The sequence below is a fragment of the Proteiniphilum propionicum genome, from assembly GCF_022267555.1.
GTDB classification, from domain to species: domain Bacteria; phylum Bacteroidota; class Bacteroidia; order Bacteroidales; family Dysgonomonadaceae; genus Proteiniphilum; species Proteiniphilum propionicum.
The window spans coordinates 230,686-346,028 of the sequence record NZ_CP073586.1; the positions used below are offsets into that span (position 1 = coordinate 230,686).

Below are 115,343 nucleotides of genomic sequence, written 5' to 3' on the forward strand. Positions count from 1 at the left end.
GTCGAAAAATGTTAATAGGAGTGATACTGTTATCACTGTAGAAGAAAACCCGGACGGGACTACTTTGGAGGATGGAAGGCGTTATCTGAAGATTGGAAATGAATTGGTCAGTTATAAAGGCTACACGACTTCTCCACCCTATCAATTTACAGGATGTCAACGGGGTGCATTGCACACATCTCCCAACAATTTAGATGCCGGTTACATGCTTGGAATATTGGATGTAGACACATGGCCGGTTTTTGTACGGTTTAATCAGAGAACCGGCATTCAGGAAGAGGTAGCGGAAAGGCTTGCGAATATCTATGATCAGGCAGGATTTAAGTTCATATATTTCGATGGGGCAGAAGATGTTCCACCTCCCTATTGGTATAATGTCTCGAAAGCTCAACTGGACGTATATAAAGCGTTTAAAAATAAGCCCCTCTTTTCGGAAGGGGCATGTAAATCGCACTTCAGCTGGCATATTCTGACCCGTGGGAATGCTTTTGACATATTTCGTCCCGAAGTAATCAAAGAAGCCACACGGATTCATCCTGTAGCAGAAGCGAGACTGGTTTCAAATGATTTCACCGGTATTGATTTCGGTTGGGTCGGCTATGTGGCCCCGGATAAAAGTACGATAGGTATCCAACCTGACATGCTCGAGTATATCACCAGCCGTGCAGCCGGGTGGAACTCGATTATTTCACTTATTGGAAATCTTGATCAGTTGAAAGCTCACCCCAGAACGGGAGATAATCTGGAAGTGATCAGAAGGTGGGAGGAAGTACGAGAAAAAGATATCCTGACAGCCGAGCAAAAGAGAGAGCTCCGGGAGTCTGGGCAAGAACATATACTGCTGGTAAATGAAAATGGGGATTATGAACTTGTACCATACCAGCAAATAACTGATCTTGCTGATGGAAGTCAGGAAATTCGGGCATTTATATTTGAACGGAACAGTAAAATATGGGTCGTTTACTGGCATATCTCAGGAGAATCAAACATCCTGTTGCCGGTAAATTATGAGAACATAAAACTTTTTGAAGAATTAGGAAAAGAGATCCCGGTCGAAGAAAATGGCAACGGAATTAATTTACCCGTTGGAAACCGAAAATACGCGCAATTTGATCTGCCAAGGGAAAAAGTAATCGAGATATTCTCACAAGCAGTTTTACAATAAAAAATAATGAGAATTTATCAAACACTATTAAGAAGTTGAATTAATTAAAACAAAAAATTATGATTAAGGTAACATGTGGATTCACGATTCCGATAACCTTATATGGTTTGCCTCCAAGTGTAAATAATCTTTTAAAAGTGATGGGAGAGATAAGCGAAGCCGGGTTTGACACCATCGAAATGGAAATAGATGCCGGTGAGTGCCAAACTTATGCCGATAAATGGCAAACGATAATAGATCGTTCAAAGAGCCTGAAACTGGATGTTGTAAGTATCATGGCTGTTACCTACGAACTTTTTTCCTTTGATGAGGAAAAACGGCGAAATTCGTTGGAACGATTTTCCCAAATTTGTGAAATGACGGCTGCCATAGGAGCAAAAATGGTGACCAACTGCTTCTATCTCCCACCGGAAATGGTTCCCAAGGAAAGAACATCCCTCTATCACGGCGGGCCTGCCGATGCCGTTGCTATACCTGAAGGGTTTGTATGGGAAGAACTCAGGAATAATGTCATCGCCCAATTAAGAAAAGCATCAGGTATTGCCGAAAAGAATGGGCTGCAGTTTGCGATGGAGATGAGGGCGGGCGATTTTATTTCATCCGTCGATGGTGTTATCTCTATATTTAAAGATGTAGGCGTGGAGAATATCGGCATGGTATACGATGTTGCCCATGCAAACGCTATAGGAGAATATCTGGATTTAGGCATATATAAACTGAACAATTACCTCAAACTGGTTCATCTCTCCGATAACGATGGTACTAGACCGTACCACTACCAGCCTGGCAGGGGAAATATTAATTTCAGGAATATCATTCACACTTTAAAGAAGGTTAAATATGAAGGGTATGTAGTGGTTGATATCAGTGGAATTGATAACATCATGCAGGAGGCTGTAAAAATGAAAGAAATGTTGGAAAAACTGATAGCAGAGTGAGATCTTATGTTCAATAATGAAAAATCAATCGTATGAAGTTAAGTGTATCATCTAAACTATATCAGAATTACAGGTTGGAGGAAACTATTAAACGGATTGCCAAACTCGGCTACGACGGCATAGAGATTTGGGGTGGACGTCCGCATGCATATTACCGGGATATCAACCAGACGACTGTTTCATCTATGAGAGATATAATCGAAAAGGCCGGACTTGAAATATCCGGCTTTATCCCAGCGCAGTTTGGTTACCCGACAAGTTTATGCAGCCCAATCCCATCTATCCGGAAAGATAGCGTGGAATACATCAAAAATAGTATCGACACATCCCTTTTACTGGGATGCAGGAAAGTAAGTCTTTGTCCTGGCCGCACCCTGTACGGGCAGGGCTATAACAGTGGAATGGCCGAATTAACAAGTAGTCTCGATGAGCTGGTGGACTATGCAGTTGCGAAAGAGGTGCTTCTGTTATTGGAACCGGCCCATATGATGGAAAGTGATCTGGTTCTCACGGTGGAAGACGGGGTAAGGCTCATCGAAGATCAAAAATACCCAAATATGGGCATCGCTCTAGACACCGGTCATTGTCACGTGAACAAGGAATCATTGGTAGACTCTCTGTTACTTTTGAAGAGAAAAAACATTCCACTGCATGTTCACTTGGATGATAACAACGGGCTGGCCGATCAGCATAAGATTCCGGGGGAGGGAACAATCTGTTTTGCACCATTTTTTCAAACCTTGCTTGAAACCGGATATAAAGGATTTTTGACCGTGGAATTGGGTTTCGATTATACTTCCAGTCCGGATGAAGCTGCCCACCAAAGCAGAGAATTTGTCCTGTCAGTTCTGAAAGATACCCATATTCGTATCAAAAAAGGGCAATAATAATGAAAAAATAATCCAATGACTTTAAAGGAGAAGATTGCAGGCAGAAAAAGGAGAAATGCTAAAATCATCCTTCTTTTATTCATTTCTCTCTTTTTCAGCCATTATGAAGTAATGGCACAGATAAAAGCCGGAACAGGAAAAAGCAATATAACGACAGATTCGGGAAATATCAACGACTCCCTGTATGTGAAAACCCTGGTTCTGGAGAACGGAGAGTTAAAGATAGCTATCATTACCATGGATGTAGTTGCCATTGGAACCATAGGGAATATTCCGGATGATTTTTTACATGATGTTAGAAATGAAATTGAAGAGAAGTTCGGTATTGATAGAGATCATGTTTTGGTAAGTGCTTCACATAATCATCATGACGGATTTTTAACCGGTGAAAACAGCTTGCGCGACGATATCCGGGAGAGGACTGTCTCGGCTTTAGGGAGAGCAATTTTAAACCTTGAACCGGTAAAAATTGGAGTGGGAACAAGCTTTGAAGATCGTTTCGCGATGAATCGCCGTATCAATCTCAAAAACGGCAAGGTTTTTACGATTCGGCATGCGAATCCAAATATGCCGGATGAAGAAATTACCGGTTTGGGAGAGATTGACCCCGAAATAGGAATTCTGAAAATAGACCGGTTAGACGGTACTCCCAAAGCCGTACTTTATAATTATGGCTGTCATCCTTACACGGGAGTTCCGAATAAAGGAGTAACCGCCGAATACCCCGGATTTGCCTCCCGTTTAATTGAGGAACAACTCGGGCAGGGAGCTTTGGCTTTTTTTCTACAGGGTGCAGCAGGAGATATAACAGAAATAATGTATAAGGATGTAAACCATCCGAGAGATAGTGAACCTTTTGGTCAAATGCTCGGACTAAATGTACTAAACAGGACAAGAGAAATAGCCACCTGCGAAACTAAACGGTTATCTGTGGTTAACAAGGTCATCTATCTTCCACTTCGTTCGGATTTTGCTTCGAATCTGAATGCTTTGGAAATGGAAACTCAGATACTTTTGGACTCTCTCAGATCAACAAGTTTGAACTTAAAAACATTTCTTCCTTTATACTTGAAATACAAAATTTCCGAATCCTATCCTTCCTATTATAAATATCTATATCTGGATGAAGAGAAAAAAGGAACAGAAGATTTCAAGAAACTGGATGAATCAAATAGGAGAGATATCGATAAATATATCCGCAATATCCATATAATGGAGAGGCTATCTCATATTCGTGAAGATATCTATTGGTTAAAACTTAGAAAGGAGTTGGCCAACAAAACTGGAGGAACGAGTATTCCTGTAGAGATTTTGGGAATCCGCATCGGAGACTTTATACTTGTTTCTTTTCCGGGAGAAGCATTTGCAGCTGTAGGACTTAGCATCAAGAAAATGTCGCCATATCCTTTTACTTTTCTTTCAGCTTATTCCAACGGTTACATACATTATGCTCCCGACAAAGAGGCCTTTCAAAAAGGCGGATATGAAGTGACAAATTGCATTCTTGCACCCGAATGGCAGGAGACTTATGAAAAAGAGATACTGAGAGTGATAAAGCAATTATAATTAAATCTATAAAACGAATTAAATCATTAATTAATAGATATTCACACATCAAACGATTTGCATATGAAAAAGGAACATACAAAAGAGAAAACCGTAAAGGTTATTCCTGTTCATTTCGGAGAAAAACTCATCGAACTGCGAATTCCTGAAAAAAATCTTTGTTTCAGTCTACAAAGAAATGAGTTTAGTCCACCTGAAAATCCCGGTGATGAAATAAAAAGAGCCTTACAGAATCCAATAGGGACAAAAAGATTAAGAGAGATAGTTTCAAAGAATTCGTCCGTGGTTATCTTGGCAGATGACAGGACAAGAGTTACACCCCAGAAAGTAATTATTCCGTTAATTCTTGATGAATTGCATGAAGCGGGAATTGGCAACGAACAGATCAAGCTGGTTATAGCCTACGGCACTCACAGGCCTATGACAGATAAAGAGATACTGGAACGGTTCGGGCAGGACATTATTGATCAAATTGAAATAAAACATCACGATTGCCAGGGGAATCTGGTAAACAGAGGAATAACCAAGAGAGGAACAAGAATAGTTGTCAACAAAGATGTTCTCAATGCCGACATACGTATTGGAGTTGGTGGAGTGCTACCGCATCATCCTGTCGGCTGGAGCGGTGGTGCCAAAATCCTGCTCCCCGGAGTGGCAGGAACTGAAACAGTTCATGCCATGCACCTGCTGGGAGCAACTGAACAACAACTAGGCAAAGTGTTGACTCCCTGTCGGGAAGAAATGGAAGATTTTGCAAGAGACGTAGGGCTTCATTTTATCGTGAATGTTATACAGACTGATAAAGGAGAGCTGCTGAAAGCTGTGGCAGGTCACTTTATTGAAGCACATCGTGAAGCTGTAAGGTGGGGAATGAAAATTTTCGGTTCAAGATTCACTGAAGCAGCCGATATCACCATCAGTAGCGCTTATCCGTCCGATTTTGATTTCACACAAGCCGATAAAGGGTTGTTCTCGGCAGAGATTGCCACCAAACCCAAGGGTGAAATTATCCTTCTGTCACCTTGTTATGAAGGAATTGCACCTACTCATGGAGAAGAGATTGCCCGCCTTGCCAAATATGATGATACCACGCTTTTCAAAATGCTGGATGACAATGCAATAGAGGATCGGTTTGGAGCTTCGGAGTGTATGTACCTGAACCATATTAAGCGGAATTTCAAAGCAACTTTAACAATGGATCCTATACTGACCAATCTGCTTGGATTTCATTATTTGAGAATAGATGATCTACAAGAGTATTTGAGTGAACGCATCAATCTGGAAAAAGATATTCAAATTGGAATAGTACATAATAGCAGTGAGGTCTTACCGGTTCAGGAATAAACTGAAAGTATAACCATTCACATATAAAAATAAATCAACAATTGAAAAACAGAAAATTTCATGTCTGAAATAAAGTCAGTTTTGAAGCGATCCGGGAATTCTCTGAGATCCGTAGGACCCGGTCTATTCCTTGTAGGATATAGCATCGGCACAGGAAGTGTGGTTGCAATGGCCTCAGCAGGATCCCGTTATGGAATGTCTATGCTTTGGGCTTTAGCCCTTTCCTGCATATTCAGTTTTTTCTTATTGGAAGCTTATGGACGGTATACCATTGTAACGGGAGAAGGAGCACTGTATGGTTATAAGAAACATTTCAAATCTCTGGGTAAACTGGCAGCTTTGATAACTTTGGTTGGATTGGTTTTTGTCGAGATTCTGGCACTTATTGGTATAATGGGGATTGCTTCCGACCTTATGAGACAAATATCCATCCGTCTGTTTGGGGAGCCGGGATGGAATCCGGTTTATATTGCATTTGGAGTAATTATTTTTTTATATCTATTCCTGCTGACAGGAAAATATTCCTCTTTTGAGAAATTAATGATAGTTTTCGTCTCCATCATGGGTATCAGTTTTATTATCTCCATGTTTGTTGTTTTTCCTGATCCTAATACTGTAATAGAAGGACTTATCCCCAACATACCGGACGAAAAAAATGCTCCGATGATCATTGCGGCGTTAGTAGGGACTACGTTAACGGCACCGACCTTTGTAGTAAGGAGCATGTTGATGAAAGAGAAAAAATGGACAACGAAACACTCGAAACTTCAAACAAAAGATGCCTTTGTGGCAGCGTTGTTGATGTTTATCATAAGCGGTTCTATTATGGCATGTGCCGCAGGTACTTTATATATTGCCGACAAACCGGTTGAAGATATACTCACGATGGTAAGTATGCTGGAGCCGTTCCTGGGACATCTGGCTTTATCTGTTTTTATCATGGGAATATTTGGCGCAGCCCTCTCTTCTGTTTTTCCAATCGTGATGCTTGCACCTTTATTGATCAGTGACTACGAAAACAGACCTGTTATATATAAAGGATTCCGTTTTCGATTAATGACCGGCATTGCGCTTCTTTTTGGGTTAATTGTTCCCGCATTTGGATTTAAGTCGGTCTATGCCATGTTGATCAGCCAATTGTTTCAAATATTTGTATTGCCGATTGTAGTTATTGCCATTATATATCTGTTAAACAGAAAAAGTATAATGGGAAAATATAAGGCGGGATTCTGGTTTAATCTTGGACTTTTGCTAACACTCCTTTTTTCCTTATATATTTCTTATCAATCCATTGTAGGCTTTATAGAATCATCCCATACAATTTTCTAAAGAGACAAATTTTTTATTTACTCCTAATAATAAAACCGGTAAAACTCTATTTATACAATCAGAACCAACTTATCATCCTTGTCGATGAAATGACGATTATTCTTATGGCAGTTAAAACAAATCGTGGAAAATTTAAATGATTTATATTTATGTGAAACGAAAAAATGAAACAAAGGAGATGAATTTTATAAAATATGGCATAATATACACGGCTGTGTCTTTATTTATTATATTCGCCAACGTGAGATCGCAAGTAAATTTAAATGATATTCCAATGATTGGTGCAGAAATATTCATAGAACCCGGGCAGTCGGATGAAAATGTAGAGAACTGGTTTAAAATTCTCAGGAAAAACAATATGAAGGTTACACGTATCCGCATGTTCGAAAATTATATGAAGGATGTAAATGGCGACTGGGATTTCAGCTTATTTGACAAGGCATTCTCTTATGCGGAAAAATATCATATTAAAGTCTATGCCAATCTTTTCCCGGCTACAGATTTTACAGATGTAGGAGGATTTAAATTTCCGTATAACGAAGAACATCTTAACCGTATAGCCGATTATATAAAAAATGTAGTTCTTCATTTTAAACAACACTCATCTCTCTATGGTTGGATTCCCATTAACGAACTAGGGGGAGGGAACATAAATGACCCTTTGGCAAGGACAATCTACAAAAAATGGCGAGATAACTATGAAGACACCCAGCAGATCTATAAACTCACTGCTTACAACCAGCTGTCATTTGATAATGAGAAGTTCTTGTTGCATTATAACACATGGTATTTAAAATGGTTGTCGGATGAAATACGCAAATATGACAAAGAAAAGCCCATCCACGTAAATAACCATCAGATTTTTACACTGGCCGCACAGTATGATTTCCCAAGTTGGAGAACTTTTCTGTCCAGCTTAGGAGGTTCAGCCCATGCCAGTTGGCATTTTGGTTTTTTCCCCAGAAACAGGTATGCCATAGCCATGTCTGCAAATAGCGAGATTCTTCGTTCGGGCGCCGGTAACATTCCCTGGCTGATGACTGAATTACAGGGAGGAAATAATATTTACAGCGGTACCAACCCAATGTGTCCTACAAAGGAGGAAATAGGTCAGTGGTTTTGGATAACTATAGGTTCAGGGAGTAAAGGAGCAATCTACTGGTGTTTAAACCCAAGAGCATCCGGTGCTGAATTTTGAGAATCAACCTACAGGCTGATAAAACATGGGAGGAATTATTATCGCATATCAAGGTTACAGGAGGAACAACACGTGAAAAAGGAATTTTTTATTCTACCCTATACCGTTCATTCCTATGGCCTGCACTACGCAGTGATGTAAACGGCGACTTCACCGACGAACGGGGAAACGTGGTAAATGAAGGGTTCCGCTATTATACCAATCCCTCGTTTTGGGACGACTACCGGAACAAGCTTGTGCTGCTGGGAATGATCTCTCCGGATGTCACGACGGACATCATCAAATCAATCACCGATAAGGGTGAGAAAAGAGGAGGCTATATGCCCACCTTCTTCCATGGCGACCATGCTTCGGTGTTTGTAGCCGGAAGCTGGTTACGCGGTATTACAGGGTTTGATCTGGAGCGTGCTTATAAATTGCTGCTCAAAAATGCAACCGTTCCCGGTCAGGGTGGAAGGCCCTATCTCGATGAATATCTGAAGCGGGGATGGATTGCAGAAAAAGATACTACCCACGTCCCCACCTGGGACGAGTACAAGGCGGCCGTCACCAAAACAGTGGAATATGCCTACGACGACTATGCGACAGCATTGATTGCCAAGGAGCTTGGGGATCAGGAGAATCACGACCTGCTGATGCGTCACTCCGGAAATTACAAAAACCTGTTCGACCCTTCTACCGGCTTCTTTCGCGGAAAGATTGAAACAGGAAGCTGGATAGCCGATTTCGATCCCTACTACCCCTATTTCGCCTATATGTACCGGGAAGCCAACGCCTGGAACTCACTCTTCTTTGCTCCCCACGATCCGGAAGGAATGATTGCTCTCTATCCTGATCACAAGGCGGTGGAGCAGAAGCTCGACTCACTCTTCACCGAACCATGGCGGGGTTATGAGGCACACAACATGACCGGCTTTATCGGTAACTACTGCCATGGCAACCAGCCCTCCCACTCGATTCCATACACCTACTACTTCATCGGGAAACAGGAGAAGGCGCAATGCGTACTGGACAGCATCATGGGCCGATTCTATGATATGGGAGAGGAGAAGCTGGCTTACGCCGGCATGGACGATGCGGGAGAGATGTCAGCCTGGTATGTCCTCAATGCGATCGGATTATATACCTACTCACCTGCCGATCCGGAATACATCGTGTCGGTGCCGCTTTTCGACAAGGTGACATTCACCCTGGGTGACAATACCACTTTCACCATCCTGAAAGAAGTAAATGGAAAGAAGATCAGACAAATCAGATATGATGGTGATGTAATAAACGGGTGGTTTGTCACGCATGATCAACTCAAAAAAGGCCGGGAATTGGTGATCACAACCGCCGAATAGGATTTTCTCAGCTGATCCGGCTCCAGTCGTACCGGTTACCGCCAAGGCGGCTGAGCTGCTGCTTCAGCACCTGGTGCTCCGGCTGCTCCAGCGCCGGATCTTTTTCAATCACCCGCTCCGCAATCTCGCGGGCATTATAGAGGATGGCGTTGTCGCGTACCAGGTCCGCAATGCGCAGGTTAAAAGGGATGCCGCTCTGCTGCGTTCCCTCCAGGTCGCCCGGGCCGCGCAGCTTCAGGTCGGCTTCGGCGATCACGAAGCCGTCGTTACTTTCGGTCATGATCTCCATCCGACGGCGAGTATCAGCAGAGAGTTCGTAGGGCGTAATCAGTATGCAGTAAGACTGATCAGCGCCCCTTCCCACCCTGCCTCTCAGCTGATGTAGCTGCGAAAGGCCAAACCGCTGGGCACTTTCGATCACCATCACGCTGGCATTCGGCACATTCACTCCTACTTCGATCACGGTAGTGGATACCATGATCTGCACCTCACCCGAGACAAACCGCCGCATCACCTCCTCCTTTTCGGCAGGTTTCATCCGCCCGTGCATCTTGCAGACGGTGAATTCCGGAAAGGCCGCTTTGACATGCTCGTATCCCTCCTCCAGGTTCTTCAGATCGAGTGTCTCGCTCTCCTCGATCAGCGGGTAGACCATGTAGGCCTGTCGCCCGGCACCAATCTGATCGCGGATAAACTGATAGAGGGCACCCCTTTTCTTGTCGTAACGGTGCAGCGTCTGCACCGGCTTACGGCCTGGAGGAAGTTCGTCGATCACCGAGACATCGAGGTCGCCATAGACCGTCATGGCCAGTGTGCGGGGAATGGGTGTGGCGGTCATCACAAGCATGTGGGGCGGATGGCTGCTTTTCTCCCACAGCCTGGCGCGCTGCACCACGCCAAATCGGTGCTGCTCATCGATCACCACGAAGCCCAGGTTGCGAAACTGTACTATATCCTCAATCAAAGCGTGGGTGCCAATCAGGATATTTACTTTCCCGGAGAGCAGCCCTGCGTGGATCTCCTCCCGCTCTTTCTTTCTCGTGGAGCCAGTCAGCAATGCTACCCCCACATTCATGCCGGAGAGCATCTGCGTGAATGTATCATAATGCTGTGCCGCCAGGATCTCCGTGGGTGCCATCAGGCAGGACTGAAATCCATTGTCGAGGGCAATCAGCATGCACATAATCGCCACCATGGTCTTGCCGCTTCCCACGTCACCCTGCAACAGGCGGTTCATCTGCCTCCCGGAGGCGGTATCCTTCCGGATCTCCCGGATTACTCTCTTCTGGGCATTTGTCAACGGAAAGGGTAGTTTCTTTTTGTAAAATGAATTGAGATAATCTCCAACCTTGGGGAAAAGGATCCCTTTCAGCTTTGCTTTCCGGTCGGATGAGTAACGCACGATGCTTAGCTGGATATAGAACAGCTCTTCAAACTTCAGCCGGAACTCGGCATCGCGCAGCTGCGCCGGCGACTTGGGAAAGTGAATATTTTCCACCGCATCGTGAAAAGACATCAACCGGGCCTCCTTTACCACATCGGGTGAAAGTGATTCCGGCAGCGGCTCCTTAATCAGCCCGAATGCATTTTCCATGATCTTCTGCATCGCCCTGGAGTTGAGGTAATGGTTCTTCATCTTTTCCGTGGTATTGTACATCGCCATCAACCCTTCCGGCCGGTCCGATTCATCCATGAAAGGATCGATCTCGGGATGCGGAATATTCCACTTGCCGTTGAAGAGATTGGGTTTTCCGAAGATGATGTACTCCTGGTTGAGCTTGTACTTGCTTTCGATGAAACGGACACCCTGAAACCAGACCAGGTCGACGAAGCCGGTACCGTCGGTAAAATGCGCCACCAGCCTCCTTTTCCTTCCTTCTCCAAAGGCTTCAAAGGCGGTGATCTTCCCCTTCAACTGGATGTAGGCCTGCGACTGGTCAATCTCGTGCACGTAGTACATCCGCGTCCGGTCGATATATCGATAGGGGTACCACCGAAGCAGGTCTCCCAGCGTAAAGACATCGAGCTCCTTCTGCAGGATATCGGCTCTTTTGGGTCCCACGCCGGGAACATATTTTATTTCGGTCTGAAGAATATGCATTGCTTATCGCGAGTTTCATGCAAATGTAAATAAAAAATGGGGAATGGCTAAGCCACTCCCCATCTCTTTATCAGTTATCCGGGCATCCTACCAGGCGAAAAGCGGATATTGCTTCATGGTCACGTTCACTTTTTCGCGCACCGATGCGATGGTCTTCGGGTCGTCCACGCGAGAGAGCACGGTGTCGATCAATTCCACGATCTCTCCCATCAGTTCTTCTTTTGCTCCGCGGGTGGTGATGGCCGGCGTACCGAAACGGAGGCCCGATGTCTGGAATGGCGAGCGGCTGTCGAAAGGCACCATGTTCTTGTTGGTGGTGATATCGGCCTCCACAAGTACCTTCTCCGCTACCTTACCGGTCAGATCAGGGAACTTGGTGCGCAGGTCTACCAGCACGATGTGGTTATCGGTACCGCCCGAGACGACATTATATCCCTTGTCGGCGAAGGCCTGCGCCATTACGGCCGCATTCTTTTTCACCTGTGTCTGATAGGTCTTGTATTCCGGCTGGAGTGCCTCGTAAAAAGAAACCGCTTTCGAGGCAATCACATGTTCAAGGGGACCGCCTTGCATGCCAGGAAAAACAGCTGAATCCAGCAGTGCCGACATCATCTTAACCTCTCCCTTGGGTGTGGTGAGGCCCCAGGGGTTTTCAAAATCCTTACCCATCAGGATCACGCCTCCACGGGGACCACGCAGTGTCTTATGGGTGGTAGAGGTCACGATGTGTGCGTGTTTAAGCGGATTTTCGAGCAGTCCGGCCGCAATCAGGCCGGCGGGGTGCGCCATATCCACCATGAAGATGGCACCGATCTCGTCGGCTATTTTGCGGATACGAGCATAATCCCATTCACGTGAATAGGCCGAGGCACCGGCAATAATGAGTTTGGGTCTTTCAGAGCGTGCCAGTGATTCCAGCTGGTCGTAATCCACTCGCTGATCCTCTTCACGCACATTGTATGCTACAGGTTCAAACATCAGACCGGAGAAGTTGACGGGTGAACCGTGTGAAAGATGGCCACCGTGAGACAGGTTCAGTCCAAGGAATTTATCCCCTGCCTTCAGGCATGCCAGGAAAACAGCAGCGTTTGCCTGCGCTCCCGAGTGTGGTTGCACGTTGGCCCATTCGGCGCCAAAAATCTCTTTTAACCGGTCAATGGCAAGCTGTTCGCCCAGGTCAACCACCTCACAACCGCCATAATACCTTCTTCCGGGATATCCTTCGGCATACTTGTTTGTCAGCACAGAGCCCATGGCCTGCATCACCTGTTCACTAACAAAGTTCTCGGAAGCAATAAGCTCAATACCTTTAAGTTGCCGTTCCTGTTCTTTTCGAATTATCGCGAAGATTTCTCTATCTTGTGTCATAGCGTCATATGTTGCAAAAAAATATCTGCAAAGGTAAGGAACATTTTCGTAAGCAATGTAAGCAAAGGACAAATTTATTTGGGTTTGCTATTGCGAGAATTGAAAATCGAGGAGCGAAAGCGACTCAAAATGTCTAACTTTAGTGAACATTTTCGTATCATCCGACTTTTTGTTATTACCGGGAAGAGGGCGGGAACAGTTTATTTGTAAAACCTAGAAGAAGTATTCCTGAATATAAAAAATTCGTGTCAGCTAAGAATGCGAAGCTTCTATCTTATCAAGTGCTTCTTTAACGCTTCCGTACTTAAAAAGTAACTTTTTTGCTTCTTCGTAGTCAGTAATCATCGCTTTTTCCATTAAGATTTTTATCGCTCTGTCGGTAATTTTATTGTTGATTAACTGCACATTCCACATACTATTATCCAAAACTCTTCCCATCTGTATCATCACGGTAGTGCTTATCATATCGAAAATCATTTTTTGGGAAGTACCTGCTTTCATTCTTGTGCTGCCGGTTACAAATTCAGGGCCGGTGATGACTTCTACCGGATAGTCGGATTGTTCCGCGATGGGCGAGTCGGGATTATTCACAACGCAGCACGTGGCGATACCATTTTCTCTACATTTTTTCAAGCCTTGTAAAACAAACGGCGTGGTACCGCTTGCAGATATTCCCACGACGATGTCCTTTTCAGATATGTCTTTTTCTTGTAGCGATTTCCACGCTTCTTCCGTATCGTCCTCTTTTTCTTCCAACGCCAAAACCAACTTATCCACTCCTCCGGCCAAAACTACGTCAATCATCCCGTTTTCCATCCCATAGGTTGTGGGTAACTCAAGAACATCCAATACCGAAAGTCGCCCTCCCGTGCCTGCTCCTAAATAAATCATTCTACCACCGGTTTGTATTTTTTGAACCACGGCAGTGATAAGTTTATCCAATTGAGGTTTTGCTTTTTCCACTGCCAAAGCAATGGTTTTATACTCCGTGATTAACTCACCTGTTAACTCTTTAACTGTTTGAGTTTCTAAATGCCTGTAACGGGAAGGCTGTTCAGTTATTTTGTTCATATAAAAATTCTATGTTATTGATTGAAATAAATATTTAATTATTTTGCAAGTGTTCACATATTGTTATTGGCCGTTCTGTTCAACATACGAAACGATGATTCCGCCCACAGTATCGGGAAGTGTGCTTGGCATTCCGTACCAGTAGAATGAGTCGGGGCCTTCGTAATTTCCTTTGTGAATATTTTGACAACTCCTGGTCTGCGATATTCATGATTTACCGGATGGGCGTTCTCACGTCCAGTGCGAGAGAGCGCCATACATTCAAAATGTATCAGATCTTAGAGATTTCTCGCGACTGCCTGGCTATTTTCCGAATACCTTCCGCGATTTGTTCCATATCCGTTTTAGTACCTAAAAGCATGGTTTGAGCGAACCATACAGCTTCTTCATTGCACAATTTATCATTCTGAGGACATGAGAGGCTTTCCAGCCATTCTTTCATTCTTTTTTCACCATAAATGGAAAGATAATGTTTATTATGAGCTAAGTTTGTAACATACTTTTCCTTAGGCATGGAAGTGTATCCAACGGAACATGGGACTCCTTCTGCATTCAACGCATTAATAAATTGTGCTCTTGACATTCCTGAAAATCTTTTTTTATCATATCTGAACATATATAGATGATAAGCACTCTTAGTGGTACCAGCATAAAGTTTTGCCGGAGCTATTCCCGGTATTTCTTTTAGCATTTTAGTTAAATATTGAGCATTTTCCCATCTACGCTTCACTTGCTCCGAAAGTCTTGTCATTTGAGCAAGTAAAATGGCTGCCTGAAATTCAGTTAAACGGAAATTAGATCCTCTGCTCCCGGATCCAGGTACAAGACTTGCCGCATCCGCACCTTGACCCTGATGATGAAAACTATAGCAATCTTGGTAAAAAGCATCGTTATTTGTAATGATAGCACCGCCCTCTCCCGAACTGAGATTTTTTGATTCTTGGAAACTGAATGCGCCTCCCAGACCCCAGTTACCAACACATTTTCCTTTCCATTCTGCCAAATGAGCTTGACATGCATCTTCAATTAAGGGTATGTTGTAATTTTTTGAAACTTCGAGAACTTTATCCACATCGAAAGGTGAGCCTGCGATATGTACGGGCATTAAGACTTTTGTATTCTTAGTAATGGCTGATTCTATTTTTTTTGCATCAACCTGGAAACTCTCAATATCCACATCAGCAAAAACAGGTAAAGCATAATTCTGAACAATGACGTTGTAAGTGGCAATAAAAGTATAGGGTGGAATGATAACCTCATCGCCCGGGCCAACTTCCAAAGCTCCCAACATTGTTAGGAGGGCTGTCGTGCCGCTCGACACTCCTAAAGTTCTCTTGGCACCCACAAGATTTTGATATTCAGTCTCAAATCGAGGTGTAGTTTTATTCCCCAGCCGGCACCATCCTCCACTGTTCAATACCTGAATCAATTCATCCCGTTCTGTCTGTCCAATAATTGGCCATCGGGACCAGTTTCCTGTAAATGCTTTCGGCCCACCCAATATCGCTGCTTTTTTAGCTTGTATATTCCCGGCATAGGTGAGGTGCGGTAATCCCATCGCCAAACCCATTCCTGCAAAGGAGGTTTGACGAATAAAATCTCTACGTTTGATTTTTTTATTTTTCATACGATTAAAATATTTCTTACATTATGGCGTATGGAATTGAGCGAAGCGAAATCGCCGACTTCTATTGAAAATCATAGCGGGAGGCAACCTTTCGCTTTTAATCATCTACTTGGGCGTAATGATGTACATGCTCGTTTCATATGATTAAAACTTTTATTTTCATTCCATTAGACTTTTCCTATGTTCAACATAGTCAAAACAAGTTTTGTCTTTGTATTCACTTATCGAAAAACTTCAAAAGTCATTTTCCCCATTCTTTGATCACATTCCACCCATCCGCGGGTATCGTTTCGTATCTAAACACCACTACCCCATCGGCGCCACCGGAGATAGAGAACTGTATCTGTTCATTCAACTGATCGGCCGTAACGCCATCATATCCCTGGATACCCGTGAATATATCACACTGGTTTCCAACCAACGTTTTTGCCGTTTCCGTAATCGCTTTTAACCAACTGGTGGGTTTTCCGTACGCTTTAAAATAGGCCATCGGACTAATTACATCCAGGACGGATGCATTAAGCGCATAATTCTGGGCATAAAATACATCCGCGTATTTGGGATCGGTTATTCCGTCGGGCATAAAAGAAGCACTCAGGGTAAGTCCCGACTTCTCTTTATCCATTACTCCTTTGATGGCCACAATGTATTCATTGATTACTTTTTTTCGCATCTCCACCCATTTGACCACATCCTGGTCGTTATTTTTATAAAGATCCACAAAGCCGTTGTCTGTGGCGTACTTTTTGTAATCGGCTGCTGTTTGGAAAAAAGCCAATAGACGGGTCGTATTGCAACCCAGGGAGGAGGCTCTTTCAAGGGATTGCGGATCAAATGAATAAACAAAATGTCCATATCGTACATAGTCAAGATGCACCCCGTCACAATCAAAATCCTTCACAAAACTCCGGATGTTGTCCAAAACATACTCTTTGTAACCCGGGTAAAGAAGATTTACCCGCTGATCGTTCATGGGATATGGCTCCAGGTCAACACCGGGTTTCGGACAGTGATAAATGGAAGCATTCGGATTTGCAGCCATGTATACACCGTCTTCATTGACGATATACCAAAAGTGGACTTTTATTTTTTTCTCATGGGCTTTTGCAATGAAGTCGGTGAGCCTGTTCGCTGCCGTTTTGGTTCCGGCGGTTCCCTTTACCAGCAGGTAGACCTCGTCAACATGGTTGCTTGCCAGCTTGTCGACAATCTCCCGGTTGTCGTCAGACAGCGTGTTTCCCCATATCCAGACCCCCATAGGTGTACCGCTGCTTGCTTTCAGGTATGATGACGAGAGTTTGGCAGGAAGGCTGCCGTTAACCTTGTAGTATGCCAGCGCCCTGGTCAGGACAACCGCACTCCTGTTAAACGAGAACTGCCCATTGTATTTTTCACCTCCCGGCCCCACAAAGTTTTGCGGGTAAGAAACAAAGTTCGCGAACACGTTATTGTTCGCCGCATAATTCAATTGCCGCGTCGTCTGATTAAAGAGCAGCTCAATGGGTATTTCCTTCTCAATAAAACTATCGGCGTCGGGTGAAGCGGGCAGGGGATATCCCGTCAGAGTGATCGGGTCATCCACTCCTTTCTGAATTTGAAGCAACACCCTGCAGGCAGCTTCATAATAGGCAGATTTCTTGAGGGTTGCCCCGCTTACTTTGACTTCATCGGGTAGTTCGCCTGTAGCCTCAAACTGTGCGTACACGGTAGCCAATGCATTAATGATCGCGGACTGCGAGTAAGCAGACTGCTCAGCAATAAATGTGAAGATCTCATCTGAGTAGAGCCCATGGATGGTGATCGCGTGAAACTTGATCTGCATTTTTTGAACGGTAATGGGAACTGTAAACTCCTTTTCAAAAACATAGAGTGCAGGGTCAGAGAAAGAGGTGATCGTTTCAATCACTTCATCAGGTTCCTCTTTTCCGGGAAATATTTTTTCAATCTTCACCTCTTTCAGTGCTTGATCCGAGGTAATGGATGCCGACACTGTATAGGTGCTCTCCATCGTTTCCACTATGCCGTCTTTAAAGGTAATCAGTGGCCGGGTAAGGATTTCTTCTTCCGCCTCATCACTGCATCCCACGAACAGGAAGGATGCGGTCAGGCATACGAATAATAAAAAATTTATTGTTTTCATAGACTAAAATATTTTTTACACTATGGGTACATGAAACATTCGCGTAAAGCTAAAACAAATGATTATGCGAGTGTAATATCAAGATTGTCTGATCTTTGCAATAGCGAACAATGACTATTTATTTTTGGCTAACCCCACTTTATGCCCCGCTAACGCGTAATAAAGAATATAGAGATAACAAGGGATAAATATCCAGTAAGCCATTTGAAAATCATCGGGTAGAGGTGAAGCCTCGCCCCCTCTCACCGCATCCAGAATAAAACCGAAGAGCAACGGAAGAATAGCCCCACCCACGATAGCGGTAACCAATAGGGAGGCTCCTGATTTGGTCTTTTTCCCCAACTTGTCAATAGCGAGCGCCCAGATAGCCCCCCACATCAACGAGTGGGAAAAACCCAGCACGCCCAGACAATAGATGGCCTGTCGGGCAGGGAGCAGGATGAGACAGAAAGAAGCTGACAGGGCGATGAGTATGAAGAGGATCAGGGCGTTATTCTGGCGCATCACCTGCAACAGGAAGATGCTGAGGATATAGCCGATGACCAGCCCGATAGATACTATCCCCGAGTATTGGGCCGGATTATCCAACCCGATGGCATTGGCAAAGTCAATAGCCGATGCCATAGGCAGTGTCTCCACACCTACATAGATAAATAGGGCTATTGCGCCCAGAATCAGATGGGGATACTGCCACAAGCTTATTTTTTCACCGGATGCGGGAACCTCGGCGTTTCCGCTATCGGGATGCTGCGCTTCCTCTTCTTCCCCTGCTGCCTTCACTTCGGGCAGGGAGATGAAATAGATCAGTACTGCTAGCAATGTAATTACTCCTGCCGCAATACCAAAGGGGATATATGCCTGGTCTAATACCGGATTTGTGACATCAATAAAGAGACTGAGGAAGATGGGTCCAAGGTACCAGGCCGACTTGTTCATGATTCCCATGACACACATGCGTTGGGCCGCTTTTTCTATCGGGCCGCAGATGGTGACGTACGGATTGACGGCTGCTTGCAGCAGCGTGTTTCCCATCCCTCCTACGAATGAGGCCGCGAGGAACAGGTAAAAACCCTGCATCGATGTGCCCATCTTCGCGGAAGGAATAAACAAGAGCATTCCCAACGACATGATAATCAAGGCAATTACCATGGATCGTTTATATCCTATCCGCTGTATCACTATTCCGGAAGGTCTTCCAAAAATCAAGAAAGCCGAAAAAGTGGCCGTGAGAACCAAATACGACATGCTTTTACTCAGTGAAAAAGCTCTTTCCAGAATGGGTACCATGATGCCATTTATCCCCACACCAAAGCCGATAATAAAGAATGCAACTCCGATGATGAGGAGAGGAAAGAGATGATTGGATTGTTTCTTGTTCATTGCATTACTCTCTTGATGGATAAAACTTTTGTATAAATGAATGAAGGAGGCAGTGGGGGAAATCACCCTCTGTCATAGCTGATGATATGCAATAAGGCCTTCCATCGGTGCACGTATAATTTTTCCTTCCTCCATCCCAAATTCTTTTGCTACGGAAACCAGGGCCTCCTTAAACACCCATCCGATGCTTCCTACACAATTAAAGCGGTAAGTGGAATAGTCGGGGTAATGGACTACGATATTCTTGAAGAAATCACGAAAACAATCCTGCTTCACATGCTCCGCGTACTCGCTTCCGGCCTGTTCACCGCTCAAGAACCGGGCAAATGACGCGCAGTATCGGTTAGGCATTGGGTCGCTGTAAACGCGATCGACCAACTCGTCCGGCGATAACCGGTAGGAGTGATAAAAGCTTTCACGTATATCGACCGGCATATGTCCCCGGATAAAGTCTTTTAATAGCCGCTTGCCTATATAGGCACCGCTTCCCTCGTCACCCAACAAAAAACCCATTGAATCGATATTATGGGTGATCTTTTTCCCGTCATACAGGCAAGAGTTCGTCCCCGTGCCCAGGATAGCGGCAAACCCAGGTTCATGTCCCAGGAGTGCACGGGCCGAAGCCATCAAGTCCATGGCAATATCAAACCGGGCCTTCGGGAAGAGAGGGCGCAGTGCATACTCAATCACCCGATATTTATCCTCATAACACCCGGCCCCGTAGAAAGCGACCAATGAGATATCGTTCCAGTCATACCCTCCAGGCAGACTTTCACGAAGGGAGGAGGTAATCTCCTCCCGGCTGTTATAGCAGGGGTTGTATCCTTCACTTTCGAACTGAAAAGTCACCCGGCCATCTTTAACCAATGTCCAGCTTGTTTTACTCGACCCGCTGTCGGCTATTGCGATCATATCTGCTTATATTATCCGAATTCTCCTTTTTCTATTCCCTTATTGCCTCCCAGCCTTCCTCAGCGATGCCACCATACCGGAACAGGATAACCCCTTGTGCGCCACCTTCAAGGGAATATTTGATCTGCTCTTGCAGTTCTTCGTTCGTCACCTCGTTAAATGCCTGGATACCTGTGTATACTTCACACTGGGGAGCACATAATTTTTTCGCGCCTTCCGTGACTGTCTGTAGCCAGTTCGTGGGCTTTTTGTACGACTTGAAGTAGGCCATTGGGCTGATCCTGTCCAAGGCGGGAGAGTGGAGCATGTAATTCTGGGCATAGTAGACGTCTGAATAGATGGTATCTATCGTTCCCTCCGGCATGAAAGCAGCGCTGACCTCCAGGCCGGGCTTGGTTTTCCGGACAACCTCCCCGATGGATTCAATATAATCGCGGATGATATTTTTCCTCATCCCCACCCAGGTCACCACATCGTTGTCACCCTCCGCATAGAGCTCCACAAAACCGTTATTTGTGGCATGGGCCGTATAGCCCGGCTCCGTGGTGAAGAGGTTAAGCAGCCGTGTGGTATCGCATCCCAAAGAGGCTGCTTTTTGGAGGGAGTAGGGATCGAAGGAGTAAACGAAGTGGCTGAACCGGATATAGTCGAGATGCACCCCGTCGCAATCAAAATTGTTGAGAAAATCCCGGATGTTATCCAGCACGTAATCCTTGTATCCCGGGTATAGCAGATTCACTCGCTGATCGTTCATAGGGTACGGCCTGGTACTTACAGATGGATTGGGGCAGTGATATATGCTTGCCTGGGGATTTTCGGCTATATAGGTACTGTCTTCGCTGACAATGTACCAGAGGTGCACTTCCATCTCTTTTTCTCGTGCACAGCTGATAAACGTGCGCAGCTTGTGGGGCGATGTTTTTATTCCGGCCGTCCCCTTCACCAGAAAATAGACCTGCCGGATGTTGTTTTCCGCCAGTTGATCGACCACTCTTTTTGAGTTGCTGTCTGATATGGCACTGCTCCACATCCAGACTCCCCGCGGAGGATTCACGGGTTTCAATGCGTCCCGCTTACATCCCGTGAGGCATAGCAGAGAGACACAGATGCATTGGAGGATAATTATCAGCCAAATTGTTCTGGAAATTTTTGTTGTTTTCATTATATATCGGTTTGTCATTAAAACTTTTTTTCAATCATTTTGCCTACTTTGCGTCCGTCTTTCAGGAATCCCTGGGTACGTATCACGTTCCCCCTGTTCACCGTAAGCGAGTCGGAATAGAGAGGAGAACGACGGGTGGGCTCTTTTCCATCCAGCGTGTAATGGATCCGGGCTTCGGGGTAATCGATGCTGAGGCCTACTTTTTTAGGGAAGTCCGCCTTCCGGTCAAAATGGAAAAGGACATTATAAAATGCTTTGCTGTAGTTAATCTTTTTGCTGTCGAGCCGTTCGAACTCCTTGAGCATGCGTGCACGGAACCAGTTCCAATCCTTCTCTTCTTTCGCGCACCAGGCTACTTCAGACATGGCCACCGCTCTGGGGAAAGCCATGTATTCGGCTCTGCGCGGCGTTTGTATATATTCTGTCCAGAGTGAACCCTGTTGTCCCATGACATAGGGGTGTTTTTCTTTGGCCAGGGTATCGGGTATGGGATAGTAGTGGTATACTTTCTCCAGGGGCAAAAACAGGATCATCGACAGCTCTTCCGTATCGGGATCCTCCTGATAATAGTCAAGATAGCTCCATCGGTTGGGAGTCAGGATGGTACGCATGTTTTGATGAACGGCTCTCATGGCCGGCGCATGTCCCCTGTATGACATTACTACCGTTTCCGGAACTGCTCCGCCATCCAGGATTTCGTCCCACCCAATCACGGTTTTTCCTCCCTTTTCTTTCAGGAACTTTGCCATACGTTGAACAAAAAACGTTTGTAACTGATCTTCGCTCTCCAGTCCCAGCACCTTCATCAGATCCTGACAGCAAGTACTCTCCTCCCAGCGGTCACGCGGACACTCATCGCCCCCAATATGATAATAGGGCGAGGGGAAGAGGTCGAACAGTTCCGAGAAGACCTCTTCAAGGAAACGGAAGGTAGCAGCTGTAGGGCAAAAGATATCTTTTTTTACTCCCCAGGTTGTAGCCACTTCGTAAGTTCTTTCCGGGAAGCAGGACAGCTCCGGGTAGGCGGCGATGGCGGCCGTGGCGTGTCCCGGCAATTCAATTTCGGGTACCACGGTAACATATCTTTTGCGGGCATACTCCACCACCTCTTTCACCTCCTCCTGGGTGTAAAAACCACCGTGCGGCGTATTGTCCCCCTCCTTTGTATTGCCTATCGGGCTCTCTCTTCTTACCGATCCTATTTCGGTAAGCCGGGGGTACTTTTTGATCTCAATCCGCCAGCCCTGGTCTTCCGTGAGGTGCCAGTGAAAGAAATTTTGCTTGTGCATGGACATGACGTCAATCAATTTCATCACCAATTCCTTGGGCATGAAATAACGTCCTACGTCGAGCATCAGGCCCCGGTACGGGAACCGAGGCGCATCCTCTATCTCACAGCAGGGAACGGCCCACTTCAGGCCCTTCACCGCTGTTTCACCGTAGATCTGCGGCGGCAACAACTGGTAAACCGATTGCACCCCGTAGTAAATGCCGTGGGGAGTGGAAGCCGTGATGGTGATTTGCTCCCGGGTAACACTGAGGTGGTACGCTTCATCACCCATCCCTTCCCTTAGGGTAAGCACTATGTTATTGTGTACCGCTACCGGCGAGGTGGAAGGACTGACCCGAAGGTCCATGCCGGAACATCTCTTTACCCGATCGGCAAAGTCTGCCGCTATCTCCTCTATCAGCTTGTCCTCTTCGGGAATGAGGATTACCGTATGTCTGTTTATCCGAAATTCGCCGGCCATCGGTTTCAGAGACTTCGGTTTAGGAATGATCCCGTACCGGATGGGGTCGTTTGCCAGGGCAACAACAGACAAAATAAGGGCCAGTAGGCATGAGATTATCTTTTTTATCATTTTCATGTTGATTTAATCCACTATATCATTCACAGTTGCAACGATAGCTGCCTTATAGGCCGCCGGCATCTCATCGGAAAGCGGATAGAGGGCTCTGATGTATATATGCATCTGCTCTCTCTCATATTCGTATCCATCACGTTGATAAGCATGCTTGCTTGGAAAATAAGAGTTTTGTCCGTTCGTGTAACCGATAAAAAGCAGGGGAGTATCGGGATAGTTCGCACGAAGCATAGTCTGGTATTCATTGAATGGTTCTCCCTGTGAGAAAAAGAGTATCAGTCCCCCTATATTTACACCGGCTATTCCAACGGGCAGGTAATTCTTTGCTTCGCCGCTCCTGATTTTTTCAATCATGGCTGCCCGCCATCGTTCTACATCGTCTTTCCAGGTACCGAATGCATTCCACTCTTTTATTTCATCGGCATGCGCGTTAATGACCTCCGGAGTGATCTCGGATGAGCGGAAGGGGAGTTCCACAATCCGGTTGCTTACACGGAGCAAGTTACTTTTTTTTAATCTTTCGATCCGAATATCCCGTGCAGCATCTGCCAACTCTTTACCTCTTACCTGGGTGTAGGCGGTGTCTGCTCTCAGCTCTCCACAGGGATTCACATTGCCGGCAGCTCCCGAAAAGTAGAAAAGGGTGCTCCCCCACTCTTTGGAGAGTTTTTCCACGGCAATACCGGGGAAATCGGTAGAGACCACCAAACTACGGTGATTCAGACTTACCGGGTGGCAGGCAAAATTGAGGAACGAGGCGATACGTTTCCCTCTCTTGTCGACCAGGTGAATCAGATAGAGCGTGTGATCGCACGGCCCCTCCTTTTCCCGGCGGTTGCAATTGATAAAGCATTCCCCTTTGCCGGCTTCCAGGGCGAAAGGAACAAAAGCTTTTTTGTTGTTGGCCGTTTCAATGGCATTCCTAACTACAGTTTCACGAAACTTTGCCGCGAATGCATGATTCGTTCCCCCTTCTTCCACGCTACTCCCACTCACCCGCGGGGCAGAGTGGGTGTGTGTAGCGTGGATAAAGATATGTTCGCGCGGGATGTCGGTGTGCAAAGCAATCTCGTCGCGCAGTTCATCTGCCAGGCTGATCGGTAGCTCCATCATGTCGTTAGAGATAATACAGATCCTTGCCGAATCGTTTTCAATGACGATGCAACGCGTTTTCAGGGCGCGGTGAATGGAGGCCGACAACCCTTCGCGCGCGGCAAATCCGGCCAGCACCACCGACCCTTCCGGGGTGATATCGGCCACGCCGATATTGCACCGCAGCGGGTTGGGTGTCGAGCAACCTGTATATACCAACAGCGTCAGGAGGGGAAAAAGTAGGTAAGCACGTATCATAGGAATCACTTCATTATTCTGTTCAGTCGTAATGCGGATTTTGTACAATCACGCCCTCGCTTTTGGTGTACTCATCGCGTGGGATCGGCATCAGGTAGTGCTGAGGCAGAAAAACACGTGCTCCAAACTTAGGCAGGCAGTTGCTGAAATCGGGTTTTCCGCCGTTTCCTTTTTTGGCGATCTTCCAGTCGATCCGGTCGTCGCTCAGGTCGGCGGTTCCGTTGTCATGGCGAATGCCCCTTATTCCATAGATCATGACACTTTCATATATCTCTGCCAGCTTCCAGCGACGCAGGTCGAAATAGCGCTGGTTCTCAAAAGCAAATTCTATACGACGTTCCTGGATCAGTTTTTCTCGCATCGCGTCGACAGAGAGAGAGTTGGGAACATGGGGCATGCGTACATCGGCCCGATCGCGGATTTTGTTGATATATTCCGCACAAACTGTCACGTTCCCGTTGTACTCCAGATTTGCTTCTGCATATATCAGATATATTTCGGGCAAACGGAACCACGGATACATCAACGTGGCATTTTCCGATTCACTCACCGGGGCGTCATCAATCAGCCATTTACGCAGCCAATATCCGGTACATTGGTTTGCTTCGGCCTGAAAAGGGTCGTTGTTTTTAACCACGGTATTGGTTGGCGCCGGTTGACACATGTTCAGCGTATAATTCATGTAGGTAGTTCCCGGAGGCAGGATTGATTTATAAAATCTGGGGTCACGTCCGCCCCATGGATCTGCCGGGTCATATCCCGAACCTTCTTCAAACGGTTTTTTCCCGGTGGCCGCCATTTCGTAATCACTAACCATATTTTCAACGGGGGTACAGCTCACCCAGCCACCAATGCTCCTGGCAGGCGCGTAAAAAAGCTGCGCCAGCTTCCCTGAAGTAGGGAGAAAGTATCTTGCCCAAATAACCTCTTTGGAGTTGCTGTTGCTCCAATAATCGTTATATGTGGGTGCAATCTCATATGCTCCCGTATTGGCCCGGTCAATAAGCTCTTTTGCCGCGTCGCGCGCCAGTTTCCATTTCTCCTTGCTGTAAGTCCCTTTAAATATGCTCCCTGACGGGTCGGCAGGATCATTAAACAGGGGACTGGCAGCAAACAGGCAGGTGCGTGCTTTCAATGCCCTGCACACGTCGGCACCTATTCTACCCTTGACAGCAGGTTTGTCTGGAAGCAGTGCAATGGCTTTGTCCAGATCGGAAATCACAAAATTGACGCAATCATCATACTGATCCCTTTTCAGGTTATACTGCTCGCCCAGTTGAAATACTTTTTCTATAATCGGCACCCCGCCATATCTCGCCAAAAGGTTGGAATAGGTCCATGCCCGGAGAAAATAAACCTCTCCCTTGAGTTGTTTTTTCACCGCTTCATCGATGGGCGCATCATCTACCCGGGAAAGGAAAAGATTCATATCGCGGACATAAGAGAATACCCGTGGCCACAAATTAAGAAAGGTCATTCGCGTGTTATGGGCAGGGCCTCCGTCTGCCTGAAAAATCACATTATCGGGATTCAGTTCGCCACGTGAAATATAGTTTGTGGAAGTGCCCCCGTACCGAAAGAACGCCTCATCGGTAATGGCGGCCATGGTACCCTCGGTGAAGGGATGTGGCACCACATTATAGAGTGCATTCACATATTGCTCCATAAGAGCCGCGTTGGTGAAGACCGCCTCCTCCGACAGCTTATCCAACGGTTTCCGATTGAGGAAATCGTCATTGCAAGCGGTGAAGGTTATAATGAGAGCCAATACCAAATAGGGTATATTTTTTATCATGCGATTTACATGAGCGGGCTCCTGTTTCATCTTATGCCTGTATGAAAATGATGTAGATACTCGTTTCATATTCATTTGTTGTTTAGAAAGTTAATTTGACACCGGCGTTGAAAATCCTCAGTTGCGGATAATTTTGCGTTTCGCTGCTATTGCTCTCCGGGTCTACTATTTTAAGTGTGTCGAAAGTCAATAAGTTGTAACCGCCAATATAAACACGCAGGTTGTTCACGCCGGTTGTACCCCCTAACAATCTACCGGGAAGGTTTACGCCCAGTTCAATGTTTTTCAGCCGCAAAAATGAAGCATCCCGGTGCCAATAGGTAGAGGGATAGACACCGGCATTATTGATGGCGCCTCCCACACCGGGTTTATTGGCGGTTGGATTTTCTTTCGACCAGCGTCCCTCGGCAATGTCACGCATGATATTTCCCTCGGCAGGGTCAATGCGTGGCGTGACATAAAAATTGGCCCGTGCCTGTCCCTGGAAAAGGAGTGAGCAGTCGAACATTTTATAGCGCGCGTCAAACGACAAACCATACACAATTTCCGGTATGGTGGAAAGATCCGTTCGCTTCCTGTCTTTACTGGTAATTATATTGGGATCGGAAGGATTGGGGTCGTTCCGTTTGAAAATGAAATCTCCAAGCACTGCACCTGGTATTTGCGGATATTTTTTCAAATCCTCCTCCGTCTTATTGATTCCGATCACTTCATACAGGAGCCGTGCTCCCATGGGACGCCCTTCCTGTTTCAGATAATCATACCCCTCACCCCAAGGGACTTCGTCCATGTATACAACGCTGTTTTTGACATAGAGGAAGTTGCCGGACAGGTTATATGTAAAGTTGCCAGATTTTCCCATATGGGCAAGTTGAAGTTCAATTCCTTTGTTGTTCACGACACCTATATTTTCATCGGGAAGGGAAGTCAACCCCGTGTAGGAGGGTACCGATGCATTTCTCGTACATAAGATGTTGCTGCGCTCTGTTTTGAATACTTCTGCTTCAAATCCCAGTTTCCCCTTCCATAAGGTTCCATCCAATCCGATATTGTAGGTTTTGGCTACTTCCCAGGTTACATTCACATTGGGTAAAATGCCCGGATAGATACCGTTCACCTGTTTATCACCAAATACTTGCGAGCGACCATACTTATAAGTTGTCATAAATTGATACTGGTCAATTTTGTCATTTCCCTGTTCTCCATATGAGGCACGAATTTTCAGGTTGTCGATAAGCGGAAGGCTATGTTTTATAAAATCTTCTTCGGATATCCTCCATCCTACCGATACGCCGGGAAAAAGCCCCCATCGCTTATTTTTTGGAAAGTTTTCGGAGCCGTCGTAACGAAGAATAAACTGGGTCAGGTATTTCCCTTCGTAATCATAGGAGAGGCGTCCGAAGAATCCTCTTCGTGCTGTTTCCGATGCCGAGCCGGTATTATCATAATAAGTTTTGTCCAGGTCACCTGCGAAGAGTTCGTCAATTGCATCTTGTGAATATTGGTTCCGTTCGGCCTGAAGGATGTCATTCCGTGAACTGCTTTGTTCAAACCCTATCATAGCTCCCACGTTGTGTGCCATGTTAAAGGTCCGCTCGTAATTGATGGTACCATTGATTGTCAACGCCCAGGCGGGCACGTACCTCTCAAGCAGCTGAGGAGTGACTACGTCTTGCGACTTGTATTGATCGTATTCCTGGGTGGTTTCATTATACAGGTAGTAGGTATAGGGCGTTTGCCATCTTTTTCTAAAGGAACTGGTGTTATCGTAAGCCACGCGCCCCATGAGCGACAATCCCTCCACCCATTTGCCCAAATCCCAGTCTGCCGACAGAGTGGTGTTCAAGCGCTGCAGGCGGGTTTTATTGTATCCGGTGCGATTGCTGACCAGTGCGACCGGGTTGCCTCCCCCGGCAAGCAATCCATTGGGATAATAAGCAGCCTGGGTAGGAAATCTGTCCCTGGTCCGATAAAAAATACCGTATTCATCACTGGGGTATGCAGAATAGTGTTTGTTTTGTATCCGTGCCGACACGTCCACTCCCACTTTAAAGCCTGAGGTGACATTCACGTCGGTATTCGATCGTAAATTCAGCTGGTCATACCTGGTAGCGCTTTCGCGGTAGATACCATCCTGCGTAACAGCACCTAAAGAGACAAAATATGCCACCACATTGGTTCCCCCACCAAATGAGAGATTGTATTTATGCTGGAGGGAAGCCGGTTTGATGATCTCTTTGAACCAGTCGGTATTGGGATAGAGAATCGGATCCGATCCGTCGGAGAATTTCTGAATCTCCTCCGCCGTATACCGGGGACTTTGTCCTATCTTGTCGTTTCGTTCGTTGTACAATTGGGCAAAGGTGGGGGCATCTACCATATCCAACAGGCGGGTGGGCTGTTGGATTCCCATGTCATAGGAAAATGTGATTTCCGGTTTTCTTTCTTTTTGTCCCCGCTTCGTGGTTACCAAGATGACACCGTTTGCGGAGCGCGACCCGTAAATAGCGGCAGAGGCATCTTTCAAGATGGTGATGGATTCTATATCATTCGGATTCAAAAAGCTGAGCGATTCCCGCCCTGGAACGCCATCAATAATTATTAAAGGAGAGTTATCTCCTAATGTACTGCGACCACGAATAAAAATGGTGGTTGCTTCTGCACCCGGCTCGCCACTCCGGTTGTTGACAATCACCCCCGGTGTACGTCCTGCAAGCGAAGAGGAGATGTCTATCGAGGCACTTTTCTGGATCTCTTCTCCCGATGTGCTTGTGACGGATCCCGTTAGTGTGAGTTTCTTCTGGGTTCCATACCCAACAACCACCACTTCGTCCAGCGCCTTTGTATCCTCTTCAAGAATAATATTGAAAACCGTTTTGTTCGTGATGTTGATGTCCTGTTCCAAGTATCCGATATAAGAAATATGAATCACGACGTTCTCCGCTACATTCAGCCGAAAACGCCCGTTGATATCGGTTACAGTTCCGTTGCTCCTATCGTTTTTTTCTATCACATTGGCCCCGATGATGGGATGCCCGTCCGTGTCAGTGACCGTACCAGTAATCTCCCTTTTTTGTTGTTGAAGGAGAGAGATCGCTCCAGTGATCAATTCGTTGCGGTTTTCATACGCCATTGGATAGCTGCTAAAGCCCGTGTGGGCTTTCATGAAAAAAACAGGTAAAAAGAAGTAAGCAATAATCAGACTGATGAGTTGTCTTATGCATACCTTATAGGTTAATCTATTACCTGATGAGTTTACTTTGTTCATACAGTTACGTTTGTTTTAGTGAGTGACTTTAAAACTTACCGCCATTTATTTGCGTTTATATGCGTTTTTTATTTATAGAATATTGCAAATATACGCATATACTGATGCATAAATAAAGAAAAAGGGAAAATAATAAAAATATTAACATAATATAACTTTAACAAAAAAAGGAAAATGAAAGGGGAATTCTGTCTTATTTGTGTTATAAAGTGAAATAAGATTAAATTATATTTGTTATTACAACTGCAAATGGATAACAAATATTAACGATGTGTTATTTATTTTTAAGCTTATCAAGTGGTCTCTTTCTTTATCCTTCTTGACAGTTGTAGTCCTAAAATAGAAAGGTAAGAAATGGATAGGAAAACGATACAGATTGGAAAGTGTGTTGTATTACATGATTTTGATCTGTTTTTTATATTGGGAAAGTTCTTTATCTTTTGGATCCAGTTCGGTAATTAAATAGCTGATATTGCTCAAGTCGGCCACTTTGTATCGTTTCGAAATATTCAATTTTTCGGAAATTGACAGCAATGCCGTTTGTTTCGCCGCTTTTATCATTGCCTTATTCACTTGCACAGTCTCCCAATCGATATCAGTAAATCCATTATCAATTGAAATGGCATTTACACCCATAAAACAAATATCACATTGAATCTCTGAGATTTCATTGATAACGCTTGCTCCCGTATGTATATTGACATTTTTATTCAACTTACCTCCAATGGTATAAACGTCGATTTTTTCATAGTCAGATAAAGTAATGGCAACTTGAGGACTGACAGTAAAAATAGTAAGATTCATATTTTTAGGAAGTTGAGTGGCTAATTCTAAAATAGTGGTTCCTCCCTCAAAAAGCAAAATCATATTATTCTGTATCAGACCAAGAGCTTTCGAAGCAATTATTTTCTTTTCTTCATGTGCATAAATACTTTCATCAGCCATAAAAGGACGGACAAGCGATTTACTGATGGCCCCCCCATGTACCCGGATAATTCTATTTTCGTCCGAAAGCTCCTTTAAATCTCTTCTAACAGTATCCTCTGAAACATTTAATAATTCACTCAAGTCAACAGATAATACAGTGTTATGAAGATTTATCTCCTTCATAATAATTTTATGTCGTTCTTTTTTTAACATAAACATCAAATTACAAGAAACAAATAAAAAATATCAAGAGTAAAATTACATGAATCCTCACTCACCTCCAAACAGGTTAAATAAAAATCACGCTACTTAAGGGGATTCATCTTCTACTGAACAATCCTCTTTTCTTCTTCGGTTCCGGCATTCCCGATGAACCGGCCATGATCTGCAAAGCATTTCCCTTATTCACGGTGGCATTCACTGCGTTGTAAATTACCCCCCAATCAGGCAATCCGCCCAGGTTACGGTCGTCAATAAACAGGTCTGCCCCCAGTTTGCGGGAGGCTTTCTCTCTGTCTTCCCCCGGGTGATTGGCATTTTCTGCGTAAAAATAGAGCCCCCGTTCGGCGCAATAATCTATTGCCTCCTGCAACAACTGTCCCTCACGGACTGTCCAAAGTATCAGCTTGTGGTTGTCTTTTTGTAATTGGAGGAGCGTCTCAATGGCGAACGGGATTGGCCTGCCTATGGCGGGATATTCGTGTTCGACGATGGTGCCGTCGAAGTCTACTGCTATAACCATTTTTTCTAACTTTCGATAATGTTGCTGTAATGATTTGCAAAGATAGAAAAAAAATGGCGGAAAGGGGGAGTCTCTTTTTGATCCTCCCTTATTCCCCGTACATTTTGCGGTAGTAGTGCTGGTAATCGCCACTGGTCACACTGTCAAGCCAGTCCTGATGATCAAGATACCAACGCACGGTTTTTTCAATGCCTTCCTCAAACTGCAGGGAAGGTTCCCAAGCAAGTTCGTTCCGGAGTTTTGACGCGTCGATGGCATAGCGCAGATCGTGGCCGGCACGGTCGGTAACATAGGTGATGAGCTTTTCAGACGCTCCCTCTTCTCTTCCCAGTATCCGGTCAACGGCCTTGATAACCACTCGTATCAAATCAATGTTCTTCCACTCGTTACCTCCTCCAATGTTATACGTTTCTCCCACCCTGCCGCGGTGAAAGATCAGATCAATCGCCCGGGCGTGGTCTTCCACATAAAGCCAGTCTCTGACATTCTCTCCCTTCCCGTAAACCGGAAGCGGCTTGTTGTCACGAATATTATTGATGAAGAGCGGGATCAGCTTTTCCGGAAACTGATAGGGTCCGTAATTGTTGGAGCAGTTGGAAAGAACAACCGGCAGGCCGTAGGTGTCGTGATAAGCCCGAACAAAGTGGTCGGACGATGCCTTAGAGGCGGAATAAGGACTGTGTGGATCGTAGCGAGTCTCTTCCGTGAAGAGCGTATCATCAAAGCCCAGAGAACCGTACACCTCGTCGGTAGAGATATGATAAAACAGCTTCCCGTCGTAGTTTCCTTTCCAGGCTCCTTTGGCTGATTGTAATAAATTCAGCGTTCCAATCACGTTTGTCCTGGCAAAAGAGAAAGGATCTGTGATCGACCGGTCTACATGACTTTCGGCAGCCAAATGAATCACGCCGTCTATTTTAAGTGTCTCAAAGACCATCTGCATGGCATCGAAATCACAAATGTCCGCCTTTATAAAGCGGTAATTCTGCTTCTCCTCCAGATCCCTCAGATTGGAAAGGTTGCCGGCATAAGTGAGTTTATCAAGGTTTATAATCTCATCATCAGGGTATTTATTGACGAACAGCCGGACAACATGTGAGCCGATGAATCCTGCCCCTCCGGTAATTAATATGTGTCGCATAATAATGGGTTATTCATGTCTTTTTCCGATAAAATGATGTCATCTGCCGAGAGATGCCAGTCGATATCCAAACGGGGATCATTCCAACGTATGGCCCTCTCGTGCTTAGGAGAATAGTAATTGTCACATTTATACTGAAAAATTACTTCATCACTCAACACGGCAAATCCATGAGCAAATCCCCGGGGTATAAATAACTGTAGTTTATTGTCTTCCGATATCTCAAGCGAGAAATATTGGCCAAACGTGGGAGAGTCTTTCCTGATATCCACAGCTACATCGAGCACACGGCCTTTTACCACGCGCACAAGCTTGGCCTGTTCAAAGGGAGGTATCTGAAAATGTAACCCCCTCAACACTCCGTATTGCGATTTGCTCTCATTGTCCTGCACAAAATGGGTTTTGCATACCTTTTCCTCGAATTCTCTCCAGGAAAATGACTCAAAAAAGTAACCCCGTTCATCCTCAAAAACCTTGGGTCTTAGTATTGACAACCCCTCTATTTCCGTTCGATTCACTTCCATATGCCACCTTTCAATTCTCTTCAATAATTTGAATATAATTCAATTTCCTTGGCCTGACTCCACCAATTTCAACAGATACTCTCCATACTGGTTCTTTCTCATGGACTCTGCCATTCGCTTGAGATCATCATTTGAAATCCATCCGTTGTGCCAGGCAATCTCCTCGAGACATGATATTTTAAGTCCCTGTCTTTTTTCCAGGACCTCAATAAAGGTGGATGCTTCCGAAAGTGAATCGTGGGTACCTGTATCAAGCCAGGCAAAACCTCTTCCAAAACGTTGCATTCGCAACCTGCCTTCTTGCAGGAAGGACTGATTTACAGAAGTGATCTCCAGCTCGCCACGTGCAGAAGGTTTTATCTGTTTTGCAATCTCCACAACCTGGTTCGGGTAGAAATACAATCCCGTAACTGCCCAATTCGACTTCGGCGCGATTGGCTTTTCTTCAATAGTCAACACTTGACCTTTTTCATCGAACTCAGCAACGCCGTACCTTTCGGGGTTATTTACAAAATAACCAAAAACCGTGGCCAATGCATTATTTTCTGCTTCTTCGACTGCTTTTTTTAACAAATCGGGGAAGCCGTTACCGTAGAAAATGTTGTCACCCAATACCAGGCTGACAGCGTCGTTTCCAATAAATTCCTCCCCGATGATGAATGCCTGTGCCAGTCCGTCGGGACTGGGTTGCTCCGCATAGGTGAATTGTACGCCATAATCGGTACCATCACCCAACAACCTCCGGAAAGCAGGCAGGTCCTGAGGTGTGGAGATAATAAGAATGTCTCTTATGCCCGCAAGCATTAATGCTGAAATGGGATAATAAATCATGGGCTTGTCAAAGATGGGAAGCAGTTGTTTGGAAACCCCCTTTGTAATCGGATATAATCTTGTACCGGAGCCTCCGGCTAGTACGATACCTTTCATAATTATTTCGTTTCTTGTTACTCGCTTCGCATTATTTGTGCCATGCGCGTTGGTTACTGTGCCAGAGTTAATTATTTAGCGCATCAGATCGGGACGAAGGCGTCTAGTACGTTCTATCGACTGTTCATGGCGCCATTCCGCAATTTTTCGCTCATGACCCGAGAGAAGTACTGCCGGAACTTTCCAGCCCTTATACTCTGCCGGACGGGTGTAGACAGGTGGTGCGAGCAATCCGTCCTGAAACGAATCGGAAAGCGCCGACTGCTCATCTCCTATGGCACCGGGAATCACTCTTACAACGGCATCGGCAATCATGGCGGCAACCAGTTCTCCACCGGTGAGCACAAAATCACCGATCGAGATCTCCCGGGTGACCAGATGTTCCCTTACCCGGTAATCGATCCCCTTATAGTGTCCGCAGAGTATAATGATGTTCTGCATCATCGAAAGTTCATTGGCAACGGATTGAGTGAACTGTTCCCCGTCGGGCGTAGTGAAAATAACCTCATCATATTTACGCTGAGACTTCAGAAACGTGATGACCCGGTCGATCGGTTCAATCTGCATCACCATCCCCGCTTCCCCTCCAAAGGGATAATCATCTATCCGTTTGTGCTTATCGAGTGTATAATCACGAAGGTTATGAAGGCCAAAATCAACCAATCCCTTATCCTGGGCCCGCTTCAGAATGCTGTTGTGAAGGGCCCCTTCTATCATTTCCGGTAAAACCGTAATAATATCAATCCTCATCATTTACGATTTTCAATATTCGATTACATCAATAAAATTTTCAATATGAAAATCTCATAGCCAAATATCAATTAACACCAAAAATAACAGAAAAAAGTATCAATGCAAAATCAATTTCCCGTGGGGGCTGTACTTGTTCCTTGCTGCGTGTTACCCTCTCCCTGCATCACATCTTCGTTGCTGATGCTGCGCTGCACCTTTTTCATGGATGTTTTCAAGTCGCCAAACCGATATGTCACACTAATCCGGAAATTTCGCATTGGGTTCATGAACTCGCTCTTCTGGGTAAACCCCACACCAGTGGTGGTGGAGGTAAATGCCCTGTATTTTGAAAATAGATTTTGTATGTTAAGGGCCAGGTCAAGTTTTTTCTCCAAAATGCTTTTTTGAAGACTAAAAGAGTAAAAATAGAAAGCCGACTGTACCGTCTGCAACTGAATACGGTTCAAAAACAAACCACCATTGGCACCCACCCTGAAATCCCCGGGAAAGGTAAAGGTCAATCCGCCAAATGCACGTCCTGAGAAACCACTGTTCTTCAATTCACTGTTTTCTGTGCTTTGGATATCGGTATAATTCAGACCTCCATTCAGATAGGTGCGAATCATCTGGGTTGGCGTCCAGCTCACGTATACATTCGTTCCTACTGTATGGTTTCGCCCGATGTTGGCGTACGTATTGTGGGTTACCCCATTCTGCACAAAGCTGTAACCGGTAACGGCATTTTTTGCGAAAGCGTAACTGAGCGTGACATTGAAGTTCAACTTTTGTGAAAAGGAGCCATAGTTTATGTTGAAATTGTGCTGCTGCTCCGCATCGAGTCTGGGATTTCCATAACTGATATTGTTGGGGTCCACATCGTTGACATAGGGATTCAGGTACCATATTCCGGGACGGGAGATACGCATGTTATAGCCCCCGCGTAATGTGTTTGTCATTCCGAGCTGGTAGGAAAGTGTGGCGGAGGGGACCAGATCGAAAAAACCGGTTTGTATAATCGTATCCAGGTTGTTACTCATGAAGTGGATATTCTGTTCAGTATTTTCAGCGCGCAATCCAAGCTTCATTCCAATTTTACCCGTTTTATAACCATAGCCGGCATATCCGGAGGTGATATTCTGGGTATGCTCCAGATCGTTTTTTCGGTCCGGATCGGGCTTCCAGGTACCCTCATTCACATCAAAGAAGGTATGATCGGTCCAACTTGAGTTATCTCTGTAAATATACTTTAATCCCGCTTCCACACTATGTTTTCCGTTCAACGGATTCACATAGTCCATCTGGCCTGTGTGTTCGCTTCCACCGGCATCATTTGCACTTTTTATCCGATGTCCATCAAGGTAATAAAACGAACCCGTCACATCATCATATGTACTTTCATATTCACTGTCGTTGGGATTATTCTCGAACCGGTATGAGGCGGTGAGCATCTCACCCTTCTTTTTGAAACTACGCTGGTAGTCGGCCGACAGGTTCATCCCGCCAAACTGATTCATACTCTCATTGCGTGTTTTATAGCTATAGGACCGGGCACCTGCGGAAAGAGCTTCCTGCAGGTTTAGCGAATTGAATTTTCCTCCAAAGCGGGAGGCCGACAGGTTGAAGAGATTTAACGTATCCGGTTCAAAACTGATTGATCCGTTCAGGAAGAGCCCGCCTCCATCGCTTTTATTGGTACCGTTGAGGGTGAGGGTATTTTGTGGATTCGGAGTATATTCTTCCCGCATGAAACCCGACTCCGACTCGGGACGTTTATGATAATAATAGCCGGAATTGCCGGTGAAACCGAACTTACCATACCTGGTAGCAAGGTAAGCATTACCGCCATATCCACCAAAGGTGTCGCCGTTAGCTCCAACAGATCCGGAATAGCCGTCATCGACACGCTTATCGGTAACAATGTTGATAATGCCTCCAACCCCTTCTGCATCATACTTAACACCTGGATCCGTAATCACTTCTATATCCTTTACGCTGTTGGCAGGCATACTCTTCAGTACCTGCGATGGGTTACCTGAAATCATATTTGATGGTTTTCCGTTCAGATATATTTTAAAGTTGCTTGAACCTTTCAACTGAATTTCATCTTCACCGTCCACTGTAACAAGCGGTACTTTACGTAACAGGTCTAGTACGTTTGAGGTTGATGATTCAGGATCGTCCTTTGCACTGTAGGTCAGCTTATCTATCTCAACCTTCACCAAAGGCTTTTGAGCGGTCACGCTCACCTCTTCGAGTTCAATTGAGCTCTCGTCCATTGCAATCTCTCCCAGGTCTAGCGGATTCTGAGAAGTGGATACTTCAACAAGTTTCTTCAGGCCGTTCATCCCAACAAAATGGAAAATAAATATGTATTTTCCGGGGGTTAGCGCAGTGGAGAAGGTACCGTTCTCTTGTGTTGCCAGCCTTTTTACTGTATTGGCCGGATTAGACTCACGTGCAACCGAGATGGTAACATATGGCAGTCCGGCCTTGTCATCAGCCGAAACCAGTTTACCTTTTACGGTGACATTTTGAGCAGTCATACTCATTGATATGACACAGAATAGAACTAAAATCTGAAATAGTTTCATTGCGGGTTTTTATAGATTTTGGAATTTAAAGCATTAAAAGTACATATATATTCGCGAATTCCAGAGAAGACAGGTTACTGTTACATATATTTAACACAGTCCCAGACAAAGTACTTTGCCTGGGAATTGGCTGATGGAGGCATTGTTACATATATCTAACACAGCCTCCCCAAAAATAATCATTCCGATTTCAAGCGTCCGCTCTTTTTGAGTGCCTGATCAAGTATCCATTGAATCTGCCCATTCACACTGCGAAATTCGTCGGCAGCCCATTTCTCAATAGCCTCCATGGTTTCCGGATCTAATCGCAAGGCGAAATTTCTAGTCGTTTTTCCTTTTCCAGTCATTTTCCTTCTCTCTCCATCTTGCCGGGTTTTGCTGATATCTCTTTCAAATGATATGGATGCTGTTTAGCAATCAACAACTTCGAACAATTTTTCAGTTTAAACTGCAAATCCATACATCCATATATGTTATGCACCATTTCTCCTTTCCTCCTCGCAGCCCTTGTCTTACTGATACAACGTGCCCGTGTTTAATACAGGTTGAGCCGACTCATCGGCGCAAAGTACCACAAGCAGGTTACTCACCATAGCAGCCTTTTTATCACTATCAAGTTCAACAATACTCTCATCCTCAATTCTGTCGAGCGCCATCTTAACCATAGTAACAGCACCTTCAACTATCTTTTCGCGAGCCGAAATAATTGCTTCAGCCTGCTGGCGACGAAGCATCACAGCTGCAATCTCGGGTGCATAGGCCAGATAATTGATACGTGCTTCAACGATCTCTATCCCGGCCATATCGAGGCGGCTGTTGAGCTCTTTCAGCAGGTCATTGTTTATCTCTTCACCACCCGATCGCAATGTAATTTCGTTACCGGTGGCAACATTGTTGTCGTAAGCATATTGCCCGGCAACCTGACGCAAAGCAGCATCACTCTGCACAGCGACAAAATTCTCAAATGCGTCCATCTGCTTACTTACAGTGTAAGTAACTGCTCCATCTTTCCCCATCTTCGATGCCATAGTTTGTGCATCAATCTCAAACATAGCTTTGTAAGTATCCCTCAATTTCCAAACAAGCACCAATCCAATCAGCACCGGATTTCCTACTTTATCGTTCACTTTAATTGGCTCAACGTTTAAGTTACGGGCCCTCATAGATAGCTTTTTCCTAGTCATGAACGGATTTACCCAAAAGAATCCGGTCTCTTTAAGTACACCTTTATATTTTCCGAAGAAAATCATCACAATAGCTTCATTCGGCTCAAGCTTTGTAAAGCCAAACATGAGGATAACCCATACAACAATCATAAAAATACCTGCAAAAATTCCCCAAACGCCTTGAAAGAAAATCCACATGGTAGCTGCCAACAGAACAAGCAATAAAAAAAGCATCAGGAAGCCATTGGTTTTAAAACCTTTAAATTTGAATTCATTTGTTTCCATAAATTAAATATTTAAAATGATGTTATTTTGATATCACAAATATATCACTTTTTTTATGATTACGACTCTTTTCCCTTATTTTTTGCATAATTCCTGCAAATATTCAAATTGATAAGCTATTTTGTCATTCTGTGATTAATATTTCATTGAGTCATCTTTGGAATGTCAAAAATAAGAGTTTTGAATACTTAACCAGCTGATATTCAAAAGTCGCTTTATTATTAAATAACTTTTCAGGTGGGCACTATATTGCAGTTAAAAGTTATATTTTTTTCACCTCGATTCTTTTTCATACTTTTGTTGCACTATTGAGTCTGCTCCGAAAACCCCAAAACCCGATTTCAGAAGGTCGCATCTCGCTGAATATCAATGGCGTTTTTGTGGAATTTTCAGCAAAAAAGACTTATCGGAGGGGACTCACTATTTGAGTTGGGTCAAAAGAGCAAGGGCCAAGCTTGCTTGAGCTTTGCCAAGGCGAGCAACTTTTTCGTTTAGTGATGTGCAGAAGATTAATTCATTCGGATTTTATTGTCGCGAGCAAAAGCAGAACGAAAATCAAACAATATAACAGAGTTCAAAAAGAAGAACGAAAGTCAAAAAATACTATTTAATAAAAATAGCTCAATGATTAAAATTATCCTTTGCATAGTATCCGGTATTCTGGCAGGATATATTGTCAGGAACAGAGTCTTTGTGAAACATACCGGAATGCTATTAAGTGTGGTAATAATGCTCTTGCTCTTTTTTCTGGGTGTATCGGTAGGGAAAAATGAAGAGGTATTAAATAATTTTTCCGCTATCGGACTCGATGCATTTTTATTGACTGTTGGGGGAACAGTGGGCAGCCTGTTATGTGCGAAATGGGTCTATAAAAGATTTTTTGACAAATGCTCGAAGGATAAAAACAAAAATAACACAAGTATTAGCCCTTCTTTTTCCGACAAGTCAAACACAAATTTGCCTTATAGCGAGAACAGTTGAAATTAAATAAGAGCGATGAGACAATCCCTTATATACCTTCTTCTTTTTATTACCGGTGTTGTGCTTTCAGTGCTGGGATTAATACCTGAAGCATTGAGTGAAAGCAATATCTCTGAGTGGGTACTTTATCTGTTACTTTTTCTTGTAGGTATTCAGATTGGCTCAGGCAAAAATATGTTCACCGCCCTGAAAAGGCATGGATGGCAAATCTCACTTATTCCAATAGCCACCACTGTTGGTACTTTTGCCGGAGTAATAATTGTAAGCCTGTTAATACCTGACAGAAGTGTTACCGACTGCCTTAGCGTAGGCGCTGGTTTTGCCTACTATTCACTCTCGAGTATTATTATCACAGAGTTCAGAGGGGCTGAGTTGGGAACAGTTGCATTACTGGCAAATATTATGCGTGAATTCAGCGTACTAATACTGGCCCCAATTATGGTGAAATATTTCGGGAAGTTGGCACCTATCTCGGCAGGTGGCGCCACAACAATGGACACAACACTTCCTGTAATTACAAAGTATTCAGGAGAGGAATATATTGTTATTGCTCTTTTTCACGGTATAATAATCGATTTTTCAGTGCCTTTATGGGTCTCCTTATTTATAAATCTGTAACGCTGCAAGAGCATGGGCCTCTCTACCCAAACAAGCTATTAGCAACCTCACTTAGAAATAAGCAGTCGATTGCCTGACAGAAAATGGATATATAAAATCAGATATTTAAAATGAACAATAGAAGAAGTATAAAGGAGAATAATTCAGTTAATAGTTGACAGCTCGGTATTTTTTTAAAATAATTCTTATATTTCGCTGAATTTCAATAGAGTATGTTGTTTTCGAAGGCTTAAAGTAACATATTTATTGTCAGCATTATAAGTGATGTTTTAACGAAGTATTAAAAGGTATGATAATAGTATAAAAAAAATCTCAATAATAAAGTAAACAAAAATAGCTGTTATTCTGTTTTTAAGGTCAATGTCAAAACTGCCAAAATATGAGGACACTCATATACTCTTTAATCATTCACCTGACACTAAACATATTGGTTTTCCTAAAAGGGTGGCATGCCTTTGAAGGGAAAAAGGCGGCACGCTTTATACTATCAACGGTTTTTGGAACAGAACTGCTGGTTTATGCCACTGGCTTTATTTTTTATCGAAATATTCCCGGCCACATTATTCAATTTATATTTGTAATGGGTAGCAGCTGGATGCTGTTTCTTTTATATAGTGGTGGACTATGGCTGATTGTTGACATAATCTGGCTCATAGGAAAGAAGCAACTGCGAAAGCCATGGCTACTGAAAGAGCAACCACAGAAGGTTAGGATTTTCTCATTTCTTATTACCGTTTTCATTGTTTCGTGTATCATGACATACGGCAGATACCGGTTCATGCATCCGGTGATACAACAAATAGAGGTTAACGTGAACAAACCGGCAAGAGAACTTGATTCAATAAGGGTTGCAGTAATTGGCGACCTGCATTTGGGATACATGATTAACCGCAGACATGCGAAACGATTTGTGGACTTGATTATGGCACAACAACCCGACCTGATTCTGTTCACTGGCGATATTATTGATTCATACATTAAGCCTGTTCTGGAATCACGGATGGATGAAGAGCTTTCGAGGCTGTCCGCACCATTAGGGGTGTTCTCCTGCACGGGAAACCATGAATATAGATATGATGCCGAGGAGAAAATCAAGCTGCTTAACAATTCCGGCATCGTTATGCTGCGCGATTCAGCTGTTCTTATAGACAGTGCTTTTTATGTTCTGGGGCGTGAAGACCTGGTCGTCCCTGACCGGAAACCACTACATACCATACTTAATGAGCAAAAGGTGGATATCTCTAAAACAGTGATTGTAATGAATCACACTCCTGACAACCTTGATGAAGAGGTTGATGCAGGCGCGGACATCGCGATATACGGGCATACGCACTATGGGCAGGCGTTTCCAGGTAATATCTCAACACGAATAATTTTTGAGGTGCCACACGGTTACAAAAGAAAGCGAAACACACATATATATGTAACATCAGGCATCGGGCTTGCGGGGCCACAGTACCGCATAGGCACAGTTTCAGAGATGATTATGATGACGGTACACTTTATAAGAAGCCGATAGCCTTTTCCAGGTGTACCGAATGGGAACCTTTCAGGAGGATATAATACCCCTCTACCGATTCATTCTTCAATGTATCGATAAGCTCCTCCACATTTTCAAATAAACGGTATGTATTATCCGGCTGATATTTAAAAAGTTCCCCTACAAGATAAATCTTATCATATGGCTGATCTTTAAGAAACTCCATCATTTTGCGGTGTTCATCATAACACACCTCGCCCAACTCTTTCATCTCTCCCAAGATAACCATTTTAGGCAGTATGGAAGGTATTGAGGTGAAGAAATCCAGCGATGCTTTCATGCTGGTGGGGTTGGCATTGTAAGCATCTATTATCAGATCATTTTTTTCTGTACGTTTAAACTGAGATCTGTGGTTTTTTGGTTCATACTCTTCAAGTGCCGCACTTATAAGCTCTGCGTTGATCCCGAAAAATTTACAGACAGCCACTGCAGCAATTGCGTTATCGAAATTGAATTCACCCACCAGGCGGGTATTAACCCTGTAGGATTTGTCGAAAAAATTCCAGTCGAACTCCAGAAAAGGGGTTGCATCGGCAATGGTACCGGAAGCAAATAACGACAGGTCATTCTTCCCATACAATATTCGCCCCATACCTTCAGATCTTTTATATAATATCTCACTGTCTTTATTCACAAATACCTTACCGTTGTGTTCGCGAATAAAATCATAAAGCTCACATTTCGATTTTACAAGATTGTCAAATGAACCAAATCCCTCTAGATGAGCTTTTCCAACATTGGTGATTAATCCGTAATCGGGCTCAGCAATTGCACACAACTCCAGAATGTCGCCCGGATGATTAGCCCCCATTTCAACTACTCCTATTTCATGCGATTTATTCATTGATAGCAACGTAAGCGGTACACCAATATGATTATTAAAGTTTCCCTGAGTGTATGCTACCCTGAACTCTCTGGACAATCCAATGGCAATAAGTTCCTTTGTAGTGGTCTTGCCATTTGTACCGGTAATTCCTATAATGGGTATTTTAAGTTTTTTACGGTGGTAGTTAGCCATTTTTTGGAGCGACTCCAACACATTGTCAACCAGAATTATCCGGTTGTTCTCTTTTTCCGGCTTTTCATCCACTACTGCATATGCACATCCGGCCTCCAAAGCCTCTTCAGCGAAAAGATTTCCATTGAATCGTTCTCCTTTTAACGCGAAAAAGATAGAACCTTTGGAACATAACCGTGAATCGGTGGTTACAGAGGGATATTTAAGAAATATTGAGTAAAGTTCTGCTGTTTCCATTTTAAGTATGCCTTTCAGATTATAACCCCAGCTTCGTTAATATTGTTGCCGGGATGGCATCCTTATGCAATACAATACTTATGGTCTTGTACTTTACAAATGGCTCTGAAGCATACCAAAGGCCATTGTAAACACCGGTTTCGCCCCACGAATTTTTTACCATGTAATACCTGTTTCCTTTTTGATCTTCAGCGATACCGTATATCTGCATTCCATGATCATCAGTTGTCTGATAGTTATCGAAAGACAACTGGCGCATCTCCTGTGTGACGGCTTTTTCTGCCAACATCTCCCGGCCTACTCGACTCCTTAGATCGAAGTCCCGTTCACGGGCCGATAACCCGGTCCATCTTGCCTGGTCACTACCCGCATTATCTGTTGAGTTCACGTCGGGCACAACGGCTATCCCATCGCGGGAGAATCCGGTCTCACTAACATCTGATGCCCAGGCAATGGTATATCCATTCATTATGGCGTTTTCCATAACCTCCATCATTTCTTCAACAGGAAGGTTGTAGGAGTAAGCCCAACGCCAGTTGTCAGGCACTTCAATAGCAAAAGGTTTATAAAACGGGTGGTGTGTGAAAGAGGTGAGGGAGATATAATCGTTCTGATTTAATCCCAGAAAACTGGCAAATGATTGGGCTGTATACTCTTTGCCTTTATAGTTGAAAGTTTCAGGCACTTTACCAAGATAAGAGTCCAATATCCCTGCAAATCCATCAAACCAGACAGGAGAGAGGCTTTTAGCTGCAATTACGCCATCCATGTATCCCTTAAGTACTTTATCCATTTCGCCATGATCGTGCGTTTCAGATCCATAGCTGAGTCCCGGGTAAGCTTCCTCGGGTATGATCCCAAAATCGCTGATAGTCTCTACCACATCGGCAAACGACCCTCCGCCTGCAAAATTTATATGTCCATGGAGCCGTACATATTTCCGTGCCTTGTCTTCATAGTTCCTTCTAACGATGTACATCTCTGAGAGGTCGAACTCGCCTTTCCCCATACGGATTAACTCAGACTCAAGCATTCCAACTCCTGAAAAGCTCCAGCAGGTTCCGGTACTTGACTGATTCTTGATGGGGGTAATCTTATTTTCTTTTATTACGTTGAACTTGTAAGCACTCTGTGACGATAATGTCAGGGTTATTAAGAATAAAGTAAAGATAGTAAAAAGTCTTTTCATACGATTTTTTTATTTTTTAGTATGTCTCATGAAATAGTTGTTAGCCCTGCTCAGTTGTCCGGAAAAGAGTGACACTTTATTAAAACAGATTCTGAAACAAGTTATCTTCTCTTTATGCAGATAACGGATAACAGAACGGGTGAATAACGCTTTACAGTAACAGGAAACAAATATAACTCAAATTGAAGAGACTCTACCGTTTTTTGTCCCTATATTTCTCTAAAAAAGTAAAAAAATAGGTATCTTTACCACATAAACGTAAAACCTTTTCATATGGATGATTTACAACCAAAAAAGAAAAAATTTCGCAAGTTGTTTGTATGGTTTCTTGGAATAGTGATCCTGTCACTTGCCATTTTCATTTACGTGCGTTTCTACTATGTGTTTGGCACCGGCGTGAAATCGGGAGAACTAAATTATCTGGTTTACAAGGGTGTTATTTTCAAGACTTACGAAGGCAAGCTGATACAGTCGGGCTTCCGTGCCGATATGCCTGGTGGCTTACAATCTAACCAGTTTGAATTTTCGGTTGAAGACGAGAAAATTGCCATGGAGTTAATGCTGGCGGGCGGCAAGATGGTACAGCTCCACTATAAAGAGTTTTTTGGGAAGCTGCCATGGCGCGGATACACCAAATTTATCGTGGACAGTATCATCTCAATTGAGGAGAAACCTGCTAATCCGCTTTTGGAAGAAGAACTGACTCCCTACATACTGGACTCGATGTAAATGAAGGGAGTGATGGCACAAAAAAAGTTCTACGTAGTATGGCAAGGCGTAAAGCCCGGTATTTACTCTTCCTGGGAAGAGTGCAGGGCACAGGTATCAGGTTTCGAGGGCGCACTTTACAAATCGTTTCCCACTCTGGAGGAGGCTGAAAAAGCTTTTTCCGAAAATCCTCGTAAGTACGTGAAGCACAAAAGAGTCATGGCACCAAGTCCAATTATTGAATACAAAACAACAGAAAGTATTTTATCAGAAAGCATTGCTGTAGATGCTGCCTGCAGCGGTAATCCCGGCAAGATGGAGTACAGGGGTGTTTTTGTGGCCGATGGTGTGGAGATCTTCCATGTGGGCCCAATGGAAGGTGGGACTAACAACGTAGGTGAATTCCTGGCAATAGTGCATGCGTTGGCACTGCTAAAAAAGAGAAAGAACAATATTCCAGTCTATTCCGACAGTATTAATGCAATAAAGTGGGTTTCCAATAAAAAATGCAATACTAAGTTGGTGCAAACTGAACAAAACAAGATTATATTTGATCTTATCAACCGGGCGGAGAAGTGGTTGATGTCAAATAGTTACACCAACCCTATATTGAAATGGAATACCAGATCGTGGGGTGAGATTCCGGCTGACTTCGGTAGAAAATAGTTATTAATCCTCCACCTCTTCGGGATCAATACTCCTTGGTGGCCTCAAAGTTGGGAAAACACGATGAATATTTTGTGCGATTTTCCCCGCAAACTCAACGAGTTCAATATTCATGGCCCGTGCTGCCTGATTATAAACATCACGTATATCCATAACATCCTCATCAGTTTCGCAGAAAAGATTTTCAATTGGAATAATCTCCATAGACTCCACATTAATATCGTCTCCCACAGAGAAGTAAAAACCTTCTCGAACAAGTCGCTTCGTCAATTCCGGTTTCCCGCGATACCCGTGCAGTATCCAAGGTTGGGAAGGTTTGGCTTCATTAAAAACAGACAGCAGCTCATCCCATGCCTTCACGCAGTGAATAATAATTGGCTTCTTAAGTTTTTCGGAAAGAATAATGTGCTCTTTAAAAACTGGAATCTGAATTTCGTATGAGGGGCCTTTAAGTTTATCAAGCCCGGTTTCTCCAATAGCAATAATGCGGGGGTCTCCTGCAATCTCTTTGAGATATGTCATCTGATTTTCACTCTCTTCGGAATACCATGGATGAATTCCGCAGGAAAATGCATGACGTTCGATAGTCTCTTTGGCTACCTCAAATTCAAGTGGATATACATCAAGGATACACGAGTGATACGGGTCATCGGTATCTTCTAAAAGAATCTGGTGAGTGTGAACGTCGTATAATTCCATAAAAATTATTACTCAGCTTTCGTTGCATCACGGTGCTTTTTGACTTTTGGTTCCGGCACGGGATCATAGCCCCATCCTCCCCATGGGTTACAGCTTAAAATACGTTTTGCAGACAAGTAGGCACCTTTGAAAGGGCCATGCTTTTTCAATGCTTCTATCGTGTACCGTGAACAGGTAGGGGTATAGCGGCAACTGGGCGGTTTTAGCGGTGAGATGACTGACCGGTAGAAATAGACAGGCAAAAGCAAGATCCATGTCAGTAAATTCTTTAAATATTTCAATATGATGCCTCCCCCGCGAATAGATTGTTCAACTCCCTCATAGCTTTCTGCACACCTTTCACAACAGTAGCATAGTCGGAAAGGTCATCCTTCACATATATGAAAGCAATCTCAAGATGATCTTTTTCCCTAAGCAGCCCTGTATTGAAAAGATGTTTATTTAACCGGTATGCCTCCCTAAATAGCCGTTTCATACGGTTACGATGTACTGCAGGCTTTATTCTCTTTTTCGGGATGCTAACCAGTACCGATAACGGAGATAGAGCAAATTGCTCCGTCTCCAAATATACCACCCTGAACGGGTACGCCATAAAGGAACGCCCCAGGGCAAAGAGGGTTTCAATTCTTCTTTCTCCCGTTATACGTTCACCTTTTGTAAACCTGAATCGCTCAATTACGTCCATAGATAAAAGCATTCCTCCGAAAGCAATTACATCAACAAAGATAACTGTTTTTGGATTTAATTGTAACACTTTCATAAAAAAAATGGAAAAGTGCGCACTATCACCTTTCCATCTTACAGGTTTTCCTATTTACAGAATCAGGAGTGATTCTTGTGATTCTCTTTCAGAAACGCCTCCAAAGCAGCTGTCATTGAAGGGTAATCGGGCTGGGGAGCCTCGCAATCGAGCCTCAGCCCTGAATCTTCTACTGCCTTGGCAGTAGCACTCCCGAAACAACCGATGGCCATATCGCCTTGCTTGAAATCGGGAAAATTCGTCACCAATGATTGTATTCCAAGCGGACTGAAGAAAATGATCATATCATAGTCGAGTTTTTCATTTTCATCAAATTCGTTACTTACCGTTCTGTACATCACGCTTTTGGTATAATTAATTTTCTTTTGATCAAGAAAAAGTGTAACCTCATCGTTATGCTCCTCGGGCACAGGTAACAGAAACTTCTCTTTAGCGTGCTTAGTAAGGGAGTTACTAAGTCCGTCAATCTTTCCGGTTTGACTGAAGAATATTTTTCTTTTCCTGTAAACAATATATTTTTGCAGATAGAGAGCAACTGTCTCAGAAATGCAGAAATATTTCATTGTTTCAGGCATAGATATCTTTAGCTCCTCACATATTGAGAAAAATTTGTCCACGGCCGTTCTGGCAGTGAATACAATTGCCGTAAAATCCAGTATGTTGATACGTTGCTGACGAAACTCCTTCATGGAGACCCTGTCCACTTTAATAAATGGGAAAAAAGACATCTCCACGTGAAACTTGTCCGCTATTTCAAAATAGGGGGATTTTTCGGTCGTTGGCTTGGGTTGAGAAATGAGTATTTTCTTTACTTTCCGGGCATTCATACAATGTAATTTCCAGCAATACTAATTATTGATACAACGCCTTTATAGGCCAGCAGGCAGGGCGCAATTTCAGTTCCGCAAAGATACACAAAAAAATAGAAATACCCGATTTTATTTTTAACAAAAATATTTAATAATTCAAGAACAATGATTATGCGATTGATAAGAAACAGGACAATTATAAAGATTCCTACGAAATATCTGAACTCAGGCAAGAAGACATAGAAGACGGCTGGAAAGAAAAAGATGAGCCCAAACAGTTCAATGAGCCGAGAGTACCTCGTAATCCAGCTCTTAATTTCATCTCTCATAAAAAAGGTACTGATAAACCTGTACATCAAAAACTTTAGTCCGGTCAACAATGATATTCCGAAAAAAAATCCGGCAAAGCTATAAAGATAGCCAGCTGAAGAGAAAGATGATATCCCCCTGTCCCATAAAAAAGTAAAGAGAATAATTGTTATTAGCAGTACAGCCTGCAAAATCATAAATAGCTCACCCCACACCTCAGTGGTAGTCACCTGATTTTTTCTTACCGAAGCAGGAATTTTACCCAGGGTTAATAAATTTTTAAAATTACTCATCAGAGCAACCCCTTCTCTGCGGAATACAAAGGCAAAAGTCATAAAGCAGAAAAGAAACAGCAGGAAGATTACGCTGTTCACCCAGTTAGAGAATGGAAAATCGACACCTACATTCCCGGCCGATAACTGCTGAAAAGCAAATGCGGAAATTTCATCTGTTTTAAAAAAAAGGTGGCTGCTGTCAGTAAGAAGATATTCAAAACGGTCGAAATAGATCAGTAATGAATCCGGACTGTCTTGAAGCGTTTCCGCCTTCAGAAAAAAAGGAACGGAATTCTCGATTGTATCAGCAATAAAATCGGGCACTCTTTATTATTAAATGTTTACATCGTTTCTCCACAAAATTACAACTCTTTTTTCTTATATTTGGTAAAAGAGGGGTTCCAGCAAGGAATTTTTTCAATCAGGTTGATAGCCATGCCTGGAGTTGACGCCACACTCCAGAGGCCACTGTAATCAGCTCTCATAAACTTCTCATCAATCATCTTCTCAAAAAAAGATAGCAACGGCTGATAGTAATCATTGATATTAAGAAGGACAATGGGATTGTTATACAACCCCAACTGCTTCCATGTAATAATTTCCGCAAGCTCTTCCAGTGTCCCTACTCCCCCGGGAAGAGCTATCACGGCATCGGCAGCATGTGCCATAGCCGCTTTTCTCTGATGAATGGTCTCGGTAACAATGGTCTCGGTAAGACTATCATGCCCCCATCCGGCATCGATCATAAATTTTGGGATAACCCCTTTTACCTTACCCCCATATTTCAATACCGCGTCATTCAGGGCACCCATCAGACCCTGCTTGCCGGCACCATTGATGCAGGTTATACTGTTCTCTGCCAACATTTTTCCCAATTGTGCTGCCGCTTCAAAATAGATTGGGTCTATTTCAGAACTGGAAGCGCAGTAAACAACCACTTCTTTGTTTCTCTTTTTCATTTTACCTCCTTCAAACAAAAGAAAACACGCCAGGCAGGGATCGTTAACGCCAGGCATGGATCATTAACTCAAAGCCAAAAAAAATCAAGCCAGGCATGAATAAGTCATTCAAAAACAAGATCAGTCAAGCAAAGCCAAAACCAATCAGGCGAGGCAGGAATAAATCATCTAAAACCCCGGAAATATCCCTGAGCCACGATTTTACAAATTAAACTCTTTCCTGATCTTATCAACGTAGTCAAGCTTCTCCCATGTAAAAAGCTCTACTGAAACTATCACCGGCTCGGGCATATAACGTGAATTGAACACCTTTTTCACCACACGAGACTCACGTCCCATATGTCCGTAAGAGGCTGTCTCAAGATAGATTGGGTTACGCAGTTTGAGTCGCTGTTCAATAGCTTTGGGCCTCAAGTCGAACAAGGTTTTTACCTTTTTTGCAATCTCTGCATCCGACATTTTAACATTGCTTTTGCCATAGGTATTAACATAAATACTCATTGGTTCTGCAACGCCTATGGCATAAGAAACCTGAATAAGGACCTCAGAAGCAACACCGGCAGCTACCATATTTTTGGCTATATGCCGTGCCGCGTATGCTGCTGAACGATCCACCTTAGAGGGGTCTTTTCCCGAAAATGCTCCACCACCGTGAGGTGCTTTTCCGCCATAGGTATCTACAATTATCTTGCGGCCGGTCAACCCGGTATCGCCATGTGGCCCGCCAATAACAAATTTCCCCGTAGGATTCACATGATAGGTTATATTTCCATCGAAAAGTTTTTGTATATCTTTCCTTCCTCTGTACTGAGCCTGAACACGTGGAATCAGTATTGTCTTCACATCTGACTTGATACGGCTCTGCATCTTTCTGTCAGCCTCAAGGGCATCTTCTTTCGTGTTACCCCTTGGCTTCTCAAACTCATCATGCTGTGTAGAAATCACTATAGTATCGATACGTTGAGGCACACCGTCTTCATTGTACTCCACAGTGACCTGTGACTTTGCATCGGGACGAAGATAAGGCATAAGTTCAGGTTCATTTTTCCTAATATTCGACAGTTCCTGCAGCAAGGCATGACTTAAATCGAGCGGCAGTGGCATATAATTCTGGGTCTCATTGGTAGCATAACCGAACATCATTCCCTGGTCGCCGGCTCCCTGGTCCATGGGGTCCGACTTTTGATCAACACCACGGTTGATATCATCTGATTGTTCGTGAATACTTGAAAAAACACCGCAAGAAAGAGCTTCGAAGCGATATTCACTTTTCGTATACCCAATATTGGCTATTACCTGTCGCGCCACTTCTGCTACATCTACATATGCACGGGATTTTACTTCTCCTGCCAGTACCACCTGACCAGTGGTTACAAGAGTTTCGCAAGCTACTTTTGAGTTATGGTCATATGCCAGAAACTCATCAAGCAAAGCATCCGATATTTGATCGGCTACTTTATCGGGGTGCCCTTCGGACACCGATTCGGAGGTAAATAAATAGTTCATTTATAATTGTAAATTTGATGAACTGTAGCAAATAAGAGAAAGGGAAATGCGGTAAAGCGTTTTAGCATTTTTTTCTGTGGTTGCAAGCAGTTCAAATCTTTCCACATTGTTTTATCGGCTGCAAAGTTAGTAATAATATAAACAGATAGTCCCGACTAAAAGTTAAAATGTGTTATTATTGACCCTTCATCATTAAATCATTTCAGTGAATATTTATTTTAATACTTAACATACGAAACTTGAATTATTTAGGCCTATGGCAATCTAAAAGAATTAATACTAGCAAATGACTTGTTATAAAGACTTGACCCAACACACTTGAGCCGACACAAAAAACAGACAAAATAATAATCTGAATATATGTTTCTTAAGTAAATTTCACAGGGCTAATAAATGTGCTCTGCAGGTTTTAATATTTCAACTCAGGCTCTCAGTATAATTGATATGCAAATAGCGTGACTTTGGTGATTAAATGCTAAAGAACCATTTTATTTTTCAATTCTTGTTCCAGGTTCACATCTTCAGTCAGGTGGATGGTGTGGAATCCCATAGCTTTTGCAGCCTTCACATTTTCGATGTTGTCATCAATAAATAACGATTCGGAAGGTTTGATGGAATATCGGTCCAGTAAAATCTGATACAGTTTTTTATCGGGTTTAACCAGTTTTTCTTCTCCCGAGACAACCATTCCATCCATATCGCGGAAGAAATCGTAACGCTCCATAGCTATCGGAAGGGTTTCGGCCGACCAGTTGGTAAGTCCGTAGATCTTGTATTTCTCTTTTAGAGGTTTAATCAGCCTAATATTTTCTTCGAACGTACCTCCTAACATCTCCCCCCAGCGGCCGTAAAACATGGCTATCTCCTCTTTATACCGGGGAAACTCCTGTTGTTTCATAGCTGTAGCTTCTGCCAGAGGCCTGCCTGCATCCTGCAGTACATTCCAATCCGGCTTACAAACATTATCAAGGAAATAATTCATCTCTTCCTCTTTATTAAAAACTTTTCTGTAAAGATATGCAGGATTCCAGTCTATCAGCACACCGCCAAAATCGAAGATAATATTTTTCAGTTGCAGCATAATAATATTTTGATGCCCAAAAATACAAAAAAACAGCCGCATTCACCTCCATTTATGTTAAGGAGTGTCCAAAACAACACTATTTATTGTTAAATAAAAGATACAAGTTCAATTTATTTGCCTGATTTTCCTTACTTTCGCATGTGTAAATCGAAAGTCTAAAGAGATATCTTTAAAGTGATGTACAAAAAAATCGCGTTACTCATATTTATATCATCCCTGCTGGCATCTTGCGTAGCACGAAAAATAAACGTCTCTTACCCTAAGGCTGACACTCCATTGCAGAAGCATATTCTAGGCTATGGCATGAAGTATCTGAACAGGCCATACAGGTACGCCGGAAAAGGTCCCAACGCGTTCGATTGTGCAGGCTTTACATCTTTTGTCTTTCGTGAATTCGGATACAGCCTTAGCCCGAGTTCATCCGGCCAGTACAGGCAGTTTCCCGGAATAGATGACAGAAAAGAATTACGGCCGGGCGACCTGGTGTTCTTCGAGGGTCGTTCTCATAACGGCAACGTGGGACATGTAGGGATTGTAAAAGATGTGCTTGGCAAAGGGCACTTCACATTTCTTCATGCATCCACCAACAACGGGGTTATAATATCAAGGTCGACCGAGCCATATTATGCTTCCCGCTATATTCGCGGAGGAAGGGTTCTGAATGAGAACCCGGTTTATACTGAACAACAAAATCAGTCTAAAAAGAAGAAAAGCATAGTATTTAATCCAGCAGCATCAAATGAAGGGCCAGAAATACAGAATGCTCAGTCAGCATTATCAGGTAAAGCGGGAGAGCCAGCTGAAACAGTTTTTGATGATATACATATGTCAGGCCAAAACAATAGCAGCAATAATCACGTAACTCTTTTACAGGCCAATACGCATGAAAATTCCTCTCCCGGGAGGAGCCAATCTGACAGCAGAAGAGATGGCCCTGAAAGTGGCACTGTTTTTAAAGCTGATATCTGTGTCGCCCTTAGAGAAGACTCAGTGATAGTTCCCAAGCCTGCAGTAATTAAAATAGGCGAGGACGGTCCCCTAAAGCTCACCGTTAAAATGGGCGAAACGCTCTATTCAATATCACGACAATTCAATTGCTCCATAGAACAACTAAAGTCCTGGAATCCACATTTAGGCCCCATATTGATGGCAGGAGACACTTTGACTATTCTGTCTGATTAAGAGTTGATTACTTCGAGAGTCTTAAAAATCGGGGTCCGTTGTTTAATAATGGAAAACTTTAAATGATGTTGTTTCCCATCTTTTACTTATTTTTGTATGCTGAAACCATTATGGTCCTGTTAAAAAACCAAACAAAATAATATATTATATTATATTGTAATTGTGCCGGTTGCAGTCGAAATAAGAGTAAATGAACTTGAATTCAGCCTAAATGCTGAATTATAGAAATGGATTTACATTGACTTGTAAAACGCTGAATTCTAGTGGCACTTATAAGCTCAATCTGCTCAATTATTGCCGATCTTTTTATTATCGGAGACTAGTGTGTTGAAATATAAAATTAAAACAATATGATTACTGCAGAACAACTGAAAGATTTGTTGGAGCGCGAGAAAGCGCTGAGGGGGTATCTTTGACGTAGATGCAAGAAGCATCCGGCTTGAAGAGGAAGAGCTGCGTACCCAGTCACCCGATTTCTGGAGCGACACCAAAGCGGCAGAAGCACAGATGAAAGTGGTAAGGGAACTAAAATTCTGGCTTAATGCCTACAACGAGGTAAAGGCTGCTGTGGATGAGCTGCAGCTTGCTTATGACTTTATGAAGGAAGGTGTTGTATCTGAGGAGGAGGCAGACGTCATTTATGCAAAAGCCCTCAAAATAATTGAGGACCTGGAACTTAAAAACATGCTTCGGCGTGAAGAGGATCAGCTTGGCGCCGTTTTAAAGGTCAATGCCGGTGCTGGCGGGACAGAGAGCCAGGACTGGGCCTCCATGCTTTTCCGAATGTACCAGCGATGGTGTGAGGACAAAAATTATAAGACCACTGTAACCAACTGGCAGGATGGCGATGATGCAGGTATCAAGACCGCAACCCTGCAGGTGGAGGGCGATCTGGCCTATGGCTTCCTGAAAAGTGAAAACGGTGTTCACAGACTCGTGCGTGTATCCCCTTATAATGCACAGGGTAAACGTATGACATCCTTTGCTTCGGTATTCGTTGTTCCTCTGGTTGACGATACTATAGAGATAGAAGTAAATCCGGCGAACTTAAGCTGGGACACCTTCCGCTCTTCGGGAGCAGGAGGACAGAATGTGAACAAGGTGGAGACCGGTGTCAGGTTGCATTATCTATACAAAGACCCCGATACAGGTGAAGAGCAGGAGATAGTGATTGAGAATACCGAGAGCCGTTCGCAGATGGGCAACCGTGAAAACGCTATGCGACTGCTTAAGTCACAGCTTTACGAGATGGAACTTGAAAAGCGCCGCTCAGCTCAAGCTGCCATTGAGGCGGGCAAAAAGAAAATAGAATGGGGATCACAGATTCGCAGTTATGTCTTTGATGACAGGCGAGTGAAAGACCACCGTACCAACTACCAGACATCAGACGTAAATGGGGTGATGGATGGCGACCTGGATGAATTCATCAAAGCCTATTTAATGGAATATGGAGGCAGCCTGTAACTGCCTCTTCCAAAAGGCCGACAAAAATTGAATATCCAGAGCGCGATGCAATTGAGAACTGGTAGATGCAATTGAGAACTGGTAACTGTTTGCAAATTTGTTTTCACCCGGAAGATAGTGTTAACGGGTGGAGTCCGCCGATACAGATAATCCGAAAAGGGCATAATCATATTTTACCGGATCGTCAGGATCAAGCAACCTCAGGTTTTCGGTAAGCTCAATTGCTGTTTTCCAATCAGTCTGTTTACGGGTAATCAGCCCCAAGCTCCGTGCGGTTCTGTCGACATGCAAATCAACGGGGCAAATAAGCTCACTCTGCGGAATCCTTTTCCAAAGGCCAAAATCCACACCGTTACTATCGGTTCGCACCATCCACCGCAGGAACATATTCAACCGCTTGCAGGCAGAGTTGCGGGCAGGAGTTGCCACATGCTTCCTGGTACGTGCAGGTGCGTCAGGATGATTGAAAAACGCTTGTTCAAAACTGATGAGTGATTTTTCAATAGAGATGAACATTCCTCCGTTAAGAAATGCATCTTCAAGACTGTCATAAATGGTATAATGATGATGTAAGAAACTTACAAAGTAAAGCAGATCGGTATCGTTAAAGGTGCGATGTTTAAAACCAAGCAGATTTTTCAGATCCCGGTCGCTGTGTTCCATAATAAACCGGTAGGGTTCGTTTCCAAACCTCTCAACAAGCTCTTTACATTTTGAAATAATCGTTTTTCTCTGTCCCCACGCAAGTGTTGCAGCAAAGAAGCCAATTATTTCGCGGTCTTTTTTTGCAGAAAATAAGTGGGGAATTGAAATAGGATCATTTTCTATAAATGAGACTTGATTATACTGATTGGATTTCTCGTCAAGGAATTTTTTCAAATTAAACATTATGAGATAAAATTATTCGATGCAAAAATAGCTCTATTTCTTAAAAAACCTTACATTTGCAATAACAATTTATTTTTTGAATTTGTATCTGTTTTTAATGAGACCTAACATATACACTGTAATACCCAGCCTGAAGAACCTTTTCCTTTTCTTCATCTCTCTATTCCCGTACACTGTTTCAGGGCAGATAAGCTATGGAGGGATGCCACTTCCATTCCATGCTGATGCTGGCGCACGCGCTATTGCTCCGGCAACGGATTTTTTCATTGAGATGCCCTCTTTTGATACGCAGGCAGCATTAAGGCGCTCAGAACAGGATCGGTCTAAATTCAAAAGCCTTGAGTTTGCTCATAAATTTCACGTACACCTTAGACCCGACAATTCAGGTATCATTTTCTCTGCTGGAGGCATGAAAGTGTGGCGTGTCGGCATCCGCTCGAAAGGAGCTTACTCCCTGAATATATTTTTCTCTAAATTCAAGCTTCCAGCTGGAGCAAAAGTGTTTATCTATAACTCAGGTCAGACAGAAGTACTGGGATCTTATACCGAGAAAAACAACACAGAATTAAACATGCTCCCTGTTCAACCCCTTGGAGGAGATGAGTTAATTGTGGAGTATCAGGAGCCGCAGGATGCAACATTCAGCGGAGAGATTGAGATAGGTGAGGTAAATCACGATTTTATGGGTATTTTCAGGGCTACAGAACCAAGGGACCCGGAACAGAGCTGTCATCCCAATTTAGTATGTTACCCGGAGAATATTCAGCCTGGCAGCGGCATTGTTGCGCTTATTATTAACGGAACGACCTACTGCACCGGTTCTCTTATAAACAATACATCTGATGAGTTAATACCATATTTAATAACTGCCACCCACTGCCTTAACAAAGACTATAATGCATCATTCCTTGCAAACAGAAAATATGATCTCGTTGCTGGCAGCATTGTCGCCTTTTTCAATTATAACTCACCTGTCTGCTCCACTGATATCCGGGGCCCTCTGCAAATGACAATGGCTTCGGCCGATTCGGTACTTATCAGTGAACGGCACGATATCTCACTTTTGAAACTGAAACAAGCCCCACCAAAAGAGTACCAGCCATACTACCTGGGATGGAATACAAACACTGCTCCTTCTGCACCCTTTCATGGATTGCATCATCCTAACGGGGGTATAAAGAAAGTTGCTATCGGAACAAGGTCTCTGAGCATCGGATCATTTGATGATCCTAAATACAATATGGAACCTAACTCTTTTTGGGTGATTAATGAATGGGATACAGGCTCAACCGAAGGTGGCTCGTCAGGATCTCCGCTGCTGGACAGAGATAAAAGAATTGTCGGCACACTCACAGGAGGTGTCTCTCAGTGTTCATCACCACGTGGCCCCGATATATATGCCTCTCTTTACAGATTCTGGAATGTTCAGGGATCGCTTAATAATCCAAACCCTATCAGTTATTACCTTGACCCGGTAAATTCGCAAGCAACGCAAATGGATGGGTATAATCCAAACGCCAACAGTCCGCTCACAAGGAGCCATAACTTTATTTATGATGAAAAAATATTGCAGTCCTATTTTCAGTCCATCCCTATGTTTGCTACAAACAACACATACGGGTACAGTGAGTTTGCAGAAGAGTTTTCTGCAAAAGCCGATACCCGGCTCCAAGGTGTGTTTATATCATCTCCGGCAACAGACAAAATCCTGAACATGAACATTCGTATAAGGGTCTACTCAGGCGAAAACGGCCCTGAAAGGCTGCTATATGAACAGCCTTTTAATTACGGTTTCATGTTTTTCAGTAATTCAGGTTTCCCGGTTGCACCACGCGATATGAGGCACAGTGTGGAAAACTACATAAAATTCATCAATCCTGTAACCGTCTCTGGCAGATTTTATATCTCCTACTATGAAACAAAAGGAATAGCTGACGGCTTCTCAGCCTTCAACATTGAACCCAGAAAAATTGGTTCCGGAATGATCTGCACTTCCTGGATGAGAAACAGTATGGGTTGGGTAAGATCGTCAGAAAACATTGAAAATCCAGTTAATACCTCATTCATGATTATTCCCTATACATCAGGGAAGGAATCCGTAGCTGTTACACCTGAGAAGGAAGAGCCGATACTTACAGCATATCATTCAAGGGAGGTGAAGAGGATATTCATAGAATCGAACTACGACATAATTGAATGGGAAATATATTACTCTTCGGGACAGAAAATCTATCATGAAAAGGCAGATCTAAGTATAAACAGAGTCTCCTATTCATCGGGACACCTGCCCGGAGGAGTCTATATTGTAAAGGTAAAAACTATTGATGGTATAACAAGATCGAGAAAAGTACTGGTTATGTAACAAGACCGGACTAATTATACCGGCTCACTTCGGCAGTGGTTGCTTTTTCACCCTCTTCCGGTGCTTCTTCCTGCCCCTCTTCAGCCACTCTGTCCATTAGTTGATTAATGCGATCTTCATCATCAATAACCACTTGTACCGCCTCGCCATTCTCATCTGAACCCTTTACCAGGTTATCAGCGGAGAGGCTGCAATCCTTTTTACCGATCTGCTCTTTCAAGTAATTTGATATAACACTGCTTCCCTCTCCTGAATCCTCTGCACGCGAATATTCTTGTTTTCCCACTTCTGGCTTTACTTCAGGAACTGGCACCACTTTTTTACCCACTATCAACTGGTCTCCAATTCCTATTCTTGTTGAGCTCAGCCCGTTCCAAAACTGAATTTGAGACACTTTCACACCATTACGCTGTGCAATTTTTCCAAGTGTATCTCCTTTTCTTACCCGATAATATAGATTCTCCGTGCGTGTAACGCCGGCAGAGGCTTCTGATGCCTCTGTGGATACCTGTTCTGCATTTTCGGTTTTGGATATTTCCTCTGCCCGTTTGCCCACTATCAGCTGTTTTCCAATACTCAGTCTGTCTGATTTAAGCCCGTTCCATGATTTAAGCTGTGCCAGGGTAATGCCGTTTCTCCCGGCAATGGCAGAAAGGTTGTCCCCCTTTTTCACACGGTAGTAAATGTTTGCCGTATTTCCCGACCCTGAAGATACCGATCCGTTCAGATAGTTTTCGGTGTTGACTCTGTGAGTAAGAAATCTTCCTCTTTCAAAATTTACTATCGAGTCATTTTTATCGATATAAGAATACATTTTTTCAGTGGGAAGCACCAAAGCATATGGTTTGAAGTTACCGGGAATAATATCTTTCTTGAACTGCGGGTTAAGCCTTCTCAACTCGCTTACGGGCAGATCAAGCACCCCTGCAATCTGCTCGAAATGGATCCGCTCATTTACCTGAATCGTATCCAATGCAGTGTTTGCACCTGAAAGGTGTACCGGGCAGATGTTATGGTCTGCATAATAATTCATAATGTAATTGGCTGCAATAAAGGCAGGAACATACCCTCTTGTCTCTCGTGGCAAAAGGTAATATATTTCCCAATAATCATGTTTTCCACCACTTCGGGCTATAGCTTTATTCACACTGCCCGGTCCGCAGTTGTATGCTGCGATGACCAGGTTCCAGTCCCCATAAATAGCGTACAGATCCTTCAGATATTGTACTGCAGCCTCAGTGGCCTTGTAAGGATCCCTCCTCTCATCGACCAGGCTGTTTACTTCCAACCCATATCCTTTACCGGTACGAAGCATAAACTGCCACAGCCCTGTAGCACCGGCACGTGATACAGCAACCGGATTCAGTGCCGACTCAATGACCGGCAGGTATTTCAGTTCCAGAGGCAGGCCATGCCTGTCCAAAGCCTGTTCAAACATAGGAAAATAGTAGTCCCCCAGGGCAAGCATATATGCCACTTGCTCCCTTTTCCGGATGGCATACATCTCGATATAGTTTTTCACCACGCTGTTGAACGAGACCTCCATCACCGTCGGCAACTGGTAAAGCCTTTTTATAAAAACAGTATCGTGAAAAGTAACATTCTCCCCACGTTTACAATCAACATTTGCTTTTGAGAGATCGAGCTGCCAGTTGTGCAGCAGGTCACTAAGCTTTTCAGTCATACTTTCGGGATAAACAATCTCGTTGTCTTTTATTTCCCTGGAGGTTGCATGGCCGTTTTCCTGAGCTGTCAGTGCAGCACTAATCAACAAACATATCAGTGTAACTAATAAATTTTTCTTCATAAGATAAGATTACCACTCCTTAAAATATGGAGTTGACATTTAAATAGTTAGAAATTAAAACTCCACTGCACTCCCAATGATGAGCTTCCATTATAACCGTACCTCTCGTCTTTAACCATCACCGGTGCCACACGCATTGACAAATCGGGGCTTATGTCGAAATCAAACAACTGGGCATCTACATATGCATCCACAATAGCTATCAGATACAAGGCAAATGTTCCAATAATACTAAAATCTCTGTAATAGCGATAATAGTCCTTACGCTGTTTCAAAACATCAGTAAACCAACGTATATCTGTAGTTGCAGGATCCTGGCCATATGGCAGCATGTTATGCCAACGGTTGGTATCAGGGTTATCATCCATGATATCCTGATATGCTCCCAGGTAATCACGGTAATACCCATTGTTCCAGGTGATAGCATACGTAAATCCGACAAAGCCTCCGTACAAAATTGGCAATTTCCAGTACTTCCTGTTATATATCTGTCCTAATCCGGGGAACAATGCCGAGAAGATAACTGCTTTTCGCGGTGTTGGCTTAAACCGGTATGAAGGTGTGAAAAAAGAGTCACTGGTGGAGCCATCAATCAAGAAGCTATCTCTAAACTTAATGGTATCTTCCTTAACATGCACAGCTGAATCTTTGGTAATTATGCTTGCCGTAACCACTGTTTGCTGCGGCACAGTAAGAGTGGATGTGTCAGAAGGCCGGATAGCCTTCACTGAATCCTCAATAATAACTTGAGCCGAATCCTGTCGCTGTTGCAGTAAATTAATCTGCGAATAGGCTTTGACATAACAAAAAACAGAGAACAGGCATACAAGAACAGGGGCAAGCTTCATCATCGGCCTATTTTTTCATTTTATCAAACATCACTATAATACGCTCCAGATCTTCTGGCGACTCAAATGGAATAGTGATCTTCCCTTTTCCCCGTTTGTTGAGGGTGAACTGCACATCGGTTTTAAAATAGGAGGAAAGGTGCTGTTTTAAAGCGTCAAAATCGTCAGGTAGCATCTGTTTTACCGCAGGTTTCCTTTTTTGTGACTTGCTGCCACCTGAAGAGATCGACTTAGGAATGGGTTCCCCGTCACTGAATTCCCTCACAATTGTTTCCACTTTCCGTACCGATAACTCCTCATCGAGAATCAGATTGTAAAGCGAGAGCTGTGCCACAGGATCGTTCATTGTAACTAGTGCACGGGCATGCCCCATATCAATCTTCTTGTTTTTTACCCCCATTTGCACTTCGGCAGGAAGCTTCAAAAGTCGCAGATAATTGGCAACAGTAGCCCTTTTTTTACCCACTCTCTCGCTCAGTTGCTCCTGTGTAAGAGACATTGTGTCTATAAGAGTTTGATAAGCAAGTGCAATCTCAATTGAGTTAAGGTCTTCACGCTGAATATTCTCAATCAGCGCCATTTCCATTATATCATCATCATCAACCGTTTTTATATAGGCCGGTATTGTTGACAACCCTGCCAGCTGTGAAGCGCGGTAGCGACGCTCTCCGGCAATAATCTGATATTCGTCTTCATCCAGTTTTCTTAAAGTAACGGGTTGAATAACGCCAATGGATTTTATGGAAGCCGATAACTCTATCAATGCGTCCTCATCGAACACCCGGCGTGGTTGATCGGGATTGGGAATAATCTTACCCAACTCCACCTCACTGATAGAAGAAGAGCCCTTTGTCTCACCATCGTTAAAAGTGATCAAAGCATCCAATCCTCTTCCTAATGCATTCTTTTTCGCCATAATATATACCCTGATAATTTTCCGGTCTATGCTTTTCTAAATCGATAATTCAAATAACAAACATAAAAACCAAAGTGCACAAAGTTATGAATTTTTTTCGATTAGCTCCTGGGCAAGTTGCATATGATTGACAGCTCCCCTTGATCCTGCATCATACATCAAAGCCGGTATAGCATGGCTCTGCGACTCGCTTAGTGTAATGTTGCGTTGAATAACGGTAGTGAAAACCAACTCTTTAAAGTGATGCTTAACCTCTTCATAAATCTGGTTATGAAGTCGAAGACGCGAATCATACATAGTTAGAACAAAGCCTTCTATCTCGAGCTTGGTATTTAGTTTTGACTTAATGATCTTTATCGTATTCAACAGTTTGCTTAACCCTTCAAGTGCGAAGTATTCACATTGAACAGGTATCAGAACAGAATCGGCTGCTGTAAGTGCATTCACGGTAATTATGCCCAACGAGGGAGAACAATCGATCAATATAAAATCGTAGTCGTTGTTAAGAGGGAGCAACAGGTCTCGAAGTTTTTTCTCTCTGTTATCCATCTGCACCATCTCCAGTTCTGCTCCCACCAGATTTATATGTGATGAGATGATATCGATGTTTTCAAAGGGGGTTTGTTGCACAGCCTCCCTTGAAGAACATTTGCCGATCAATCCCTCATAAATGGTGTAGGTGGTTTTTTTAATATCAATACCTAAACCTGAAGAGGCGTTTGCCTGAGGATCGGCATCAACTACCAGGACTTTTTTCTCCAAAGCAGCAAGCGAAGCTGCAAGATTAATCGTAGTAGTGGTTTTTCCCACTCCTCCCTTTTGATTCGCCAAAGCAATAACTCTACCCATAATTTTCAATTTACAGCTGGCATCATTTTTTCAATGTGGCTTATATAAACAAATACACAATCTGCTCATTACTTAATGAAAACAATCCAGTTTAAACAGCAAAATAAATAATAAATCGGTAAATAATGTGTTAATTATTTAAAACGTTGATCTTTTTGTTGATAAATTGAAATAATCAGGGGTAAAAGAACACTTTTAAAATATAATATCTGTGTTCTTCTCATTTTTCTTCAGCTGATTATTCTTCTGATAAAAAAAATATTTTTCACCGAAAGCTGGTTTTAACTCATTAAACCAGGTAGCTTTTTTATCATACGCGGCGAAAAAAGGAATATCCACTAAGTCGGGATTACGACACTGAAGGAACCTAAGTACAAACACTTTTTCCCCTCTTACCTCTGTAATACCCATAATCTGAATTTTACCCGGGTCGGCACTCATGCTTGGGCCGCGTACAGTACGGCAAACACCGCTAACACTACGATAAGCTTTACGGAATATATTCCACGCTTTTTCCAGTGAAACTTCGAAAAATGCTTTTGAGCCAGTATCACGCGCTATGAACATATAATAGGGAATCATGCCCTGCGCCACCTGCTCTTTCCACATGTCGCCCCATATAACGTGATCATCGTTAATATGACGTAAGAGCGGCGATTGTGTCCTTATCTGTGCACCTGTATTCTGTATCCTTTCCACAGCCTGCTTCACAGCATCGGTAGAAAGTTCTGCCGGATGATTGAAATGAGCCTGAAAAGCAAGATGTTTGCCAGCTTTTTTTACTTTTTCGAAAAGACGTAACAAATCGTCTGCATCCTTGTCCGTCAGAAACCGATAGGGCCAATAGGACAGCGTCTTTGAACCTATACGGATATTCCGTATATGTGAAAATTCTTTTGTCAGCAGTGGTTCAATATATGCAGAAATAATGTTTGCCTTTGCAGTAAGCGGATCACCACCTGTAAAAAGCACATCGGTAACCTTAGTGTGTGTAAGAAGATATTTGTGAAGAAGACCGGCCTCTTTCATTGCAAACTTCAATTCATTCATCCCGATGAACTGCGGCCAGCGGAAACAAAATGTGCAATATGCATGGCATGTTTGACCCTGGCTAGGAAAAAAGAGCACTGTCTCGCGATATTTGTGCTGAATACCGTGCAACCTGATACCATCTAAAGCAGGAACGTTGTAACTTTGTCCGGCAGGATTGGGATTAAGCTCCATGCGAATTTCGTTAACTTTATTTTTTAATCCCGGTTCATCATCTGCATAAAGCAGTTTTTTAACCTGCGAGTAATGATTTTTCGAAAGCATCTCTTTTCTTGGGAAAGTAAGGGTGAAGATAGGATCTTCCGGCACATTATTCCAGTTTATCAACTGCTCCACAACATAGTTATTAGATTTAAAAGGCAGCACTTGGCCTACAACTTCGATAGCCTCCTTTTCATCTTTGCTTAATGAACTTAATTGTGGTATATCTGTATAATTCCGCAAGATATAATTTCTATATTTGATTGTTTCCATATTTTTAAACGTTACCATAATGGGTGAACTTCAGAAAAATTAAAGTCACGTAGCACCATGGGATAAGAAGTAATTATTGTAGTTCGGAAATCAAAAATAAAACAAAAGCATCAAAAAGACAACTCAATTAACGCATTTTTTGCTTTTTTTATAAGCCAAAAAAACAGTTTGATATTGTTTTTCATCCTTTACAAGAAAAGATTTTCTCAATAATACCACTATTTATAAATATAATGATTACTTTTGCAGTCCGATGAAAATGTTATTTAAACATACACACTTCCGTAAAGCAACAGACTTAGTCCGACGATGCTTTTAAATTATACAGGCAATATTTTGTCTGTATCCTCTCCTTTTATCTTTTTTCGCCAAAAGGTTACTTGTAACAACAAATATCAATTTATTTTATTATTATTATTATTGTTTTAGGATGAATGTAGAAATTCATATAGCAAACAGCAACTTCATAGGTTATGCGCAGGAGATTTGCGATTTAATTTATGAATCGGCACAAGCCCGGGGTACAGGCATTGCAAAACGCAGTGCAGAATATGTTGCTGAAAAGATTGAAGCAGGCAAGGCAGTAATCGCCCTCGATGGCGATAAACTGGTGGGATTCTCATACATTGAGACGTTTAGCCACAAACGGTTTGTGGCAAATTCGGGGTTGGTGGTGCATCCCGACTACCGTAATCAGGGGCTGGCAAAGAGGATCAAACGTAAAATCTTCGATCTATCACGAAGGCTTTATCCAAACGCCAAAATATTCAGTATAACCACCGGCCTGGCGGTGATGAAAATGAATACCGAGCTGGGATTCAAACCAGTCACTTTCTCAGAACTAACCGACGATGAAGAGTTTTGGAAAGGATGCCAGGGTTGCAGGAACTACGATATCCTGCAACGCAACAACTATAAAATGTGCCTTTGTACCGGACTTCTTTACGATTCGAAGACACAGCCGGCGGTGCAGGCGAGCCCCTTCGCAAAAAAAGTGGTGAAACCGGTTATTAAGAGAAGAAAAGCAAATAAAATGTTTAAAAAATGAAACAAAAAGTAGTTTTAGCATTCAGCGGCGGCCTGGACACGTCGTTCTGTGTACCATGGCTCATTAACGAAAAAGGGCTGGAAGTACATACGGTAATAGTTAATACCGGAGGCTTCTCCGATGATGAGTCGAAACGCATTGAAGAGCGTGCTCTCACACTGGGTGCCACATCACACACATGCATTGATGCTGTTGATGATTATTATGCAAAAGGCATCAGGTACCTGATATTCGGGAATGTGTTAAAAAACAACACTTATCCTTTGTCTGTAAGCTCGGAGCGATTCTTTCAGGCTATGGCAGTAATGGAGCATGTAAAAAAACTGAATGCCGATTTCGTTGCACACGGGAGTACCGGTGCCGGAAACGACCAGATACGTTTCGACCTGGTGTTTGAAGTGCTTGCACCTGAAGTAAAAATAATTGCTCCCATCAGAGAGCTGGCACTTTCGCGCCAGCAGGAGATAGATTATCTGAAAGAGAAGGGATTCGACTTCTCCTGGGAGAAATCTAAATACTCAATCAACCAGGGTATATGGGGAACAAGCGTAGGAGGTGTGGAGACTCTTAAATCGTCGGGAGTACTGCCCGAAGAGGCCTACCCGTCGCAGGTTACCGACTGGGGTACTGAACGAATTACAATTGGTTTTGAAAAGGGAGAGCCTCTCATTCTGAACGGAGAGAAGATGAATCCCGTAAATCTGATACACGCCTTGCATCAGAAAGCTTCGAAATATGGTATCGGTCGCGATGTGCATGTGGGCGACACCATTATTGGAACAAAAGGGCGCGTAGCCTTCGAAGCGCCGGCACCACTGATTATTGTAAAGGCTCATCACCTGCTCGAGAAGCATGTTCTTACCAAGCAGCAGCTCTACTGGAAAGATCAGCTTTCCAACTGGTATGGCCAGCTGATGCATGAAGCTCAGTACCTGGAGCCGGTTATGCGTAATATTGAAACATTCCTCAACGATACACAGAAATTTGTCTCGGGTGAAGTGGAGGTGGAACTGCGCCCCTATCATTTCGCGGTTTTAGGCTGCTCAAGTGATTATGATCTTATGAGCCCAAGATTCGGTGAGTACGGAGAGACAAACAAATCGTTTTCGGGAGAGGATGTAGTGGGATTTACGAAAGTTACTGCCAATCCGTTAAAAATATATTATACCATTCACGACAATGATTAATGTAAGTATTGCAGGAGGAACTGGTTATACGGCAGGTGAACTGCTGCGTATCCTGCTGCGCCACCCTGAAGCGAACATAGAATCGGTTATAAGCACCACCTCGGCGGGTATGCAGGTTGCGGAGATCCACCGCGACCTGCTAGGTGAAACCGATATGGTGTTCAGCCATACTTTTATCAACCCAGATCTAATTTTTCTATGCCTGGGACATGAATTGTCGCGAAACTTCTTGGAAATGAACAATGTACCTAAACGGTGCAAGATTATTGACCTTGGAAACGATTTTCGCAACAAGCCACTGTTTAAAGACAGGGAGTTCGTTTTCGGGCTGTGTGAACTGAACAGGGAGAAACTGCGCAAAGCAGGCAATGTTGCCAACCCAGGTTGTTTTGCCACGTCAATCATGCTAGCTTTATTGCCGCTAGCATCAAAGCAGCTGTTAACAGACGAAATTCATGTACATGCCATCACTGGCTCTACAGGCGCTGGCAAAAGGCCAGGTGAAACAACCCACTTTAGTTATCGGGATAGCAATATTTCTGTTTACAAACCTTTTACTCACCAGCATCTGGAAGAGATCAGAAACACGTTGATTAACGCCGGCAGCCAAGGATTGCCACAGATCAACTTCGTACCCATGAGGGGAGATTTTGCCAGAGGCATCTTTGCCAGTGTTTACACAAAATTCAACAGCACAACAACTGAATCAGAAGTAATCAGGTTGTACAAAGAGTTTTACAAAACATCTCCCTTTGTGTTCGTTTCTGATGTGCCGGTTTCTCTCAAAGAGGTTGTAAATACCAATAAGGGGCTGTTACATATTGAGTTTCACAACGGATATATCCATATCACCTCCATAATTGACAATCTGGTTAAGGGTGCTTCGGGACAAGCGGTACAGAATATGAACCTGATGTTCGGATTGGAAGAGACAATGGGGCTGAAGTTGAAAGGAAGCGCATTTTAATATGCCAGCATAATTATTTGCTTTTTAGTGCAAAATTGTAATATCTATTTTATGAGTCTCCTCCTGAAAGTCTCTTTCATTGTAAGAAGGCAAAAGATGATACTGTTATTCAATGTGATATAAATAATCATTTCTGATTTTCAGTTTTTTGGGAGCATACTCTTATTATTATAAAACGAAATGAACTTATTTAACGTATATAGTTTGTGGGATATTGAGCCTGTACGGGCGCAAGGATGCCGTGTATGGGACAATGAGGGAACAGAGTATCTCGATTTTTACGGAGGCCATGCGGTCATTTCAATCGGACACTCCCACCCGAAGTATGTAAAAGCCATCAGTAGCCAGGTTGAGAAGATAGGCTTCTATTCTAACTCCGTACAAAACTCATTGCAGCAGGAGCTAGCTGATAAGCTGGGAGAGATATGCGGATATCCCGGCTATTCACTATTTCTCTGCAACTCAGGTGCCGAAGCTAATGAAAATGCACTGAAGCTGGCATCTTTTCACACAGGTAAAAAGCGCGTGATAGCTTTCAACGATGCTTTCCACGGCCGTACCTCGGGTGCAGTTGCAGTAACCCAGAACACAGCTATTCAGTCCCCGTTCAATTCCGGCCATGAAGTCACTTTTGTCCCGCTTAACAATATTGAAGCGGTAGAGACAGAATTGATAAAGGGCGATGCAGCAGCTGTAATTATTGAAGGGATACAGGGTGTAGCTGGCATCTATACACCTGAGGACTCTTTTCTCAAGGGGCTGCGTGAACTCTGCAACCGGTACAACACCCCGCTGGTGCTCGATGAGATTCAGTCAGGCTACGGCCGTACCGGAGATTTTTTTGCTCATCAGTCATCGGGTATCCGGCCCGACCTTATCACCATGGCAAAAGGTATGGCAAACGGATTCCCGATAGGAGGAGTACTTGTCTCCCCGGCGTTTGAAGCAAAGAAAGGGATGTTAGGAACTACCTTCGGTGGAAACCACCTTGCCTGTGCAGCTGCAATAGCTGTGCTGGATGTAATAAAAGAGGAATCGTTAGTGCGAAATGCCGAAGAGATGGGTAGTTATCTGAAAAAAGAGCTTTCTGCAATTGATGGTATAAAAGAGATCCGTGGACGTGGGCTGATGCTGGGCGTTGATATGCAGCCGCAATATTCCAACGTTCGCAACCGGCTACTGTTCGAAAGCCATATCTTTACAGGCGGTGCCAGGAATAACGTTATGAGGTTATTGCCGCCCTTGACGATATCGAAACCAGAGATTGATATTTTTATTACTGAACTAAAAAGTTATTTATATAAAAACTAATGTCATCACTACTTTCCAAATCACGTAAAATGGGATTGGACAGACACGGCAGAAGTTAAAAAAATATTCATAAAATGAGAAACTTTACATCTGTTCACGACGTCGGCGACCTTACTGTGGCGCTCCGAAAAGCAAAGCAGGTAAAGGGAAGTCCTTTTGCCGACCAGGAGCTTGGCAAAAATAAAACCCTTCTGATGATCTTTTTCAACTCAAGCCTGCGCACGCGCCTGAGCACACAAAAGGCAGGGTTGAACCTTGGCATGAATGTGATAGTGCTCGACATCAACCAGGGTGCATGGAAACTCGAGACCGGAAAAGGAGTAGTCATGGATGGCGACAAGCCTGAACATATTCTTGAAGCGATACCTGTAATGGGTTCCTACTGCGATGTGATAGGAGTGCGCTCGTTTGCCCGTTTCGAAAACAAGGCAGATGATTACAACGAAATAATATTGAATCAGTTTATTAAATATTCAGGAAAGCCGGTTTTCAGTATGGAAGCAGCCACACGTCATCCACTGCAGAGCTTTGCCGACCTGATTACGATAGAGGAGTACAAAAAGAGAGAGCGCCCAAAAGTGGTACTTACCTGGGCCCCTCATCCACGTGCCCTTCCACAGGCCGTTCCCAACTCGTTCGCCGAATGGATGAACGCTGCCGGTTATGATTTTGTAATTACTCATCCCGAAGGATATGAACTTGATGAGAAGTTCACCGGCAATGCAGTAATAGAATACGACAAGGAGAAAGCTTACAAGAATGCCGACTTTATATATGCGAAAAACTGGGCAGCTTACCGTGATCCCAACTATGGCAGGGTTTTAAGCACCAACCGTGAGTGGACTGTGGACAGCCGGAAGATGGCGCTGACCAACAATGCTTATTTCATGCACTGTCTGCCGGTACGCCGCAACATGATTGTAAGTGACGAGGTAATAGACAGCCCACAGTCTATTGTCATTCCCGAAGCAGCCAACAGGGTGGTTTCGGCACAGGTGGTATTGAAAGAGATATTGCTGGGAATGCTATAAGCTATGCGTGCAGACTAAATTTGCAATGCGATTGAATATCAATACTTATTCTCAAAATATGACGGAAGATAAAAGAGCACCCCTTTCAATAGTTAAGATAGGGGGAAATATTGTTGATAATCCTGAATCGCTGGAAGCGTTTTTGTATGACTTCAACCGGTTGGAGGGACGGAAAGCTCTTGTACACGGTGGTGGCGTGATGGCTTCAAAGATGGCAGAACAACTTGGCATTGAGACGAAAATGGTTCAAGGGCGCCGTATTACTGATGAAGAGACTCTAAAGCTGGTTATCATGGTCTATGCAGGATGGATAAATAAGAATATTGTAGCATCACTGCAAAAGATTGGATGCAACGCCATCGGTCTGTCAGGCGCTGATGGAAATAGTATCCCTTCCGTCAAACGTTCTCCTGTACCGATCGACTTCGGCTTTGTGGGTGATCCGGATCCCGAAAAGGCCAATGCTGAATTTATTTCGCAACTGATCGAAAGCGCCGTCACCCCCGTTTTTTGTGCAATCACACACGACGGGAACGGCTCACTCTTAAACACCAATGCCGACACTGTTGCCTATACTGTAGCAACAGCCCTCTCCAAAAAATACCGCACCACGCTCTATTACTGCTTCGAGAAAGAGGGAGTTCTGCGTGACGTGGACGATCCGGCAAGCCTTGTTAAATCTATGAACAGAGCTGAATGCGAAGCATATAAGCGACAGGGAATAATTGCAGACGGCATGATACCAAAACTTGACAACTCATTCAAAGCAATAGAGGATGGCGTTTTGGAAGTGGTTATTCTGCATGCGAAAAATCTGCTTTCAAAAAAGGGAACAATACTCCTGGGATAAAATAATAGAATGTAACAAATTGCAACCGTAATAAATTTAACTCAAGCTGAATTATGCAGGGTGACTATATACAACATGCGACGGAACTGTTGAGAAAGCTGGTTTCGATACAATCTTTTTCGGGTGAAGAGCATCGGCGAAGCAATTTCCTGACAAAGCTTTTCAGCGAAAAAGGGATAGTACCCGAACGGGCCGGCAACAATCTGGTTGTACGTCAGCCCTTTCATGACAGGTCGAAACCGACCTTAATGCTGAATTCACATATCGATACTGTACGCCCTGGTGCCGGGTACACATTCAACCCTTTCACCCCTCCCCACTCTATCACTCACATTTACGGCCTGGGAAGTAATGATGCGGGTGCAAGCGTTGTATCAATGATTTATACTTTTCTCCATTTTTATGAAATATCGCTACCGTTCAACCTTCTGCTTGCCCTTTCCACGGAAGAGGAAAATTCAGGTTCCAATGGCATGCGGTTACTCTGGCAAAAGCTCTCGGACGAGGTGGATATGGCTATCATAGGAGAGCCCACCGGTATGAGGGCTGCAGTTGCAGAACGGGGACTACTGGTTATTGATGGCGAGGCGACGGGAATAAGCGGACATGCCGCACGGAATGAAGGGATAAATGCCCTGTATATTGCTCTGGATGATATCACCACACTGAAATCTGTTAAATTCGAGAAGGTTTCCCCCTCAATGGGAGAGGTAAAGCTAACCGTAACTCAAATAAGCGCGGGCACACAACACAATGTAATTCCTGGCAAGTGCAGCTTTGTAGTGGACATACGCCCCACAGAGATGTACACCAACCAGGAGATCATGGAAATATTGCAACCGAAAGTGAAAAGCGTACTTCAGGCACGCTCCCTTACCAACAGGAGCTCGGCAACCCCTTCCGGTCATCTTTTGCTGCAGTGCGCTAATAAGCTGGGCATTGAAACATACACCTCACCAACCACATCGGACTGGATGCGCATCTCCTGTCCTGCCCTGAAAATGGGACCGGGAGAATCGGAACGATCACACAAGGCCGATGAGTTTGTTTTGATCGAGGAGCTGGGAGATGGAATCAACGGATATATCAGTTTTATTGAAAACTTAATGGTGTAACATTTACAGTTTTCTACCTTTTTTTAAAAGGGAGGATAAATTCACTACTATACGAAACAGACAATATTGATGTAAATAAGCGATAAAAAAATAAAGGGAGATGGCAAAAATATGGAACAAAGGCTTCGATGCCAATCAGAGAGTAGAAGATTTCACAGTGGGTAATGACAGGGAGCTCGACCTCCGCCTGGCAAAACATGACATCCTTGGATCGATGGCACATATCAAAATGCTTGTGAAGATTGGACTCCTGGAAGCTGGTGAGGAGAAAGTTCTCCGCAATGAACTGCAGAATATATTATCAGAGGTTGATAAAGGAGAGTTCCGCCTCGATGATGATGCCGAAGATATCCATTCACAGATTGAAGCTATGCTTACCCAACGGCTGGGAGATACAGGCAAAAAAATTCACTCGGGACGTTCACGCAACGATCAGGTACTGGTGGATATCAAGCTTTTTCTTAAAGAGGAGATTTTTCATATAAAAGAGGAGGTGATTCAGCTGTTTGAACTTTTGCAATCGCTAAGTGAAAAGCATAAAGATACACTTTTGCCGGGGTATACCCACGCACAAATAGCTATGCCTTCTTCTTTCGGTCTATGGTTCGGTGCATATGCAGAGACATTGGTTGATGACATGCATACGCTTGCAGCAGCATGGCAGGTAGCTGATCAGAACCCTCTGGGATCGGCAGCAGGCTATGGCAGTTCCTTTCCTCTGGACCGTGAAATGACTACCCGTGAACTGGGCTTTGCCACCATGAGCTTCAATGTGGTCGCCGCCCAGATGGGGCGCGGCAAAACAGAACGAATAGTTGCCCAAAGCATTGCGAATATTGCTTCCACACTTAACAAACTTGCCTCTGATAATTGTATGTACCTTTCAGGTAACTATGGTTTTATCTCATACCCTGATGAGTTTACTACTGGATCGAGTATTATGCCTCATAAAAAGAATCCCGATGTGTGGGAACTAATACGGGGACACAGCAATCGCCTGCAGAGCCTGCCCAATGAAATAACATTGATGACAACTAATATGCCGCACGGATATCATCGCGACTATCAACTGCTGAAAGAGGTGCTATTCCCGGCACTGGAAACCCTGCACAAGCTCCTGCAGATGACCTGCTTTATGCTTGATCATATCTCGGTTAACGAGGATATCCTTTCCGATCCACGGTATGAATACCTCTTCACCGTAGAAGAGGTAAACAAACGCGTATTGCAGGGTGTCCCTTTCAGAGAAGCCTATCAGCAGGTAGGAAAAGAAGTACAGGAGGGTTCCTTCCAGGCTCCTAAAAAAGTACATCATACCCATGCCGGGAGCATCGGCAACCTATGCACTAAAGAGATCAGGACAAAGATGGAGAGAGCTGCACAGGCCATAAATTGTGATCCGGGAATTATCTCTTGACCCTATTCAATAAAAGAATTGTATCACATTAAATAATCCGACAAAACTCAGGATTTCAACAATAAAAATGGTTTTCTCCCAACCCTGCTCCCTTAAGGGAGAATGCCAAAATCGGTAACTGCTGCAGCCGTCGGCAGGGACCATAAAACTGTTGCTGATAACATTTATTTAATCCATACACCAGCCTTTATTTATGACACCAAAAACAACTATCCTGTGGATGTTATTGCAGCATAAACATCTGTTTTACTGAAAATATCAAAAGAGGTAACGATCGCGCACTCAGCTGGCCGAATATTTTGGTGTACAGCAACAATCGCTAGCCCGTTCACTTAAAGTGATGGAAGATGAGGAAATAATCCGGCTGAAAGGGCGTGTTGTGAAAGTACTAGAAAGAAACAGGCTTATTGGGGAGTGACAATATGCTGATTCTGTTTTTAAACTATTTTAATATATTTGGTGTGATTTTCTAAACTTCTCGTAACAGCAACTCTTTTGCCTTACAAAATGCCACTTTATCTGCTCTTTTTTTCGTACTTTTGCGGAGATTACATTTTATTTTGAAACGAGGATAAGAATCACTTACAAGCGGATGTTCCATGAGTGTATTTGAAAATAAATAGCTTTAATTGTATGAAATTATATCCTGATCATAATTTGAAAACCAAAACAAATATTAATCTATTTAGTTAAGCAATACAAACAGAGGACAAACATGCTTGAATGTTTTCGACAAACAAAGTGCAGAAAGCAAATTTACCTGTATTTATACCGTTGCCGGGATTTATGCGTTATTCAGTTCAAACAAAGAAGAAGCATGCCGCTATTTTGACTCAGCAGGTTAAAATTGAACTAAATTCAAAACAAACAAGTTTGCTCACAACATTGCAGAGCGCTGATTATTTATTAAAATAGCATACTGCAAACAAGTTTGCATTATTGCCGATAGAATTCTTTTCAGATAGGCGATAAACGAAAAAAGAGTTTAATAGAAAAATGTTATTGCGAAAATCAGGTTGAAAGAAATAGTCAAATATTAATAAACAATGAACTTACTAGAGAGCATGATCGAAAAGGCAAAAACGAATAAACAAAGAATCGTATTGCCTGAAGGGGCCGAAGAACGAACTTTAACGGCGGCCAATCAATTAATTCGTGACGGTATTGCGGAAATCATTCTTCTGGGAGCCCCAGGAGAGATTCAGATACTTGCAAAAAAACTCGGACTTGAAAATATTGACAAAGCTGTTGTCATAGATCCGAAAAAGCACGACAAAAAAGAGTCGTATGCAAACCTGCTGCTGGAACTGCGCAAAAAGAAAGGGATGACACCCGGACAGGCTGCCATGCTAGTAGAAGACCCACTTTACCTTGCATGCCTTATGATAAAGAACGGTGATGCCGACGGAGAAATTGCGGGAGCACAAAACACTACCGGCGATGTACTTCGCCCCGCACTGCAGATTATCAAAACCTCCCCTGGAGTGAAAGTGGTCTCTGGTGCTTTCATCATGTTTACTCAGACTCCGCAATACGGAGAGAACGGAGTCCTGCTGTTTGCCGATTGTGCAGTTGTGCCAAATCCAACTGCCGAAGAGCTGGCTTCAATTGCTGTTGCATCGGCACAGACAATGAAGAGCCTCACTGGAGTTGAGCCACGTGTAGCGATGCTTAGCTTTTCCACCAGGGGAAGTGCTGAACATGAGATGATCGATAAAGTACGCGAAGCAACACGGATAGCCCGGGAGACTGACCCGCGGCTTCTTATTGACGGTGAACTACAAGCCGATGCTGCGCTTGTCCCAGACGTTGGCTCGACAAAAGCACCTGGAAGCCTCATCGCAGGTAAAGCCAATGTGTTGGTATTTCCAACACTTGAGTCAGGTAATATAGGATATAAACTGGTGCAGCGGCTTGGCAACGCAGAAGCTGTAGGGCCCATACTTCAGGGAATGGCTGCTCCGGTGAACGACCTTTCACGAGGCTGCTCGGTGGAAGATATTTACAAAATGGTGGTTATAGCTTCCAATCAGGCAATTGGAATGAAAAACAACATATAAAACCAAACGACAAGCAATCAGTTAAAATGAATCTAGGACTTTACTCTTGCATGTCTGATATTATATAACTAAAGAAATTTACAAAACATATGAATGAAATGATTATAGAACCTATCGAAGAGTACGGGCTTACTATCACTGCAGAAAGCAAAAATAAGCCATTATTCTCAAAGATAGGGGTTGTTGGAGCCGGCAAGGAGGGAAGAACAATTATCGACAAGGCTGCAACAGCAGGAATGGAAGTGGTTTTCCTTGATGAATCTCCTGAAAGGATAGATTATGTGATAAACGAGATAGGGAAAATAATGGATCATAAGATCAGCAGCTGGGGGTTGACACCTTCTGAAAAAAAGATTATTATGAACCGAATCACACCGACTCTGGTATATGAAGACTTTGCCGGATGCGACCTGGTGATTGAATGTACCCGGCATTCGGAAAGCGGCCGCAGGAGTACACCACTACGAAAAAACATTTTTAAAAAACTGGAAGATGTACTCGACACCGATGCCATCATCGCAACCAACGGCTCCACAGTAATCATCAGCGAGCTGGCCGCCGACCTTGATCACAAAGAGCGCTGTGTAAGCCTGTACTTCCCTGTCTTACACCCTGACGCACGAATACTGGAAATTTCGAAGGGGATGTACACATCTGAAGAGGTTTATCAGAAGATGGAGATCTTTGCCAAACTCATTAACTACAAGCCACACCGCATTAACGAAAGCAATGGGAACGTGAGCCTGCGCCTTTTAGTGACAATGCTGAACGAAGCTTGTCAGACTCTCCTTGAGAGAATCAGCTCCATGGAAGATATTGAAGAAACATTCACCATCATTTACGGGCAACGTTACGGAATTTTCCGCATTGCGGACATTGTTGGCATAGAGCGGCTGGTCACGCTAATGGAAGCCATGTTCAGCGATTTTGGCGAAAAGCATTACAAGCCCAACCCTCTTCTTTGGAAACTATACCGCTCCAATCAGCTAGGCGTACGTACAGGAAAGGGCTTTTATATATACGATGAAAACGGGAATCCGGTTTCAACAAATAAAACGGTATTTAATTAAGGAGAATTACAGACATTATGAAGATATTAGTTTTAAATTGCGGAAGCTCATCAATAAAGTACAAGCTTTTTGAGATGGAAAGCAAAAAGGTGGTTGCACAGGGAGGTATTGAAAAAATCGGGATGAAAGGATCCTTCCTCAAACTAACATTACCGGACGGACAGAAAGTAATGCTCGAAGGAGAGATACTGGAACATCGTGCAGGAATTGAATATATACTTGGGGTATTACTCAGCGAGAAATATGGATGCATCAAATCATTGAAAGAAATAAATGCCGTTGGGCACAGAGTGGTTCACGGTGGCGAGCGTTTCAACTCAAGTGTACTCATTACCGACGAAGTGATTGAGATGCTTAACGAGTGCATTGAACTGGCACCGCTCCACAATCCGCCCAACCTGAAAGGTATCTATGCAATTCAGGAGCTGATGCCCGACACGCCACAGGTAAGTGTTTTCGATACTGCTTTTCACCAGACTATGCCAGACTATGCCTATACGTATGGTATCCCCTACTCTCTTTACGAAAAATACAGTATCCGTCGTTACGGTTTTCACGGTACCAGCCACCGTTACGTATCTAAACGAGCGTGCGAATTTCTTGGCGTTCCATACGAGGAGCAGCGCATAATAACAGCCCATATTGGAAATGGAGGATCTATAACAGCTATCAGAAACGGGAAATCCATTGATACAAGTATGGGAATGACCCCCGTGGAAGGATTGATAATGGGTACACGCTCAGGTGATGTTGATCCTGGTGTGATCTCATACATTATGGAAAAAGAAAATATGGGTACGAAGGGTATATCCACACTATTGAACAAATTTTCTGGAGTACTTGGCATTTCAGGCATATCCTCAGATATGCGCGAGATTGAAGAAGCTATTAACAGCGGGAACAAAAGGGCTATCCTGGCAATGAATACTTACAATTACCGCATCAAAAAATATATAGGATCTTATGCCGCCATTCTTGGAGGTGTTGATATACTCGTGTTCACTGGCGGTGTTGGCGAGAATCAGGCTGTTACCCGAAGTTATGCATGCAAAAACATGGAATTCATGGGCATTGAACTCGATGAAAAACTAAATGCCTCAGTACGTGCAAAAGAGGTAATCATCAGCAAACCATCTTCAAAGGTAAAAGTGGTAATCATCCCCACTGATGAGGAGCTTACAATCGCTAGAGACACATTGGAAATCCTTCAAAATAAAAATTAAAGCAGAATAAATACCGTCCCGTGAGATCGCCTCAGGGACGGTGTTTTTTCTATTTGAAATAAATAATCACATAATCAATACTTCGGTAATTATTTTTCAAACACCTTGCAATCAGCTAAAAGTACTACTGGGTTTCGAACAGGCCTATCTTGTTGTTAATTATTTGATTATGCGACCTATGGATGCTTTTTTACCGGACTGTTGATATAATAGTACGCTAAAATTATCTTAATTCCCATATAGTACGGTATTTTTTTAATTTTCTCCGAAAACTAATCAGATGTATAGCCTCTTTCCGGTATCTTTTTAAATCTAAAGCCTGCTTATCTATTATGAAAGAACTATTAACATCATCTTGGTAAACGGCGGTATTGAGAAGGAGTGACGTTTGTTAATTTTTTAAAGGTACGCGAAAAATAGGCCATGTCATAGAAACCGCACTCCTCGGCAATCTGACCGATTGATTTATCCTCTGTTACCAGCTTCTTTTTTGCATGCTCAACTCGAAGTCTGAGAATAAACATCGATGGTGTACAACCTGCAACTGCGCTAAGCTTTCTGTTAAGCTGCGAACTGCTGATGCAGAGTTTTTCAGCAAGCGAAGTTGAAGTAAAACCAGAATTATTAATATCTTTAAAAACAATATCAGTCGCTTTTTTAAGAAAATTAATATTTATGTCGTTTATATTCAAATCATCGCCTTTGAATAAGGATTGCATATATTTCTCCTTAAGCAAGCGCCTGTTTTCAAGCAGAGCTTCTATCTGAATTAATAACTCTTCGTAGTGAAACGGTTTTTTTATATATGCATCGGCGCCACATTTCATACCTTTAAGGCGATCGTCAATTGTTGTTTTTGCCGTTAATAAAATTATCGGGATATGGTTCAGTAGAGCGGATTTGCGAATTTCACGACATAGAGCAAAACCATCCTTATTAGGCATCATTACATCTGAAATAATAATGTCGGGTATCAACTCGTTTGCAAGTTCCAGCCCCTCTGTACCATCCCTAGCCGTAACGGAATTGTATTCAGCAGGCAGCAATGCTTTTATATATAGTACTACGTCATCGTTGTCTTCTATCAGCAAAACTGTAGGGGAAATATCTGATCTTCGCCTGTTGATAATTTTACCTTTAACATCCTGAGACTCTAAAAAGATATTCAAACCTGTATTGACTTTCATGGAAGAGGGTATCCGTTCATTCTCTTTTGGAGTCCACACAGATATATTATTCGTTTCGGACTGTTGCAAAGGAAGTGAAACGATAAAAACTGTCCCTTTTTGTTCTGCACTCTCTACCTCAATTTTTCCGTTCATTATTTCAACCAATTGACGTGTATAACTGAGCCCGATACCACTGCCATTATTTCTTTCGGAATTATTACCCTGATAAAAAAGATCAAAAATATATTCCAGATCCGATTTAGGTATACCATCTCCAAAATCCTGCACCTTAAGGACCGCTTCTTTGTTTTTTATTTTTGATATTACCACGTGAATCTCTTTCCCCGGGCCACTGAATTTTATTGCATTCGACAACAGGTTCTGCAGGATATCATCAACATGATGTGGAATAAAATCCATCTCAATAAGAGGATCACTGCTCGTAAACAACAATTTTATATCTTTTTCTTTTGCGTAGAGGCGAAAAGAATCTATAACCATGTTCAGATAGACAACAATATTGCCTTTTTGCCATTTGGGATTATCAGAGCCTGAATTTATTTTCGACATACTCAGCAATTGATTTGTCAGTGTAAGCAGATGCGCTCCCTGCCTGTCAATCGCCTTCAAATATGCTTTCGATTCATGTTGTGTAAGATTACTCTCCGACTGCATATGATTGCTAAGTCCGAGGATAACGGTCAGCGGAGTGCGGAATTGATGAGTTATATTGGTAAAGAAACTTGTTCGTGCACTATACATGTCCCTGAGTATTTTGTTGCTCCTGGTACGCTCCATATAGGAATAAAAAAGGGCTATAAGCAAAAAGACAAGCAATATTAACGATATTCCTGAAGCGTATATAATGGTCCTCTTTTGTCGCGCTACCATCTCGTTACGAAGATTCAGGCCCGATATGTATTGCATGTTTTTATCACTTTCGTAATTTTGACGTACATCAATCACCTTATTATATTTCTGCATATTCTGAATACTGTCCTGAAATTGTTGGCTTTTCTTATAATTGCTTAATGCTGTAGCGTAATTACCACGTTTAATATTATACTCATGGAGCAAATTATAAACTTCTGCGAGATGTTTTGGCGACTGAATGGCTTTGGCTGCCTTATCAGCAATTCTTATATACCTTATAGACTCAACAGAATCATTTTTAAGCAGCATTATACGAGCAATGGCTAAGGTTGAATTCAGCCAGTGCCATGTATCTGAAATATCGCTCAGTATATTATATGCCATCAGATATTCACGTTCTGCCTTATCATACTCGTTCTTTAGCTCGTAAATATGTCCTAAGTGAATATAACACAAGCCTATTCCCAACTGCGATTTAGCTAGCATGTTCTTTTCCAAGGAACGTTGATAATATGCAAACGCTGAATCATACATCAGCTTTTTTTCAATAACAGTACCAATATTTGCATAATTCATGGCCTGACCAAGATTGCTGCCCAATGTTATTTCCTCCGCCAGTGCTTCCTTGAACATCCTCTCGGCTTCATCAAGATTTCCAAATGAGAGGTGAACATTACCGATTCCATTAATTGCCATGGCACGGCTTTTACGACCAACATATTCATTTTTAGCCGAGAAGGACTCGGCCATCTGAAGTGCCTGATAATGATAATCGGAAGCTTCGGGCAGAGCCTCTATTCTCCTAAAGTTGGTCCCGATATTATTGAGAGCCTGAATAATGCCGATTGTATCATTTATCTTGTAAGCTGCAACTAGACCTTGCTGGTGATATGAAATAGCTTTAGAAAAATCTGAAGCTTCCCGCATCCTTTCCCCCAGCACCTTACAGAGCACGGATACTGCCAAGTTATCACGATCGATAACGCTTTTCCCCAAAAGCAGCCTGATTGAATCTGTAGGAAAACTATCGTCCGAAATCTTCTCTTCCCAGATTCTTTTCTGATCATACATGAGTTGCTGCTGTTTTTCATTTTCCGAACAGAAAAAAAACAAGGAAGTTATCAGCAGGAAAAATCCTGCATTGATAAACAGTTTACACCACATAGCACGTGGGTTTACCGAACAGTTAATTGTCCTAATTTTCAGCACTGTGACTTTATTTTATTGCAAAAATAACAAATAATCAGGTATTAAAAAATATTTTAATAAAAAAATGTGAATTTGGAATTAAGCACCCTTCTTAAATGTCTCTTATATTATAAATAATTATTTTTTATATTCAGGGTTATCGGGGTAGGCTCAAATTAATATTGTTTAAAGATATGGATCCCTATTTTTTAAGGGATGTCAAGATGGTATAACCTATAAGATTCTCCTTTTTATCATAGCTCTCTGATTTTACCATACCTACTCCGGCAGCATACCATTGAATGTTTTTTCCAGAAGTGGATATTCCCATTGCTTTGCCAGAAACATCTCCCGAAATCTTCATGCAGGAAAATGTACCCGCCGGCACAGTAATATCTTCAACTGCTTCTATGCGGCGATTGGTTATTTTTGTTGCCATTTTCATGGAAATAAATCCCATCTCGGCAGTTATTGTAATGTCAGCATCAGGCAAGGTTTGACTGGCTTCGCCAATTACAGGTATCTCCATGCCATTTCCTTCAATTATAACGGAAGCAGGTATCTCTCCATCCTGTTGAAAAGCAGCCTTATTCACGAAACTGCTCATATCAAAATACATTTTGTCTCCAACCTGTTCCATTGTGATGCGATCTGAAAATGTAAGTTTATCCTTTTCATCGTAAGATGAAACCAAATAAGTGACTGAAATTTTATTACCGGAGTCAGCTATTGATTCAAGCAGATAAACGTTCTTCCCTACAGACTTACCCTTTTTGTCGAAGTTCTGATAAGTCATCACTGTTCCCTGAGCAGGGAACAGTCCCTTTTGAGCTGACAGTACAAAACTAATACAAAGCACAATGTTTAAAACAACTATTCGTTTCATAATTTATTTCAATTATATGTTATGACGGTTCAGAATATTTAAACTGTAAAAACTAAAATTCATATAGTTCGGTAATATTATATGAATTGTAGTCATATATTTTCATCAACTCACCAGTATGCATCATGATGTAATCTAGCCAGAGTCCGTAGCTGGTTTTAACATTATATGACTGATAAGCAATTCTGTTTGCCTCGTCCTGAAGCTCATTAATCTTTACTCCACAGGAAACAAGTTCACCAAGCATGTTACGATATTTGACAAGGAATTCTCTGCATATCATTCCCAACTCCAGGCACCTTTCTGCTACAAGGTTCTTAATCTTATCCCTAACATTGCTAGTGTCCTTTCCCTGGGCAATAGCATTTCTAAGCTCATTATTCAACGGTTCTAATATTTGCTGGTACTTGGTTTCCACCGAAATTATGTTTTTAGACTTATCCAAAAGTATCTCATTCAGTTTGGATTCGGCCTGCCTCTCTGTAAGTTCAATCTCTTTCAATAATCCAAAGTACTTCCTCTGAAGTTCACCACCTGATGGTTCAAACAAAGCCATGTTCGACTTAGCATCTTTAAGAGCATCATCTTTTTCCCATTTTTCTTTGACCTGAAGTTCCACCATCCTGTCCTTCAGTGCAGACAGTCTTTCTACCCATTTTGCAGCAACATCAAGCCTCTCACCGCATATATTCACAGGGATGGGAGGCAACTCTTTAATAAATGACCAGGGATCATCGCCTGCATCAGCGTAACCGGGAACCATCATAAATGCACATAACATCAATATGTTAACTATCTTTAATTTATACGGTAAAATGCTATTCTTCATATGATTAATTTATTTATTTCGCAACGGTTTAAGAAACATTTTCATTATTAAAACAACAATTGCAAAAACGGATTAATGACCATATTAATCATTTTATTATCAAAAAATTCTGTAACTCACGGAAATTTTAAGATACAGGAATTTTGATGCTCTCAGTAATGGCTGTTGTCTGTATCAACGCCAATAACTGCCAGTGCCAATCAGCTGAGCAAGAATTAAACCCAAAACCAGCGAAATAACTATCATCGCCAATAGTGAAACAACAAAATAGGTGGTAGCCTTTTCATCAGTTACCTTCATCATGGGTTTAACACCAAAGTATAAAAGAAACAGTCCGTAAATTCCCGCCACTCCTGCCAACATGCTCAAGCTGTAGTGAATATAAAATATTCCGCCAACACAAACCGGGGTATAGCAGTAAGCAGCAAGCTGAAATGCTCTATTAAAATCTTTTACACCACCGTATTTAGGAGCCATAAAATTAAATACAGCTGCAGTAAGGTATGCTCCTCCTATTACTGAAATAAAATGCTGTATTGCATATCTAACTCCCCAGAAGATACCTCCCCCCACTCTAACTCCAAGAAAGTGGTAACCGATCAGTCCATAACCTATAAAAGATGCGACCACAGGAATTAAAGACAGCCAGATCAAATATGTCATCAACACTTTAGTATGGGAGTCATTTTCAGATTCAATCACGCTCCATTCATCTTTGGGAGTGAACAAAATTTTTCTTGCTCTTTCAATCTGATTCATATTTTTATTAATTTTAAATAAATTATTTTCGATTTCTTTTTTTCGAGTCCCCTCCATAAAATCTCTTTTATTAAATATGGACCAAAGCAGATGTTGATTTTCAATGAAATATGAATAATCATTTCTGATATTTTGGATTATATGAGCAGGCTCTTTTCTGATAATTCAATATAATAATCAAGTTAAATACCCAGAGCCAACTCTGTTGGCAAGCAAGTTAAATGTCAGGAATCAACTCTGCCGGCAAGCAAGATGTTGGCTACGAAAGATTCATGACTACTCCATGAATTTAATATCACCTGGTATCTCAAACTTTTCAGCCGGCGGCGCTACCTCTTCAACCGATATCACCCTGGTGTTAGACTTAACTCCCATAGCCTCACCTTCCATACTCATCATCACATTACCGAACATAATATATTCCATCTCGGTACCCTTGTCGCTTTTTATCCTCATCTTTTGACACTTGTACCCAAGATAGTCCACATCGCCCAATTTCTCAATATTCATCTTACCCGATAACTCAGCTGACATACCCTCTACATCAACACCCATTGGATTTACTGATCTAGTCATTACATAATGCTCACCGGTTCCTTGGTCGAGATCTATTCTCCAATGTTCGTCACCTTTAATGATCTCAAGGGTGTGTGAGGAGTAGTCCTCTCCCATTATCTCCATTGGAACTGTTGTCTCGATAGCTTCCCAGTCACCCCATTTATCGAAATAGGTAACGGTATTAACCTCAACACCCATTGTTTCAGAAGTTGAATGAATTATTCCCTGTGCCAAGGGGTATCTCTTTTTGGAAGCGTCCCCTGCAAGCTCTTTCATTGTTGTTTCATCCTCCGGCTTGCTTTTTCTGTCGCCTCCGCATGCTCCCAACAACAGAGAAAACATTATTACAAAAATTATCTTTCTCATGCGTAAATAATTTAAATATTAAAATTCTCAATAACAGTTCGGTAAAAATTCATTTAATATCAATATAATCTAACAACTACGCTGTTCGCATTAAAAAGCATATTAAACACCAATAATAAATTAACAATCTGCATTCTGTCAGCCCTTCTGCAAATTAAATAATTTTATATCTTTACAAACTCAACACGTCTGTTTTTAGCCTTATTCTCAGGTGAGTCATTAGGAGCAATTGGCTCTCCCTCTCCAGCTCCTGACGTTTCCAGCCTGGCTGGCTCAACGCCGAAAGATGTAACCAGTTCATTTTTAACCGACTCTGCCCTTTTGGCTGATAGTGTCTTGTTGAGATTATCATCGCCGTCACTGTCGGTATGGCCAATAATTCTAACCCTTACTCCGGGATTATCACTTAGGACACCGGCAATACTCTTCATGGTGGCATAAGACTCTGGTTTTACTTCGGCCTTGTTCACATCAAAATAAATACCGTAACTCACCAATTTACCTTCAGTAATAAGTTTACTGCGCGTATCGGGAGAAGCTGTAGTTATCTTAAGATTGGTAATATACGGAAAGCTGTATGAATCCCAGGCTGAAAAGCGGAAGCGGTTAAAAAGGGTACCCTCGTAAATGTTGGTAGGTATGTCCAGTACTTTCTGACCTTCGTGATAGATGCGAACACGACGCTTTTGTATCCACACAATCACATGGTTCACTCTTTCAAGTCTTACCGGTTTAATTGTCGATTTCCCATTTATCCACTCTTTGTCATCACTGTATCCTTTGGTCTCCCAACAATCACTCATCAGCCTGATATGCAAACCTCCAATACCGGGATAAAGATCATCGTTCATCTCTTTGTGCTCTTGCTGATCCTCCTGATAAAATGTGAGCTGTGTCCCATATTTGTATTCATTGTCAGGAATAATGTCGAATTCCATAATAAAATTATCAGGGAATTTAACGGAATGCATATAACAATAGGTGGCATCCTCTCCATACATATGAAACCAATGGCCATCGGATATATTAACCGTTTTTACCTCACCACCACTATTGGAAGTCCAAGTTGCAGGAAAATCTCCGATAGCATCACTGGAAAAATCTTCAAAATATAAAATCTGATCGCCCGGAACAAAATCATAACTAGAAAAAGATTGCAACACCGTAGATCCTTTTTCATCGGAACCAGATACTGTATGATCATGCTCAGATACATCATCGTTTTCATCCGATTCCCGTTTACGTACATCCGTGTTATCCTCATCACCTTTCTTAGTGACAGACTCTTCAGCCCTGTCTATCACCTTGTTAGTCACTTCATCTGATTTTCTTTCCACCTTCTCCTCTACAGCACGCTGAGCAGCATCTTTGGCAGTATTGCCCAGTTTCTTGATCCAGCTCTGTGCATTTGAAGTAAATGATAGCAAAAATATCATGCTAAGGAATAAAAGTAATTTTCTCATGACGCTCATTTTTTGTTATAAAGTAAATGTATTTACAAAAATATATGGTTATGTGTCTAATAAATACCCCCAAAAAGGGGTATTTTAAAATATGTTACTTAATTTAAATTTGTATTCATTAAATTTCCCTATTTTTGGAGAAAAATTGAATTACTATGAAACCAAAAAGGAAAATTCCGGCTTGCATTGCTCATCTTATCCTGATATTATTGTTATCAACAGGATGCAACTTAAAAAATGGCTCTTATCTAAAAGCAACAGATCCGGAACACAATCCCGATACACTTCTTTCACATTCACAAAATCTACTTTATACTTATCCCGACAGTGCTTATATGCTTGCAGTAAAAGCCGGGGAGCTGGCAAAAAGCCACCAAAACCCCCTTGCATTAGCCAGGGCTTACAAGTTACAGGGAAGTTTTTATTCTGATATCAAACAGGATTTTGAGATGGCAACAAAGAGTTGTGAGCGTGCCGACAGCATTTACCGGAAGCATTCAGGTAGCGATTTTGTCCTTGGGAGAGGTACTATATACCATAACCTGGGTACAATAGAGCTGCGCAAGGGTAATTACCTGTCCGCCATCGAGCTGTATATAAATGCGATGCGACTTTTTGATACTGTAAAAGACACTAAAATCCTCCCACGAACTTTAAATAACTTATCCACTCTCTACTCTTTTCTAAAGGATGACAAAAAATCGGAAGAATATGCACGAGCATGTTATGCCATGGCAAAGAAAAATAGGGATGAGTATCTGCTCTCGGTGAGCAGTACCACACTTGCGGCATCATTGATTAACCAGAGAAAATATGATGAAGTCCCGCAAATGCTTGAAGAAGCCAAAGCCATTGCTTTAAAAAGAAAAGATTATTACATTTTAGACCTGGTACATTTGAACTACGGAGGATATTACAGGTATTATAAAAATGATTACGGGCAGTCGGTTAAGCATCTTCTTAGTGCATCTGCCTTTGCCGACAGCCTGAGTAACGAATATGAACAAATGCGCGTTTCAATCAATCTTTCTGAGGCATATTTCTCAAATAATCAACTCATGGAATCGCGTAATGAAGTTCAAAAGGCATTAGCGTGGGCAGAAAAATTCCAAACCGGAGATATAGTACAGCGAGCATTGTGGCTTCTATCAAAAATTGAAGAGCAAAACGATAGTTTTGCCACAGCATACAATTACCTGGATTTATCATACAGTATGCGTGACAGCATACTTAATGAGAACAACAGGCAACATCTGAACTTACTGGAAGCCACCTTCCAGAATGAAAAAAAAGAGATGAAAATCAATTCATTGCAAAAAGATCAGAAAAATTACCAAATTATTGTTTTGTTAATTGTAATTTCACTGTTATCAATGATTTTACTTCTACACCTCCGCAATAAAAACACCAAAGCAAAAAAACAGCTAGCCGACAACAAAGTTATTCAGCTCGAACAAGAGAAGCAGCTTGTAGCCACTCAGTCAGTGCTGGAGGGAGAGACAGCCGAACGCACACGCTTGGCCAGGGATCTTCACGATGGATTGGGAGGAATGCTTTCTGCAGTAAAACTAAACCTTTTTGATATGAAAAAAGATGTTATCATTGAAGAAGAAGATGTGTTCCGATTCAACAAAGTGCTGGAGATGTTAGATAAGTCTATGCGGGAACTGCGTCGCGTGGCACACAATATGATGCCAGAATCATTGTCACGCTACGGATTGAACATAGCACTGTCTGATTTTTGCGATAGCCTCCCCAACGTAAAATTCCATCGTTTCGGCAACAATGAACGTTTGAATCAAAAACTGGAAATAATTGTTTACCGTACGGTTCACGAACTGGTAAATAACGCCCTTAAACATGCTGAGGCGACTGAAATAAATGTCCAGTTATTGCAGGAAGAAGACCGGGTTTCCGTTACCGTTCAGGACAACGGAAAGGGTTTTGACCCTACTGTAAAGACAGATGGGATAGGTTTGATAAGTATTCAGAACAGAGTCACCTCATTTAATGGCACAATGAACATCTGTTCAAAAACAGGTGAGGGGACAGAGGTAAATGTTGACTTTAAAGTATAAAACATTATGATACAGGTACTGATTGTAGATGATCACAAAATACTGGTCGAGGGGTTAAAAAAGCTGATAGATGAATCAGAATTTGCCACTGTTTGCAGTACAGCCTACACAGGCAAAGAGTGTTTACAACAGCTCACCCTGAAAAAGGCAGATGTAGTATTGCTGGATATAAACCTGCCTGATATCAGTGGTATCGACCTCTGCAAGGAGATTCACCAACGCTATCCCGACCTTAAGATTGTCGCGTTGACCAGTTATGGTGAATACGCAATGGTGCGCCGTACACTGGAGAACGGCGCCATGGGCTATGTTATAAAAAACGCTATGCCCGAAGAGATTCTCCTGGGCATCAGAACAGTAATGGACGGAGAGCGTTTTCTGAGTGAAGAAATAGATATGCTTATGCGCAAACGATCACGCAACCCAGTGTGGCTCACACCACGGGAAAAAGAACTTTTACAATTCATTGTTGAAGGTTACACAAACCCTGAGATTGCCGATAAGATGTGCCTGGGGAACCAGACCATCAACAGTTATCGAAAAAACTTACTGCTCAAGTTGGGCGCCAAAAACACAGCAGTGTTAGTGCGAATGGCGCTTGAAGAAAAACTTGTATGAGAACAATGCAAAAACCCCAGGCTTTTACCCGAGGTTTTTGCATATCATGTTGCGTAAAAATCTTATTCGGCAACTACATCAAACGGAATTTCAACAGAAACCTCTTTATGCAGTTTTACTGTTGCCACGTAGTTACCAACCTCTTTTACCTGTCCTTTTATCACAATTAACTTTCTGTCCACTTCAAAGCCTTTTTCCTGAAGTGCATCAGCAATCTGAATGTTGGTAACAGAACCGAAAATGGTACCGGTAGTACTGGTTTTGGCTCCTATGGTCAAAGTAACGCCTTCCATCTTGTCAGCTAGAGCCTGTGCATCGGCTTTAATCTGTGCAAGCTTGTGGGCACGCTGCTTTTGATTCTCAGCCAGCACTTTCTTTGCTGATTCACTGGCAATAACAGCTTTTCCCTGAGGAATAAGGAAATTACGTGCATATCCTTTTTTTACATTCACTACATCATCTTTGTAGCCTAAATTCTGTACGTCTTCTTTTAAAATTACTTCCATCTCCTATTCCTCCTTTTATTTCATTAAATCGGTTACGTATGGAAGCATGGCAATATGACGTGCTCTCTTTACTGCCTGTGCAATACGTCGTTGAAACTTCAATGATGTACCGGTAATTCTCCTCGGTAAAATTTTCCCTTGTTCGTTAAGAAACTTTTTCAAAAACTCAGGATCTTTATAGTCAATATATTTGATACCGTTCTTTTTGAAGCGGCAATATTTTTTCTTCTTCACATCCACCGACAGTGGTGTCAAATATCTGATTTCTGTTTGCTTAGCCATCTCTTAATCCTCCTTTTCGTTTAATTCTACATCTTCAACCGCCACAGCAGTCTCTGTCTTTCTGGTCTTTACAGTTTCAGAAGCCTGGGGACGGGCTTCATGCCTTTTGCCTCCTTTGTTGTTTCTTCTTTTTTCGGCATACTCCAGCGCAAATCTGTCTTGTTTAACTGTCAGGAAACGGATAACCCGTTCATCACGACGGAAATTAACTTCCAATCGTTCAATCATCGAAGGATCTGCTTTGAATTCCAGAAATGCATAAAATCCGGTAGTTTTCTTGTCAATAGGGTAAGCCAGTTTGCGCAAACCCCAATCCTCTTCGTTTACAATTTCAGCTCCTTGGTCCGTAAGGAGTTTCTTGAATTTTTCAACCGCTTCCTTCATCTGTACATCAGACAAAACGGGAGTCAAAATGAAAACGGTTTCGTAATTATTCATACTAAATTAATTATTAAAGCGTTAATTGGAAAAAATATTTTTCGAGCGGCAAAGATACAACAAATTATAATACATTCAAAACGACAACAATGATTACTTTCTATTGGCAGTCGATTTTTTCTTTGAGAGCTGTAGATTCAACTTTTTTGCTCTACATTTGTTGCATATTTATCTTAACTGCTAACTCAATTTTTAAAATGAAAAAAATATCCAATCAGGCGCTGGTAATTTTCGGCGCCTCAGGAGACCTGACATATCGCAAACTTATTCCTGCCGTATTCGACCTGTATATGAACGATTCTCTGCCTGAAGGATACGCCATTCTTGGAGTAAGCCGGTCGGAATTAACCAATACCCGGTTTAGAAAAAAAATGAAAGAGGGGATCTTGCAGTTCTCACACTATAAGGATGCAGCCTCAGATAAGATAGAGAGCTTCCTTTCCATGGTCTTCTACATGAGCATCGATACCGGAAGGGGAGAAGAGTATATACATGTGAAAAATAAACTAGGAGAGTTGAATAAACAGTTTGTCCTCGGATCTAACTATATTTTCTACCTATCCACACCACCTTCTCTATACACCATAATACCTAAGTTTTTATACGGACAGGGACTCACGATGCAACAAAAAGGGTTCAGAAGAATTATTATCGAAAAACCCTTCGGACATGATTTTTTTTCGGCTGTTGAGCTTAACAAGCTGCTGCTTGAGTTTTTCAGTGAAGATCAGATCTACCGCATCGATCACTATCTGGGCAAAGAGACCGTGCAGAATCTAATGGTTACACGCTTCGCCAATGGCATTTACGAGCCGCTATGGAACAGAAACTACATCCAGCATGTGGAGATTACTGCCGCGGAAAGTATAGGTGTTGAGGACCGAGGTGGGTATTACGACCAATCGGGAGCACTTCGCGACATGGTGCAAAACCACCTTTTGCAGGTATTGTCATTGGTAGCGATGGAACCACCAAGCAAAATAACACCGGAAGAGATTCGCTACGAAAAGATGAAGGTTTTCCGTTCATTGCGCCCTTTTAGTGAAACAGATCTTAAAAACAACGTAATACGCGGGCAGTACACTGAAGCCACTGTACGGGGCAAACATTACAAAAGTTATCGCGATGAGAATAATGTGGATAAAAACTCCCGAACCGAGACCTATGCAGCGATAAAAGTATATATCGACAACTGGCGCTGGGAGGGCGTACCATTTTATATACGTACAGGTAAACGGCTTCCCACACACGTATCGGAGGTAGTAATTCACTTCAGGCCATCGCCCCAAAAACTATTCAGATCGGCCGACATGATGGATCAGTCTGACAATCAACTTATACTGAGAATTCAACCCGATGAGGGTATACTGCTAAAAACAGGTATGAAGGTTCCCGGCAGTGGATACGAAGTAAAAACTGTCAATATGGATTTTCACTACTCTGAACTGAACGACCATTATATACCAAGCGCATACGAGCGGTTGATTCTCGATTGTATGGCCGGCGACAACATGCTCTTCATGCAGGGTGAGGCTGCCGAAGAAACGTGGAAATTTGTGCAGCCTATCCTCGATTACTGGGCGAATGACAAGAATATACCTCTTCATGGATATCCTTCCGGTTCATGGGGGCCCGATGTAGCTGATGACCTTATTGAGGGAAAAGAGAACACATGGCGATACCCATGCAAAAATCTGGCGGAAGACGGAATATATTGTGAACTATAGAACTACAAAAAAATCATTTACTTGCATGAGAAAAATTAGAATTTATAATACTGCTGAAGAATTAAACATATCATTTACCGGGTGGCTTACAGATATATTAGCTGAAAAGGAGCTTGCAACAATAGCTCTCTCTGGTGGTTCCACACCCAGGTTGCTGTTTGATTATTGGGCCAGACTGCCCGAGGGTGCAATAGATTGGACAAAGGTCAAATTTTTCTGGGGAGACGAACGCTGCGTTCCTCACACAGATGTTGAAAGCAATTACGGGATGACGAAAGAGCATCTGTTTAACTTTATACATCTGGCTGACAAAAATATTTTTCCTGTTCAGGGGGATAACGACCCTGAAGCTGAAGCCAAAAGATATGGCGAACTGCTGAATAGAGAGCTGGAATCAAAAAATGGGATACCCGTTTTTGACATAATGATGTTGGGTATGGGCGACGACGGCCATACGGCCTCCATCTTCCCTCATGAAATGAAACTCTGGTACAGCGACGAAAATTGTGTTGCTGCGACTCACCCCGTAAGCGGCCAAAAGCGTATCTCTCTCACTGGAAAAGTGATCAACGCCTCTAGCAACATAGCTTTCCTTATAACCGGCGAAAATAAGGCACAAAAGGTGAAGGAGATAATTGAACAATCAGAAAATGCAGAGGATAAGTATCCAGCCGCTCTTGTGCAGCCTGATTCGGGAAATCTTTTCTGGTTTCTGGACAATAAGGCAGCGGCCAGGCTCACCAAAGGAGAGTGATAGCAGAACTATATCACTTTACGGTTCTGATCTTATATTCGCAAGCAACCTTTCCCTTTTCCATGTTTGAGAGCTTACCCTTCACCATACGCTTACGCAGCGGTGATATTCTGTCGACAAACATTATCCCGTCCAAATGATCATACTCATGCTGGATGACCCGTGCCATAAAACCCGAGAATGTAATATCTTGCTGAACAAGGTTTTCATCAAGATACTTTATGCGTATCTCTCCTTCACGGGGTACTTTTTCATGAATCCCCGGGATACTCAGGCATCCCTCTTCAACAGCCTCAATTTCACCGCCGCGCTCAGTGATATGAGCATTTATAAATACCTTTTTAAAATCTTTGAATCCGTTATGTTCCTCACTCGCAAGCGGAGAAAGGTCCACTACAAAAATCCTATCCTCTAGCCCCACCTGCGGAGCGGCAAGCCCAACTCCATCAGCATTATACATGGTTTCAAACATGTTCTCAACAAGCTCACTCAAATTGGAATAATTAAGGGGATCGATATCTTTTGATACCTTGCGCAACACAGGGTGTCCGTATATATATATTGGTAAAATCATAATCTAATCTTCAGCTTACCCGGCCTTGTCGCACTGCCGGGTATAAAAGCCTCGGGTACACTTCTCTCAACTGCGTAATAAAACTGATAAACTTATTTTATTCTTTTGCTTTCCATGTATCCCTGCAGGATAATGGTAGCGCTTATTTCATCTACTAACTCTTTATTCTGACGGCTCTTCTTTTTGAGTCCCGCATCTCTCATTGTCTGTTGTGCCATTCTGGATGAAAACCGCTCATCGTAATACTCCACGGGAATATCAGGGTATAGCTTTCTAAGACGATTCACAAACGGCTCTACTCTTTTCATATTTTCCGAAGGTTCGTAATTCATCTGCCTGGGGAGGCCAACAACGATACATGAGACATCCTCTTTTTGAAGATATTCACTCAGAAAATCGAAAAGTTTTGAGGTCTCCACTGTCGTCACCCCGTTGGCAATGATCTGCAGCGGATCGCTCGCAGCTATTCCGGTACGTTTTTTGCCGTAATCTATAGAAAGGATTCTTGCCATACAGCGTTTATAAAGTTTCGAATACACGTTTTCTGAGTTCAAAATCACGTCCCAGGTATTTTTCACGCACGATTGTATTGGCTGCCAGCTCTTCAGCTGTGCCCTGAAACAACACCTTCCCTTCAAAGAGGAGATATGCGCGATCGGTGATACTTAATGTTTCATCTACATTGTGGTCTGTGATAAGAATTCCAATATTTCTATATTTTAATTGAGCTACAACAGATTGAATATCCTGCACTGCAATAGGATCAATTCCGGCAAAAGGTTCGTCCAGCATAATAAATTTCGGGTCAATAGCCAGGCAACGTGCAATCTCTGCACGGCGCCGCTCTCCACCCGAAAGACGATCACCCGGATTTTTACGCACTTTCTCCAGCCCAAACTCATTAATCAGTGACTCCAGCTTGTCGAGCTGCTCTTCGGGCGACTTATCAGTAAATTCCAATACCGATTTGATATTATCCTCTACCGTCATCTTTCGAAAAATAGATGCCTCCTGTGCAAGATAACCGATACCACTCTGGGCGCGTTTGTAAACAGGATAACGTGTAATATTCCGGTTACCGATAAATATTTCACCTTCATTCGGAACAATCAGCCCCACCGTCATATAAAAAGTGGTAGTTTTACCAGCTCCATTAGGTCCCAGCAGTCCTACTATCTCTCCCTGCTTCACATTTATGGAGACATGGTTTACCACTGTGCGCTTACCGTATTTTTTAACAAGATTTTCGGTGCGCAACATCAGCGGCCCGTCCTGTTGCTCAACAGGGCCGGCATTTTGTAAAGTGGTGTCATCTTCTGCAACGGCAGTTAATGTTATTTCATCTAAGCGCTGGTCCATTTATAAATAATTTATGCAAAGGTAGAAAAAAGTTGCGAGATAAGCAGGATGGTTGCAATGAGATCTGTCTCATCACTCCATAAAAAACATTAGCAGGTTATTATAACCTCAGCACTTTCCATCTCACCATTGACAGGGGGATGCATCTTTTTCACACTCACCTCCACTGCAGATAGCACAGGGTAATATTCCCTTATCTTTCTGCATATTCTGCAGGCAACATGCTCAATAAGGTTTGAAGGGATTTTCATTTCCTTGTTTACCAGATCATACACATCTGAATAGTTAACGGTATCTGATACATCATCAGACATGCTGGCTGCCTCAAGATCTGCTTTAAGAGTAATATTCACTTCAAATTCATTACCTATAACCTTTTCCTGCTGCATCACTCCGTGAAATGCATAAAAATGCATCTTGTTAAGTCTTATTTTTGTTTCCATTTTTATTCTCAATTAGCTGACACATTGATGAATATCTGCCTAAGTCTTTACTTAATATCAATATCATCATGCGATTATGCTGTTAACTTTAAAAAAGGGCATTTGATACTAACAATTAATTATGAGTGATCGACTGAAAAAAATACCGGAATACAGGAATACATGATAAACCAACTTCATAATTGATTTATATTGTCCTGATCTGTTTTCAAGATCACCGGATAATAGATTGCCAGTTTTTTATCGTTCCTATCATCCATGCCAGTTTGACATTTAACAGAACAGTAATTTTATTATGCACTGTTTACTCTTTATCCTGTTTTGAAGCCCAAAAATAAGAACAAATTATTATATTTGTTGTTTAAAAAATAAATTCATATTGTAAATATAATGAAAACAAACGAAATTCCCGAAAGGCTCGCTGCCCTGAGACATTTCATGGAGGCAAAAAAGCTTGATGCCTTCATCATCCCAACTACCGATGCTCATTTGAGTGAATATCCGCCCAAACATTGGGAATCCAGAAAATGGATAAGCGGTTTCACCGGATCAGCCGGCACAGCGGTAGTTACCAAAGAAAAAGCAGGAGTGTGGACCGATTCGAGGTATTTTCTGCAAGCGGCAGATGAATTGAAAGATACGGGATTCGAACTTTTCAAAATGGGGCAGCCCGGCACTCCGGATATGACGGACTGGATTATTGAACAGACGGGTCAGGGCGCCACTGTAGGCATAGATGGAATGGTATATGCCGCTTCTGATGCAATAGCACTGAAGAACAGACTCAATGCAAAAGGGATTAGTCTTGATTCATCATTCGACCCTTTTACTGAAATAAGGGCCGATCGTCCCGAGATTCCCAAAAACCGCATTTTCATACTTCCTGATGATATTACCGGAGAATCTGTGACAAGCAAGATCGGCCGAATCAATGCCAGGCTGAAGAAGCTGGATGCGGACGGTCTAATAATTGCCACGCTCGACACCATTGCATGGACTTTCAACCTGCGGGGAAACGATGTTGAATACAATCCCGTGGCAGTTGCCTATGCATACGTTTCAGAAAATGAGACGGTACTGTTCATCGATCAGGTAAAATTGACCGGTGAAGTGGCGGGCTTTTATAAGGAACGGGGAATCAAGATTGACGATTATCACAAAATCTTTGAATATGTATCCAGGCTACCGGAGAACAGTTCTGTTTGTGTTACAGGCAACAAAATTAATTACAATCTGCTTCTGACAATTCCTGCTTCATGCAAAATTGTGGATGTTCCATCACCGGTAGACCTGATGAAGAGCGTAAAGAATGAAACCGAACTTAAGGGCTTCCGCAATGCAATGGTAAAAGACGGGGTGGCACTCGTGAAATTTTATATGTGGCTTGAAAAAGCAGTCCCTACAGGGGAGGTAGCCGAAACAGACATCGAAAAAAAGTTGCGAGAATACCGCTCCCGGCAGGACCTGTTTGTTGGAGAAAGCTTCGGAACTATTGCAGGATATGGTACTAATGGTGCCATCATTCACTACCATGCTTCGCCGGAGACATGCCTGAAATTGCAGCCTGAAGGATTGTTGCTGATAGATTCCGGCGCCCAGTACAAAGACGGCACCACCGATATCACCCGCACGGTAGCATTAGGGGAGGTAAGCAAACAGATGAAGGAAGATTATACCAATGTGCTTAAGGGTCATATCGCTCTTGCTACAGCCATATTCCCAGAAGGCACGCGTGGTTCCCAACTCGATATTCTTGCCAGAAAAACTTTGTGGAACAACGGCCTTACCTACTGGCACGGAACCGGTCATGGCATCGGACATTTTCTCAACGTACACGAAGGTCCCCAGAACATCCGCCTTGAAGAAAATCCGACCCCACTACAACCTGGAATGGTCACTTCAAACGAACCCGGGGTATATCGTGCCAATCAATATGGCATACGAATTGAGAACATGATTGTGACCCGGGAGTACAATAAAACTGAAGAGTTTGGCACATTCTATAATTTCGAGACCATCACTCTTTGTCCCATCGACACCAGGCCTATAGCCGTTGAACTCCTTACCGCAGAAGAGATTAAATGGATAAATAACTATCATAAGATGGTGTACGATAAGCTAAATAATCATCTTGATAAGGATGAAAAAATTTGGTTGAAAGATAAGACAAAACCCATTTAAGAAATGGTATTACAGATAATTGAGCTGTCGCATATATTGTGATGACAGTACCAATACAAGCAATTGTTAAATAAATAATTCAGGGCACGTGTACCTTCTCGTGTACCTTCTATTCCAAAAGCGATACCTGCCCTTGAATTATAAATATAAAGCCTCAAATTCAAAAGATCAGATCCAAATAAAGACAATGGCCCTTATAAAATCAGTTCGCGGCTTCACTCCCGTGATCGGCGAAGATACATACCTGGCAGATAACGCCACCATCATCGGTGATGTGGTTATCGGCCGCAATTGCAGCATCTGGTTCAATGCGGTGCTTCGTGGCGATGTAAACTCCATCCGTATTGGCGACCGTGTGAACATTCAGGACGGCACTGTTCTTCACACTCTCTACCAGAAATCCGTATCAGTCATTGGAAACGATGTCTCCATTGGGCACAACGTGGTTATTCACGGTGCTGAGATAAAAGATGGCGCACTTATTGGGATGGGGGCAATAGTCCTCGATCATGCAGTGATTGGTGAAGGGGCAATCATTGCAGCGGGCTCAGTAGTGCTGAGTGGCACTCAGGTGGAGCCTGGCAGCATCTATGCCGGTGTGCCCGCCAAATTTGTAAAAAAGGTAGATCCTGAACAATCCAAAGGGATGAATCAGAAGATTGCCAACAACTACCTTATGTATTCCGGCTGGTTCAAGGAGGAGGGATAAATAAGTTGATTCTTTCAATTTACTTCAGCAAAGTACCATTCCGTACACTGATTCAGCGTTCATGCGACGTTCCCTTTCTGTTGGCAGCAACCATTTTGTAGAGCTGGTCGTTGGGGCGGATCTTTTCGTTGACTTTAATGGAAAAATGATCTCCCTTGAACGCCTCCGGCACAGTGGCCAGATCCACGCGAATATCGTCGGCCGTGACAAAGACAGCTCCGGTGGTAGGGCCTGTGATCAACAGTTCGTCACCCTGTCTGACCGATTGTGTCTCTACCAGAAACTCTGTCACGCCAAGGTTTCCAAAATGCTTGATGGCTTTACCCACATACACCTTCCTCTTTGTGGCGCCTGATCCGTAGCGGTGTGTCCACTCACCCAGCCGTTGTCCAAGATAATAACCGTTCCAGAATCCGCGGTTAAACACGGTTGAAAGGCGTTCGTTCCAGTCGCTTATCTTCTCTTCCGTATATATGTCACTGCAATAAGCCTGTACCGCTTCCTTGTAGCACGACGTTACAATACGTACATATTCGGGGCCCCTTGCACGCCCTTCAATTTTAAACACCTGCACACCAGCATCCATCATCTTGTTCATAAAATGAATGGTTTTAAGGTCTTTGGGTGACATAATATACTCATTGTCTATTTCCAGTTCTATCTCGCTATCTTTATCCTTCACTATATATCCTCTACGGCATATCTGGTTACATGCCCCCCGGTTGGCGGAAAGATTTTTTTCGTGCAGGCTCAGGTAACATTTTCCGGATACGGCCATGCACAAGGCACCGTGTGCAAACATCTCTATTCGAATCAGCTCTCCCGAGGGCCCTATAATCTGCTGCTCCACAATATCGCGATGGATGGAAGCCACCTGTTCGAGGGTGAGCTCCCGTGCCAGAACCACCACATCGGCAAACTTTGCGTAGAACTTCAGCGACTCGGTATTGGTTATATTCAGCTGGGTGGAGAGATGCACCTCAACGCCGATGCTGCGGGCGTACATCAACACCGCCACATCGGCTGCTATGATGGCTGACAGGTTTGCCTCCCTTGCCGCATCCACAATCTTGCGCATCAATGTCATGTCATTATTGTAAATGATCGTGTTCACCGTGAGATAACTTTTCAGGTTATTCTCCCGGCAGATGCGGGCAATGTTGTGCAGATCGGCTATTGTGAAGTTATTGGAGGATTTGGCTCGCATATTCAGCCCTTCAATACCGAAGTAGATTGAATCTGCCCCTCCCTGTATGGCAGCCGTCAGTGACTCATAAGACCCTGCCGGCGCCATTATCTCGTAATCTTGTATCGAATTCATTATCCAGCTGTAATTTGGAAGTACAAATGTACAAAAAATCGGGTAATAGAACGAGGGTGAAATCACGTTGTGATACACCCTCGTTCCTTATAACAAATAATAATTGTAACAATTATTGTTCCTTTACTATTTTCTCTACAAATTTTTCGGCATCGCTGTACGCACCAGACATTACATCCAGCACCGGGCCTCCTATATGCGAGGCGGGAATTGCCGGGTTCATACGCGACACATAGGTGCCTCCATCGTCTTTTTCATAAACAGCAATACGGCAGGGCATCATGTTTGAATAGAGCCGCAAATGATCGTCCGACAATAAGCGATAGGCATGATCGGGTTTGCACAGCTCTATCACTTTCACAGGAACAACATCTTTCCCGTTTTTTCTCATTGTCTCCTGCAAGTCGTGAATATGTAAAACTCTCCACCCACCCTCTACAATGATTTCAGATAGTCTGTCCACAGTCTCTTCAAACCCGAATCTGCTCCTGTTTTCAAAAAAAATCTGTTCCATAGCCTCTCTTATAAATTTATATTAATTTTTCAGCAGCACCTCATCTATTGCTTGTTTAAAAGCATCTTTCGGAAGAGCTCCCTGAGCCATTTGCGGGGATTCCCCCATAGGACAGAATAGCAATGAAGGAATACTCCTGATACCGAATTCAGCGGCAAGCTGCTGCTCTGCCTCCGTATCTACTTTGTAAATATAAATATCATCCTCATATTCAACTGCCAGCTCTTCCAGGATAGGAGCAATCATTTTGCATGGCCCGCACCAGTCTGCATAGAAGTCGATGATACAAGGTTTGTCTCCAAGATAAACCCATTTATCGGGGTTCTCTTCTAAATTTGCCACTTTCTCCATAAAGTCGGCTCTTGTCAAATGAATCGTTTTCATACTATTTTCAGTTTTAATTGTGTTTGTTTCCTGTTTTGTTTCTGTTATGGTTGCAGCTGATTTTTGTTTCATGTTATTGCATGAAACAATAGCAACAGTCAAAGCAGAAGCAAATAAGATTTTTTTTATAATCATAATTTTTGATTTATATCATTTTTTTTTGAAACCTCTTTATATTTTTTACGTGAACTGTCTCCGGTAAACAGCTCGAAAAGGAGATAACCTACCACTGCTCCATAAAGCATCATTCTGTAGGGATTGGAGGTTATCGGACATGTCCCCTGCAGACATCCTACGTAATGGTAATAAAGGTATCCGCCAAGTGTTCCTGTTGCTATTCCGGCTATTTTAAGCCAGTGCTTTATAAAAAAATCACTTATCTTTTGCATTGTCATCATATCTAAATTACAAAGATGTTATTTTACTTAATTGTTATTGCTACGGCCGCAACCCATCACACATTTCAACACATTGGAAATTCGTTTATCTTTAATAGAGTAGAAGCTGTTTTTACCGCTTCTTCGGCAATTAAGAATTCCTTTTGCCCTCATATCTGTGAGATGATGAGATAAGAGTGATTGCTCGCAATCCATATTTTCCAGTAACTCCGAAACAGACTTCTCATCAGTCTGCGAGAGCTGTAATATAACGCATAAACGAGTTTCATTAGCTAGCGACCTCAATAGATAAGCAGCTTCTTCAAATTGTGATTTATCAATTTTCTGATCTTTACCTATTTCTATTTCTAAATCTTCCATATTTTACCAGCTTTCAAATTAATGAATCTATATATGAACATGTATTCATCTAAATTTGTTCAAAAGTAGTACATTTTTCTTTATGTACAAAATTTTTTATCTGATTTTTACGTAATAGGTCAGCTTTGCCTCAATTGCACGATGCGCTGACCGTGAGAAGAAGGCATTTTCGCTTCTACGGCTGGTAAAGAGGTCACCCAAACCAAAATAATAACGCCCTTCAAGATCGAAATCGCCAATGGGAGTTTTCAGAGCAACTCCTGCTCCTCCAATCAGGCCATAATCCACAACACTCATTTCACTTCGCGGACTGTACTGAACACCGATACGGGCATCGGGGCTGGCCGACCTGCGGGCTTCAAGGTCATCGGCAAGTGCCTGGCTCATTTTCTGTTTATCCCCAATAAGAAAACTTATTTGCGGACCGACATTAATTATAAAACGGAAGCTATTACCAAAATAGATATGAGTCATAAAAGGCACCTCAACATAGTTTAGCGTTCTGGAATAATCAAACCCTGATTCCGGGTCGAACTCCTCTTTCCATCCTCTTTGTGCAAAATTCAACTCTCCAATCAATCCCAAATGTTTTTCAGAGATCAGTTTAGCAGCAATGCCACCATGAAAACCGATATTCAATTTCTGCTGAATGCCTGGCACGAAGTCCATGCTTGATGAAGCAACGCCTCCACCGGCTCCAATATAAAGCTCACTTTTAAAAGTCTCCTTTTGCGCATAGATAAAACTACTGCACATTAAAATAACAGAGACAATGGAGAAGAAACGTTTCATCTGCTTTTGTCAGTTTTAATAATCCTTCCGTTCGTGTCATATAGAACCAGATACTGTCCGGTATTAATGAAACCGCCCCAATTGTTTGGTCTTTCGAAATTGAAAGTAAACTGAAGGGGGGCTAAACGCACCTGCCTCATATTTTGCTCAAAACTAGATCCGTACCGGTGCATAGCGGTCAGAAAAAACAGTGCTGTATCGTACCCCCACATAGCATAATTAGGATAGGTATCCATCAGTTTTCTGTCATACCATCTTCGGAAATCATCAATGAAAGCCTTTGTACCGGGATCACTATCATCAATAAAGAATGGTGTAAAGATATAGGTGCCGAAAAGATGGTAGTCATCTTTCAGGTTCGAATATGTCTGCCACTCAGGATACCCGTACAGACGTGTCATAAATGCTGAATCTGAATCACGCACCTTTTTCAGTTCATCCATTATCTGGCGGATGGTACCTGCATCACCGCTAACAGGCACAATAACATTCTCCCTGTCGCTGCTCAACAATGAAAGGATAGAACTGCTGAGTGTGCTTGTCAAAGCAATAGTTTCGTATTTTATTTTATTACTCCGTAGATTATTCTGCAACATTGAAACGAACTCAATTTTATCGTTCAGCCCGCCATTTACAAAAATAATATTTGAATTTCTGAATGTCTGCAAAAAAGCTGAAGATGCTTTGTTGTATGATGAACTCAGCATCGGATTTACCTGAAAGATATTCCCGTTGTTCAATACTTCGCCGTTGCTTTGAGAGAATGGTACTACATACTTTATATTAAAGGCTTTTGAAAAATCGGATAAGACCTTTATCTGTGCATCGTTTACTCCTCCTACGATAAGGTTAAGCGACTGCATCTCCATTGTTCCCAGCAAGCTTTGCAGTTTTTTTGTGTCATTATCTTTTCCGATCTCAAAAACATATAACTCTATATTGGCACCAATGTTTTTCATTTTTTCAACTGCAAGCAGAAACCCTTCATAGTACTCCTGCAATCGTAGATGCGCCCTACCAGTTTCATCCAAAAATGGTAACAGCAACCCCACCCTGATCATATCTACCCTTTGTGAGCGGACACTCTGTGACAGAAGCCGGTTAGCTTCGTTGATTGCAGACCGTGAATTTTCGTCTAAAGCACTTTTTTTCACTGGTACAATAATCTCCATATTGGTTTTCAAGCCCCTTTGAAGAGATGAATTATAACGTTCAATATCCTCAATGTCAACACCGTAAAGAATTGAAATACTGTACAGAGTTTCTCCTTTCTGAACCTTATGTACTATGTTGGTAGTCTGATTCTCATATGGAGTGATCACCTCATACGACTCGAAGAAAGGTATCCGTATTGTTTTACCTATCTGAAATGTCTCTACAGACAAACCGGGGTTGGCTCTCATTACATCTTCCGGTTTGAGAGAGTAGGTTCTGGAAACAGAATAAAGCGTCTCTTTCGGGAGGATGGTATGATAACGATAGTTATCTTCTTTAACCTCGCTAATGACCCTTCTCTGAGGGATTGTAAGAATCTGGCCTTCAGAGATTGTTTGGCTGGAACCTGGATTTAGCCGGTATATCTCATCAACTGTAGTATTGTACATTTTAGAGATACTATACATGGTTTCCCCACTCACAACAGTATGGCTGAAGGTTGAATTCTGATCTACAGGGCGTGACGGCCCTGAGCTTATTTCGTTGGTGCCGGCAGACAACAGCCCTGAATTATCCTTAGTGACCGGGATAAGCAACTTCTGGCCTCTTTGCAAGCCGCTGCTTGCCGAGGGATTGTTACGAATAATCTCTGCAACAGAAACCGAGAAGGTGCGCGAAACAGCATATAGGCCCTCACCGGGTTGTACACTGTACTCGTAGTACTTCTGACCGTTAACGGTAACGGTTTGGTAATGCAGATTCTGCGCCAGAAGTGAAATGAGTCCTGTGTTCAAAAAAAGAACAATAGCAATAATTTTGCTTATCCTAAGCATGTTACCCATCTTTATCTGTTTTTAATGTGAGGTCACTTATACAACTTTTAACGGACAAAAGTACGAATATTATTTTGAATTGTACCTTATAACATCATGAGCGGCCTGTAGTTTGACAGTAATTAAAACAATTTAAACACAATTATAGTTATAATCTTTTATTTACTCTTTACACGTAACTGTTTCACAGGATTATACAGGAAAACTTCAGTGTTAACATATTAAGTTTAATAACTGTATGAAAACAGTATGACACAGAATCTATAATGCAGTCACACTTTCTATTAGAACGGGAGAGGATCTTTATTTTGTGAAATAAAATCGGATGAAGAGAACGATGATTCACCCGAAGGTTCTGCCTGTTTTGAATTTTTATTCATCTTTGAAGGGCGTTCCACATATCTCTTACCTACAGCATACTCGTCAAGATTCTGAAAACGCGCGTATTCACTATCGAATCTCATGTTGGCTATGCCCGTAGGACCGTTACGATGTTTCGCTACAATGATCTCCGCAATACCAACCAAAGAGTTTCCGCGATCATCTTCAGTGATACGGTAATATTCCGGCCGGTGGATAAAGCATACTATATCGGCATCCTGCTCAATTGCTCCAGATTCGCGAAGATCGGCAAGCTGCGGCCTCTTCCCTTCGGTCCCCTGGCGTGTTTCCACACCCCTGTTAAGCTGTGAAAGAGCAATAACAGGAATATTAAGCTCTTTTGCCAGCCCCTTCAACGATCGCGATATCATGCTCACCTCCTGTTCGCGGCTGCCAAAACTCATTCCACTGGCATTCATAAGCTGCAAGTAGTCGATTATAAGCACTTTCACATCATGCTCACGTATCAGGCGGCGCGCTTTTGTACGCAACTCAAACACCGACAGGCTGGGTGTATCATCTATATATATGGGTGCATTATATAAAAACTTGTGATTTTTGTCAAGCCTCTCCCACTCGTCTTCCGAGAGTCGCCCACTTTTAATGCTCTCACCTTTTATCTGGCATACATTAACAATTAAACGATTCACCAACTGCACATTAGACATTTCCAAAGAAAAGATGCCGACAGGCTGTTCATAATCGAGTGCAATATTTTTTGCCATTGAAAGGACAAAAGCCGTCTTTCCCATAGCAGGCCTCGCAGCGATAATAACAAGATCAGACTTCTGCCAGCCTGAAGTAAGCTTATCCAACTCCTTAAAACCGGTAGGCAAGCCACTCATACCATCCTTCCGGTTTGCAGCCAGCTGAATATTCTGCATCGCCTCCTTGATAATAGGATTGATCTGTATTACGTCTTTCTTTACGTTCCTTTGCGAAATTTCAAACAGCCGCCCTTCGGTTTCTTGCATCAAGTCATCCACATCAACAGTTTCATCAAAAGCCTGTTGTGAAATCTCAGAGGAGAAAGAGATAAGTTCTCTAGCCAGATATTTCTGGGCAATGATGCGAGAATGATACTCGATATGCGCTGCAGATGCAACTTTTTCTGACAGCTCGGCAATATAAACTGCGCCACCTACCGTCTCAAGTTCTCCTCTCCTCTTCAGCTCCTCTACCACCGTAAGCACGTCCACAGGCTTCTGTTGCATGGCGAGTCCCTGAACTGAACCGTAAATAAGCTGATGAGCAGGGTCATAGAAACTTTCAGGTTTCAATATCTCACTAACTACCGAATAGGCATCCTTTTCGAGCATCAGCGCACCAAGCACTGCCTCTTCTAGTTCTTTGGCCTGTGGAGGCAATTTACCTATATCAGGGGCAACAACTGTTTTTTCTACTACTTTTACAGAGGGTCTTCTTTTTTGTTTTTCCATTTCAACAAATATTTACTTAATGAGTGTAAAGTTAGGGAGTAATTTATTCCTTTGAGAATTTTGTGCTCCATTCTTCCCCAAAAGTTATTAACAAGGTGTGTTGAAAACTTTTCTTCAATACAGTTAAACAAATAAGGCATGCTAAAATAAAATTTACCTGCCAATCATTAAAGCATAGACAAGCACCATTGCAACGGCAACAATTAACCATCGTTTCAATTCTTTCAGGAAAGCATTTAAAAGATTGGCCAAGTTTACGTATCTTTGCCGTTAGGTAACAAAAAAAATCGACAAAGTGCTTTCATATGAAGAGAGACTGCAAATCAGACTACTGATGCAGCAAGAAATTATTCCGGCTATAGGGTGCACAGAACCTATTTCAGTGTCGTTATGTACTGCCAAAGCGACTGAGATTTTAGGTGAAAAGCCAGAGAGAATAGTTGTACATCTAAGTGCGAACGTTTTAAAAAATGCCATGGGCGTCGGCATTCCCGGTACCGGGATGAACGGGCTCCCTATAGCAATAGCTTTGGGTGCGATTCGAGGTAAATCTGCTGATTGTCTGGAACTGCTTAAAGATTTAACACCTGATGAAGTTGAAAGCGGAAAGAGTTATATTAACGAGAAGAGGATAAATGTAAGATTAAAGGAAGATGTCTCCGATAAATTATTCATCGAAGTGCATTGCAGTAGAGGCAACAATTATGCCAAAGCAATCATCAGCGGAAACCACACGGCTTTTTCTTATCTCGAGAAAAACGGAGAAGTACTCCTGGATAAGAAAACAGATGGCCCGGAAGTATCAGATATCGCCGTTCAGCTCTCTTTCAGAAAATTATATGATTATGCAACAGAATCCCCTATTACAGAATTAAACTTTATACTCGATGCAGCTGAGATGAATAAAAGAGCAGCTGAGATTTCTGGTAAAAGGCACTTTGGACACAACGTTTCAAAAAATATTAAGGGAGCAAAAGGGAAAAAAATTTTTGGGGATAATCTGCACAGTAGAATGGTAGCCTCAACTGCAGGAGCCTGCGATGTTAGAATGGCAGGTGCTGCTGTTCCGGTCATGAGCAATAGCGGCAGCGGAAATCAGGGAATTGCAGCAACACTTCCGGTACTGACATATGCCGAGAACGAAAATTGTTCTAAGGAACAGCTTGTCCGGGCACTTATATTAAGTAATCTGTCAATGATTTACATTAAACAGCATCTGGGACGACTATCTGCACTTTGTGGTTGCGTGGTTGCTTCTACCGGTGCCAGTTGCGGAATTACCTACCTCATGGGAGGGAATTATGAACAGGTTACTTATGCTGCGAAAAATATGATAGCCAACATCACCGGCATGATTTGCGATGGTGCCAAACCCAGCTGTGCACTTAAAATTGCGAGCGGTGTCTCTACCGCAACACTTTCCGCATTAATGGCAATTGAAAATGAAGTTGTTACCTCGCAAGAAGGAATAATAGATGACGGGATTGACAAAACAATTAAAAATCTGGCATTGATTGGAACAATTGGAATGACAGAGGCTGACAAGATTGTTCTAGATATACTAACAAGCAAATAGTTTCAAGCTACAATGGTGTACAACCTGTCAACAAAAAATCACATATTCAACTATACCCTCATAGAGTTGATACATGTAAAAAGCTCAACAATCTACAATTTAACCGTAAAACAGTAACTGTTTATTTAATGATGAAAAAAGAGTTTTAACTCAACAAAATTGTTTATAACCGATATTAACCTAAGATATTAAGTTCCGTTTATTAACTTTGCCGATTAAACTCAGAAAAATCATTTTAAATATGAAATCAGTAACCACCCTCTTTGGCTTTCTGTTTCTTTTTACCTCCCTCATATTAGCCCAGGACGAGGTGAAATGGAACTTTTATCTTGAAGATAAAGGAAACGGAGAAATAGATCTGGTTGCCGAAGCAAAAATTAAAAAAGGATGGTATCTTTATGATACAGATATACCGGACGGAGGCCCTACACCCACTCAACTCAGCATCGATAAAATTACTGGAGCGGAGCCTTCGGGTAAATTTCATGCCGATGGTAAGCATGCAACGGTAAAGTACGATGCCATCTTTGGTATGGAAATAGGTAAATTTCAGGATAATGCAAGGTTTGCACAGCGACTGAGAGTAACTGATAAGGACAACTTCTCTATTCAGGGCGATGTCCGTGCTCAGGCGTGTGACGACTCAAGCTGCACTCCTCCCCTACCTCACGATTTTTCGTTTACTTCTGCTCAACTGCCGGTAACATTTACAGAAGCCCGCTCTCCCGTAAAAGAGAACAGTGACGCAACATCTTTTCCGGGATTGTCACCAGTTTTGGTTAACGATGCTCTGAAAGAATCTACGGCTGACACCTTAACGTCAACGAAGTCGGCTGAGATTGATAGTGATATTTTGTGGGCTCCTGTTATTGAAGAGTTACAAAATTTCGGGATGAAGGGCAGCACTGCAGGAATGTCGTTGCTCTGGATATTTTTTGCCGGTTTCATCGGCGGCCTAATTGCTTTGGTTACACCCTGCGTATGGCCAATGATCCCTATGACGGTAAGTTTTTTCCTTAAACGTAATAAAGCAGAGAAGAAAAATGCTATCACCGAAGCAATGGTATATGGAAGCGCCATAATTGTTATATATTTAATTCTGGGACTTCTAATTACCGGAATATTTGGCGCCAGTGCGCTGAATAATCTGGCTACCGGCGCACTGTTCAATCTGATCTTCTTTGCCCTTCTGGTTTTTTTTGCCATCGCCTTTTTTGGCGGCTTTGAGCTGGTGCTGCCATCAAAATGGACAAACAGGATGGATGAAAAAGCAGATAAGACATCAGGTGCTATAAGCATATTCTTCATGGCTTTTACATTGGTATTGGTGTCATTTTCCTGCACAGGGCCCATCATAGGAACGCTACTGGTGGAAGCTGCAGTATCGGGCAGCATACTTGGGCCGGCTATCGGTATGCTTGGATTTGCCATTGCCCTTGCAATTCCTTTTGTGCTTTTTGCCATATTCCCTTCATGGCTGGCCAATATGCCGAAATCAGGAGGTTGGCTCAACTCTGTGAAGGTTGTACTGGGATTCCTTGAGCTGGCACTGGCACTGAAGTTTTTGTCTGTTGCCGACCTGGCTTATGGATGGGGGATTCTCGACCGGGAGGTATTCCTTGTGTTGTGGATTGTAATCTTTTTTATGCTTGGGATCTACCTTCTTGGGAAGATAAGGTTCCCCGGCGACAGTGAACCGCAGCATGTAACCATACCACGACTTTTCCTTTCCATAATATCAATCGCATTTGCCATTTATATGATCCCCGGGTTATGGGGCGCTCCATTAAAGGCTATCAGCGCCTTCTCGCCTCCTTTGTACACCCAGGACTTTAATCTCTACAAAGGGGAGGTACATGCCAAGACTTTGGATTATGAAACCGGCATAAAAATGGCAAAGGAACAGGATAAGCCAGTTCTTATAGATTTTTCCGGTTATGGATGTGTAAATTGCCGCAAAATGGAGGCATCGGTATGGACCGACCCGCGTGTAAAAAATATCCTTGACAATAAATATATACTCATTACTTTAATGGTAGATGATAAAACCCGCCTTCCGGAAATCATTGAAGTGAATGAAAACGAAAGGAATACGCGACTGAAAACTATTGGCGATAAATGGAGTTACCTGCAGCGGCACAAGTTCGGAGCCAATGCGCAACCATATTATATAGCACTTGATCATGAGGGCAAACCGCTAAGCCCTTCATATGCCTACGATGAAAATGTAGAGAAATATTTAGAATTCTTGCAGACAGGATTGACAAACTTTAAAAAATAGTTTATCTGCATAGGCGCCTCCAAGGCGTCTATGCCGTTTCAATTATGAACAGAAGAGAACAAAAACTGGAGGCATTCGGCCGATTGTTGGATATTATGGATGAGCTTCGCGAAAAATGCCCATGGGACAGGGTACAGACCAATGAAAGCTTACGGGCAAACACAATAGAGGAAACCTATGAACTGGCTGAAGCAATTATCAACAATAATAACAACGAAATAAGAGAGGAGCTTGGCGACCTGCTCCTGCATGTTGTCTTTTACTCTAAGATTGGAGAGGAAAAGAAAGCTTTTGATGTTGCCGATGTTTGTAACGCCATATGCGACAAGTTGGTCTTCCGCCATCCGCACGTTTTCGGAGATAAGAATGCCGATTCTCCCGTCACTGTAGAAAAATCGTGGGAGCAAATAAAACTTAAAGAAAACGGGGGAAACAAAACTGTTCTGGAGGGCGTCCCATCGTCACTTCCTTCATTGGTGAAAGCCTACAGGATACAGGACAAAGCCAGAAACGCCGGATTCGACTGGAACCGGCGCCATGATGTATGGGACAAAGTGAAAGAAGAGATAGGAGAGCTGGAAGTTGAAATCGAAAATATGGACCACGACAGGATGGAAGATGAATTCGGCGACATGCTCTTCAGCATCATCAACGCAGCCCGTTTGTATAAGGTGAATCCCGACAATGCACTGGAACGTACCAATCAAAAATTCATCTACCGGTTTAACTACATGGAGAAGAAGGTGAAGGCAGCAGGACGTTCACTCAAGGATATGTCACTTGAAGAGATGGAGTCTATCTGGCAGGAAGCTAAAAGATGAATTACTTGCCAATACGCCAGCGCGAAAGAATAGTTTTTCTTTTCGGAAATATCCCGTTCTGTTTGGTACGTACATCCTCCACCACATAGAATATGTTGTTGTCGAAATCGGTTAGCAACTGCTCCAGATTTTTCATCTCTTTGCGGTCGACAACAGTTTCAATAATATCCACCTCTTTGGTTGAACCCACTCCATGAGTCAACGTTGCTCCAAAGTCGAGCTTATTAAGTGATTGAACCAGTTCTTTGCCATTCTTCTGAGTATAGATACGACATAATACAATACCGTATGCAATTCTGTTCTCAATCAAAATACCTACATAATTCCCCGTCGCATAACCGGCAGCATACGATAAATAAGATACCAGATCGTTTGCACGGGTAAGTATCTGAGAGATTACAACAATCCAGATAAACACTTCAATAAAACCGATGACAGGAGCTATATTTTTTGCACCTTTCGATACAAAGATTATACGCAGTGTGCCCAGTGTCACATCAATAATGCGACCGAAAAAAATGATGACAGGCAATAGCCAGGGATAAACGTCTAAAAAATCGAACATTATATTATATATTTATGATAATCAGGAGAAAGTATTTCAATTGAAAGGGGACATTCCCTTATGCTTTTTTTAAATCAGCAAGTTGTTTCAGATAACTGACAAACTGCTCAATATCCTCATCAGTGGTATCCCATGAACATACAAGTCGCATTTCATTGCGGCTCTCATCCCAGTCGTAGAAAAAGTAGCGCTCCCTGAGCTTGTCTGTTATCTCTTTAGGAAGAATAAAGAACAGGGCATTCGATTGTACCGGTTGTGTAATTTCTATTCCCTCAATTCTGCTCATTTCGCCATGTAGCTTCTGTGCTGCATTATTTGATCTCTTAGCATTATCCAGCCAGATGTTTTCATTCAAATATGGAATAAACTGTGCAGAAATAAATCGCATCTTGGAATAAAGTTGAGTAGTTTGCTTCCGGTAATATTTTAGATTCTCCGCCAACTCTTTACGCAATGGCACCAAGGCTTCACCAAACATCAACCCGTTTTTGGTACCTCCCAAAGTGAAAATATCAACACCGCAATCTACAGTTATCTCCTTAAGTGAAATATTTAACCAGGCACATGCATTGGCAATTCGAGTTCCGTCAACAAAGAGATACATATCATGCCGGTGAGCCAGATCAGCAAGTGCCTTCACTTCCTGCGGTGTATAAGCGGTACCCAGCTCTGTAGTTTGAGAGATAGCTATCACTTTCGGCTGAGAGTGATGTTCAAATCCAAAACCATGCAAATATGGAAGAACCAGGCTGGGGGTCAGCTTGCCGTCAGGCGTTGGAATCTCTTTGAGAGATGCCCCTGTAATCTTAACGGGCGCACCGCATTCGTCCACGGCAATATGGGCAGTCGAAGCACATAGGATAGAATGGAATGGCATTGTACAAGCCTGTAATGCAACAACATTAGCTCCCGTTCCATTAAACACAAAACAGGAAGCCACCTTTTTATCCCCAAGGATAGAGCAGATAATCCTTTCTGCTTCACAAGTCCACTCATCATCGCCATAGGCAATTGCGTGTCCTGTGTTCACATCTGCCAAAGCCTCCATTATTCGCGGATGAACACCTGAATTATTGTCGCTTCCAAAGCTTCTCATAATAGTCTTTCCATTTTTGATCCAAATATTTTTGGATAATTCGTTTAAATAATTTTTATACGAGCCCACTTAAAAGAAGTCGTTTTTCAATAAAACAGCCCTGAATAACTGTCAGTTGAATTTTAAAAACTCTTATTCCTACATTTTTTCAAGTAGGCTCTTATATTATATTTTGAAATGAAAGCGTTTTCATTTACAAAATCATGCGTTTACAATTTATATGTTGTTTACCTCAGGTTTTTTCTCGTTCATCATCGCTATATAACAGATTAGCTTACAATTTATATGTTGTTTACCTCAGGTTGGCAAGCAGGAACTTCCTAATCTCTTCCGGCTTCATTCCTTTACGTTGTGCATAGTCGGCCACCTGCTCTTCCGATATCTCACCTATTGCAAAATATTTCGAGCAGGGATGTGCGAAAAAGAACCCGCTAACCGAAGCATTGGGATACATTACGCCATTCCCGGTGAGAGAGATGCCAATATCAGCTGTTGAAAGCATATCATGCAGCTTAAAATTCACCGTCTGATCAGGTATGGACGGGTACCCCACCGCGGGGCGAATACCATTATACTTACAAGCAAACATCTCCGCGATGGATAGTTCCTCATCAGCTGCATACCCCCAGTAATAGCGTCGTACTTTTGCATGCAACCATTCTGTTGCCGCTTCCGCCAGACGGTCTAACAGCGACTTCATAAGCAGAGAAGAGTACTCATCTCCATCGTCCTTATATCTGAGCAGCAGATCATCAGCACCGCAGCCGGCCGTAACCGCGAAAGCACCAACGTAATCTTTCTTACCCGAACTGTATGGAGCAATAAAATCGCTTAAGCAAAGATACTCATTTTTTTCATTCTTCTTTTGTTGCCGCAGAAATGGGAACTGCACCCCGCCAATATTAATAGTGTCATTTTTGCTGTAAGCTTCATAAATACCAAAAACAGCTCTTATATAATCCACATTATCCGACACAAACCTTTGCAGCATTTCCAGGGCATCGTAATACAGCTTCGCGGCTTCCTGCCCTTTCTCGCGATCATCGTCACGATACGACTCAAGCCACATGGCACGAGCATTAATGCTGTTATTAATTTTGGTTATAGTATGAAATTTTGCCGGCAGATTCCATGCATGAAAGAAAAATTTCCAGTCTATATAGGGAATAACCCATGCAATCTTTATATCATCAAGCTTCACTCGCCCCAAGGTAACCGGGGCAACCGCTTTAAAATTGCTCCAGTCCATAGAACAGGCATTGAGCCTTGCCTCATCAAGAGAGACCAGCTCAGAAACTTTACGGGACTGGTTTTCACGAAGCAATGTATACTCATTGCGTACCTTATGAATATAATCGCTCCTGTTTTCCTCACTCATCAGATTGGCAACTGCCAAAGGGCTCTGCGATGCATCTTTCACGTAAACGACCGCACCCTGTGTATATCTGGGTTCAATCTTGATTGCCGTGTGAAGCTTAGAGGTGGTAGCTCCTCCTATCAACAGAGGGATGGTAAATCCGGCTTTTTCCATCTCTTCGGCTACAATCGCCATCTCTTCAAGAGAGGGTGTGATCAGTCCGCTTAACCCTACAATATCAGGCTTTTCCTTGATCACTGCCTCAATGATTTTACCGGGAGGGACCATGACGCCCAGGTCGATGATCTCGTAATTGTTGCATGCAAGTACAATAGAGACAATATTTTTACCAATATCATGCACATCTCCTTTTACAGTAGCAAGCATTACAGTACCTGCTTTACGCGCCTTGCCACCGGACGATTTTTCAGCTTCAATGGCTGGTTGCAGGATGGCTACGGCATTTTTCATTGTACGTGCAGCTTTCACCACCTGGGGCAGGAACATTTTACCTTCCCCGAAAAGATCTCCCACACGATTCATACCTGCCATTAGCGGTTTATCAATAATATCCACCGCTCGAGGGTATTTCTTCAGTGCTTCGTCAAGATCCTCTTCCAGATAATCCCCTACTCCTTTTACCAACGCATATTTCAACCGTTCTTCTATCGGTAGGATACGCCACTCCTCTGTTCTTGATTGTTCCGGGTTAAATGTCTTTTCACTCTTTATCTTCTCTGCATAGGCCATTAGCCGGTCAGTGGCATCATCACACCTATTCAGCACCACATCCTCCACCAGCTCTTTTACATCATAAGGAATATCTTCGTAGATAACCGATTGAGAAGGATTCACAATCCCCATATCCAATCCCGCATTGATGGCATGATAAAGAAAAACTGAGTGCATTATCTCCCGTACATTTTCATTGCCACGGAATGAAAATGAGAGATTGCTAACCCCTCCGCTCACTTTGGCATAAGGCAAATTATCTTTAATCCATTTAACAGTATTAATGAAGTCAACCGCGTAGTTCCTGTGTTCATCAATGCCGGTAGCGACAGAAAGGACATTGGGATCGAAGATTATATCTTTTGCATCGAATCCGTGCTCCGTAAGCAATTTGTACGCACGGCTACAAATCCCGATACGTCGTTCAAAGTTATCTGCCTGGCCCGTTTCATCGAAAGCCATCACAACAACTGCCGCACCATATCTCTGCACAAGCCCGGCCTGTCTCAGAAACTCCGCCTCACCATTCTTCAGAGAGATGGAGTTGACAATCGCCTTGCCCTGAATACATTTCAGGCCGGCTTCAAGCACCTCCCATTTTGAAGAGTCAATCATTACAGGTACTCGAGACACATCGGGGTCGGAAGCAAGCATGTTGAGAAAACTCGTCATCTCCTGCACTCCATCAAGCAGTCCATCGTCCATATTGACATCCAGCACCTGTGCTCCATCCTCCACCTGCTTTCGGGCTATATGCAGGGCTTCATCATATTTCTTCTGCTGAATAAGCCTCAGGAATTTTCTTGATCCTGCCACATTGCATCGCTCTCCTATATTCAAAAACCTGATCTGTGGCGACACCTCCAGCATTTCCAAACCCGACAGTTGTAAATATTTCGGCGGGGCCGATTTCCGGTGCGGCACGGCTCCCTCTACCAATTGCACATACTCTGCAATATGAGCGGGAGTGGTACCGCAACATCCACCCACAATATTTACAAGACCCTCATCAATAAACTCTTTAATCTGTGCTGCCATCTTTTCAGGTGTCTCATCATATTCACCTAACTGATTTGGCAGCCCGGCATTGGGATAGGTAGAGATATAACATGGTGCAATACGTCCCAACTCTTTCACATACGGCTTTAGTTCAACTGCACCGAATGAACAGTTCAGGCCTAATGCCAGAGGTTTGGCATGACTCACGGAAGTAACAAAAGCATTCAGTGTTTGGCCTGAGAGGGTACGCCCTGCCTTGTCAGAGAGAGTTGCGGAGAGAATGAGTGGTATTTTCCTGCCTGTCTCAGCAGCAGCCTCTTCGGCAGCAAAGATTGCGGCTTTAGCATTAAGAGTATCAAAAATGGTCTCTATCATCAGCAGATCCACACCTCCCTCAACAAGTGCCAAGATCTGCTCTTTATATGCAGCTTTGAAGCCGTCGAACGTAACAGAGCGATACATTGGGTTCTCCACCTGCGGACTCATTGATGCTGTCTTGTTGGTAGGCCCGATGGAGCCGGCAACAAAACGGGGCTTGTCTGGCGTTTTCAGTGTATATTCATCTGCAGCTTCTCGCGCAAGCCTGGCAGCAGAGAGATTTATTTCGGTAGCCAGGTGGCTCATATGGTAATCGTGCAAAGATATCGCAGTTGCGTTAAACGTATTAGTCTCTATGATATCGGCTCCTGCAGCAAGGTATTCCCTGTGAATCTCGCCAATTATATCGGGACGAGTGATCGAAAGCAGGTCGTTATTGCCTTTAAGCAGCGATTGAGATCCTTTAAAACGTTCACCACGAAAATCTGCTTCAGTTAGTTTGTAGCACTGTATCATTGTACCCATTGCACCATCGAGAATCAGGATGCGATCGGATAATATTTCTTCAATATTCATTGATTTTGTTTATTCTTGTTTTTAATAAACGCAAAATTAATTGTTATCTGCCATCCGGCACATAGAAATCGGCACAAACTGCCTTAAATGTCCAGATCTCTTTGTTAATAACTGTAATCTGTTGTTCGGCAAAATACAATCATCGCTATAAAACAGCACAACCAAACAGTTGTCAGACTCTTATAGTTTCAAAATTAAACATTAAAACTGATATTCAAACACCTTCAATCTTTATGCCAATATCCCCATACCTTAATTTCATGATAACCCTTCTTATCCATACTACCAGCCAGGCAGCCACAAATCTGACTCCAAGTATCCACCAGATTGAAACACCAAGTGCAACGAACAAAAGATTGTC

Annotated in this window: 97 protein-coding genes and 2 pseudogenes (2 of these 99 only partly in view); 37 read left to right on the plus strand and 62 right to left on the minus strand. The window is 42.9% G+C overall.

Going from position 1 to position 115,343, the window contains the following annotated elements:
* From KDN43_RS00790 to KDN43_RS00825, 8 genes and pseudogenes are all read left to right on the plus strand, one after another.
* Nucleotides 1–1,165 carry the 3' portion of an alpha-amylase family protein gene (locus tag KDN43_RS00790; protein WP_238867808.1) on the plus strand. It extends 1,079 nt beyond the left edge of the window, so 1,165 of the gene's 2,244 nt are visible here — the last part of the coding sequence; the start codon falls outside the window, past its left edge; its stop codon occupies nucleotides 1,163–1,165.
* A gap of 59 nt (nucleotides 1,166–1,224) precedes the next feature.
* Entirely contained in the window at nucleotides 1,225–2,103 is an 879-nt protein-coding gene (locus KDN43_RS00795; protein WP_238867809.1) for a sugar phosphate isomerase/epimerase family protein, read from the plus strand.
* 32 nt (nucleotides 2,104–2,135) lie between these two features.
* Nucleotides 2,136–2,990 (plus strand): sugar phosphate isomerase/epimerase family protein, encoded by an 855-nt coding sequence (locus tag KDN43_RS00800; protein ID WP_238867810.1) that lies wholly within the window; start codon nucleotides 2,136–2,138, stop codon nucleotides 2,988–2,990.
* 18 nt (nucleotides 2,991–3,008) lie between these two features.
* Nucleotides 3,009–4,559, plus strand: a complete 1,551-nt coding sequence (locus KDN43_RS00805) for a hypothetical protein (RefSeq protein ID WP_238867811.1) — start codon at nucleotides 3,009–3,011, stop codon at nucleotides 4,557–4,559.
* 63 nt (nucleotides 4,560–4,622) lie between these two features.
* A complete protein-coding gene (locus KDN43_RS00810; protein WP_238867812.1) occupies nucleotides 4,623–5,903 on the plus strand; it encodes a nickel-dependent lactate racemase family protein in 1,281 nt (426 codons plus the stop codon).
* Nucleotides 5,904–5,963: 60 nt separating this feature from the next.
* Entirely contained in the window at nucleotides 5,964–7,232 is a 1,269-nt protein-coding gene (locus KDN43_RS00815; protein WP_238867813.1) for an Nramp family divalent metal transporter, read from the plus strand.
* Between the two features lie 151 nt (nucleotides 7,233–7,383).
* Nucleotides 7,384–8,430, plus strand: coding sequence for a beta-galactosidase (locus tag KDN43_RS00820; protein WP_238867814.1), 1,047 nt, complete (start codon nucleotides 7,384–7,386; stop codon nucleotides 8,428–8,430).
* Nucleotides 8,431–8,441: 11 nt separating this feature from the next.
* A pseudogene (locus KDN43_RS00825) lies at nucleotides 8,442–9,773 on the plus strand (glycoside hydrolase family 92 protein); the annotation flags it as partial.
* 7 nt (nucleotides 9,774–9,780) lie between these two features.
* On the opposite strand, the gene recG reads toward KDN43_RS00825, so the two are convergent.
* The 21 genes from recG to KDN43_RS00930 form a co-directional block, all read right to left on the minus strand.
* A complete protein-coding gene (gene recG, locus KDN43_RS00830; protein ID WP_238867815.1) occupies nucleotides 9,781–11,874 on the minus strand; it encodes an ATP-dependent DNA helicase RecG in 2,094 nt (697 codons plus the stop codon).
* 87 nt (nucleotides 11,875–11,961) lie between these two features.
* Complete coding sequence (gene glyA, locus KDN43_RS00835) at nucleotides 11,962–13,242, minus strand: serine hydroxymethyltransferase (RefSeq protein ID WP_238869514.1); 1,281 nt, start codon at nucleotides 13,240–13,242, stop codon at nucleotides 11,962–11,964.
* 252 nt (nucleotides 13,243–13,494) lie between these two features.
* Complete coding sequence (locus KDN43_RS00840; RefSeq protein ID WP_238867816.1) at nucleotides 13,495–14,313, minus strand: N-acetylmuramic acid 6-phosphate etherase; 819 nt, start codon at nucleotides 14,311–14,313, stop codon at nucleotides 13,495–13,497.
* A gap of 271 nt (nucleotides 14,314–14,584) precedes the next feature.
* Nucleotides 14,585–15,940, minus strand: coding sequence for a DegT/DnrJ/EryC1/StrS family aminotransferase (locus KDN43_RS00845; RefSeq protein ID WP_238867817.1), 1,356 nt, complete (start codon nucleotides 15,938–15,940; stop codon nucleotides 14,585–14,587).
* A gap of 241 nt (nucleotides 15,941–16,181) precedes the next feature.
* Complete coding sequence (locus KDN43_RS00850; RefSeq protein WP_238867818.1) at nucleotides 16,182–18,080, minus strand: family 10 glycosylhydrolase; 1,899 nt, start codon at nucleotides 18,078–18,080, stop codon at nucleotides 16,182–16,184.
* Nucleotides 18,081–18,194: 114 nt separating this feature from the next.
* A complete protein-coding gene (locus KDN43_RS00855; RefSeq protein ID WP_238867819.1) occupies nucleotides 18,195–19,460 on the minus strand; it encodes an MFS transporter in 1,266 nt (421 codons plus the stop codon).
* Nucleotides 19,461–19,532: 72 nt separating this feature from the next.
* Complete coding sequence (locus KDN43_RS00860; protein WP_238867820.1) at nucleotides 19,533–20,372, minus strand: N-acetylglucosamine kinase; 840 nt, start codon at nucleotides 20,370–20,372, stop codon at nucleotides 19,533–19,535.
* 31 nt (nucleotides 20,373–20,403) lie between these two features.
* Nucleotides 20,404–21,534, minus strand: a complete 1,131-nt coding sequence (locus KDN43_RS00865) for a family 10 glycosylhydrolase (protein ID WP_238867821.1) — start codon at nucleotides 21,532–21,534, stop codon at nucleotides 20,404–20,406.
* A 17-nt stretch (nucleotides 21,535–21,551) separates the two neighbouring features.
* Entirely contained in the window at nucleotides 21,552–23,396 is a 1,845-nt protein-coding gene (locus KDN43_RS00870) for a beta-N-acetylhexosaminidase (RefSeq protein ID WP_238867822.1), read from the minus strand.
* A 12-nt stretch (nucleotides 23,397–23,408) separates the two neighbouring features.
* Nucleotides 23,409–24,749, minus strand: a complete 1,341-nt coding sequence (locus KDN43_RS00875) for a neutral/alkaline non-lysosomal ceramidase N-terminal domain-containing protein (protein ID WP_238867823.1) — start codon at nucleotides 24,747–24,749, stop codon at nucleotides 23,409–23,411.
* A 22-nt stretch (nucleotides 24,750–24,771) separates the two neighbouring features.
* Nucleotides 24,772–26,613 (minus strand): RagB/SusD family nutrient uptake outer membrane protein, encoded by a 1,842-nt coding sequence (locus KDN43_RS00880; protein WP_238867824.1) that lies wholly within the window; start codon nucleotides 26,611–26,613, stop codon nucleotides 24,772–24,774.
* Between the two features lie 13 nt (nucleotides 26,614–26,626).
* Nucleotides 26,627–29,812 (minus strand): SusC/RagA family TonB-linked outer membrane protein, encoded by a 3,186-nt coding sequence (locus KDN43_RS00885; RefSeq protein ID WP_238867825.1) that lies wholly within the window; start codon nucleotides 29,810–29,812, stop codon nucleotides 26,627–26,629.
* Between the two features lie 393 nt (nucleotides 29,813–30,205).
* On the minus strand, nucleotides 30,206–30,952 hold the full coding sequence (locus KDN43_RS00890; RefSeq protein WP_238867826.1) for a DeoR/GlpR family DNA-binding transcription regulator: 747 nt from the start codon (nucleotides 30,950–30,952) through the stop codon (nucleotides 30,206–30,208).
* A gap of 106 nt (nucleotides 30,953–31,058) precedes the next feature.
* Nucleotides 31,059–31,481, minus strand: a complete 423-nt coding sequence (locus tag KDN43_RS00895; protein ID WP_238867827.1) for a BT0820 family HAD-type phosphatase — start codon at nucleotides 31,479–31,481, stop codon at nucleotides 31,059–31,061.
* Between the two features lie 88 nt (nucleotides 31,482–31,569).
* A complete protein-coding gene (rfbB, locus tag KDN43_RS00900) occupies nucleotides 31,570–32,622 on the minus strand; it encodes a dTDP-glucose 4,6-dehydratase (protein ID WP_238867828.1) in 1,053 nt (350 codons plus the stop codon).
* Nucleotides 32,607–33,146, minus strand: a complete 540-nt coding sequence (gene rfbC / locus KDN43_RS00905; protein WP_238867829.1) for a dTDP-4-dehydrorhamnose 3,5-epimerase — start codon at nucleotides 33,144–33,146, stop codon at nucleotides 32,607–32,609. Before rfbC ends, rfbB begins: the two co-directional genes overlap by 16 nt.
* A 39-nt stretch (nucleotides 33,147–33,185) precedes the next feature.
* Nucleotides 33,186–34,073, minus strand: a complete 888-nt coding sequence (gene rfbA / locus KDN43_RS00910; RefSeq protein WP_238867830.1) for a glucose-1-phosphate thymidylyltransferase RfbA — start codon at nucleotides 34,071–34,073, stop codon at nucleotides 33,186–33,188.
* Between the two features lie 75 nt (nucleotides 34,074–34,148).
* Complete coding sequence (gene trmD / locus KDN43_RS00915; protein ID WP_238869516.1) at nucleotides 34,149–34,823, minus strand: tRNA (guanosine(37)-N1)-methyltransferase TrmD; 675 nt, start codon at nucleotides 34,821–34,823, stop codon at nucleotides 34,149–34,151.
* 110 nt (nucleotides 34,824–34,933) lie between these two features.
* A complete protein-coding gene (locus KDN43_RS00920; protein ID WP_238867831.1) occupies nucleotides 34,934–37,396 on the minus strand; it encodes an outer membrane beta-barrel protein in 2,463 nt (820 codons plus the stop codon).
* A 179-nt stretch (nucleotides 37,397–37,575) separates the two neighbouring features.
* Nucleotides 37,576–37,743, minus strand: coding sequence for an Arc family DNA-binding protein (locus KDN43_RS00925; protein WP_238867832.1), 168 nt, complete (start codon nucleotides 37,741–37,743; stop codon nucleotides 37,576–37,578).
* A gap of 165 nt (nucleotides 37,744–37,908) precedes the next feature.
* Nucleotides 37,909–38,847, minus strand: coding sequence for an SPFH domain-containing protein (locus KDN43_RS00930; protein WP_238867833.1), 939 nt, complete (start codon nucleotides 38,845–38,847; stop codon nucleotides 37,909–37,911).
* Nucleotides 38,848–39,471: 624 nt separating this feature from the next.
* On the opposite strand from KDN43_RS00930, the gene KDN43_RS00935 reads away from it, so the two are divergent.
* The 3 genes from KDN43_RS00935 to KDN43_RS00945 all read left to right on the plus strand — a co-directional run bounded on the left by KDN43_RS00935 (nucleotide 39,472) and on the right by KDN43_RS00945 (nucleotide 41,965).
* Nucleotides 39,472–39,828 carry a LysO family transporter gene (locus KDN43_RS00935; protein WP_238867834.1) on the plus strand — a complete coding sequence of 119 codons (357 nt, stop codon included), beginning with the start codon at nucleotides 39,472–39,474 and terminating at the stop codon, nucleotides 39,826–39,828.
* A 15-nt stretch (nucleotides 39,829–39,843) separates the two neighbouring features.
* Nucleotides 39,844–40,446 carry a lysine exporter LysO family protein gene (locus KDN43_RS00940; protein ID WP_238867835.1) on the plus strand — a complete coding sequence of 201 codons (603 nt, stop codon included), beginning with the start codon at nucleotides 39,844–39,846 and terminating at the stop codon, nucleotides 40,444–40,446.
* A 379-nt stretch (nucleotides 40,447–40,825) separates the two neighbouring features.
* Nucleotides 40,826–41,965 carry a metallophosphoesterase gene (locus tag KDN43_RS00945; RefSeq protein ID WP_238867836.1) on the plus strand — a complete coding sequence of 380 codons (1,140 nt, stop codon included), beginning with the start codon at nucleotides 40,826–40,828 and terminating at the stop codon, nucleotides 41,963–41,965.
* Here KDN43_RS00945 and KDN43_RS00950 read toward each other — a convergent pair.
* Together KDN43_RS00950 and KDN43_RS00955 are read right to left on the minus strand one after the other, a co-directional pair.
* Nucleotides 41,949–43,241, minus strand: coding sequence for a UDP-N-acetylmuramoyl-tripeptide--D-alanyl-D-alanine ligase (locus KDN43_RS00950; protein ID WP_238867837.1), 1,293 nt, complete (start codon nucleotides 43,239–43,241; stop codon nucleotides 41,949–41,951). The genes KDN43_RS00945 and KDN43_RS00950 overlap by 17 nt on opposite strands.
* A gap of 19 nt (nucleotides 43,242–43,260) precedes the next feature.
* Nucleotides 43,261–44,430 carry a C1 family peptidase gene (locus tag KDN43_RS00955; protein ID WP_238867838.1) on the minus strand — a complete coding sequence of 390 codons (1,170 nt, stop codon included), beginning with the start codon at nucleotides 44,428–44,430 and terminating at the stop codon, nucleotides 43,261–43,263.
* 273 nt (nucleotides 44,431–44,703) lie between these two features.
* On the opposite strand from KDN43_RS00955, the gene KDN43_RS00960 reads away from it, so the two are divergent.
* Together KDN43_RS00960 and KDN43_RS00965 are read left to right on the plus strand one after the other, a co-directional pair.
* Nucleotides 44,704–45,159, plus strand: coding sequence for a hypothetical protein (locus KDN43_RS00960; RefSeq protein WP_238867839.1), 456 nt, complete (start codon nucleotides 44,704–44,706; stop codon nucleotides 45,157–45,159).
* 12 nt (nucleotides 45,160–45,171) lie between these two features.
* On the plus strand, nucleotides 45,172–45,804 hold the full coding sequence (locus tag KDN43_RS00965; protein WP_238867840.1) for a ribonuclease H1 domain-containing protein: 633 nt from the start codon (nucleotides 45,172–45,174) through the stop codon (nucleotides 45,802–45,804).
* Between the two features lie 3 nt (nucleotides 45,805–45,807).
* Here the strand turns inward: KDN43_RS00965 and KDN43_RS00970 are convergent, their stop codons facing one another.
* The 8 genes from KDN43_RS00970 to KDN43_RS01005 form a co-directional block, all read right to left on the minus strand.
* Nucleotides 45,808–46,503 (minus strand): TatD family hydrolase, encoded by a 696-nt coding sequence (locus tag KDN43_RS00970; protein ID WP_238867841.1) that lies wholly within the window; start codon nucleotides 46,501–46,503, stop codon nucleotides 45,808–45,810.
* A gap of 8 nt (nucleotides 46,504–46,511) precedes the next feature.
* Nucleotides 46,512–46,784, minus strand: coding sequence for a membrane protein insertion efficiency factor YidD (gene yidD, locus KDN43_RS00975; RefSeq protein ID WP_238867842.1), 273 nt, complete (start codon nucleotides 46,782–46,784; stop codon nucleotides 46,512–46,514).
* Entirely contained in the window at nucleotides 46,781–47,263 is a 483-nt protein-coding gene (locus tag KDN43_RS00980; protein ID WP_238867843.1) for a ribonuclease P protein component, read from the minus strand. Before KDN43_RS00980 ends, yidD begins: the two co-directional genes overlap by 4 nt.
* 62 nt (nucleotides 47,264–47,325) lie before the next feature.
* A complete protein-coding gene (locus KDN43_RS00985; protein ID WP_238867844.1) occupies nucleotides 47,326–48,090 on the minus strand; it encodes a uroporphyrinogen-III synthase in 765 nt (254 codons plus the stop codon).
* The gene (locus KDN43_RS00990) at nucleotides 48,087–48,980 is read right to left on the minus strand and encodes a DUF4271 domain-containing protein (protein ID WP_238867845.1); all 894 of its coding nucleotides are present in this window, start codon (nucleotides 48,978–48,980) and stop codon (nucleotides 48,087–48,089) included. Before KDN43_RS00990 ends, KDN43_RS00985 begins: the two co-directional genes overlap by 4 nt.
* Before the next feature lie 38 nt (nucleotides 48,981–49,018).
* Nucleotides 49,019–49,615: an LOG family protein gene (locus tag KDN43_RS00995; RefSeq protein WP_238867846.1), complete on the minus strand. Its 597-nt coding sequence runs from the start codon at nucleotides 49,613–49,615 to the stop codon at nucleotides 49,019–49,021.
* A gap of 201 nt (nucleotides 49,616–49,816) precedes the next feature.
* The gene (metK, locus tag KDN43_RS01000) at nucleotides 49,817–51,121 is read right to left on the minus strand and encodes a methionine adenosyltransferase (RefSeq protein WP_238867847.1); all 1,305 of its coding nucleotides are present in this window, start codon (nucleotides 51,119–51,121) and stop codon (nucleotides 49,817–49,819) included.
* 475 nt (nucleotides 51,122–51,596) lie between these two features.
* Entirely contained in the window at nucleotides 51,597–52,202 is a 606-nt protein-coding gene (locus KDN43_RS01005; RefSeq protein WP_238867848.1) for an HAD family hydrolase, read from the minus strand.
* A 180-nt stretch (nucleotides 52,203–52,382) separates the two neighbouring features.
* Here KDN43_RS01005 and KDN43_RS01010 point away from each other — a divergent pair, with 180 nt between their 5' ends.
* Together KDN43_RS01010 and prfB are read left to right on the plus strand one after the other, a co-directional pair.
* Complete coding sequence (locus tag KDN43_RS01010) at nucleotides 52,383–53,387, plus strand: C40 family peptidase (RefSeq protein ID WP_238867849.1); 1,005 nt, start codon at nucleotides 52,383–52,385, stop codon at nucleotides 53,385–53,387.
* Between the two features lie 350 nt (nucleotides 53,388–53,737).
* Nucleotides 53,738–54,851, plus strand: a protein-coding gene (gene prfB / locus KDN43_RS01015) for a peptide chain release factor 2 (RefSeq protein ID WP_238867850.1) whose coding sequence is annotated in 2 segments (ribosomal slippage) — nucleotides 53,738–53,800 and nucleotides 53,802–54,851 — 1,113 coding nt in all. Because the reading frame shifts where the segments join, the coding sequence is not laid out codon by codon here.
* A gap of 120 nt (nucleotides 54,852–54,971) precedes the next feature.
* Here the strand turns inward: prfB and KDN43_RS01020 are convergent.
* Nucleotides 54,972–55,739, minus strand: a complete 768-nt coding sequence (locus tag KDN43_RS01020) for a TIGR02757 family protein (RefSeq protein ID WP_238867851.1) — start codon at nucleotides 55,737–55,739, stop codon at nucleotides 54,972–54,974.
* Between the two features lie 97 nt (nucleotides 55,740–55,836).
* On the opposite strand from KDN43_RS01020, the gene KDN43_RS01025 reads away from it, so the two are divergent.
* Entirely contained in the window at nucleotides 55,837–58,101 is a 2,265-nt protein-coding gene (locus KDN43_RS01025; protein ID WP_238867852.1) for a trypsin-like serine protease, read from the plus strand.
* A gap of 10 nt (nucleotides 58,102–58,111) precedes the next feature.
* Here the strand turns inward: KDN43_RS01025 and KDN43_RS01030 are convergent, their stop codons facing one another.
* The 5 genes from KDN43_RS01030 to KDN43_RS01050 all read right to left on the minus strand — a co-directional run bounded on the left by KDN43_RS01030 (nucleotide 58,112) and on the right by KDN43_RS01050 (nucleotide 64,045).
* Entirely contained in the window at nucleotides 58,112–59,908 is a 1,797-nt protein-coding gene (locus KDN43_RS01030) for a lytic transglycosylase domain-containing protein (RefSeq protein WP_238867853.1), read from the minus strand.
* A gap of 47 nt (nucleotides 59,909–59,955) precedes the next feature.
* Nucleotides 59,956–60,759 (minus strand): DUF5683 domain-containing protein, encoded by an 804-nt coding sequence (locus KDN43_RS01035; RefSeq protein WP_238867854.1) that lies wholly within the window; start codon nucleotides 60,757–60,759, stop codon nucleotides 59,956–59,958.
* A 4-nt stretch (nucleotides 60,760–60,763) separates the two neighbouring features.
* Nucleotides 60,764–61,672: a ParB/RepB/Spo0J family partition protein gene (locus KDN43_RS01040; RefSeq protein ID WP_238867855.1), complete on the minus strand. Its 909-nt coding sequence runs from the start codon at nucleotides 61,670–61,672 to the stop codon at nucleotides 60,764–60,766.
* 84 nt (nucleotides 61,673–61,756) lie between these two features.
* Nucleotides 61,757–62,521, minus strand: a complete 765-nt coding sequence (locus KDN43_RS01045; protein WP_238867856.1) for a ParA family protein — start codon at nucleotides 62,519–62,521, stop codon at nucleotides 61,757–61,759.
* A 195-nt stretch (nucleotides 62,522–62,716) separates the two neighbouring features.
* A complete protein-coding gene (locus KDN43_RS01050; protein WP_238867857.1) occupies nucleotides 62,717–64,045 on the minus strand; it encodes a KamA family radical SAM protein in 1,329 nt (442 codons plus the stop codon).
* A 430-nt stretch (nucleotides 64,046–64,475) separates the two neighbouring features.
* On the opposite strand from KDN43_RS01050, the gene KDN43_RS01055 reads away from it, so the two are divergent.
* From KDN43_RS01055 to KDN43_RS01105, 12 genes are all read left to right on the plus strand, one after another.
* The gene (locus KDN43_RS01055) at nucleotides 64,476–65,093 is read left to right on the plus strand and encodes a GNAT family N-acetyltransferase (protein ID WP_238867858.1); all 618 of its coding nucleotides are present in this window, start codon (nucleotides 64,476–64,478) and stop codon (nucleotides 65,091–65,093) included.
* On the plus strand, nucleotides 65,090–66,280 hold the full coding sequence (gene argG, locus KDN43_RS01060; RefSeq protein ID WP_238867859.1) for an argininosuccinate synthase: 1,191 nt from the start codon (nucleotides 65,090–65,092) through the stop codon (nucleotides 66,278–66,280). Before KDN43_RS01055 ends, argG begins: the two co-directional genes overlap by 4 nt.
* Nucleotides 66,273–67,247 (plus strand): N-acetyl-gamma-glutamyl-phosphate reductase, encoded by a 975-nt coding sequence (argC, locus tag KDN43_RS01065; RefSeq protein WP_238867860.1) that lies wholly within the window; start codon nucleotides 66,273–66,275, stop codon nucleotides 67,245–67,247. Before argG ends, argC begins: the two co-directional genes overlap by 8 nt.
* Before the next feature lie 180 nt (nucleotides 67,248–67,427).
* The gene (locus KDN43_RS01070) at nucleotides 67,428–68,558 is read left to right on the plus strand and encodes an aspartate aminotransferase family protein (protein WP_238867861.1); all 1,131 of its coding nucleotides are present in this window, start codon (nucleotides 67,428–67,430) and stop codon (nucleotides 68,556–68,558) included.
* A 74-nt stretch (nucleotides 68,559–68,632) separates the two neighbouring features.
* Nucleotides 68,633–69,589 (plus strand): N-acetylornithine carbamoyltransferase, encoded by a 957-nt coding sequence (locus tag KDN43_RS01075; protein WP_238867862.1) that lies wholly within the window; start codon nucleotides 68,633–68,635, stop codon nucleotides 69,587–69,589.
* A gap of 58 nt (nucleotides 69,590–69,647) precedes the next feature.
* The gene (gene argB / locus KDN43_RS01080) at nucleotides 69,648–70,439 is read left to right on the plus strand and encodes an acetylglutamate kinase (RefSeq protein ID WP_238867863.1); all 792 of its coding nucleotides are present in this window, start codon (nucleotides 69,648–69,650) and stop codon (nucleotides 70,437–70,439) included.
* Nucleotides 70,440–70,492: 53 nt separating this feature from the next.
* Nucleotides 70,493–71,554 (plus strand): M20/M25/M40 family metallo-hydrolase, encoded by a 1,062-nt coding sequence (locus KDN43_RS01085; protein WP_238867864.1) that lies wholly within the window; start codon nucleotides 70,493–70,495, stop codon nucleotides 71,552–71,554.
* Between the two features lie 100 nt (nucleotides 71,555–71,654).
* A complete protein-coding gene (gene argH, locus KDN43_RS01090) occupies nucleotides 71,655–72,971 on the plus strand; it encodes an argininosuccinate lyase (protein WP_238867865.1) in 1,317 nt (438 codons plus the stop codon).
* A 286-nt stretch (nucleotides 72,972–73,257) separates the two neighbouring features.
* The gene (locus KDN43_RS16520) at nucleotides 73,258–73,389 is read left to right on the plus strand and encodes a helix-turn-helix domain-containing protein (protein ID WP_407681800.1); all 132 of its coding nucleotides are present in this window, start codon (nucleotides 73,258–73,260) and stop codon (nucleotides 73,387–73,389) included.
* A gap of 628 nt (nucleotides 73,390–74,017) precedes the next feature.
* Nucleotides 74,018–75,031 carry a phosphate acetyltransferase gene (gene pta, locus KDN43_RS01095; RefSeq protein WP_238867866.1) on the plus strand — a complete coding sequence of 338 codons (1,014 nt, stop codon included), beginning with the start codon at nucleotides 74,018–74,020 and terminating at the stop codon, nucleotides 75,029–75,031.
* A gap of 89 nt (nucleotides 75,032–75,120) precedes the next feature.
* Nucleotides 75,121–76,101 carry a 3-hydroxyacyl-CoA dehydrogenase family protein gene (locus KDN43_RS01100; protein ID WP_238867867.1) on the plus strand — a complete coding sequence of 327 codons (981 nt, stop codon included), beginning with the start codon at nucleotides 75,121–75,123 and terminating at the stop codon, nucleotides 76,099–76,101.
* A gap of 17 nt (nucleotides 76,102–76,118) precedes the next feature.
* The gene (locus tag KDN43_RS01105; RefSeq protein ID WP_238867868.1) at nucleotides 76,119–77,324 is read left to right on the plus strand and encodes an acetate kinase; all 1,206 of its coding nucleotides are present in this window, start codon (nucleotides 76,119–76,121) and stop codon (nucleotides 77,322–77,324) included.
* A 350-nt stretch (nucleotides 77,325–77,674) separates the two neighbouring features.
* On the opposite strand, the gene KDN43_RS01110 is transcribed toward KDN43_RS01105, so the two are convergent.
* The 6 genes from KDN43_RS01110 to KDN43_RS01135 all read right to left on the minus strand — a co-directional run bounded on the left by KDN43_RS01110 (nucleotide 77,675) and on the right by KDN43_RS01135 (nucleotide 85,415).
* Nucleotides 77,675–80,575 (minus strand): ATP-binding protein, encoded by a 2,901-nt coding sequence (locus tag KDN43_RS01110; RefSeq protein ID WP_238867869.1) that lies wholly within the window; start codon nucleotides 80,573–80,575, stop codon nucleotides 77,675–77,677.
* A 181-nt stretch (nucleotides 80,576–80,756) separates the two neighbouring features.
* Nucleotides 80,757–81,440 carry a TapB family protein gene (locus KDN43_RS01115; RefSeq protein WP_238867870.1) on the minus strand — a complete coding sequence of 228 codons (684 nt, stop codon included), beginning with the start codon at nucleotides 81,438–81,440 and terminating at the stop codon, nucleotides 80,757–80,759.
* A gap of 52 nt (nucleotides 81,441–81,492) precedes the next feature.
* On the minus strand, nucleotides 81,493–82,206 hold the full coding sequence (locus KDN43_RS01120) for a hypothetical protein (RefSeq protein ID WP_238867871.1): 714 nt from the start codon (nucleotides 82,204–82,206) through the stop codon (nucleotides 81,493–81,495).
* 237 nt (nucleotides 82,207–82,443) lie between these two features.
* Nucleotides 82,444–83,028: a Yip1 family protein gene (locus KDN43_RS01125; RefSeq protein ID WP_238867872.1), complete on the minus strand. Its 585-nt coding sequence runs from the start codon at nucleotides 83,026–83,028 to the stop codon at nucleotides 82,444–82,446.
* Between the two features lie 276 nt (nucleotides 83,029–83,304).
* Complete coding sequence (locus tag KDN43_RS01130) at nucleotides 83,305–83,952, minus strand: hypothetical protein (protein WP_238867873.1); 648 nt, start codon at nucleotides 83,950–83,952, stop codon at nucleotides 83,305–83,307.
* Between the two features lie 164 nt (nucleotides 83,953–84,116).
* Entirely contained in the window at nucleotides 84,117–85,415 is a 1,299-nt protein-coding gene (locus KDN43_RS01135; protein ID WP_238867874.1) for an OmpA family protein, read from the minus strand.
* A 155-nt stretch (nucleotides 85,416–85,570) separates the two neighbouring features.
* Between KDN43_RS01135 and KDN43_RS01140 the strand changes: the two genes are divergently transcribed.
* Together KDN43_RS01140 and KDN43_RS01145 are read left to right on the plus strand one after the other, a co-directional pair.
* Nucleotides 85,571–87,493 carry an ATP-binding protein gene (locus KDN43_RS01140; protein WP_238867875.1) on the plus strand — a complete coding sequence of 641 codons (1,923 nt, stop codon included), beginning with the start codon at nucleotides 85,571–85,573 and terminating at the stop codon, nucleotides 87,491–87,493.
* Nucleotides 87,494–87,499: 6 nt separating this feature from the next.
* Nucleotides 87,500–88,111, plus strand: a complete 612-nt coding sequence (locus KDN43_RS01145) for a response regulator (RefSeq protein WP_238867876.1) — start codon at nucleotides 87,500–87,502, stop codon at nucleotides 88,109–88,111.
* A gap of 62 nt (nucleotides 88,112–88,173) precedes the next feature.
* On the opposite strand, the gene rplI is transcribed toward KDN43_RS01145, so the two are convergent.
* From rplI to rpsF, 3 genes and pseudogenes are all read right to left on the minus strand, one after another.
* Nucleotides 88,174–88,617, minus strand: coding sequence for a 50S ribosomal protein L9 (gene rplI / locus KDN43_RS01150; protein WP_238867877.1), 444 nt, complete (start codon nucleotides 88,615–88,617; stop codon nucleotides 88,174–88,176).
* 15 nt (nucleotides 88,618–88,632) lie between these two features.
* A complete protein-coding gene (gene rpsR, locus KDN43_RS01155) occupies nucleotides 88,633–88,899 on the minus strand; it encodes a 30S ribosomal protein S18 (protein ID WP_238867878.1) in 267 nt (88 codons plus the stop codon).
* A gap of 105 nt (nucleotides 88,900–89,004) precedes the next feature.
* Nucleotides 89,005–89,337, minus strand: a pseudogene (gene rpsF, locus KDN43_RS01160) (30S ribosomal protein S6); the annotation flags it as partial.
* Nucleotides 89,338–89,534: 197 nt separating this feature from the next.
* Between rpsF and zwf the strand changes: the two are divergent.
* Together zwf and pgl are read left to right on the plus strand one after the other, a co-directional pair.
* Nucleotides 89,535–91,064, plus strand: coding sequence for a glucose-6-phosphate dehydrogenase (zwf, locus tag KDN43_RS01165; RefSeq protein ID WP_238867879.1), 1,530 nt, complete (start codon nucleotides 89,535–89,537; stop codon nucleotides 91,062–91,064).
* A gap of 25 nt (nucleotides 91,065–91,089) precedes the next feature.
* Nucleotides 91,090–91,818, plus strand: coding sequence for a 6-phosphogluconolactonase (gene pgl, locus KDN43_RS01170; protein WP_238867880.1), 729 nt, complete (start codon nucleotides 91,090–91,092; stop codon nucleotides 91,816–91,818).
* 13 nt (nucleotides 91,819–91,831) lie between these two features.
* On the opposite strand, the gene def is transcribed toward pgl, so the two are convergent.
* The 4 genes from def to folB all read right to left on the minus strand — a co-directional run bounded on the left by def (nucleotide 91,832) and on the right by folB (nucleotide 94,194).
* Complete coding sequence (gene def, locus KDN43_RS01175; RefSeq protein WP_238867881.1) at nucleotides 91,832–92,392, minus strand: peptide deformylase; 561 nt, start codon at nucleotides 92,390–92,392, stop codon at nucleotides 91,832–91,834.
* A gap of 92 nt (nucleotides 92,393–92,484) precedes the next feature.
* On the minus strand, nucleotides 92,485–92,904 hold the full coding sequence (gene ruvX / locus KDN43_RS01180; RefSeq protein ID WP_238867882.1) for a Holliday junction resolvase RuvX: 420 nt from the start codon (nucleotides 92,902–92,904) through the stop codon (nucleotides 92,485–92,487).
* 7 nt (nucleotides 92,905–92,911) lie between these two features.
* The gene (gene lptB, locus KDN43_RS01185; protein WP_238869517.1) at nucleotides 92,912–93,652 is read right to left on the minus strand and encodes an LPS export ABC transporter ATP-binding protein; all 741 of its coding nucleotides are present in this window, start codon (nucleotides 93,650–93,652) and stop codon (nucleotides 92,912–92,914) included.
* Between the two features lie 188 nt (nucleotides 93,653–93,840).
* The gene (gene folB / locus KDN43_RS01190; protein ID WP_238867883.1) at nucleotides 93,841–94,194 is read right to left on the minus strand and encodes a dihydroneopterin aldolase; all 354 of its coding nucleotides are present in this window, start codon (nucleotides 94,192–94,194) and stop codon (nucleotides 93,841–93,843) included.
* A 390-nt stretch (nucleotides 94,195–94,584) separates the two neighbouring features.
* On the opposite strand from folB, the gene KDN43_RS01195 reads away from it, so the two are divergent.
* Together KDN43_RS01195 and KDN43_RS01200 are read left to right on the plus strand one after the other, a co-directional pair.
* Complete coding sequence (locus KDN43_RS01195; RefSeq protein ID WP_238867884.1) at nucleotides 94,585–96,375, plus strand: aminopeptidase P family protein; 1,791 nt, start codon at nucleotides 94,585–94,587, stop codon at nucleotides 96,373–96,375.
* A gap of 187 nt (nucleotides 96,376–96,562) precedes the next feature.
* The gene (locus KDN43_RS01200; protein ID WP_238867885.1) at nucleotides 96,563–97,084 is read left to right on the plus strand and encodes a gamma carbonic anhydrase family protein; all 522 of its coding nucleotides are present in this window, start codon (nucleotides 96,563–96,565) and stop codon (nucleotides 97,082–97,084) included.
* A 52-nt stretch (nucleotides 97,085–97,136) separates the two neighbouring features.
* Here KDN43_RS01200 and KDN43_RS01205 read toward each other — a convergent pair whose 3' ends face one another.
* The 8 genes from KDN43_RS01205 to dnaB form a co-directional block, all read right to left on the minus strand.
* The gene (locus KDN43_RS01205; RefSeq protein ID WP_238867886.1) at nucleotides 97,137–98,405 is read right to left on the minus strand and encodes a peptidase U32 family protein; all 1,269 of its coding nucleotides are present in this window, start codon (nucleotides 98,403–98,405) and stop codon (nucleotides 97,137–97,139) included.
* 112 nt (nucleotides 98,406–98,517) lie between these two features.
* Nucleotides 98,518–98,919, minus strand: a complete 402-nt coding sequence (locus KDN43_RS01210; protein ID WP_238867887.1) for a DUF302 domain-containing protein — start codon at nucleotides 98,917–98,919, stop codon at nucleotides 98,518–98,520.
* 21 nt (nucleotides 98,920–98,940) lie between these two features.
* Nucleotides 98,941–99,435: a thioredoxin gene (gene trxA, locus KDN43_RS01215; protein ID WP_238869518.1), complete on the minus strand. Its 495-nt coding sequence runs from the start codon at nucleotides 99,433–99,435 to the stop codon at nucleotides 98,941–98,943.
* Nucleotides 99,435–99,692, minus strand: coding sequence for a DUF6132 family protein (locus KDN43_RS01220; protein WP_238867888.1), 258 nt, complete (start codon nucleotides 99,690–99,692; stop codon nucleotides 99,435–99,437). The genes trxA and KDN43_RS01220 overlap by 1 nt, the downstream gene beginning before the upstream one ends.
* Before the next feature lie 36 nt (nucleotides 99,693–99,728).
* The gene (locus tag KDN43_RS01225; RefSeq protein ID WP_238867889.1) at nucleotides 99,729–100,061 is read right to left on the minus strand and encodes an ArsR/SmtB family transcription factor; all 333 of its coding nucleotides are present in this window, start codon (nucleotides 100,059–100,061) and stop codon (nucleotides 99,729–99,731) included.
* 96 nt (nucleotides 100,062–100,157) lie between these two features.
* Complete coding sequence (locus KDN43_RS01230; RefSeq protein ID WP_238867890.1) at nucleotides 100,158–100,853, minus strand: porin family protein; 696 nt, start codon at nucleotides 100,851–100,853, stop codon at nucleotides 100,158–100,160.
* Nucleotides 100,850–102,850: a muramidase family protein gene (locus KDN43_RS01235; RefSeq protein ID WP_238867891.1), complete on the minus strand. Its 2,001-nt coding sequence runs from the start codon at nucleotides 102,848–102,850 to the stop codon at nucleotides 100,850–100,852. Before KDN43_RS01235 ends, KDN43_RS01230 begins: the two co-directional genes overlap by 4 nt.
* A gap of 275 nt (nucleotides 102,851–103,125) precedes the next feature.
* Nucleotides 103,126–104,661, minus strand: coding sequence for a replicative DNA helicase (gene dnaB / locus KDN43_RS01240; RefSeq protein WP_238867892.1), 1,536 nt, complete (start codon nucleotides 104,659–104,661; stop codon nucleotides 103,126–103,128).
* Nucleotides 104,662–104,995: 334 nt separating this feature from the next.
* Between dnaB and KDN43_RS01245 the strand changes: the two genes are divergently transcribed.
* From KDN43_RS01245 to mazG, 3 genes are all read left to right on the plus strand, one after another.
* Nucleotides 104,996–106,237, plus strand: coding sequence for an L-cysteine desulfidase family protein (locus KDN43_RS01245; protein ID WP_238867893.1), 1,242 nt, complete (start codon nucleotides 104,996–104,998; stop codon nucleotides 106,235–106,237).
* Nucleotides 106,238–106,478: 241 nt separating this feature from the next.
* Nucleotides 106,479–108,518, plus strand: coding sequence for a protein-disulfide reductase DsbD family protein (locus KDN43_RS01250; protein WP_238867894.1), 2,040 nt, complete (start codon nucleotides 106,479–106,481; stop codon nucleotides 108,516–108,518).
* Nucleotides 108,519–108,562: 44 nt separating this feature from the next.
* Entirely contained in the window at nucleotides 108,563–109,339 is a 777-nt protein-coding gene (mazG, locus tag KDN43_RS01255) for a nucleoside triphosphate pyrophosphohydrolase (protein WP_238867895.1), read from the plus strand.
* Nucleotide 109,340: 1 nt separating this feature from the next.
* Here the strand turns inward: mazG and KDN43_RS01260 are convergent, their stop codons facing one another.
* From KDN43_RS01260 to KDN43_RS01275, 4 genes are all read right to left on the minus strand, one after another.
* Nucleotides 109,341–109,904: a DUF2179 domain-containing protein gene (locus tag KDN43_RS01260; RefSeq protein ID WP_238867896.1), complete on the minus strand. Its 564-nt coding sequence runs from the start codon at nucleotides 109,902–109,904 to the stop codon at nucleotides 109,341–109,343.
* A 58-nt stretch (nucleotides 109,905–109,962) separates the two neighbouring features.
* Nucleotides 109,963–111,000, minus strand: coding sequence for a threonine aldolase family protein (locus tag KDN43_RS01265; protein WP_238867897.1), 1,038 nt, complete (start codon nucleotides 110,998–111,000; stop codon nucleotides 109,963–109,965).
* A gap of 292 nt (nucleotides 111,001–111,292) precedes the next feature.
* Nucleotides 111,293–114,982: a methionine synthase gene (gene metH / locus KDN43_RS01270; RefSeq protein WP_238867898.1), complete on the minus strand. Its 3,690-nt coding sequence runs from the start codon at nucleotides 114,980–114,982 to the stop codon at nucleotides 111,293–111,295.
* 214 nt (nucleotides 114,983–115,196) lie between these two features.
* On the minus strand, nucleotides 115,197–115,343 hold the 3' end of the coding sequence (locus KDN43_RS01275; RefSeq protein WP_238867899.1) for a nucleoside recognition domain-containing protein. The gene runs 798 nt beyond the window's last position; the window shows 147 of its 945 coding nt (coding positions 799–945); its start codon lies beyond the right edge, outside the window; its stop codon occupies nucleotides 115,197–115,199.

What these genes read in the sequence shown, in the direction of transcription:
- KDN43_RS00795 (WP_238867809.1), top strand. Translation starts at nt 1,225, where the DNA reads ATGATTAAGGTAACATGTGGATTCACGATTCCGATAACCTTATATGGT.
- KDN43_RS00800 (WP_238867810.1), top strand. Translation starts at nt 2,136, where the DNA reads ATGAAGTTAAGTGTATCATCTAAACTATATCAGAATTACAGGTTGGAG.
- KDN43_RS00805 (WP_238867811.1), top strand. Translation starts at nt 3,009, where the DNA reads ATGACTTTAAAGGAGAAGATTGCAGGCAGAAAAAGGAGAAATGCTAAA.
- KDN43_RS00810 (WP_238867812.1), top strand. Translation starts at nt 4,623, where the DNA reads ATGAAAAAGGAACATACAAAAGAGAAAACCGTAAAGGTTATTCCTGTT.
- KDN43_RS00815 (WP_238867813.1), top strand. Translation starts at nt 5,964, where the DNA reads ATGTCTGAAATAAAGTCAGTTTTGAAGCGATCCGGGAATTCTCTGAGA.
- recG (WP_238867815.1), bottom strand. Translation starts at nt 11,874, where the DNA reads ATGCATATTCTTCAGACCGAAATAAAATATGTTCCCGGCGTGGGACCC.
- glyA (WP_238869514.1), bottom strand. Translation starts at nt 13,242, where the DNA reads ATGACACAAGATAGAGAAATCTTCGCGATAATTCGAAAAGAACAGGAA.
- KDN43_RS00840 (WP_238867816.1), bottom strand. Translation starts at nt 14,313, where the DNA reads ATGAACAAAATAACTGAACAGCCTTCCCGTTACAGGCATTTAGAAACT.
- KDN43_RS00845 (WP_238867817.1), bottom strand. Translation starts at nt 15,940, where the DNA reads ATGAAAAATAAAAAAATCAAACGTAGAGATTTTATTCGTCAAACCTCC.
- KDN43_RS00850 (WP_238867818.1), bottom strand. Translation starts at nt 18,080, where the DNA reads ATGAAAACAATAAATTTTTTATTATTCGTATGCCTGACCGCATCCTTC.
- KDN43_RS00855 (WP_238867819.1), bottom strand. Translation starts at nt 19,460, where the DNA reads ATGAACAAGAAACAATCCAATCATCTCTTTCCTCTCCTCATCATCGGA.
- KDN43_RS00860 (WP_238867820.1), bottom strand. Translation starts at nt 20,372, where the DNA reads ATGATCGCAATAGCCGACAGCGGGTCGAGTAAAACAAGCTGGACATTG.
- KDN43_RS00865 (WP_238867821.1), bottom strand. Translation starts at nt 21,534, where the DNA reads ATGAAAACAACAAAAATTTCCAGAACAATTTGGCTGATAATTATCCTC.
- KDN43_RS00870 (WP_238867822.1), bottom strand. Translation starts at nt 23,396, where the DNA reads ATGATAAAAAAGATAATCTCATGCCTACTGGCCCTTATTTTGTCTGTT.
- KDN43_RS00875 (WP_238867823.1), bottom strand. Translation starts at nt 24,749, where the DNA reads ATGATACGTGCTTACCTACTTTTTCCCCTCCTGACGCTGTTGGTATAT.
- KDN43_RS00880 (WP_238867824.1), bottom strand. Translation starts at nt 26,613, where the DNA reads ATGAAACGAGTATCTACATCATTTTCATACAGGCATAAGATGAAACAG.
- KDN43_RS00885 (WP_238867825.1), bottom strand. Translation starts at nt 29,812, where the DNA reads ATGAACAAAGTAAACTCATCAGGTAATAGATTAACCTATAAGGTATGC.
- KDN43_RS00890 (WP_238867826.1), bottom strand. Translation starts at nt 30,952, where the DNA reads ATGTTAAAAAAAGAACGACATAAAATTATTATGAAGGAGATAAATCTT.
- KDN43_RS00895 (WP_238867827.1), bottom strand. Translation starts at nt 31,481, where the DNA reads ATGGTTATAGCAGTAGACTTCGACGGCACCATCGTCGAACACGAATAT.
- rfbB (WP_238867828.1), bottom strand. Translation starts at nt 32,622, where the DNA reads ATGCGACACATATTAATTACCGGAGGGGCAGGATTCATCGGCTCACAT.
- rfbC (WP_238867829.1), bottom strand. Translation starts at nt 33,146, where the DNA reads ATGGAAGTGAATCGAACGGAAATAGAGGGGTTGTCAATACTAAGACCC.
- rfbA (WP_238867830.1), bottom strand. Translation starts at nt 34,073, where the DNA reads ATGAAAGGTATCGTACTAGCCGGAGGCTCCGGTACAAGATTATATCCG.
- trmD (WP_238869516.1), bottom strand. Translation starts at nt 34,823, where the DNA reads ATGAGGATTGATATTATTACGGTTTTACCGGAAATGATAGAAGGGGCC.
- KDN43_RS00920 (WP_238867831.1), bottom strand. Translation starts at nt 37,396, where the DNA reads ATGAAACTATTTCAGATTTTAGTTCTATTCTGTGTCATATCAATGAGT.
- KDN43_RS00925 (WP_238867832.1), bottom strand. Translation starts at nt 37,743, where the DNA reads ATGACTGGAAAAGGAAAAACGACTAGAAATTTCGCCTTGCGATTAGAT.
- KDN43_RS00930 (WP_238867833.1), bottom strand. Translation starts at nt 38,847, where the DNA reads ATGGAAACAAATGAATTCAAATTTAAAGGTTTTAAAACCAATGGCTTC.
- KDN43_RS00935 (WP_238867834.1), top strand. Translation starts at nt 39,472, where the DNA reads ATGATTAAAATTATCCTTTGCATAGTATCCGGTATTCTGGCAGGATAT.
- KDN43_RS00940 (WP_238867835.1), top strand. Translation starts at nt 39,844, where the DNA reads ATGAGACAATCCCTTATATACCTTCTTCTTTTTATTACCGGTGTTGTG.
- KDN43_RS00945 (WP_238867836.1), top strand. Translation starts at nt 40,826, where the DNA reads ATGAGGACACTCATATACTCTTTAATCATTCACCTGACACTAAACATA.
- KDN43_RS00950 (WP_238867837.1), bottom strand. Translation starts at nt 43,241, where the DNA reads ATGGAAACAGCAGAACTTTACTCAATATTTCTTAAATATCCCTCTGTA.
- KDN43_RS00955 (WP_238867838.1), bottom strand. Translation starts at nt 44,430, where the DNA reads ATGAAAAGACTTTTTACTATCTTTACTTTATTCTTAATAACCCTGACA.
- KDN43_RS00960 (WP_238867839.1), top strand. Translation starts at nt 44,704, where the DNA reads ATGGATGATTTACAACCAAAAAAGAAAAAATTTCGCAAGTTGTTTGTA.
- KDN43_RS00965 (WP_238867840.1), top strand. Translation starts at nt 45,172, where the DNA reads ATGGCACAAAAAAAGTTCTACGTAGTATGGCAAGGCGTAAAGCCCGGT.
- KDN43_RS00970 (WP_238867841.1), bottom strand. Translation starts at nt 46,503, where the DNA reads ATGGAATTATACGACGTTCACACTCACCAGATTCTTTTAGAAGATACC.
- KDN43_RS00980 (WP_238867843.1), bottom strand. Translation starts at nt 47,263, where the DNA reads ATGAAAGTGTTACAATTAAATCCAAAAACAGTTATCTTTGTTGATGTA.
- KDN43_RS00985 (WP_238867844.1), bottom strand. Translation starts at nt 48,090, where the DNA reads ATGAATGCCCGGAAAGTAAAGAAAATACTCATTTCTCAACCCAAGCCA.
- KDN43_RS00995 (WP_238867846.1), bottom strand. Translation starts at nt 49,615, where the DNA reads ATGAAAAAGAGAAACAAAGAAGTGGTTGTTTACTGCGCTTCCAGTTCT.
- metK (WP_238867847.1), bottom strand. Translation starts at nt 51,121, where the DNA reads ATGAACTATTTATTTACCTCCGAATCGGTGTCCGAAGGGCACCCCGAT.
- KDN43_RS01005 (WP_238867848.1), bottom strand. Translation starts at nt 52,202, where the DNA reads ATGCTGCAACTGAAAAATATTATCTTCGATTTTGGCGGTGTGCTGATA.
- KDN43_RS01010 (WP_238867849.1), top strand. Translation starts at nt 52,383, where the DNA reads ATGTACAAAAAAATCGCGTTACTCATATTTATATCATCCCTGCTGGCA.
- KDN43_RS01020 (WP_238867851.1), bottom strand. Translation starts at nt 55,739, where the DNA reads ATGTTTAATTTGAAAAAATTCCTTGACGAGAAATCCAATCAGTATAAT.
- KDN43_RS01025 (WP_238867852.1), top strand. Translation starts at nt 55,837, where the DNA reads ATGAGACCTAACATATACACTGTAATACCCAGCCTGAAGAACCTTTTC.
- KDN43_RS01030 (WP_238867853.1), bottom strand. Translation starts at nt 59,908, where the DNA reads ATGAAGAAAAATTTATTAGTTACACTGATATGTTTGTTGATTAGTGCT.
- KDN43_RS01035 (WP_238867854.1), bottom strand. Translation starts at nt 60,759, where the DNA reads ATGATGAAGCTTGCCCCTGTTCTTGTATGCCTGTTCTCTGTTTTTTGT.
- KDN43_RS01040 (WP_238867855.1), bottom strand. Translation starts at nt 61,672, where the DNA reads ATGGCGAAAAAGAATGCATTAGGAAGAGGATTGGATGCTTTGATCACT.
- KDN43_RS01045 (WP_238867856.1), bottom strand. Translation starts at nt 62,521, where the DNA reads ATGGGTAGAGTTATTGCTTTGGCGAATCAAAAGGGAGGAGTGGGAAAA.
- KDN43_RS01050 (WP_238867857.1), bottom strand. Translation starts at nt 64,045, where the DNA reads ATGGAAACAATCAAATATAGAAATTATATCTTGCGGAATTATACAGAT.
- KDN43_RS01055 (WP_238867858.1), top strand. Translation starts at nt 64,476, where the DNA reads ATGAATGTAGAAATTCATATAGCAAACAGCAACTTCATAGGTTATGCG.
- argG (WP_238867859.1), top strand. Translation starts at nt 65,090, where the DNA reads ATGAAACAAAAAGTAGTTTTAGCATTCAGCGGCGGCCTGGACACGTCG.
- argC (WP_238867860.1), top strand. Translation starts at nt 66,273, where the DNA reads ATGATTAATGTAAGTATTGCAGGAGGAACTGGTTATACGGCAGGTGAA.
- KDN43_RS01070 (WP_238867861.1), top strand. Translation starts at nt 67,428, where the DNA reads ATGAACTTATTTAACGTATATAGTTTGTGGGATATTGAGCCTGTACGG.
- KDN43_RS01075 (WP_238867862.1), top strand. Translation starts at nt 68,633, where the DNA reads ATGAGAAACTTTACATCTGTTCACGACGTCGGCGACCTTACTGTGGCG.
- argB (WP_238867863.1), top strand. Translation starts at nt 69,648, where the DNA reads ATGACGGAAGATAAAAGAGCACCCCTTTCAATAGTTAAGATAGGGGGA.
- KDN43_RS01085 (WP_238867864.1), top strand. Translation starts at nt 70,493, where the DNA reads ATGCAGGGTGACTATATACAACATGCGACGGAACTGTTGAGAAAGCTG.
- argH (WP_238867865.1), top strand. Translation starts at nt 71,655, where the DNA reads ATGGCAAAAATATGGAACAAAGGCTTCGATGCCAATCAGAGAGTAGAA.
- pta (WP_238867866.1), top strand. Translation starts at nt 74,018, where the DNA reads ATGAACTTACTAGAGAGCATGATCGAAAAGGCAAAAACGAATAAACAA.
- KDN43_RS01100 (WP_238867867.1), top strand. Translation starts at nt 75,121, where the DNA reads ATGAATGAAATGATTATAGAACCTATCGAAGAGTACGGGCTTACTATC.
- KDN43_RS01105 (WP_238867868.1), top strand. Translation starts at nt 76,119, where the DNA reads ATGAAGATATTAGTTTTAAATTGCGGAAGCTCATCAATAAAGTACAAG.
- KDN43_RS01115 (WP_238867870.1), bottom strand. Translation starts at nt 81,440, where the DNA reads ATGAAACGAATAGTTGTTTTAAACATTGTGCTTTGTATTAGTTTTGTA.
- KDN43_RS01120 (WP_238867871.1), bottom strand. Translation starts at nt 82,206, where the DNA reads ATGATGGTTCCCGGTTACGCTGATGCAGGCGATGATCCCTGGTCATTT.
- KDN43_RS01125 (WP_238867872.1), bottom strand. Translation starts at nt 83,028, where the DNA reads ATGAATCAGATTGAAAGAGCAAGAAAAATTTTGTTCACTCCCAAAGAT.
- KDN43_RS01130 (WP_238867873.1), bottom strand. Translation starts at nt 83,952, where the DNA reads ATGAGAAAGATAATTTTTGTAATAATGTTTTCTCTGTTGTTGGGAGCA.
- KDN43_RS01135 (WP_238867874.1), bottom strand. Translation starts at nt 85,415, where the DNA reads ATGAGAAAATTACTTTTATTCCTTAGCATGATATTTTTGCTATCATTT.
- KDN43_RS01140 (WP_238867875.1), top strand. Translation starts at nt 85,571, where the DNA reads ATGAAACCAAAAAGGAAAATTCCGGCTTGCATTGCTCATCTTATCCTG.
- KDN43_RS01145 (WP_238867876.1), top strand. Translation starts at nt 87,500, where the DNA reads ATGATACAGGTACTGATTGTAGATGATCACAAAATACTGGTCGAGGGG.
- rplI (WP_238867877.1), bottom strand. Translation starts at nt 88,617, where the DNA reads ATGGAAGTAATTTTAAAAGAAGACGTACAGAATTTAGGCTACAAAGAT.
- rpsR (WP_238867878.1), bottom strand. Translation starts at nt 88,899, where the DNA reads ATGGCTAAGCAAACAGAAATCAGATATTTGACACCACTGTCGGTGGAT.
- zwf (WP_238867879.1), top strand. Translation starts at nt 89,535, where the DNA reads ATGAAAAAAATATCCAATCAGGCGCTGGTAATTTTCGGCGCCTCAGGA.
- pgl (WP_238867880.1), top strand. Translation starts at nt 91,090, where the DNA reads ATGAGAAAAATTAGAATTTATAATACTGCTGAAGAATTAAACATATCA.
- def (WP_238867881.1), bottom strand. Translation starts at nt 92,392, where the DNA reads ATGATTTTACCAATATATATATACGGACACCCTGTGTTGCGCAAGGTA.
- ruvX (WP_238867882.1), bottom strand. Translation starts at nt 92,904, where the DNA reads ATGGCAAGAATCCTTTCTATAGATTACGGCAAAAAACGTACCGGAATA.
- lptB (WP_238869517.1), bottom strand. Translation starts at nt 93,652, where the DNA reads ATGTTGCGCACCGAAAATCTTGTTAAAAAATACGGTAAGCGCACAGTG.
- folB (WP_238867883.1), bottom strand. Translation starts at nt 94,194, where the DNA reads ATGGAAACAAAAATAAGACTTAACAAGATGCATTTTTATGCATTTCAC.
- KDN43_RS01195 (WP_238867884.1), top strand. Translation starts at nt 94,585, where the DNA reads ATGAAAACAAACGAAATTCCCGAAAGGCTCGCTGCCCTGAGACATTTC.
- KDN43_RS01200 (WP_238867885.1), top strand. Translation starts at nt 96,563, where the DNA reads ATGGCCCTTATAAAATCAGTTCGCGGCTTCACTCCCGTGATCGGCGAA.
- KDN43_RS01205 (WP_238867886.1), bottom strand. Translation starts at nt 98,405, where the DNA reads ATGAATTCGATACAAGATTACGAGATAATGGCGCCGGCAGGGTCTTAT.
- KDN43_RS01210 (WP_238867887.1), bottom strand. Translation starts at nt 98,919, where the DNA reads ATGGAACAGATTTTTTTTGAAAACAGGAGCAGATTCGGGTTTGAAGAG.
- KDN43_RS01220 (WP_238867888.1), bottom strand. Translation starts at nt 99,692, where the DNA reads ATGCAAAAGATAAGTGATTTTTTTATAAAGCACTGGCTTAAAATAGCC.
- KDN43_RS01225 (WP_238867889.1), bottom strand. Translation starts at nt 100,061, where the DNA reads ATGGAAGATTTAGAAATAGAAATAGGTAAAGATCAGAAAATTGATAAA.
- KDN43_RS01230 (WP_238867890.1), bottom strand. Translation starts at nt 100,853, where the DNA reads ATGAAACGTTTCTTCTCCATTGTCTCTGTTATTTTAATGTGCAGTAGT.
- KDN43_RS01235 (WP_238867891.1), bottom strand. Translation starts at nt 102,850, where the DNA reads ATGGGTAACATGCTTAGGATAAGCAAAATTATTGCTATTGTTCTTTTT.
- dnaB (WP_238867892.1), bottom strand. Translation starts at nt 104,661, where the DNA reads ATGGAAAAACAAAAAAGAAGACCCTCTGTAAAAGTAGTAGAAAAAACA.
- KDN43_RS01245 (WP_238867893.1), top strand. Translation starts at nt 104,996, where the DNA reads ATGCAGCAAGAAATTATTCCGGCTATAGGGTGCACAGAACCTATTTCA.
- KDN43_RS01250 (WP_238867894.1), top strand. Translation starts at nt 106,479, where the DNA reads ATGAAATCAGTAACCACCCTCTTTGGCTTTCTGTTTCTTTTTACCTCC.
- mazG (WP_238867895.1), top strand. Translation starts at nt 108,563, where the DNA reads ATGAACAGAAGAGAACAAAAACTGGAGGCATTCGGCCGATTGTTGGAT.
- KDN43_RS01260 (WP_238867896.1), bottom strand. Translation starts at nt 109,904, where the DNA reads ATGTTCGATTTTTTAGACGTTTATCCCTGGCTATTGCCTGTCATCATT.
- KDN43_RS01265 (WP_238867897.1), bottom strand. Translation starts at nt 111,000, where the DNA reads ATGAGAAGCTTTGGAAGCGACAATAATTCAGGTGTTCATCCGCGAATA.
- metH (WP_238867898.1), bottom strand. Translation starts at nt 114,982, where the DNA reads ATGAATATTGAAGAAATATTATCCGATCGCATCCTGATTCTCGATGGT.